Genomic DNA, 115343 nt, shown 5'->3' on the forward strand with positions numbered 1-115343 from the left:
CCCGGGTCGGTATGCCGTGCGGCTGGGTGAGCCGTGCGACGAGCGACCGTGATGACGAGGACACCGCGTGGGGATACTCCCCTCCGATGAACTGGAGCCAGTGTCCCAGACTCCGACCCGCAAACCCAATCCGGCCACCCGACGGGCCCGGCGCGTCAGGCCTGCGGAGGCCGCCGTGACCTGGGGAGCTTGGCGACGATCGTGTCGTACGAGGCGTCGACGGCCTCGCGGAGCTCGTCGTCGGCGATCGCACCGCCCAGGCGCAGGGTGTTCCAGCCGGACCTGCCGATGTAGGCCATCACCGAGGCATCGTCCGGGTACTGCAAGATCCACTCGTCGGCCTCGGTCCGGTTCGCGCCGCACTTGAGCCCGACCGACTCGCTGCCCATGAAGGCGAAGATCTTGTCGCCGACCTTGGCGACGAAATCGCCCTCCCACGGCTGGTCCGCCCAGGCTCCTGGCTTGGTCAGGCAGTGCTCGCGCAGCTCGTCCGGCGTCACTTGGTGGCCTCGGACATCTGCCGCAGCTCCTTCTTCAGGTCGCCGATCTCGTCGCGCAGCCGCGCGGCCAGCTCGAAGTGCAGGTCGGCCGCCGCCTGGTGCATCTGGGTCGACAGCTCCTGGATGAGGTTGGCCAGGTCGTTGGCGGGCAGGTTGCGCAGCCGGTCGGTGGCCACCCCTGCGTCGGCCTGGACGGCTCCCCGGCCACCTCGTCCGCCGCCCTTGCCCCGCGACTGGCTGCGTCCCGAGCCGATCAGGGCCTCGGTGTCGGCGTCCTCTCGCTGGAGCAGGTCGGTGATGTCGGCGATCTTCTTGCGCAACGGCTGGGGGTCTACCCCGGCCTCGAGGTTGTAGGCGATCTGGATCTCGCGGCGGCGCTGGGTCTCCTCGATGGCTTCCTGCATCGACGGCGTGATCTTGTCGGCGTACATGTGGACCTGACCCGACACGTTGCGCGCGGCCCGCCCGATGGTCTGGATCAGCGATCGCGCCGAGCGCAGGAACCCCTCCTTGTCGGCATCGAGGATGCTCACGAGCGAGACCTCCGGCAGGTCGAGGCCCTCACGCAGCAGGTTGATCCCGACGAGGACGTCGTACTCCCCCATCCGCAGCTCTCGGAGCAGCTCCACACGGCGCAGGGTGTCGACCTCGCTGTGGAGGTAGCGGACCCGCACGCCCTTGTCGAGGAGGTAGTCGGTGAGGTCCTCGGCCATCTTCTTGGTCAGCGTCGTCACCAGGACGCGCTCGTTGACCTTGGTGCGCTCGCCGATCTCGTGGAGCAGGTCGTCGATCTGACCCTTGGTGGGCTTGAGGATCACCTCGGGATCCACCAGACCGGTCGGCCGAATGATCTGCTGGACGATCCCCTCGCTCTGGGCCAGCTCGTAGGGACCCGGTGTGGCGGACAGGTAGACGGTCTGGTCGATCCGGCCGAGGAACTCCTCCCAGCGCAGGGGACGGTTGTCCATGGCGGACGGGAGCCGGAAACCGTGGTCGACGAGCTGGCGCTTGCGCGACATGTCGCCCTCGTACATCGCACCGATCTGGGGCACGGTGACATGGGACTCGTCGATGACGAGCAGGAAGTCCTCGGGGAAATAGTCGAGCAGGGTGTTGGGCGCCGTCCCGCGACCGCGGCCGTCGATGTGCATGGAGTAGTTCTCGATGCCCGAGCACGAGCCGACCTGGCGCATCATCTCGATGTCATAGGTGGTGCGCATCCTCAGCCGCTGGGCCTCGAGCAGCTTGCCCTGCTTCTCGAAGGCCGCGAGCTGGTCTGCGAGCTCGAGCTCGATGCCGCGGATCGCCCGCTCCATCCGCTCGGGGCCGGCGACGTAGTGGGTCGCCGGGAAGACGTACATCTCCTGCTCCTCGCGCATGATCTCGCCACTCACCGGGTGGAGTGTGTAGATGCGCTCGATCTCGTCGCCGAAGAACTCGATGCGGACCGCGAGCTCCTCGTAGACGGGGATGATCTCGACGGTGTCGCCGCGGACGCGGAAGGTCCCGCGGGTGAACGCCAGGTCGTTGCGGGTGTACTGCATCTGGACGAAGCGTCGCAGGAGGTCGTCGCGGTTGACCTCCTGGCCGACGCGCAGGCGGGCCATCCGGTCGACGTACTCCTGAGGCGTGCCCAGGCCGTAGATGCAGGACACCGAGGCCACGACGATGACGTCCCGACGGGTCAGCAGCGAGTTCGTCGCGCTGTGCCGCAGTCGCTCGACCTCGTCGTTGATCGAGGAGTCCTTCTCGATGTAGGTGTCCGTCTGCGGGATGTAGGCCTCGGGCTGGTAGTAGTCGTAGTAGGACACGAAGTACTCGACGGCGTTGTTGGGCAGCAGCTCACGGAACTCGTTGGCCAGCTGCGCCGCCAGCGTCTTGTTGGGCGCCATCACCAGCGTCGGCCGCTGCACCTGCTCGATCAGCCAAGCCGTCGTGGCCGACTTGCCGGTGCCGGTGGCCCCGAGCAGGACGGTGTTCTTCTCCCCTGCCCGGATCCGGGTCGTGAGATCGGCAATGGCAGTGGGCTGGTCTCCCGCAGGCGAGAACTCGGAGACGACCTCGAACGGGGCGACCGTGCGCTGCAGGTCTGTCGTGGGGCGCATGCGCCCACCGTATGCCTCCCCACTGACAGGGGCAGCACACCGCCTCGGGACCGCCCCAGTGCCCTCAGCCCCGAGCCGGCTGCCACCCGGTCTCGCGCGCCCAGGCCTCGACCCGCTCGTGCACCGCGTCGAACCACGGTTCCTTGGCCTCGGCGTACTCGCTGGCCGTGGCGCCGGTCGCGGCGATCCGCTGCTTCTCCGCGGCATACTCCTCGCGCGCCTCGGGCACCGCACGCATCCAGTCGCGGAACAGCAGGGCCCAACGCCACCCCGGACTGCCCACCTCCCGCACGTGCACGTGGGCGACGCGACCCGGGTCAGCCGTGCCGTGGAACCGCTTGGGCCAGGTCGTGCCGTCCTTCGCGTTGTCGGCCCAGTCCCCCTCGGGACGGGGGAACCCGGCCCTGGTCAGCCGCTCCACGAGGTCCGGGTCGTCCGCGTCGTCGAGCGACCGGACACCCACCTGGAGGTCGATGACGTCCTTGGCGAGAAGGCCCGGCACGGCCGTGCTTCCGACGTGGTCCGCCGTCACCTGCGCGTCACCGAACGCCAGCCGGAGCCGCGCGAGCAGTCGCTGTGCCTGTGTCGGCCACGTCGGGTCGCTCGCGACCAGCGCGAGCCCTTCGGCCCTCGGGTGACGTATGCCGCGACGGACGTTCTCCTCGAACGGCACCAGCCGCTCGGCCCACAGCACGTCGACCGCATCGAGGAGGTCGTCCTTCCGCCCCTCGTTGTGGAGCCAGACATCGGCCGCCGCGCGGCGCTCCTCGTCGGTGGCCTGGGCCGCGATCCGGCTGAGGGCATCGGCCTCGGTCATCCCCCGCGCGTGCATGAGCCGCTTGACCCGCGTCTGCGCGTCAGCACCCACGACCACGACGAGGTGGTACCCGGGCCCGTAGCCCTTCTCCACCAGGAGCGGGACGTCATGGACCACCACGGCATCCTCCGGCGCGGCAGCCACGAGCTCAGCAGTCCGGCGCGCGATGAGCGGGTGGGTGATGCCCTCGAGGTCACGTCGTGCCTGCGCGTCGGCGAACACGATGGCACCCAGGGCAGGACGGTTGAGGGCTCCGGCGTCATCGAGGACACCCTCACCGAATCGCTCGACGATGGCCTCGAGCCCGCGGCTCCCAGCCGCGACCACCTCACGCGCGAGGACATCGGCATCGATGACGACCGCGCCGAGGTCCGAAAACCGTTGAGCCACAGTGGATTTCCCCGACGCAATGCCTCCGCTGAGACCCACGCGCAACATGGCACCCACCCTACCGGCACGGCTTGGGTCGTCAGAGGGCGAACCACCACTGCGGTGCGTGCGGCTTGAGCAGCGCCGGCAGGATCGTGACTGCGGCGCCGGCCAGCAGGGCGCAGACACAGGCGGCGAGCCACATACCGCGAGGTCCCCGCCGGATCAGGGCGCTGACGGCGGCGGTTGCGAGGAGCAGGCTCGACAGCCCGAGGAGGACCGCCATCGTGACGTACTGCGGCATGCCCCAGCCCGGCTTGCACCAATCCTGGTGGACGAGATCGCAGGTCTGACCATGCTTCGCGCCGGGCCAGAACCAGGCCATCAGGTACGCGGCGAGCAGCCAGCTGGGCACACTGGCCAACGCCACCACCCCCTTGCCCAACCACCCCAGTACCCACCGCCAGGTGATCGTCTCCATGGGCGGACGCTAGTGCCACCTCGGTGGCCCCGGGCGTTGCTCCCGGTGCTTCGAGGCGGAACCGTGACCGGTGGACACTGAGCCGACCACCACCGCTCGGTCGGAGCCCTCAGTCAGCGAGCCGGGCGGGGAAGCCGCCCGTGGCAATGGGGCCCCATCGAGTCGGGGTGATGCGCAGGATGGACTTGTCCTGGTCGACCATCGCCTGTCGGTACTCGTCCCAGTCGGGGTGCTCGCCGGAGATGTTGCGGAAGTACTCGACGAGCGGTTCCACCGAATCGGGAGCGTCGAGCACCTCGCAGTCGCCGTCAACCTGCACCCACGCCCCACCGAAGTCGTCGGACAGGACGACGACGCTGACCTCCGGGCGCCTGCGGGCGTTGGCGGTCTTGGCACGATCGCGATAGCTGGAGACGACGATGCGCCCGCTGTCGTCGACACCGCCGGTGACCGGCGAGGCCTGGGGGCGCCCGTCGGCGCGGCTGGTGATGACCAGCATCTGGTGACGCGGCCGGACGAAGTCCAGCAGCCCGTCGAGGTCGACCGTGGTGTTGGTGGCAATGGTGCGTCCCATGACCTGCACGCTACCCACCCGGCGGCGACGTGCCTCCCCAGTCAGGTATGCCGGGTGCTCACCTTCGTGCCGCAGCCGAGCTCGCGACTCGTTTCCCGGTCGGGCGGCGCGGGCGGCGCGGGCGACGCAGCCACCAGGCCAGGCAGACCAGGAACGCGGCCCCAGCCGCGAGGGCCCCGCCTCGGGTGACTGCCCGGAACAGCACGACCTCGACGTCGAGGCCACCGACGGACCGGCCACCGACGGACAGGGCGCCGTAGGCCGCCCCGACCACCCCCGCAACGGTCACGGTCGCGACCGCCTGCCGCCGCTGCGCCGGAGACACCCAACCCTCGTCAGGGCCCGGCGTGGCACCCAGGAGCAGCCGCACGCAGACGACGAGAAGCACGACTCCCCCGACCAGGCCGCTGGCGAACTGCGCCCACTGCGACCCGAGTAGGCCCCCATGCTGGGTGTGCAGCCAACCGATCCGGCTCACGGCCCAGCGGCCATCGTGCGTGAAGTCGTCCCAGACCAGATGCGTGGCCGCTCCGAGGACGACTCCGACGCAGGCCCATCCCCAGCGGGTGCGCGCCAGGGGTTCGGGCGTCGGGAGGCGCAGGCCGATCATCGGCGGGAGCAGGTCACGGACGGGTGCGAACAGCACGCCCCGCCACAGCGTGAAGAGTGCCAGGCCGAGGGCCGGGTCCGCGCTGACAAGACCAGGCAACGAGTGCAGGAAGGCGGCACCCCGGCCGCCTGTGAAGAACCACGGCAGGTCCGGCACCATCGACCCGATGACCCACGCGGCCGGCACCACGCGCGCAGTCTGCCCCCGTCCCATGACAGGGAGCACCGCCGCCACGTGGCTCAAGGTGAACGGCATGCCCGGAACCCTAACCCCGCAGCCGCCCGCGCCGCGGCTGGCCGGCCCACCCCGTCCGACCTCAGCGGTCGTCAGCTCACGTCAGCCGGGCGGGTTGTAGGCCGCGTAGTCGACGCGGGTCACGGGTCGGGTGACCAGCTGTCCGCTCGGGTCAGGCATCGGCAGCGCCCTCGTGCCCTGGACCAGCTGGACACTCGTCGCGAGGCTGTTGGCGGTCACGGTGAACACGAGCTGGGCCATCGCCAGCGACTGCTCGTGCACGGAGATGCGTTCGAACCCGGTCGGCAGCTCGATCCGGGCGACGCCGTCGTCGACCTTGCCCCGCAGCGGCGTGCTGGCCAGAGGCAGCGCACTGCGGATCCCCGCCGCCGACATGGTCGAGGTGATGGGTGTCGCCAAGCCCACGAAGGACGGCTCCAGCCCCGCGCCGGGGGGAACGGTGCGGGTCAGCCGAGCCAGGCGGTCCCCCTGCACCAGGTAGACCTGGATCGTCAGCGGGACGCCCTGACGACTCGGTCCGGACGAGGACGCGGAGGCCGTGGGGGCCACGGCGGGCACCGGGGCGGACTGGGTGCCGATCGAGCAGGCCGACAGTGCGAGGAGGCAGCTGACCACGACGGCGACGGCGACAGCGGCACCGCCGGTGACGCCGGTGACGCCGGTGACGCCGCGGCATACCCCGTCACGAGGTGACGGTCGGCAGTTCGACGACAAAGCGGGCACCTCCTCCGGGGGTCTCCTCGACGAGCACGTGACCCTCGTGCAGCGCCACGTGCCGCTGCACGATCGCGAGGCCGAGCCCGACCCCCGTGCGTTCGTTCGAGCTCCCGCGGGCGAAGCGCTCGAACACTCTCGACCGCCGCTCCGGGGCGATCCCGGGCCCGGCGTCCTCCACGACGACACGAAGTGCGTGTGCTCCACGCTCGACGCGCACACCCGTGCACCCACCCCCATGCGTCTCGGCATTGCCGACCAGGTTGGCGACGACGCGTTCGAGACGTCGCTTGTCGACGTCCATCATCAGCCCAGCCACGGCCGGGTCGACCGACGTGACCTCCCGTCCGGCAGCCGCATCGGCGGCCCGTCGGACGAGGTCGCCCACCCGCACTGTCTCCCGGACCACCTGGTCGCCCGCGTCGTGTCGCGAGATCTCGAGGAGGTCGACGACCAGGGACCGAAACCGTTCCAGCTCGTCCGCCAGCAGCTCGACCGGCTCCCGGACCGATTCGGGTAGCTGGTCCCGGCGGTTCTGGATCACCTGCATCGAGTTGAGCATCGTCGTCATCGGTGTGCGCAGCTCGTGGCTCACGTCGACGGCGAACCGGGCGTCGGCGACGACGTGTCGCTGCAGGTCCGCGACGGTCTGGTTGAAGGACCCGGCGAGCTCCTCGAGGTCCGGGTCACCATCCGCGTCCAGTCGCGCGGAGAGACGGCCCGCGGCAACGTCCGCGGCCACCCTGTTGAGCTCGGTGAGAGGGCGCAGGGCCAGCCTGCTGGCGAACCGTCCCACCCCCAGTCCCATGAGCACGGTGACGATGGCCGCGGCGACCAGGCCGAGTGACAGGACGCGGGCCGTGCGCTGCATCTCGCTGAGGGAGTAGACCTCGAAGTAGCTCCCCCGCCCGCCCGACAGCGGCAACCCGACCGCGAGGTGCAGGGTGCCGTCAACGCGGATGCGCTGGGTCGCACCCTGGCCGCCACTCACCAGCGCCACCAGCCCGCTGGGCAGGCTCGCGGGGCCCAGGCTGGGGGACGTCGCGTACCACCGTCCGTCCACTTGTGCGAGCACCGCGGCGGAGTCCGTTCCCGGCACGCCCTCCAGGACGGCGGGGAGGCCGGTGGCGCCGGTCGACAGGGCGTTCTCCACCTCGCCGCGATCCAGCGCCGTCTCGACCAGCGCGGTCTGCTCTGTCTGCGACACCATGGTGCGGGTCACCAGCGTCCAGGCCAGTCCGGACAGGAGCGCCGACAGTCCGAGGGCCAGCAAACCGAACCCGAGCGTGACGCGGCCACGTACCCCGACCCGCCGCGTCGGAAGCACCCGGCGCGCTGTGCGCGGGCCGCGCCCCACCTAACCGGCCAGCCGGTAGCCCAGGCCGCGGGCAGTCACCACGTGGCGCGGGCTCGCAGGGTCGCGCTCGACCTTCGTCCTCAACCGACGGATGTGGACGTCGACGATCCGCGAGTCGCCGAAGTAGCCGTAGCCCCACACCTTGTCGAGCAGGTCCTCCCGGCTGAGGATGCGGCCCTCGGCCACGGCCAGTTCCGCGAGCAGGCGGAACTCGGTGCGGGTCAGCGCGACCGGCTCGCCGTCGCGGAGCACCACGCCGTCGTCCAGCCCGATCGAGAGGTCGCCCAGGACGGGCCGGCGCGGGCGGTGGTCCACCGCAGGCTCAACCCGTCGGAGAAGGGCACGGATCCTCGCCGAAAGCTCTTTGGCGACAAGGGGTTTCGTGACGTAGTCGTCCGCACCGGCCTCCAGTCCGGCCACGACGTCGTGGCTGTCCGAGCGCGCGGTCACCATGATCACCGGCACGTTGCTGCGGTGCCGGATCTCGCGGCACACGGAGAAGCCGTCGGTGTCCGGGAGCATCACGTCGAGCAGCACGACGTCGGGCTCCTCGCGCGGCAGGTCGGCCAGACCCTGCTCCCCCGTGGCCGCCTCCGAGACGTGGTAGCCCTCGTCCTCCAGGGCGAGGCGCAGGACACGGCGGACTCGGGCGTCGTCCTCCACGAGCAACACGCGTCGCGTCACCTCGCCAGTATCACACCGGCTCGCAAGGCCCGTCCGGAAGTTCCTGTCGGACATGGCGTTCCGTCACGCAATCGTCATGAAGGGCCGCCGTCCATGACGAGGCCCTTGCAGTCCCGTGACGGTCGGGCCAACCGCCTGCCGGGCCACCTCCAGCTTGCCTAGGTTCGCAGTCGACCTGTCCGGCGAGACCGGCAGGCCGTGTCACCTCAACCCAGCTCCGCCCACTCATCCGAGGAGGATGTGATGATCCCCAGGACACGTCGGCTCGCAGCGCTGGCCACCGTCTGCACTGCGAGTCTCGGCCTGGCTGCCTGCGCGAACAGCGACGGCACCACGTCAGGCTCGTCCAGTTCCAGCGGCGCCGTCGCCAAGGGCGGGACGCTCAACATCCTCGGCGCCGGCGACGTCGACTACATGGATCCCAACATCAGCTACTACTCGGCTGGCTACATGGCGCTCAGGCTGTGGAGCCGGCAGCTGTTCACCTACCCGGCCGTCGAGGACCAGGTCACCAAGGCGGCACCCGACCTGGCCACCGCAATACCCACCGAGGGCAACGGCATCAGCGCCGACGGCAAGACCTACACCATCAGCATCCGTCAGGGTGCCAAGTGGAACACCACCCCAGCCCGTCAGGTGACGGCGCAGGACATGGTGCGTGGCGTGAAGCGCACCTGCAACCCGGTGCAGCCGTTCGGCGGCCTCCCTGACTACGCCGACCTCATCGTCGGCTTCCAGTCGTTCTGCGACGGGTTCGCGAAGGTGGGCAAGACGCCTGCGGCCCTCGCGGCATACATCGACAAGACCCCGGTGGCCGGCGTGACCGCGAAGGACGACGAGACCGTCGTGTTCACCCTCATCCACCCCGCGAGCTACTTCGTCGACATGCTGACCCTTCCGGCGTTCTCCCCCGCTCCCAAGGAGTGGGACGCCTACCTTCCGGGCAGCCCGGAGCTGGCCGCCCACACGATCTCCGACGGGCCGTACAAGATCGACTCCTACACGGCCACGAAGAACATCACGTTCAGCCGCAACACGGCGTGGGACCCGGCCTCGGACCCGATCCGCAAGGCGTACGTTGACAAGATCGTGATCAACGAGACGGTCAGCCAGGACTCGATCCAGCAGCAGCTGCAGACCGGTACCCCCAGCGCCGACCTGGAGTTCGACGCCTTCGTCCCGCCGTCCCAGCTGCCCGCCCTGATCGCCAAGAAGGACCCCAACCTCAACCTCGGCGAGGGCTCTTCCAGCAACCCGTACCTGGTGTTCAACACGGTGTCGCCGAACAACAACAAGGCGCTCCAGAAGAAGGAGGTCCGGCAGGCACTGTCCTACGGGCTGAACCGGAACAACATCATCCAGGTGCTCGGCGGACCCAAGATCGCCCCTCCGCTGACGCACGTGCTCCCGTCCAACATCGTCGGTGGCGAGCAGGACTTCGACCTCTACCCGAACGATGCGGCCAAGGCGAAGTCGATGCTGTCCCAGGCGGGCTACCCCAACGGGCTCACCCTCAAGATGCTGTACCGCAACGCCTCGGAGGGACAGAGCAAGGCCTTCCAGACCGTCCAGCAGGACCTGTCCAAGATCGGCGTGAAGGTCGTCGGTGTCCCCTCACCGAACGCGGACTTCTACACCAAGTACCTCCAGGTGCCGACGGTCGCCCAGCGCGGGGTGTGGGACATCACGCCCTCTGGCTGGGGCGCGGACTGGTACGGCAACGCGGCCCTGTCGTTCTTCAAGCCGCTCTTCTTCGGCCAGGCGGCCTACCCGCCGATCGGCAGCAACTTCGGGTTCTACAACAGCCCGGCGACCAACGCCCTCATCGAGCAGGCATCCACCGCCAAGACCGAGCAGGAGGCCAAGGAGCTGTGGGCCAAGGCCGACCACCAGGTCATGGAGGACGCGGCGTTCTTCCCGATCACCAACTCCCTGAACCCCAACTACCGGGCCAGCCAGGTGCAGAACGCCGTCTACATCCCGGCCTTCCAGAACTTCGACCCGGCGAACGTCTGGCTCACTGCGGGCAAGCAGGGCGGGTAGGGAAACACCATGGCACTGTTGGAGGTTCGTGACCTCAGGGTCGCCTTCACCACCGCCGACGGTGTCGTCCAGGCCGTGCGCGGACTCTCCTTCGACGTCGAACGTGGCAGCACGCTCGCCATCGTCGGAGAGTCCGGCTCGGGCAAGAGCGTCGCGACGCAGACCATCGCCGGCCTGACTCGAGGCGCCCAGGTCACCGGGTCGGCGCGGTTCGACGGCATCGACCTGATCGGCGCCGACCCGGAGGTGCTGCGCCGGGTCCGCGGCGACCAGATCGGGATGATCTTCCAGGACCCGCTGTCGAGTCTGCACCCCTACTACACGGTCGGGTGGCAGATCGTGGAGATGATCCGCGCGCATCGTCAGGTGTCGAAGTCGGCGGCCCAGCAACGCGCCGCCGAGCTGCTGACCCTCGTCGGAATCCCCCGTGCCACCAGTCGAATCCACGACTACCCGCACCAGTTCTCCGGTGGGATGCGGCAGCGCGTGATGATCGCCATGGCGATGGCCCTCGACCCCGCGCTGCTCATCGCCGACGAGCCGACCACGGCCCTGGACGTCACCGTGCAGGCACAGGTCCTCGACGTGATGCGCAGTCTCCAGGAACGCTTCGGAACGGCGATCATCCTGATCACCCACGACCTCGGCGTGGTCGCCGAGATGGCCGACGAGGTGGTGGTGATGTATGCCGGTTCGGTCATGGAGCGCGCGCCGCGACGCACGCTGTTCTACCGCCATCACCACCCCTACACCGAGGGCCTCCTCGCGTCGCTGCCGTCGCAGGGCGGCGCCGGAGCAAGGCTCACCCCCATCTCCGGGGCACCTCCGTCACTCATCGGGCTCCCCGCAGGCTGCCCGTTCGCCCCCCGCTGCCGCTACGCCTTCGAACGGTGCTGGGGCGCCACCCCGCCACTCGACACGGTCCACGACGACCCGCTGCACCAGTCAGCCTGCTGGCTGGCGGACGACGCCCAGGGGCGCCGCGGCGTCTCGCCCGCCTCGGCGGGGGCCCGGCCATGAGGTCGGAGGTGCTCCTGCGCGCCCAGGACGTGACGAAGTCCTTCCCGGTGCGCTCGGCGGGGTGGCGGCGGCAGCACGACGTGGTCCAGGCGGTGGCGGGGGTCACTCTCGACGTCCGGCGCGGGGAGACCCTCGGACTGGTCGGTGAGACCGGATGCGGGAAGTCGACGCTGGCCCGGTGCCTGGCGCGGCTCTACGACCTGACCTCGGGCTCGGTCCTGTTCGAGGACCGCGACATCACGACGCTCTCGGGTCGGGAGATGCGCCCGCTGCGCCAGGACATCCAGATGATCTTCCAGGACCCCTACGGCTCGTTGAACCCTCGGCGGCGCGTCGGGTCGATCATCGGTGACCCGTTCGTCATCCACGGCATCGGGTCGGCCGACGAGCGCAAGCGCAACGTGCAGGAGCTCATGGAGCGCGTCGGGCTCAACCCCGAGCACTACAACCGGTTCCCTGCCGAGTTCTCGGGCGGGCAGCGGCAGCGCATCGGCGTGGCCAGGGCCCTGGCCCTGCGACCGAAGCTGGTGATCTGCGACGAGCCGGTATCGGCCCTCGACGTGTCGATCCAGGCGCAGATCATCAACCTGCTGATCGACCTGCAGGACGACTTCGGGCTGACCTACGTCTTCATCTCGCACGACCTGTCCGTCATCAGGCACGTGAGCGACCGGATCGCCGTGATGCACCTGGGCAAGATCGCCGAGCTCGCCCCGGCCGAGCAGCTGTTCAACCGCACCCGCCACCCCTACACCCGCTCACTGCTGTCAGCCCTGCCGCACGCCGACCCCGACGTGGCGGACAGCCGTGAACGCATCGTGCTGGTCGGTGACCTGCCCACCCCGACGAACCCGCCGTCGGGCTGCCGCTTCCACACCCGTTGCCCCAAGGCTCGGGAGGACTGCGCCGCCACCGACCCTCCGCTGGTCCCGGTGCTCGGGGACGGCACCGTGCACCAGACGGCGTGCCTGCACCCGCTGGAGGTCGGCGAGGACCTCTCGCTCGCCACGCCCCGAGTCGAGGACACGGAGATCGACACCTCGTCGCACCATCGCGTCGCACCATCCACAGGAGGCTGAGTCGGCATGAGCGACACCGCAGACGTCGTGGCCGTGATGAACCCCACGGGTGGGGAGCCGGACCCGCACGGCGTGGGAGGCGATGCCGGAGCGGCGAAGATCCAGGGCCGTACCCCGTGGCAGCTGGCCTGGCAGCGGTTGAAGCGAGACCGGGTCGCGATGATCTCGCTGGCCGTCATCGTGGTCATCGTGCTGATGGCCTTCCTCGCGCCGCTCGCCGCGATGATCACCGGCCACCCCGTCAACGAGCAGTACCGCACGACCGGTCTGACCCCCGAGGGCCTCCCCCGAGGGCCGTCCAGCGAGTTCTGGCTGGGCACCGACGACCTCGGTCGGGACATCCTCGTCCGGATCGCCTACGGCTCGCGAATCTCGCTGCTCGTCGGTGTCGCGTCGACGGCGCTGACCGTGGTCATCGGCGTGGTCATCGGACTTGCCGCAGGGTTCCTCGGGGGCATCGTGGACACGGTTCTGGCTCGACTGATCGACGTGGTCCTGTCGGTGCCCTTCCTGCTCGTCGCCATCGCCCTGGTGTCCATCACCGGTCCCAGCCTGATCGTCACCGTCCTGGTCATCGGGTTCTTCAGCTGGGCCTCGGTAGCCCGCATCGTGCGAGGCCAGGTGCTGTCGATGCGCGAACGCGAGTTCGTCGAGGCGGCCCGGTCGCTGGGCGCCTCGAACTCCCGGATCATGTTCGTCGACATCCTGCCCAACGTCCTTGCCCCCGTGATCGTCTACGCCTCCCTGCTGATCCCGGTCGTCATCGTCGTCGAGGCCACGCTGTCGTTCCTCGGCCTCGGCCTGGCGCCACCCACGGCTGACTGGGGCGGCATGATCAGCGAGGCCCAGAACTACTACACGACCTCGTGGTGGTTCGTGGTCTTCCCGGGCGCCGCCCTGCTGGTCACCACCCTCGCCTTCAACCTGCTGGGCGACGGTATCCGGGACGCCTTCGACCCGCGCGCCGCGCGGCTCATGGCGAAGTGAGGAGACGGTCATGGTGCGCTTCCTGATCCGACGCCTGGTCCTCGGCGTGCTCGTCCTGTGGCTGATCACGGTGGCCGTCTTCGGCCTCTTCTTCGTCGCGCCCAACAACGTGGCGCGCACCCTCGCCGGTCGCCAGGCCACCCCGGAGACGGTGGCCGCGATCTCCCACCGGCTGGGTCTGGACCAACCGCTCTGGAAGCAGTACCTCGACTTCGTGGGCAACGCCGCCCGGGGGGACCTCGGCTACGACTACTACCACCAGGTCCCGGTGACGACGATCCTCGGGGCCGCGCTCCCGATCACCATCTCGCTGGTGCTGGGGGCGGCACTCATCTGGCTGGGCCTCGGCGTCTTCAACGGAGTCATCTCAGCGACCCACCCACGCTCGTTCACCGACCGGTCCCTGACGGCGCTGAGCCTGTTCTTCTACTCCACCCCGACGTTCCTGCTCGGCATCCTGCTCCTCTACGTCCTGTACTTCCGCCTCACCCTGGCCGGGCACACCGCCTTCCCCGCCGGCGGTTATGCCCCGTTCTCCCTCGGGCTCGGCGGCTGGGCGCAGCACCTGGTCCTGCCGTGGTTCACCCTCGCCCTGGTCTCCGCCGCCACCTACACCCGGCTCACCCGCGCCTCGATGCTGGACGTGCTGGGCGAGGACTACATCCGGACCGCCCGGTCCAAGGGCATCCGCGAACGCCGCGTCGTGCTGCGGCACGGCCTGCGAGCCGCGCTCACGCCCATCGTCACCCAGTTCGGGATCGACGTCGGCTCACTCCTGGGCGGCGTGGTGGTCACCGAGACGGTGTTCAGCCTGCCCGGACTCGGCAAGACGGCGATCGACGCGATCAACCAGCAGGACCTGCCGGTGATCATCGGGATCGTGCTCTTCGCGGCGGCAGCCGTCGTGGTGGCCAACATCCTGGTGGACCTCGCGTATGCCGTGCTGGACCCCCGCGTCCGCCTCCACTGAGGGACCCCCACGCCCGGGGACGCCGAGAGACCCGACCCCCTCAGGGGACCCGGCCTCTCGGTGTGACGCCAACCGCGCCGGCCACGCGGCATACCGAGGTATGCCGCGTGGAGCGGCTCAGTTGCCGGTGAGCTTCTCGCGCAGTGCGGCGAGGGCCTCGTCAGAGGCCAGCGTGCCCTCGGACTCCTGGGCGGCCGGGCGGCTGCTGGCGCTGCCCGTGTCGCTGTCGGACGACGACGAGGACGAACCCGAGTCGGAGGAGTAGGACGTCCCGCTGCCGGCGTTCGCGGCAGCCTCGGCGTCGGCCTTGGTGGCCTCCTCAACCTGGGTCTTGTGGGCCTCCCAGCGGGTGTGGGCCTCGGCGTACTGCTTCTCCCACTTCTCACGCTGGGTGTCGAAGCCCTCGAGCCACTCGTTGGTCTCCGGGTCGAAGCCCTCCGGGTACTTGTAGTTGCCCGCCTCGTCGTACTCCGCGGCCATGCCGTAGAGGGTCGGGTCGAACTCGGCGACGGGCGCGCTGTCGTCGTTGGCCTGCTTGAGGCTCAACGAGATCCGGCGACGCTCGAGGTCGATGTCGATGACCTTGACGAAGATGTCGGAACCGACCGTGACGACCTGCTCCGGCAGCTCCACGTGGCGCTCGGCCAGCTCGGAGATGTGGACCAGGCCCTCGATGCCGTCGTCCACGCGGACGAACGCACCGAACGGCACCAGCTTGGTGACCTTGCCCGGGACGACCTGACCGATCGCGTGGGTGCGGGCGAAGTGCTGCCACGGGTCTTCCTGAGTCGCCTTGAGCGACAAGGAGACACGCTCGCGGTCCATGTCGACGTCGAGGACCTCGACGGTGACCTCCTGGCCGACCTCGACAACCTCGGACGGGTGGTCGATGTGCTTCCAGGACAGCTCGGACACGTGGACGAGACCGTCGACGCCACCGAGGTCCACGAAGGCACCGAAGTTGACGATGGAGGACACGACGCCGGAGCGGACCTGCCCCTTCTGGAGCTCCTTGAGGAACGTGGTGCGCACCTCGGACTGGGTCTGCTCGAGCCATGCACGGCGCGACAGGACCACGTTGTTGCGGTTCTTGTCGAGCTCGATGATCTTGGCCTCGATCTCCTTGCCGACGTAGGGCTGGAGGTCGCGGACGCGACGCATCTCGACGAGGGACGCGGGAAGGAAGCCGCGCAGGCCGATGTCGAGGATGAGTCCACCCTTGACGACCTCGATGACGGTGCCGGTGACGACGCCATCCTCTTCCTTGATCTTCTCGATCGTGCCCCAGGCGCGCTCGTACTGCGCACGCTTCTTGGACAGGATCAGCCGACCTTCCTTGTCCTCCTTCTGGAGGACCAGGGCCTCGACCTCGTCGCCGACCTTGACGACCTCGGACGGGTCGACGTCGTGCTTGATCGAGAGCTCGCGGGAGGGGATGACACCCTCGGTCTTGTAGCCGATGTCGAGCAGGACCTCGTCCCGGTCGACCTTGACGATGACACCCTCGACGATGTCTCCGTCATTGAAATCCTTGATCGTCGCGTCGATCGCGGCGAGCAGTTCTTCCTCGGTGCCGATGTCGTTGATGGCAACCTGAGGGGCGGTCTTTTCGACCGTGCTGGCAGTCATGTAGTAGGAACTCCGATGGTGGACAGTGAATAGAAGGTGGTTGTTGTGCTCACGCGGACCGGGCCGCCGGAAGGCGGCACGACGAAGCGCGCACACGGAAGTGCGCCTCCACCTTACCGACGGTGCCCGTGCAGGGTCAAAACGCGAGGGGTATGCCGGTGAGTGAGTATGCGCAGGTCAGCCGCCGGGAGGCGGGTGCCGAGGAAACCGCGGCGGCCAACAGGTCGTGGTGGGACGCCGAGGCCGGCGAGTACTACGCCGAACACGGCACCTTCCTCGGCGACGCCGACTTCGTCTGGGGCCCCGAGGGCTGGCGTGAGGACGAGCTTGGCCTGCTGGGCGACGTGGCAGGCCGGCGGGTGCTGGAGATCGGCGCCGGCGCGGGTCAGTGCGCCCGCTGGGTGGCCGCAGCCGGGGGCCAGGTCGTCGCCACCGACCTGTCGGCCGGGATGGTCCGCCAGGGGCTCGACCTCAACCTGACGGTGACTCCCCCGGCGCAAAGCGTGCCGTTCGCCCAGTGCGACGCCGTGGCGCTGCCGTTCGGGGAGGCCACCTTCGACGTCGTCTTCACGGCCTACGGAGCGGTGCCGTTCGTCGCCGACACGGCACGGCTGATGCGCGAGGTCGCCCGGGTGCTGCGCCCCGGCGGGCGGTTCGTGTTCTCCACGACCCATCCGTTCCGCTGGGCCTTCCCGGACGACCCCGGGGCGAGCGGCCTCACCATGACCCAGTCCTACTTCGACCGCACCCCGTACGTGGAGGCCGACCCCGACGGTGAGGCGACCTATGTCGAGCACCACCGGACCCTGGGCGACCGGGTGCGCGAGCTGGTCGCTGCCGGCCTGGTCCTCGTCGACCTCGTCGAACCCGAGTGGCCGGAGCGCAACGAGCAGACCTGGGGTGGCTGGTCGCCGCTGCGTGGCGGCTACTTCCCCGGCACCGCGATCTTCGTGAGCACCCGGGTATGACCACCACCGGCGCAGCTGCACCCGACGACGCCACGACCGACCGCCTGGCGTGGTGGGTTTCGCCCCTGGTGGTCGTGACGGCCGCCACAGCCGTCTACGCCCTGCGGAGCCTGGCCACGGTCGAGTGCCACATCGGCATCAACGCCGGCGTGGCCATGCTCACGGCCCTCCTGGTGCTCCCGGCGTGGTGCCTGGCGGTCTGGGCCGTGACCGAGGTCGTTCGTCGGCGAGTACCCCGACCCGTCGCCCTGGCGGTGATCCTGCTGCTGGTGTGGGCCGCCACCTCCCTCGTCCTCGGCTGGCTCGGGGCCCCGGAGGGCTACCCGTCGGACTCCCCCACGTGCACCGACAACGTTCCGCACTGGTGGCCGCGTTGGCTTCCGAGCTGAACGGCATACGACGCCCCTGTGTATGCCACGAAGGGCCGCTCGGAGTCCGAGCGGCCCTTCGGTGTACTGCGGGTGGTGTCAGGTGGCTTCGCGCGAACCCCGGCGACTGCCCCCGAAGGTGAGGAACAGGCCGAGCGCGAGGAACAGTAGCCCCAGCACGATCCCGATGACGGTCAGCGGACCGTTGATGAGGCCGAGCAGCGACCCCTTGGAGCCCCAGTCCTCGGCGTTCTTCTTCACCGTGGCCTCGGAGTACCCGATGGTGCCCTTGGTCGTGAAGAGCTCGGGGTAGGCGTCGGTCGTGAGCGACTTCTCGACCTCTTCCTGGCCCTTGATCAGGACGCCGGTGTTGGGCTCGATCCACAGCGTGCGGACATTGCCGTAGTTCACCGTGGCGGTGACGTCGCCGGTGGCGGTGTCGCCGAACAGGGCCTTGGGGACGTCGCGCTGCAAAGGTGCGCCGCCCTGCGTCACCACTGCCTTCGGGATGTTCTGGCGGAAGACGTAGGTGCTGACTCCTTCCAGCTTCTCCTCGCGGACGAAGCTGATGTCGGTGGCCTTGCCCAGGTCGCCGTCCCACCACTGGTAGGTCTTCTTCTGGACGTTGAACGGGAACTTGAAGAACAGCCCCTGGTGGTCGATCGGCGTCACCTTCGCAGGGTCGTCCAGGTCACCGGCCGACTTGAAGTCCCCACAGCAGTTCGTGGACTCCGCGGTCTTGCGGTTGAAGGACACCCCCTCGTTGCTGAAGCTGAGGTCGGTCCACGTGCCGTCGATCTCGGCCTGTGACTGCACCGTGGTCTGCCAGAAGGCGTCCGTGTCCTGCTTCTTGGCATCCTTGGCCCTGCCAGGGATGCCGATGACGTTCCGTGTGCTCTTGAGATGGGCGTTCTCGAGCTTGTCGTAGTGTGACTTGCCGTCGTCGCCCTTGTAGACGTGCAGCGCAGACATGCCAGTGCCCTCTGAAACAGACACTGAGCGTTGGTTCAGCTTGACGGTCGCAAGCCCGTCGTACAGAACCGGCTTCGCTGAAACTCCTACAACCAACAGCAAAACTCCCAAAAGCGTGGCAACACTGCCAAGCACCTTGCGCATCCCGGCTTTCTCCTTGCGTTATGAGGTGGGTGGACACTACCAGCGAGTAGCCTTTGCCACGCGCATATTGGCGCCAGTGCGAGAAATGAGCTGATTTTGGTGGGAGTTGTGGAGCAAACGGTGCCGTCCGCGGCCACTCGGGTGCGGCATGCAGCGCGTCCGGAGCGATCGTTCGACCGCGGCGCGGGGGCCGTGATCGCGGCCTTCGTGGTGGCCAGTGCCTACCTGATCGTCCCGAGCGGGTACTACATCGACGACTTCCGGGCGCAGGCCTACGCCGCTGGCCGAGGGCCGTGGCCGTTCATCATCCAGAGCAACGCGACGCACCTCGCTCCGGGAGCTCGCACGATGGACTGGCTCCAGGCCCACTACTGGCCGCTCGAACGCCTCCCTGCCGTCCTGTTCACGCTGACGGTCTGCGCGCTGTTGGGTGTGGCGGTGTGGCGCTTGGTCAACCAGCTCGTCACGCGTCGCTCCGTGGCGATCGTGGGCCTGGCCCTGGCCCTTTTCGCGCCGTCGATCATCCCGGCGATCGCCTGGTACCGACAAGCACTCACGACGCTCACCGCGCTCGTCCTGATCCTGGTGGCCGTCGACGCCGGCCTGCGCTACCTTCGCGGCGGCTCCCGCTCGTGGGCGTATGCCGCGTGGCTGGCGCACGCCGCAGGGTTGGCCTTCTCCGAGCGAACTCTGGTCGTCCCGGTGGTTGTCGTGGCAGCTGGTTTCCTGCTGGTCCCCGGCACGACCTTCCGGCGCGCCCTGCCGCGGCAGGTCGTCGCAGTGGGGCCGATGATCGTCCTGAACCTGGCGTTCCTCGCGTTCTACGGCAGCGGCGACTTCGACCACGCCGGTGTCGGGACGCCGAGCCTTACCGGATTTGCGGCCGCCATCGGACGATCCCTTCTTGGCAACTCGATCCCGAGCCTGGTGGGCGGCCCGATCACCTGGCGGCCGGGTGGCGAGAGCTACTCCTACGCCCAGACGCCACCGTGGCTCGCCATCGCCGGCTGCGCCGCCCTCGCCGTTCTCGTGGTGGTCGCCGTGCGCCGGCGCGGCGGGTCCGACCGCATACCCGTCTGGCGACCCCTCGTGGTGCTGGCGACGTATGTCGTGCCGATCTACTGCATGATCTACGTCGGCCGCATCTCGCGGGCCGAGATCTCCTCCGTCGACGACCTCCGGTTGTTTCCCGACGTGGGCGTCTTCCTCGCCCTGGCGGTGGCCGTGCTGCTGGACGTCGCGGTCGGTCGCGGTCGCCCCCGCCGGGCGACGGTCCGGGTCGTCGTCGCCGGCGCGATCGCGGCAAGCGTTGCGTGCGGGCTGTCCTGGGTCGGCTTCGCCCACCGGTGGCACCAGAACTCCAGCCCCTCCTATGTCGAGGCGCTTCGCACCGACCTCACCAAGAACCTCTCCCCCGTGGTGGCGTCCCCTGTACCCGTCACCATCGTGCCCAACTGGGTCCAACCCGACTTCTCGACCGCCGACCTGATCGCCATCCTGCACCCCGCCACCCGCACAGTGGTCTTCGACTCCGCGGCGCGCCTCGTCGGTCCGGACGGGCACCTCGAGGACGGCCAGCTCAAGCGGATCGCGGTGGCTCCGGACGAGCGGTCGGACTTCTGCCGGCACGCGTTGCCCGCCGGCCAGGAGAGCGCCACGATCGACTTCACCGATCCTGTCCCGTACTACCGGGGCGCGCTGCTGGAACTCGGCGTACTCGTGTCGGACACGACTTCGGTCAGAGTCCGTGTCATTGCCGAGGATGGTTCTGTCTCGGCTCCGCGGCCCGCGGTCACACCCCAGATGCAGCGGGGCCCACACCGGCTGCTGCTGCCGGTGCAGCCCGATGTCCGCGTGAGGAGCGTCCAGATCAGCCGCAGTCGTCCGAGCGCGGATGTCTGCGTCACGACCCTGCAGATCGTCCAGCCACCGGAGCCCCAGTGACCGCGACCGAGATCCCCACGGGGGCCCCCACCGAGGGCAGCCACACGCGAGGCGCCGAGCACGCGGTGCACCACGTGCGCGAGCTCGAGGGGTTGCGCGCCCTCGCGGCCCTTGCCGTCGTGGTGACCCACGCAGGCTTCATGGCGGGGACGATCGGCCGGAACGTCCTGCCGGGTCTCGTCGCGCGCATGGACGTCGGGGTCGCTCTCTTCTTCGTGCTGAGTGGCTTCCTCCTCTACCGCCCCTTCGCCCGGTCCAACGCCGGGCTGAGCACCTGGCCATCGCTGCGGACCTTCGCGCTGCGCCGGACGGCCCGCCTGGTCCCCGCGTGGCTGTGTGTCCTCGCGGCCACTCCCCTGCTCTGGGCGGAGGCGCGTGAAGCCCGCCTCACCACCTGGCTGGCCAACCTGGCCCAGCTCCAGGGTCTGAAGCAGTCGTGGGTCATGCCCGGACTCGCCCAGCTCTGGAGCCTGTCGACCGAGGTGATGTTCTACATCGCCCTGCCCGGGCTGGCGTGGCTGGTTGCCCGGATCGTGCGACGACGGTCCCCCGGTCACGAGCTGGCGGCCATCGTCGGGATCATGCTGTTCGCCGAGGCGTTCCGCGCCGTCGACACCTGGGGTGGCCTGCCTGCGGGGTACACCTGGTTGCAGACGCTTCCCGCCACCCTCGACTGGTTCGGCTACGGCATGCTGCTGGCCTGTCTGACGGCTCGTCCGGGGCGATGGTCCTCGGTCACCTCCACGATCCGCCGCTCGCCTGTCGCCCTCTGGGTGCTGGCGGCCTGCCTGATGTGGGTCCTGACCACCCGGCTCGCCGGGCCCTACGACCTGTCACCGCCCACGGTGTGGGAGCAGACCTTCAAGCACCTCGGCTACGGCCTCTTCGCCTTTCTCGTGATCGCGCCGTCCGCAGTGGGTGGTGGCAACCCGTTGAGCGGATTCCTCGGCGGCCGGGCGATGCGCTACATCGGGCAGATCAGCTACGCGATCTTCCTCTGGCACATGCCCATCATGTTCGCCCTGCGCGAGGCGCGCGGACTCGCGCTGTTCGCCGGCCACTTCTGGTTCACCCTGATCGGCACCCTCGCGATCACCATCCCCGTGGCCGCGGCGAGCTGGCACTTCGTCGAGCAGCCGGCCCAGCGCTTCGTGCGCGCCCGGACGAGCTGACCCGGCTCAGACGCGCGACCCGTGATCCTCGGCGCCGTGATCCTGGGTGCTGGAGTGCAGGGCGCGATGGCGCTGGGCGCGATGGCGCTGGGCGCGATGGTTCTCGGTGTGGGGTCGCCGCGCTGGCAGCAGCACCACACCCAGGACCACAGAGGTCAAGACCGCCGCGACGAGCCCGCGGTTGGTCGCGGCGGGCTCGGGCCAGGGTGCGACCGCACTCCAGGTGGCCCATACCCCCAGGAGCCCGACCAGCACCGGGAGACCACGCCGTGGGCCGAGCCAGCGCAGGGCGAGGCCGGCGAGCGCCCCCACGAGTCCCCAGGGTCCAGCCAGCACGACGAGGGCACCGACGACCGCGAACGCACCGACGGGTCCGGGCCCGCGGACCTCGGGACCGAGCGCGACGGAGGATCGCCTACGGCCTGTGACCGCCACCATCAGCACAACCAGAGCCAGCAGGAACCCGAGGCCCAGAGTGACGCGGAACGGTGTCTGCGGGCTGAAGTCGAGCCGCAGGACTCCCCTGTCCGCCGCCGGGACGATCCACCCCTGCGACCAGCCGTCCAGCGTCACCGGTATCGCCGTCCGGCTGCCGAACCGTGCCGTCCACCCGGGATTGGCGTTCTCGCGCACCCCGACGATGGAGGGGTGGCTCAGGTCCGGCACCGTGATGGCGCGGTCGGTGGGCGACCAGCGGGAGGCAGTCACGGGCGACTGCGTACCTGAAGCCTGCGTGGCCCACAGGGAGAGGTTGCGGACTCCGAACTCCGCGGAGGCCAGCACCCTCAACCGTGACTCCCCCTGGCCCAGGCGGACGGGCGCGCAGACCCGGAGCTGGAGCGGGAGCCCCTGGATGAGTGCAGTCCGCGACCCCGTGACCTCTGTGGGGTACTCACTGCCGTTCACCTGCAGCCGTGGGCCGAAGCCGCAGGGCATCGCGACGTCGCTGCTCTCGAGGGGCTGCCAGGAGTCCCCGATCAGGTTGACGTCGCCGAGGACGACCGGAGCGGGTGCGTTCCGTCCGTCCGAGCGAAGGGCAAGGTTGGTGCTCTTGATGACCCTGACCACGACGGTGGCCGCCTTGGTCTCGGGAAGGCGGACGGTACCCCGTGCGGCGTCACCCTCCACCGTGCGCCGGTAGGTCTCACCGCCCACCGTCACGTCGACCTCGGTGATCCTGCGACCGGTCACCCCCGGGTCGGTCTCGAAGCTGAGGCCGCGGACCGCCCGTTTCTCGGGGAAGCGCAGGGTGAGGCTGGGGCCGAGCTGGGACGGTGAGGCGGCCCAGAAGGTGGCGGGGTTGCCATCGAGGGCCAGCTGCGGTGCCGTCGAAGCACCGGGAACCCAGCTGCTGGTGGCGCTGGCCTTGATTCCGTCAGGTCGGTCGAGCAGCCTCGCCGTCGCCGTGGCGGCACGCGGCACGACCGAGCCGGTGCCTGTCATGGTCGTCGCCGATGGCACACCGAAGATGCGGCGCAGGTCGAGCTCGCCCTCGGCGACCCGTGCCTTGTCGGGACGGCAGTGCAGGACGTCGTGGAACCCCGGCACACATGCGGGGACCCGATCCGGCGAGGCCTGCAGGAGGACTCCCTCGACCGTGTCCGATGTCGCTTCGGGCAGACGCAGCCAGCTCTCCACCCGGGGAAGCACTCCCACGCCGATGTCCCGCACCCGGACCGTCGGCTTGCCCGGACGGGTCTCGACCACAGCGAGCCGGAACCGGGTCGTCGAACCGGGCTGTACCGAAAGGCGCACCACCGCACGCGCTGCCGCCGAGCCGGTCCCGGGCGTGCTGACCGGAGTCCTGACAGTTCCGGCGTCGGTGGTCACGGTCACGGCGGCGATGTCGGCCCCGTCCTGCATGTCGAACACCGCGTCGAGGCGGTCCGGCAGCGTGACCGCCTGCTGCAACTGCAGCTCGACGTACTGACCCGCGGGTTGGTAGCCGCGACTCTCCCACATCGTGTCGAGGCTGGAGTCGAAGGCGCTGTCGGGGACTCGCGTCAGGTCGCGCACCTGACCCAGGTCGGGATAGGCCAACGACCCGGACGCAGTGACCGAGCGCGCGCCCACGAGCTCCTTGACGGTCTGCTGGGCAGCGAGGGGGGCATCCCGGTACAGCCACGGCATCAGCCAGTCATGGGCCCGACGTGGCGCCGGATAGGCCTCGGACGCCGCCAGTGGAGGGCCGTAGTTCCTGCGGACGGCCGCGAAGTTGGCCTCGCGACGCTGCAGTGTGTCGGTGAGGATCTGGGGGGTCTTCTCCAGCCCCGCTGCACGCAGCGACGCTCCGTCCGAGCTCAGGAGAACGGGCTGCTCGGGATCTGGCACCAGGACCGTGCCCTCCGGTCCGCCGGCAAGAACCGAGGTGGACTCGACCGGGTGGGACTGCGTCGGCGCGATGCTGGTGGCGTCACCCAGGTCATAGATGACGATCGCTGGGATCGGCTGGTCCTGGCCTCCGTCGAGGGCTACGTCCGGGTTGAGGCTGCCCCCGAGCTCGGGGCCGAAGGAGAAGACCGGTCGCGCCCCCGCGGTCGCCAGGGCCGCCTGCACCACCATCGGTGCCGGTGCCCCCGTGACGCGGTAGGCCAGGTCCGAGCGCACCAGGACGCGACTGATGCCCATGCGCACGAAGGCGTTGCGCAGCTCGACGCCGCCGAAGCCCGAAGCCACCCGAGCCTCGATGTCGTTGAGCATCCGGGTCGCCCCTGCGGACCCGAGCGGCACCGCGTCGCGCACGATCCAGGGGCTCGACGCGAGGGGCTGCAACGCCTCGTCCCTGGGATCACCCCAGTAACTGGCCGGAGCGTTCGCTCCGGGAAGCACCAGCGTGCGTCCCGGGCTCGGGTGGTCGCCGAGCCAGTCGGCAGCCTGCTTCCAGTAACCCGGCACAGCCAGGAACTGGCCCCGCTGGCTCACACCCTGGAACACGGGGGCCGCTGCCTGCGCCGCCACCGCGACGAGGACCACGCCCGTCACGACCTGCGGGATGCGGCCCCCGGCCCTGCGCAGCAGTCCCTCGAGACGCGGGAGGGCGTGCGCGATACCGATGCAGAGGACGACGCGGATGACCGGCTCGAACTTGTGCGTGTTGCGGAACGGCGCCAGGGCGCCGTCCAGCAGGGTGGAGAACGACCCGGCGAGCGGCCCGACCCCTGGGCCCACGTGGCCCAAGGTCACGAGCACCAGCCCGACCACGAGGCCACCTCGGACGAAGAGCGACCACGTGCGGGCGGCACGCCACACGCCCAGGAGTCCCACTGCCACCAGCACCAGCCCCAGCCAGACGACGGGCTGTTGGGTCAGGATCTCCCACCCCCCCGGCCACTGAGGGCCACGGGCACCGGAGATGGCTGCAATCCACTGCGTGGTGCCGCGTAGTGCCTCGGTGGTCGAGGCTCCCGCCGTGGTCACGGCGCTGGACTCGATCCAGTCCAGGAACGGTGGGCTGTAGCGGCCCAGGAGGAGCAGCGGCCCGATCCACCAGGCGGAGGCCAGGATGACGAACAGCGACCACCAACCGCCCAGTCGCAGGCGAGCCCCCTTGGCGCGGGTGAGGATCCACAGGGCTGGCAGCGGGAGCAGCGCCATGGCCGCCACAGCGTTGACCGCTCCCGCGGCGAAGAACGCCGCCGCCGACCGCGCCGCTGACAGGCGTTCGTCCCCCCGGCGGGCACCGACCAGCGGCAGCAACACCCACGGCGCCACGGCCATCGGCCAGATCTCCGAGCTGATGGCCCCCAAACCCTCCAGCATCCGCGGTGCCAACGCGTAGGCGAAGGCCGCGAGCATCCGTGAGGTTCCGGTCCCGACGGCCAGCCTGACCAGCAGCAGCCGCATCCCGTGGAAGGCCACCAGCAGCAGCAGGCACCACCAGAGCCTCTGGACCACCCACGGTGGCGCTCCCAGCTGGTGCCACAACCAGAAGAACGGCCCCATCGGAAACAGGTAGCCGTAGGCCTGGTTCTGCAGCTGTCCCGCGGCGGCCTGGGGGTCCCACAACGTGAACGCTCGGGCCAGCAGCGCTCCGGGCGCCTGGGTGAGGTCGAGCTTGGTGTCACCGGCCGTCCACCGCGGCGCCTGCGTGAACGCGAAGGCGACCAGAACGGCCGACTGGGCGATCAGGTTGAGAGTGTCACGTCCCCGCTCGACGGCATATCGGTCGGCCATCATCCGCCCACGCGTTGCACGACGATGACGCTGTTCCAGCACGCCACCTCGCGCAGCCCGGGGACCCGGATGACCCACTTCGCCCAGGAGGGGTGATACCGCGGCAGTACTTCCACGACCCGCACTGCCCCCGTCGCCTCGGCCGCGTTCAGCCAGCGCATCATCCGCCCCACCGAGCAGGCGAACAGCGAGCGACCGAAGTCGTTCTTGGGGCGCTTGCCGTGCTTCGCGGCATACCTGTCGGCGGCCCGTCGACCCCCCAGGTAGTGCCACGGTGCCGTCTCGTGCCCACCCCAGGGCGACAGCCACGGGGTCCAGGACAGCACCATGAGGCCACCTGGTTGCAGGATCCGGAGCATCTCGTCGGCCATCGCCTCCGGTTCCGGCACGTGCTCCAGCACGTTGCTCGAGTACGCGACGGTCACCGAGCCGTCGGCGAACGGCAGGGCAAGGCCCGAACCCCGCACCGCGTTGGCCCCCACCTGGCCCCGCGCGGTCAGCTCGCCCACGTCCGGTTCGACACCGGCATACCCGGCTCCGGCTGCCACGAAGGCGTCGGCGAAGTAGCCCGGTCCCCCACCGATGTCGACGACGGTGGCGCCCTCGAGCGTCGTCCATCGCCGCACCTCCGCCACCGAGTCGACGGCGAGAGTCGAGTAGAAGCGGTCGGGATCGGTCTGCTCCACGAGGAAGGCCCGAAACAGCTCCACCGAGCGCCGAAGGGACCCCCTCGGCAGCTCAGGCGCAGCCGGATATCCCATCTCGATCACGGGGTGAACCTTAATGCCGGTACGGTTACTCATGAGTCAACTTAGCCAATCTCCGGTCGTGTGAGGATCTCCACAGGTGCGTATCGCTCTTCTCAGCTGGCGCGATGCGACGCACCCTGAGGGCGGTGGCGCGGAGCACTACCTCGAGACCGTCGGACAGCATCTGGCCGGCCGCGGGCACGACGTCACCATCTACTGCGCCGCCCACGGGGACGCCCCGCCGCGGGAGACCCTGCACGGCGTGACCTACCGCCGTCAGGGCGGCCGACTGGGCGTGTATGCCGCGGCCGTGCGGGCGCTGCGCCGCGACGAGCGGCACCAGGGACCGTACGACGTGGTCGTCGACACCCAGAACGGCATTCCCTTCTTCTCGGCCTGGGGCACCAGCAGCCCGCTGGTCGTGCTGGTCCACCACGTGCACCGGGAGCAGTGGCCGGTGGTCTTCGGTCCGCTGGCGGCCCGGATCGGCTGGTTCATCGAGTCGAGGGTGGCCCCCCGCGCCTATCGCACCCGGCAGTACGTCGCCGTGTCCGGCCGGACGAGGGACGAGCTCGTCGAGCTGGGGGTGGACCGCGAACGCATCGCCGTCATCCACAACGGCACCGACGCCCCACGCTCGCTCGGCGTCGCTCGCGGCGACCGACCGACGATCGTCGTCCTCGGGCGGCTGGTGCCGCACAAACGAGTCGAACACGCCATCGACGTGGTCGCCCGGCTCCGGCCGACGCACCCCGGCCTCCAGCTGCGCGTCATCGGCCACGGATGGTGGCACGACCGCATCGTCGAGCACGCCCACCTCTCCGGCGTCGAGGACGACGTGTCCTTGCTCGGCTTCGTCGACGAGGAGACCAAGCACGCCGAGCTGGCCGCGGCGTGGCTCGCCCTGGCGCCCAGCGTCAAAGAGGGCTGGGGACTGTGTGTCGTGGAGGCGGCCAGCCACGGCGTCCCGACCATCGCCTACAACGACGCCGGCGGCTTGTCGGAGTCCATCGTCGACGGCCGCACCGGCGTGCTGGTCGAGGACCTCGACGCCATGACGCACGAGGTGTCGGAGCTGCTCGCCGACCGGGTCCGCCGGGACGAGATGGGGCAGCACGCCCGTGACTACGCCCGGCAGTTCACGTGGACGGGAACGGCCGACTACTGGGAGCGACTTCTGACCCATGTGGCACAGAGAAGGGCGCCGATCGCGATGACCGACGCCCGTTCCCAGGCAGTAGAGGGCTAGTCAGCCTCGGTGACTGATCAGCCGCCGTAGGGAATGATCTGGGCGGGGTCGACGAGGTCCTTCTGACCCGACTCGACCGCGGCGCTGTCGCCAGGGCCCTGCGTGTTCACCACGGTGACCACGGCAGCGGCGGCGGCGCCCCCACCAAGCACGAGGCTGAGCAGCGTGACGGCAACTGCTGACGAAACCTCGCCACGCTCGTTTGGACGGAAAAACTTCATACTCCAGGGCCTCCCCGGCTAGTGGTGTCCCGGGAATGTTACCGGCTGGTTGGCTTTTTAGTGCAATCCCCGGAAATTCGCGCCCCGCGGCGTGTCCCAGGGCCTGATGACTGCCTCGATGACAGCGCCCGACTGCAGCGCCCGACTACAGCGCCCAGACGGCAAAATGCGCGGAGTCGCTCACGATGTGCATTCCGGTCGGCATCGGCGGCACCTCGCCAGGTGTCCCCTTCCAGATCACGACGGCTGCCACTCCCCGAGCCCGAAGGTCTGCGACGTCGAGCGGGCCGGTCCGCCACCTCGTCAGCTCCACGGGGTCATCGTCGACCGTGACCGGCTCACCCTCTCGCACCACGGTGAGCTGGTGTGCCGTCACGACCCGACCCGGCAGGGCTCTCGGAAGCGGGTCGAGGAAGGGCTGCCCACCGGCCCAGGACACAGCCCTGAACGGCTGCCACGGCAGGACGGCCACCGCTCCACTGCCGGCGGCCGCCGCTGCCGCGCGCACGGTGGGCTCCCAGTCGGCCGGCATCGTGACCGGTTGGTATGCCGCGTGCACCCTCTTGGGCAGGTCCGGCGCCGAGATCACGCCGAGACTCGCCATCACCAGGACCGCGGTGGTCGGGACGACGCGTCCCGATGACCGTCCCCCAGGGCGCTGGAGCCCGCGGCTCAGCTCTGCCACCGCCACGGCGACGAGTACCGCTGCCGCCAGCGCGCTGAGCCCCAGCCAGCGATGTGTGTCGCGGCCGATGGCCACGCCCGGGACGGCCTGCAGGGCGGTGAACACCGACAGGCCCGGTCCTGTCGAGAGCGCCCACGCGGTCAGGGGCGGCCCGACCCAGGCCAGGGCGAGGCCGAGAGCAAGCGCAGAACGACCCCGACGGTGGAGGGCGGTGACGCCTGCCCCCGCGACAGCGAGGACCAGGCACGACGCGACCACCGAGGTGATCTCGACGCGCGACGCCAGCTGGGCACCCGAGGCCCAGATGCCGCCCAAGGTCATGGCTGACCCGAGAACGCCCAGTGGAGAGTCCGCAGCCAGCGCGAAGGCCCGAGCGCCATCGGCATCCGCGGCACCGGAGCCCTGCGCGAGCGCGGGGACGACCCACGGCAGGCACCAGCCCGTGATCACCGCCACGCACCCGACCAGCCACCCGGCCCGGCGGCGGTGCGCAGCCACGACCGACGAGCCGAGCACGGCGGCACCGGCGACGAGCCCACCCCACGGCGTCAGGGCCGCAGGCAGCCCGGTCAGCGCGAGGAGCAGCAGCGACTTCGCTCCCGTCAACCTGGAGAGGACCACGGCGACGAGCCAGGGCGTCATCGAGTAGGCGAGCAAGGTCGGCGGTTGCCCGATGAGCAGGCGCTCGGCGACGTAGGGGTTCCACATCGCCAGGACTGCGCTGGTGATCATGGCGGCCAGCCCCCACCGGCGCAGCAGGACGGCCGTGCCGAGCCCTGCCAGGAAGACCGCACCTGCCAGCATCGCCTGCTGTTGCACCCCTGTCGGCACGAGCCCGGACTGGGCTGTCATCACGGCGTCGAGGGGCACTGCGCGGGGCGCCTGCCCGTCGCCCCAGGTCGAGGGACTCCACACCGGCCCTGGGACGGTGACGAAGTCGCGGTAGAGGTAGAGCCCGCTACCCAGGGACCGTCCGCAGACAACGGCCGTGACCACGAGCGAGACCACCGCAGCCACGACAGTGTCGCGCCTCGCGCGGTGGGCTGAGACTGCAGCGTCGCGAGCCCCGAGCTGGGCGGCCGCGGCCGGAGCCGGCACCTCGGCGCCGCTCAGTGGGCCGCGTCGTGCCAGGAGCGGCCGACCCCGACGCTGACGTCGAGCGGAACATCCATCTCGATCGCACCGCCCATCTCGCGGCGGACCAACGCCTCCACGTCGGCGGCCTCACCGGGCGCGATCTCGAGGACCAGCTCGTCGTGCACCTGGAGCAGCTGGCGCGACTGCGCGCCGGAGTCCGTGAGCGCGGCCTCGACGCGCAGCATCGCCAGCTTGATGATGTCGGCGGCCGACCCCTGGATGGGAGCGTTGAGCGCCATCCGCTCGGCCATCTCGCGGCGCTGCCGGTTGTCGCTGGTCAGGTCGGGCAGGTAGCGCCGGCGGCCCAGCATGGTCTCGGTGTAGCCCGTCCCACGTGCCTCGGCGACCACCGAGTCGAGGTAGTCCTTCACCCCGCCGAACCGGGCGAAGTACTCGTCCATGAGGCCCTGAGCCTCACCCGTGGAGATGGTGAGCTGCTTGGACAGCCCGAACGCCGAGAGGCCGTAGGCCAGGCCGTAGGACATCGCCTTGACCTTGGAGCGCATCGCCGAGGTGACGTCCTCGGGCTCGACGTGGAAGACCCGCGAGCCGACGAACTGGTGCAGGTCCTCGCCCGACCGGAACGCCTCGATCAGACCCTCGTCACCCGACAGGTGGGCCATGATCCGCATCTCGATCTGGCTGTAGTCGGCCGACATGAGCGACTCGTAGCCCTCCCCCACGATGAACACCTCACGGATCCGGCGTCCCTCGTCGGTGCGGATCGGGATGTTCTGGAGGTTGGGGTCGGTCGACGAGAGCCGACCGGTCGCCGCGATGGTCTGCTGGTAGGTCGTGTGGATGCGCCCGTCGTCGGCCACGGACTTGAGCAGACCCTCGACCGTGACGCGCAGTCGCGAGGCGTCGCGGTGCCGCAGCAACGCCTCGAGGAATGGGTGCTCGGTCTTGGTGAACAGGTCGGTCAGCGCATCGGCATCGGTCGTGTAACCGGTCTTGGTGCGCCGCGTCTTGGGCAGGCCCAGGGTCTCGAACAGCACCACCTGGAGCTGCTTGGGCGAGCCGAGGTTGATCTGGTCGCCACCGATGGCGTCGTAGGCGTCACCCTGCGCCTCGCGCACCTTGGCAGCGAAGTCGGCCTCCAGCCCGGTCATCACCTCCACGTCGGCTGCGATGCCGGTGCGCTCCATGCCCGCAAGCACCTGCTCGAGCGGCAGCTCGACGTCCTGTTGCAGGGACGTGCCGCCAGTGGCCTCGAGCTGCTCGGCCAGCGAGCCGGCCAGGTCGAGCACGGCGCGGGCACGGACCATCGCGTCCTGGGCTCCCGCGTCCCCCTCGTCCCCGAAGTCGAGCAGCCCCTGGCCCGAGGTGTCCGCCTCGGCCCGGAGCTCACGCCCGAGGTGGCGCAGCACGAGGTCGGCCAGGTCGTAGGAGCGCTGGTCGGGTCGCACGAGGTAGGCGGCCAGGGCGGTGTCGGTCGCGATCCCCGCGACGCTCCAGCCCCGCGCCGCGAGCGCGAGCAGGGGTCCCTTGGCGTCGTGCAGCACCTTGGGACGCTGCGCGTCGGCCAGCCAGCCTCCGACTGCCGCCTCCCCTGCCGGGTCCAGCGTGGTCAGGTCGACGTATGCCGCCGCGTCACCGTCGGTGGCCAGCGCCAGCGCGGTCGCGTCCCCGGTGCCACGGCCCCACTGGCCGACGAGGTGCACGCCCACGGTGGCGCCGGGCGCGGCGTACTCCTCCAGCCACCCGGCCACCTCGCCGGGCCCGAGCAGCGCGCCGTCGAGGTCGAAGCCGTGGTCGGCCTCCTCCTGTGGCGCGTCGAGGTACTCGAACAACCGGTCGCGCAGGACACGGAACTCGAGGCTGTCGAAGACGGCGTGCACCTGCTCGCGGTCCCAGTTCTGGCGCTCGAGGTCGGCGATGGTGACGGGAACGTCGAGGTCGCGGACGAGCTGGTTGAGGCGTCGGTTGCGGAGCACGCCGTCAAGGTGCTCGCGCAGCGATTCGCCCGCCTTGCCCTTGATCTCGTCGACGTGGGCGACCAGCCCGGTGAGGTCGCCGTACTGGCCGATCCACTTGGCGGCCGTCTTGGGACCCACTCCGGGGACGCCGGGCAGGTTGTCGGAGGACTCGCCGACGAGCGCCGCGAGGTCGGAGTAGCGCTCGGGCAGCACGCCGTACTTCGTCTCCACCGCGGTCGGGGTCATCCGGGCGAGCTCGGAGACGCCCTTGACGGGGTAGAGCACCGTGCTGGTGTCGGTGACCAGCTGGAACGAGTCGCGGTCGCCCGAGCAGATCAGCACCTCCATCCCCTCGGCGAGCGCCTGGGTGGTGAGGGTGGCGAGCACGTCGTCGGCCTCGTAGCCGTCCACCTCGACGTAGCGGATCCGCAGGGCGTCGAGGACCTCGTGGAGCAGCGACACCTGACCCTTGAACTCGCTCGGGGTGGCCGACCGGCCGGCTTTGTACTCGGCGTACTGCTCGGTGCGGAAGGTCTGGCGGGACACGTCGAACGCCACCGCGAGGTGGGTCGGCTGCTCGTCGCGCATGACGTTGATCAACATCGACGTGAAGCCGTAGACGGCGTTGGTGTGCTGCCCGGTGCTGGTCGAGAAGTTCTCGGCGGGCAGCGCGAAGAACGCGCGGTAGGCAAGGGAATGACCGTCGAGGAGCAGGAGGCGACTCACGCATGGCAGCCTATTGGTTATGAGTGACACTCCCGTGACCGACCGCACCGCCAGCCCCGACCATGACCACCACGGCGCCGACTTCACCGAGGCCCTCGAGGCGATGCAGGCCCTGAACCCGAAGTCGCTGCTCCACCGCATGGAGATCGAGGTCCTCGAAGCATCCCCCCAGCGGCTCGTCGCGCGGATGCCCGTGGAGGGCAACACCCAGCCCTACGGTCTGTTGCACGGTGGCGCCTCGGTGGTCCTCGCCGAGACGCTGGGCTCGATCGGCGCCGCCCTGCACGCCGGCCCCGACAGGATCGCCGTGGGCCTCGACATCAACGCGACGCACCACCGCGCGGCCCGGTCCGGTTTCGTCACCGGCACGGCCACGGCGCTGTCACTCGGCGGCACCCTCGCGTGCTACGAGGTGGTCATCACCGACGACCAGGGCAAGCGGGTCTGTACCTGCCGGATCACCTGTCTGCTGCGCGACGGCGCCCCCGGCGCCTGAGGGCGCCCACCGCGCGTCAAAGCCGACGACGAGGGGGTATGCCGCGTGAACGGCATACCCCCTCGTCGTTGCCCCGGGTGGGGTGAGGTCAGCCCGCGAGGCGGCTGTCGGCGCTGGCGCTGGCGGTCGCGCGTGCTCGCAGCGACCGGCGACGGTGCAGCAGCGCCTCGATGGAGTGGTGCCTGGGCTCGTCCTGGCCGAGCCGGCGACGCAGGGCGGCGACGCTGGCCACCCGGCGAACCACTTGGGACGAGAAGCCGAGCCGGGCGAAGAAGCGGTTGGCCTCGCGGTGCTGGGCCGGGACGTTGCAGCCGATCTGGTCGCACCCGCGCGAGTCGGCATACAGCGTGACGGCGGTCATCAGCTGTCTGGCCACGCCGTGCTTGCGCGCCTCGGGGACGACGTAGAGCTGGTCGATGGTGACGCACGGGGTGTCGGTGAGCGACGAGAACGGGCTCGTGGCCGCGACGGCGAAACCGACCGCCCGGCCATCAGCGGTGGCGAGGTAGGCCCGGACGTCCTCGCGGTGCAGTGCGTTGGCCACCCGCCCCTCGGACGCGGCACGGGCAGCGACCTCAGGACCGACTCCCGCCTCGACACGGGACGACAGCCAGAGCTCGGTGAAGGTGCGCTCCTCGTCCACGGAGACACGCCTGACGCTGATCGCTGGACGGCTCACCGGGGTTCCTCCATCGTCGGTCTGGCACTGCTGCTCACCACTGCAGGCGGCTCCCCCGACGGCCGCGGCGCCTCGAAAGGCGACCGACTCAGGACTCTAGGCCCATTCGCGTGCCTTCGTGAAGGGTTCAACAACTTTCCTGCGTTAACTCTGTGCGATGCCGGTGTTCCACGTTTGTTACAGCGCAGGATGGCGCCCCCTCGGACCGTTGCCTGCGTTTCACATCGGTGGCGAGGCCGAGTCATGACCCCTGCCCGGAATCGCTCTGGAGCGTCGTCACAGGGCACGCTCGAAGACGTAGTCGTGCTCGTAGCGGTCACCCACGAGGAAGCGCTTGGTACCGACCCTGGCGAAGCCACTCTTGACGTAGAACCTCTGAGCTCGTTCGTTCTCCTGGTTGACCCCCAGCCACACGCCGACCGCCCCCCGAGCCTGCGCCGCCTCGATGGCAGCCTGCATCAGCAGCCGACTCGTGCCGGCGCCGTGGTGGTCGGGCAGGACGTAGATCTTGCTCAGCTCTGCCGTCGGTCGCAGGGTGAGGGCGGCCCGCGCGTCCGGATCGGCCGGGTCGCCGTTCACCACCATCGCGTAGCCCGTCACCGTGTCACCGTCGACGGAGACGAACAGGTCCCGGTGCGGGTCCGCGAGGTAGCCATCGAAGCACCTCTGCGAAAGCACATCCGTGATGAACGTGTCGATCGCCTGCTGCGTGGTGTGCGGCGGACAGGCCAGGGCGAACGTCGCGGCTGCCACCTCGGCCAGCACCCCGGAGTCGGCCGGCTCCGCGCGGCGTACCTCCACGCCCACGGTCAGGCCTTGTCCATCCCGGCGACGACCGCCTCGGCGACCTCGCGCATGCCGAGGCGCCGGTCCATCGCGGTCTTCTGGATCCAGCGGAACGCCTCGGCCTCGGTGATCTTGAGCTTCTTCATCAGCACGCCCTTGGCGCGGTCGACCGACTTGCGGGTCTCCAGCCGCTCGCCGAGGTCGGAGATCTCCTGCTCGAGGGCCTTGACCTCGGTCCAGCGGTGCCGCGCGATGTCGATGGCTGGGGAGAGGTCGGAGGCGGTGAACGGCTTGACGATGTAGGCCATCACGCCCGCGTCCCGCGCCCGCTCGACGAGCTCGGTCTGGCTGAACGCGGTGAGCATCACGACCGGGCAGATGCGAGCGGCCCCGATCTGCTCGGCCGCCGTGATGCCGTCCATGACCGGCATCTTGACGTCCATGATCACCAGGTCGGGGGTCAGCTCGGTGGCCATCTCGACAGCCTGCTCACCGTTGCTGGCCTGCCCCACGACCTCGTAGCCGGCTTCGACCAGCATCTCGGCCAGGTCGAGGCGGATGAGGGCTTCGTCCTCCGCCACGAGGATCCGGGTCTTGGTGGACTTCTGGGGCGCGGGTGATTCGGTCTGGCTCACGGAGAGAGCCTAGGGGACTCGCGTTAACGGCACGTTGCGGGAGGCGCGGTCGAGGCCGAGTCGCTCTGGTTGCAGACCGTCGAAACGACCATGATGGTGTCGACCAGATGGAGGGCATTGTGGATGAGACAGCCCGTCCTCGGCGCCGACCGACCTCCGCGTCGATGCGGGTGGTCTGGTCGGTCGTGGCATTCCTGGGCGGCGGCCTCGCTGGGCTGTTCCTCGTGCTCCCCCGCACCCGCCTGCTGCGCCCTCGCCGGGTCCTCGCGTGTGACCTCTGCCAGCGCCGGCACCGACGACTGTTGGCCGCGATGGTGCTCCTGGCGCTCCTCTCTGTCGCCGGGTTCGGGCTGCGGGTCTCCCAGCGTGCCCGCGAGCTGCCCGCCTGCGCCGCCGACACCTCGATCGCGGAAGGGCGTCGCGTCATCGACCCGCGCGCTCCGAGGCGGCCGCCCCTGTGGTCGACGGTGCGCTCCGCGATGACGGCTCCCGTGAGCGGGCTTGCGCTGGGGTTCGCGGAGGTCCGGGGGCAGGGCCTGTGCAGCGTCGGCGATCCGCCCATCACCCTGGCCTTCGTGCCACAGGCCGGGGAGCACATGGGCAGCATGGTCGGCGAGGTGTTCATGGCCTCCCCCGTTCCGCGCATCAACCCCGTGCGGGCTCGCGGGGTCGCCGAACACGAGTCACGCCACGTCGACCAGTGGGCCGTGTGCACCATCGCGGGCGGGATCGCACTGCTTCCGGTGCTCTACCTCGTGGACGAGACCCTCTACCCGGGATCGGAGAACCACTTCGAGCAGGCCGCAGGTCTGTTCGACGGCGCGTACCCCCCACCACCCGTCCCGCCCCGAGGCCCCCAGGGCTGGGCCATCGCTCTCTGGGTCGGAGTGCTCCTGCTCCTGACCCGTCGTCGCATCCGCTGGGCCGTCCGAAGCGTCGTGAGCCGACACAGCGATCCCGCCGCGGGTCGCTGCGCCGTCCACACGACCGGCTGGAGGTAGCGAGCTCGACATGACAAACAACTCGGAGCAGGGTGGAGCGGCAGGTATCAACTGCCACTCCCCCTGAGCCCCCACAAGGAGCCCCACATGACGAGCACGAACGAGTACCAGGAGTACGGGCGCGACGACGAGCACGCGGCATACGGCGAGAGGCGTGCCGCGGTGCAGGCCGACCGGTTCGGCGGGATGAAGGTGGGCTCCGCCTTCTTCGGCTGGCTGACCGCCATGGGTATGGCGGTGATCCTCACCGCAATCCTGGCGGCCGCAGGTGCCGCCGTCGGTCTGGGGACCGGAACCGACGCCACCGAGGCGGCCCAGCAGGCCTCCGAGGATGTCGGGACGGTCGGCATCGTGGGGGCTGTGGCGCTGGCGGTCATCCTGTTCGTCAGCTACTACTGCGGCGGCTACGTCGCAGCTCGCATGGCTCGGTTCAACGGCGCCAAGCAGGGCGTGGCCGTCTGGCTGTGGGCCCTGGTCATCATCGTGATCGTGGGCATCATCGGCGCCGTGGCGGGCAGCAAGTACGACGTCCTGGGGCAGCTCAACAGCTTCCCGCGCCTTCCGGTCAAGACCTCCGACCTCACCACCGCCGGTGTGGTCGCGCTCGTCCTCGCCGCCCTCACCAGCCTGGTCGGCGCCGTCGTCGGCGGCAGAGCCGGCATGCGGTTCCACCGCAGGGTCGACCGAGTTGACGTCGACGCCTACTGACCTTCACGTCGACGCCTACTGACCCGACGGGATCGCGCCGCCGCCCGCCCTCCACAGGGCTCTCGGGAAAGCACTCGGGCGCTGTCCCCACCGAGGTTGGAAGTGCCGTCCCACCAGGGTGCCGAAGGCGGGACTTGAACCCGCACGCCCTTTCGAGCAGAGCATTTTGAGTGCTCCGTGTCTGCCATTCCACCACTTCGGCTTGCCGAACATCATGTTCAGCGGCTTGCCGAACATCAGGTTCGGCTCGCCGAACATTCAGCTCTTCGGCGGCGGCCGCTGGGGCGGCCTCGGAAAGGATAGCGGTGCGGTACGTCCGGACGACAAACCGCACCCCCTCGCCGTCGGACGCTAGCTGGCAAGGCAGTGTGGCGGGTCAGTCGGCGAGGTCCTCGTAGGCCGGGGCCACCTTGTTGATGGCGTCACCCATCTTGTGCACGCGCAAGGCGTTGGTCGACCCGGGGATGCCGGGGGGCGAGCCGGCGACGATGACGACGAGGTCCCCCTCCTGGGCCCGGCCGGACGCGAGCAGCGACTTGTCGACCTGCTGGGCCATCTGGTCGGTGTGCCGGGCCATGGGCACGAGATAGGTCTCGATGCCCCAGGCCAGCGCCAGCCGCGACCGGGTGTGTGGCTCGGGCGTGAACGCCAGCATGGGGATCCGCGGACGGATCCGGGACATCCGCTTGGCGGTGTCTCCGGACTGGCTGAAGGTGATGAGGAACTTGGCCCCGAGCAGCTCACCGATCTCGACGGCGGCCGCAGCCACGGCGCCGCCCATCGTGTGCGGCTTGGTGCCGAGCGGTCGAATCCGCTCCAGGCCGTGCTCCTCGGTGCTCTCGATGATCCGGGCCATGGTCTGCACGGCGATGATCGGGTAGGCACCGACGCTGGTCTCCCCCGACAGCATCAGGGCGTCGGCCCCGTCGAGGACGGCGTTGGCGGCGTCGGAGGCCTCCGCGCGGGTGGGGCGCGGGTTCTCGATCATCGACTCGAGCACCTGGGTGGCGACGATGACCGGCTTGGCGTTGCGGCGGGCGATCTCGATGGCTTCCTTCTGGACGATCGGCACCTCCTCGAGCGGCAGCTCGACGCCGAGGTCCCCACGGGCGACCATCACGCCGTCGAAGGCCTCGATGATCTCGACGAGGTTGTCGACGGCTTGGGGCTTCTCGATCTTGGCGATGACGGGCAGTCGGACCCCCACCTCGTCCATGACGGCGTGGACGTCGTCGAGGTCCGCGGCGGAGCGCACGAACGACAGCGCGATCATGTCGGCGCGTAGCCGCAGCGCCCAGCGCAGGTCTTCCTTGTCCTTCTCGGACAGCGCCGGCACGGACACGGCAACGCCGGGCAGGTTGATGCCCTTGTTGTTGGACACCGTGCCTCCGACGGTCACCACGCACCGGACGTCGGTGTCGGTGACCTCGACGGCCTGGAGCGCGACCTTGCCGTCGTCGATGAGCAGTGCGTCGCCCGGACTCACGTCGCCAGGAAGGCCCTTGTAGGTCGTGCCGACCTCGGACACCGAACCGTCGACCTCGCGGGTCGTGATGGTGAACTCCGCGCCGTTGACCAGCTCGACCGGGCCGTCCTTGAACCGCGTGGTGCGGATCTTGGGACCCTGGAGGTCGACGAGGATGCCGACCGCGTGACCGGTCTCGTCGCTGGCCTTGCGGATCTCCTGGTAGATCTTCTCGTGGTCGGCGTACTCGCCGTGGGAGAGGTTGAGCCGGGCCACATCCATGCCCGCGTCGACGAGCTCACGAATGCGCTCCGGGGAGGAAACTGCGGGGCCGAGGGTGCAGACAATTTTGGCGCGACGCATGCCACCGACCCTATCGGTCACCAGCCCCCGAACGTGACCCCGGTCACCCTGCGGACACCCAAAGCCGAGGTATGCCGCTGGGAGACCTGACGTCAGACGACCAGGGGGCGGTCGTTCGGGTTGATGGGTCGCGGCAGGGCGGTGTCGCCGGTCAGGAACCGGTCGACTCCTGCTGCGGCCGAACGGCCCTCGGCGATGGCCCACACGATGAGCGACTGCCCACGACCGGCGTCGCCGGCGACGAAGACACCGGGCACGGACGACATGTAGTCCTTGTCGCGCCTGATGTTGGAGCGCTCGTCGAGCTCGACCTCGAGCTGCTGGACGACGCCCGGGCCCTCGGGCCCGAGGAAGCCCATGGCCAGCAGGATCAGCTGGGCCGGCAGCACGCGTTCGGTGCCCTCGACCTCCTCGAACCCCTTGTCGCCCATGCGCACGTCGACGACCCGGATGCCGGACACCTTGCCGTCCTCGCCGAGGACCTCCTTGGTGGACGCGGCATACACGCGGTCGCCGCCCTCCTCGTGCGCGGAGGCGACGCGGAAGATCATCGGGTAGGTCGGCCACGGCTGGCCAACCACGCGCTCCTCCCCCGGCTGGGCCATGATCTCGAGGCTGGTGACCGAGCGCGCACCCTGGCGGTGCGAGGTGCCGATGCAGTCGGCACCGGTGTCGCCACCGCCGATGACAATGACGTCCTTGCCCTCGGCCGTGACCTGTCCTTCGACGGTCTCACCGAGCGCCACCCGGTTAGCGGGCGGTAGGAAGTCCATGGCCTGCATGACGCCGTCGAGCTCGCGCCCGGGGACGGGGAGGTCACGCGGCACGGTCGCTCCGATGGCCAGGACCACCGCGTCGTAGCGGTCCCGCAGCTGCTTGCCGGTCACGTCACCGCCGACGTCGACCCCGCTGCGGAAGCGGGTGCCCTCGGCCTCCATCTGGGCGATTCGACGGTCGAGGACGGACTTCTCCATCTTGAACTCGGGGATGCCGTAGCGGAGCAGACCACCGGGCTTGTCTGCACGCTCATAGACCGCGACCGTGTGGCCGGCGCGCGTCAGCTGCTGGGCGGCTGCGAGGCCAGCAGGTCCGGAACCGACCACGGCAACCGTCTTGCCCGAGAGCCGTTCGGGGGCCTGGGGCTGGACGTAGCCGGCGTCGAAGGCACGGTCGATCGTCGTGACCTCGATCTGCTTGATGGTCACGGCGGGCTGGTTGATGCCGAGGACGCAGGCCGTCTCGCACGGTGCCGGGCAGAGCCGACCGGTGAACTCGGGGAAGTTGTTGGTCGCGTGCAGCCGTTCGATGGCCTCGCGCCAGTCGCCCTTCCAAGCCAGGTCGTTCCACTCGGGGATGAGGTTGCCGAGCGGACATCCGCTGTGACAGAACGGGATCCCGCAGTCCATGCAGCGTCCGGCCTGGCGCTGCAGCTGTCCGAGCTCCTGCTCCTCGTAGACCTCTTTCCAGTCACGGATGCGCACCGGGACGGGGCGGCGGGCCGGCAGCTCACGCTCGCGCGTCTTGAGAAAACCCTGGGGGTCAGCCACGGGAGGCCTCCATGATCCGCTCCCAGACCTCGGAGCCGTTGACGTCGAGTCCCTCCGCCTCAGCGGCGGCGCGCACGTCCAGGACGCGCTGGTAGTCGCGCGGAAGGACGAGGGTGAAGCGCGATCTGGCGGTGTCCCACTCCTCCAGCAGCCTTACGGCGACAGGGGATTCGGTCCACTCGACGTGCTTGCCGAGCAGTTCGCGCACGACCGACTCGTCGTCGGGCCGCAGGGCGGACAGGTCGACGAGCTCGGCGTTGACCCGACCGGGGTCGAGGTCCAGCACGTAGGCCACTCCCCCGGACATGCCGGCGGCGAAGTTGCGACCGGTGGGTCCGAGCACGAGGACCGTGCCGCCGGTCATGTACTCGCAGCCGTGGTCGCCGACACCCTCGACCACCGCGGTGGCACCGGAGTTGCGGACGCAGAAGCGCTCGCCCACCAGGCCTCGCAGGTAGAGCTCGCCGGTCGTGGCGCCGTAGCCGATGACGTTGCCGGCAATGACGTTGGCCTCGGCCTGCAGCGGGGCAGCACGGTCGGGACGAACGACGATCCGACCACCGGAGAGACCCTTGCCGACGTAGTCGTTGGCGTCCCCGAGCAGGCGCAGGGTGACACCGCGCGGGACGAACGCACCGAGCGACTGACCCGCCGAGCCCCTGAGGGTGAGGTTGATCGTGTCGTCGGGCAGCCCCTCGGGGTAGGCCTTGGTGACCTCGTGGCCGAGCAGCGTGCCGATCGTCCGGTTGACGTTGCGGACCGCGACGTCACCCGTGACCCGGGTGCCGTCGTTGAGGGCTTCGCGGGCGATCGTGATGAGGTGGTGGTCGAGCGCCTTCTCGAGCCCGTGGTCCTGCGTCGTGGTGTTGCGGCGGGCCGAGCCGTCGGGGCTCTCCACATCGGTGAAGATCGGTGACAGGTCGAGGCCAGCTGCCTTCCAGTGGTTGACGGCGCGTGTCGCGTCGATGGCCGAGACCTGGCCGATGGCCTCCTCGATGCTCCGGAAACCGAGGGCCGCCAGGTGCTCGCGGACCTCCTCGGCGACGTACTCGAAGAAGGTCTCGACGAACTCGGGCTTGCCCGAGAACCGGGACCGCAGCTCGGGGTTCTGGGTGGCGATGCCGACCGGACAGGTGTCGAGGTGGCAGACGCGCATCATGATGCAGCCGCTGACGACCAGCGGAGCCGTGGCGAACCCGAACTCCTCCGCGCCGAGCAGCGCCGCGATGACGACGTCGCGACCGGTCTTGAGCTGCCCGTCGCACTGGACGACGATGCGGTCGCGCAACCCGTTGAGCACCAACGTCTGCTGGGTCTCGGCGAGGCCGATCTCCCAGGGACCACCGGCGTGCTTGAGCGACGTGAGGGGCGAGGCACCCGTCCCGCCGTCGTGTCCGGAGATGAGCACGACGTCGGAGTGCGCCTTGGAGACACCTGCCGCGACCGTGCCGACCCCGATCTCGGAGACGAGCTTGACGTGGATCCGGGCCTCGGGGTTGGCGTTCTTGAGGTCGTGGATCAGCTGGGCGAGGTCCTCGATCGAGTAGATGTCGTGGTGCGGCGGCGGGCTGATCAGGCCGACCCCAGGCGTCGAGTGCCGGGTCGTGGCGATCCACGGGTAGACCTTGTGGCCGGGCAGCTGGCCGCCCTCACCGGGCTTGGCGCCCTGGGCCATCTTGATCTGGATGTCGCCCGACTTCGTGAGGTAGAGAGACGTCACGCCGAAGCGTCCGGAGGCGACCTGCTTGATCGTCGAGCGTCGCTCGGGGTCCATCAGCCGGTCGACGTCCTCGCCGCCCTCACCCGTGTTGGAACGACCACCGAGCCGGTTCATGGCGATCGCCAGGGTCTCGTGGGCTTCCTGGCTGATCGAGCCGTAGGACATCGCACCGGTGTTGAACCGCTTGACGATCTCGCTGATCGGCTCGACCTCGTCGATCGAGATGGCGGGGCGAGGTGATGCGCCTCCGAGCGTGAACAGGCCGCGCAGTGTCATCAGCCGCTCGGACTGCTCGTCGATGCGCTCGGTGTACTGCTTGAAGATGTCGTAGCGCCGCTGCCGCGTCGAGTGCTGCAGCCGGAACACCGTGTCTGGGTCGAACAGGTGCGGCTCACCTTCGCGCCGCCACTGGTACTCGCCGCCGACGCCGAGCTTGCGGTGCGGGAGGCGGACCCCGTCAGGCGGGTATGCCGCGGCGTGCCGGGCCGCGGTCTCCGCGGCCAGGACGTCGAGCCCCACTCCACCGAGCTGGCTCACCGTGCCGGTGAAGTAGCGGTCGACGAGCTCCTGCGACAGACCGAGCGCCTCGAAGACCTGGGCGCCGCGGTAGGACGCGACGGTCGAGATGCCCATCTTGGACATCACCTTGAGGACGCCCTTGCCGAGCGCCTTGATGAGGTTCTTGACGGCCTGCTCAGGCGTCACGCCGTCGATCGCGCCGGAGCGGACCAGGTCCTCGACCGACTCCATGGCGAGGTAGGGGTTGACGGCGGCCGCGCCATACCCGACCAGGAGGGCGACGTGGTGGACCTCGCGGACGTCGCCGGCCTCGACGACCAGGCCGACAAGGGTGCGGGTCTTCTCGCGGATGAGGTGGTGGTGGACGGCGGAGGTCAGCAGGAGCGACGGGATGGGCGCGTAGTCACGACCCGAGTCACGGTCGGAGAGCACGACGAACCGGGCCCCTTCGGCGATCGCCGCGGACACCTCACCGAAGATCTCCTCGAGGCGCGCCGTCATCGCGGCCGCACCGCCGGTCACGTCGTAGAGACCGCGGACCACGTGAGTGGCGTAACCGGGCAGGTCGCCGTCGGCGTTGACGTGGACGATCTTGGCCAGCATGTCGTTGTCGATCACCGGGAACGGCAGCACGACCTGGCGGGCGTGGGCCGGGCCGGCGGCCAGAGCGTTGCCCTCGGGGCCGATCACGGTGCCGAGCGAGGTGACGAGCTCCTCGCGGATGGCGTCGAGCGGCGGGTTGGTGACCTGGGCGAAGAGCTGGGTGAAGTAGTCGAACACCAGCCTCGGACGGTCCGACAGCACCGCGATGGGGGTGTCGGTGCCCATCGAGCCGAGGGCCTCTCCCCCGGTGCGGGCCATCGGGGTGAGCAGGATCTTGAGCTCTTCCTGCGTGTAGCCGAAGGTCTGCTGGCGGCGGGCGACCGACGCAGCGGTGTGCACGATGTGCTCGCGCTCGGGCAGGTCGTCGAGGTGGATCAGGCCCGCGTGCAGCCACTCGTCATAGGGGTGCTGGGCGGCGAGCTGGGACTTCACCTCGTCGTCGGAGACGATCCGGCCGTGCTCGGTGTCGACCAGGAACATCCGTCCCGGCTGGAGGCGGCCCTTGCGGACCACCCGGGTCGGGTCGAGGTCCAGGACCCCGGACTCGGACGCCAGCACGACGAGCCCGTCGTCGGTCACCGAGTAGCGGCCCGGGCGCAGTCCGTTGCGGTCGAGCACCGCGCCGATGAGCGAGCCGTCGGTGAAGGTCACGCACGCGGGACCGTCCCACGGCTCCATGAAGGTCGAGTGGAACTCGTAGAAGGCCCTGCGGGCGGGGTCCATCTCCTCGTTGTTCTCCCAGGCCTCCGGGATCATCATGAGGACGGCGTGTGGCAGGGGCCGACCACCGAGGTGCAACAGCTCCAGCGCCTCGTCGAAGGACGCCGAGTCGGACGCCTCCGGAGTGCAGATCGGGAACAGCCGGTCGAGGTCGCCGGGGATGACGTCGGACTCGAGCTGGCTCTCACGGGCGCTCATCCAGTTGCGGTTGCCCTTGACGGTGTTGATCTCGCCGTTGTGGGCGATCAGCCGGTAGGGGTGCGCCAGCGGCCAGCTGGGGAAGGTGTTGGTGGAGAAGCGCGAGTGGACCAGCGCGAGCTGGGTCTCGAACCGACGGTCGGACAGGTCGGGGAAGAACGGCTCGAGCTGGCCAGTCGTGAGCATGCCCTTGTAGACGAGGGTGCGACACGACAGCGACGGGAAGTAGACCTCGGTCTCGCGCTCGGCGCGCTTGCGCAGACAGAACGCGAGGCGGTCCAGGCCGAGGCCCACCATCCGGCCCACAGCCGCCGAGACGAACAGCTGGCGGAAGAACGGCATGCAGTCGCGCGCGGCCTGGCCGACCAGCTCCGCGGCCACCGGCACGTCACGCCAGCCGAGGACGGTCAGCCCCTCCTCGACGGCAAGCTCCTCGATCCGGGCCTCGACCCGGGCACGCTCGGTCTGGTCGCCCGGCAGGAAGGCGATGCCCACGGCATACGCACCCTGGACGGGGAGGTCGAAGTCCACGACCGCGCGCAGGAAGGCGTCGGGAACCTGCGTGAGGATGCCGGCGCCGTCGCCCACGAACGGGTCGGCGCCGGTGGCGCCGCGGTGGTCGAGGTTGCGTAGCGCGGTGAGCGCGTGGTCGACGATGTCGTGACCTGCACTTCCCCGCATCGTCGCCACGAGGGCGACCCCGCAGGCGTCGTGCTCGAACTCACGGCGGTAGAGGCCCGTGTCGGCAGGCTGGGCGGAGAAGCGCGCAGAAGTCACGTTCGGGTCACCGTCCTTGGGGGGAGAAGTGCGTTGTGGAACCCAAGTTGGGCACACCAGGTCACGCGCGTGGACGGCCTTGGCCACGGCTGCAGGAAGGATAGCCCGAGTGCCGTTTGTCCCGCCATGTGAGCGCCCTCATTCCGTATGCTGAGACGTCACCTTGGGCGGAACGGCCACCTCGCGACGCCTCCCGAACCAGACGATGGCGACTCCGATCAGGAAGACCAGGATGCTCGTCCACACGTTGACCCGCTGTCCGAAGATGACGTGGGCCTCGTCGCTTCGCAACTTCTCGAACACGATCCTGCCGAGCGGGTAGCCCACGACGTAGAGGCCGAACAGCTGCCCCTTGCGCAACGCCCAACGGCGGTCCGCGAGCACGAGGACCAGGGCGAGGAGCAGGCACCACAGGGACTCGTAGAGGAACGTGGGCTGGTAGGTGCCGAGCACCACTGCCTTGCCGCTCGCGTCGCGCACGGCGTGACCGGCCGACTGGTCCCACTCGTGGATGGTCAGCCCCCACGGGACGTCCGTCGCGCGGCCGTAGAGCTCGTTGTTGAACCAGTTCCCCCACCGGCCCAGGGCCTGCGCCACCGCCACCCCGGGAGCGGCCGCGTCGATGTAGTCCAGGAACGGCACCCCGTGGCGGCGGGCGCCGATCCACGCCCCCAGCGCTCCGAGCGCGATGGCCCCCCAGATGCCGAGTCCGCCCTCCCAGATGTAGAGCGCCTTGAGCGGATGGCCACCCTCACCGAAGTAGGGGTCTGGGGTGGTGATGACGTGGTAGAGCCGGCCACCGATGATGCCGAACGGCACCGCCCAGGCGGAGATGTCGACGGCCTTCTCCTTGGCGTGACCGCGGTCCACGAGCCGCCGACCGGTGATCCAGACGGCCACGACGATCCCCGCGAGGATGCACAGGGCATAGGCCCGGACCGGGAACGGGCCGAGGTGCCACACCCCCGAGGTCGGGCTGGGCAGGGAGTAGGGCACAACTCGAGGCTATCTAGTCAGGGGCGGGGGTAGTACGGCAGGTCGGGATACAGATCAGCCAACGCCGTCGCGAGACAGTCTCGACCAGCTTCCACCCGCTCTCCTCGCGCCTCCCCGCGCGCTGCCCCCACCATGCCACCGAAGTCGGTGATGCCACGCACGGCGTATCCGCGCCCGACCATGCATTCCTCGACGACGGACGCCAGACGCGGCTCCATGTGAGGCCGGGCGTCGGCGGCATACACGGCCGAGACCGGGAACCAGTAGCTCTCCTCGCAGGCGTCGACCCTCTCGACCTCGCTCTGGCTCATCACCCCTGTGGTCGGCGCAGGGGTCACAGCGGTGGCCGTCGTGGCGTCGGCCCGCGCATAGGTGAAGATCCGGGTGGTGTTGGTGACCGGGTCCCAGACCGCTGTCGTCACGGCGAAGCCGGCTCCACGCATGCACTGGGTGTAGGCCTCCCAGGCGTCCTCCACCTCGGCCCGCGAGACGCGGCCGTCGGCCAGGATGACCCGCTGGGACGAGTCCGGGTCCAGCCCGTCGGTGATCCGCCGAAGCTCCGACGGACCCACGCGATAGACGCTGGGGTCGCTGTAGGTCGCCACGGCACGCCCCTGCACCGCGGGCGGCTGAGCAGCCTCCGGCCCGCACGAACCGATCGACCCGACCAACAGCACGCTCACCACCGCCACTCGCCAGGGTGCGCCAGCCGTCCGCACGCGACGATGTCCGCGCGGCATCTAGAGGACGTAGTTGTACTCGGCGCCGCTCCACTTCTGCAGCGTGTGGGTGGACTTGATCGCAAATACCGAGTACCCACCGCGCGAGATGTCCACCCCCGAAGTGCACTGACCCAGAAGCGATGAGTGGCTCGTGAAGCTTCCGTTCGGGAGGGCGATGGAGGTCTTGACCCGCTTGACGTACAGCAGGCAGGCCGCTCCGGGCGCGTTCGTCGTGGCGTAGGCGAGGGTCCCGCTCGTCCCACCGCTGCCGTAGAAGTAGTAGGTCGTGCGCTTGCTGTCGTCGCCGCGCCAGGGAAACTTGCCCGACCCCAACGCCTCCGCCGATGACGCCTGGCCGCACACGAACAGAATCGCCAGCATCGCCGCGCTGCAGGCGAGTCGACGCCTGTTCATGCCTAGGTTCCCCATGTTCATAGTCATGGATGGACCATATCAGGATGGCTGACTAGATAGCCACAGGTTTCTGGAAAGTTCTAGTCGGTGGCGACCTTGCTCCCTACTTGGTGGCGGCCTTGACCTCTGCGGCCAGCTTGTCGCGAGTGAGGCCCGTGAGCTCGACGTCCTTGCCGTTGAGCTTCACCGTCGGGGTGCCGTTGACGCCGTCCTTCTCGGACTGGGTCTGCACCGACTCGACCCACTGGTTGTGCGACTTGGCGGCGTAGCACTGGTCCCAGGTGGTCAGGGCCGCGCTGGTCAGTCCGGCCTGGACGGCGAACTGCTTGAGCTGGGCGTCGGTGTAGCCGGCGCCCTCTTTGGCGGGCTGCCCCTGGAAGGTCGCTGCGTGGTACTGGAGGAACTTGTCGGCGTCGGTGGCACACGCGGCTGCGTTCGCCGCCCGGTTGGAGGAGTCATTGCGCAGGTTGTCGTCGAGGAACGACAGCGGGTGGGCGACCAGCCTGATCTGGTTCGCCTTGACCATGTCCACGATCTGCAGCCCGAAGATGTCCTCGAACCGTGCGCAGATCGGGCACTGGAAGTCCTCGTAGAGGTCCAGCGTGGGCACGTTCGCCGGGGCACCGGGGTTGACGACGATCCCGGCGCCCATGGCGGCGACGTTCTTGGGCAGGGTCGAGCCGCCCGCGGTCGTGGCCGCCTGCTTGTCCTGGCTGCCGAGGATGACCGCCGTGATGACCGCTGCGAGCACCACGACGACCACGACCGTGGCCACCACGATGCGGTTGGCCCCGCTCTGGCCGCCACTGCCCCCACTGCGGATCGGCCCCCGGGGCGCTGCCGCCTGGATCTTGGCCTTGCGACGGGCGCTGCTGCTGGTCATGCGTGGGGCCTCTCGTGCTGCGGGTCAGGACGGCGCTGCTCGGTTTCGTGCCGGCCGGTTTCGTGCTGGTCGGACTCGTGCTGGTCGGTTTGGTGGTCCTCGTGGAACAGGAACCGCTCGAGGCCGAAAGCCGTTCGGGGCCGCACGACGAGCCAGGCGGCGCAGAGGAGCAGCCCGAGGTCGCGGGCGATCTCCTGGGGGTACTGCGTCTGGGAGGCCGCAATGGTTCCCCCATGGCCGAAACACCCACAGTCGATCGACAGTCCGCGCGCCCAGGCCGAGGCGATCCCGGCGATGAAGACGACCATGAGCACGCCGCCCACACCCGCGCTGAACCGGGTGAAGAGCCCGAGGATGAGCAGTACCCCCACCGCGATCTCGAGGATCGGCAAGCCGTAGCCGAGGTAGCCAGCGACGTCGTAGGGCAGCAGCTGGTAGGCCCGAACCGACCGCGCCGAGGTCTCGAGATGGCCCACCTTGAGCAGCCCCGCCACGAGGACGACACCACCGAGGACGAACCGGGCCAGCAGCCCCACGACGTCGCGCAACCGCGGGTTGGACAGCAGCGTCACGGTCAGCGCCCGCTCCGGACACCCTCGGCCAGCTCGCCGACGAGCGCCCGCAGGCTGGCGATCCCACCCTCGAGGTCGTCCGCCTCGGTGAGGCAGCGGACGAGCGCCGAACCGACGATGACGCCGTCGGCATAGGCCGCCACCTCGGCTGCCTGGGAACCCCCGGAGACACCGAGACCCACGCACACGGGCTTGTCGGTGACCGCCTTGGTGCGGCCCACGATCACCGCCGCGGCGTCTCCCATGGACGTCCGGGCGCCGGTCACGCCCATGTGCGACACGGCATACACGAAGCCACGGCACTGCGCCGTCACGGCGGCGATGCGCTGCTCGGTGGAGCTCGGGGCGACGAGGAAGACGCGGTCGAGGCCTGTCTCGTCACTGGCCGCGATCCACTCGGCGCCCTCGTCGGGGATGAGGTCGGGAGTGATGATGCCGGCGCCGCCCGCGGCCGCGAGCTCTCGGGCGAAGGCGGTCGGGCCGTGCCGCAGGATGAGGTTCCAGTAGGACATCACCAGGGGCGGTGCTCCTGCGTCCCGCACCGCGCGGGTGGCGGTGAAGGCGTCGCTCACCCGGACCCCGTGCTTGAGGGCCTGGTCCGCCGCGTAGGCGATGACCGGGCCGTCCATGAGCGGGTCGCTGTAGGGGATGCCGACCTCGACGATGTCGACGCCCGCCTCGACCATCGCGACCATCGCCTCGATCGAGCCCCGGACCGACGGGAAGCCGACGGGGAGGTAGCCCACCAACGCGGCACGGTTCTCGGCACGACACTGCTCGAGGACCTGGCCGACCCCGATGCCCGTGGTCGTGGGGCTCACAGCTGGGCCCTCCCGTCGCCCTCGGCCCGTGGTTCGTCGGCCGTGCCGCCCGGGATCGCCTCGCCCTCGAGGAGGCCGAAGTACTCCGCAGCGGTGTGCATGTCCTTGTCGCCGCGACCCGAGAGGTTGACCAGCAGCAGCGCCTCGGGACCGAGCTCGCGGCCGACCTCGAGCGCACCCGCGAGGGCGTGGGCCGACTCGAGCGCGGGGATGATGCCCTCGGTGCGGCAGAGCAGCTCGAATGCCTTCATCGTCTGGTCGTCGGTGGCGTAGCGGTACTCGGCCCGTCCGGTGTCGCGCAGGTGGGCGTGCTCCGGTCCGACGCTCGGGTAGTCCAGCCCCGCGGAGATGGAGTGCGACTCGAGGGTCTGGCCGTCGTCGTCCTGCATGAGGTAGCTGAACGTGCCGTGCAGCACCCCCGGCGAGCTGGCCGCGAACCGCGCGGCGTGCCGTCCGGACTCGATGCCCGCTCCCCCGGCCTCGATCCCGATGAGCCGGACGTCCGCGTCGTCGATGAAGCGGTGGAAGATCCCCATCGCGTTGGACCCGCCGCCCACGCAGGCGATGACCGCGTCGGGCAGCCGCCCGGTGAGGTCGAGCACCTGGGCGCGCGCCTCGACCCCGATGACCCGGTGGAAGTCGCGGACCATCTCGGGGAACGGGTGCGGCCCGGTCACGGTGCCGAGGATGTAGTGGGTGTTGCCGACGTTGGTGACCCAGTCGCGCAACGCGTCGTTGATGGCGTCCTTGAGGGTGGCGCTGCCCGTGGGGACGGCGATGACCTCGGCGCCTAGCATCCGCATGCGGGCGACATTGAGAGCCTGCCGCTCGGTGTCGACCTTGCCCATGTAGATCACGCACTCGAGGCCCATCAGCGCCGCCGCTGTGGCCGTGGCGACCCCGTGCTGGCCGGCGCCGGTCTCGGCGATGACGCGGGTCTTGCCCATCCGCTTGGTCAGCAGCGCCTGGGCGAGCACGTTGTTGATCTTGTGGGAGCCCGTGTGGTTGAGGTCCTCGCGCTTGAGGATGATCCGGGCGTTCCCCGCGTGCGCGGCGAACCGCGGCACCTCGGTGATGATGCTCGGACGCCCGGTGTAGGTGCGGTGCAGTCGCTCCAGCTCGCCCATGAACTCGGGGTCGACCATGGCCTTGCGGCGGGCCTCGTCGAGCTCCTCCAGCGCCGGGATCAGCGCCTCGGGGACATAGCGGCCACCGAACTCGCCGAAGCGGCCCGGCCGGGCCAGGGGTTCGGGGGTCAGGTCGGTCATGATGGGGCTCCCGCCGCGATGAGTTCGTATGCCGCGCGGCGGGGGTCGCTGCCCCGCACCAGTGCCTCGCCGACGAGGACCGCGTCGGCGCCCTCGCCGGCGAACCGGGCCGCGTCAGCGGGGCCGGCGATTCCCGACTCCGCCACCTTGACGATGGTGTCCGGGATCAAGGGGGCGAGCCGACCGAAGGTGTCGGGGTCGACCGCCAGGGTCTTGAGGTTGCGGGCGTTGACGCCGACGACGGTGGCCCCGGCATCGACGGCGCGACGCGTCTCCTCCTCGTCGTGGACCTCGACGAGCGCGGTCATCCCCAGGTCGTGGGCCAGGCCCTGCATGCGGACCAGGTCTTCCTGGGCGAGAGCGGCGACGATGAGGAGGATGAGGTCGGCACCATGGGCGCGTGCCTCGAACAGCTGGTAGTCCTCGACCATGAAGTCCTTGCGCAGCACCGGGATCCGCACGGCCCTGCGCACGGCGTCCAGGTCGGCGAGCGAGCCGTTGAAACGGCGCTGCTCGGTGAGCACGCTCACGGCCGTCGCACCACCGGACTCATAGTCGGCGGCAAGACCCGCCGGGTCAGCAATGGTCGCCAGGGCTCCCTTGCTCGGGCTGGACCGCTTGACCTCGGCGATCAGGGCCAGTCCGGGGCGACGCAGGGCGGTCTCCGCGTCGAGCGAAGGGGCGGCCTCAGCCGCCAGCTCCTCGATCCGGGAGCGCGGGACGACGGCCTGGGCGGCGGCGAGGTCCTCTCGGACGCCGGCAACGATGTCGTCGAGCACGGTGGGCATGCCGACAGGCTATCCAGCGGAACTGGGTGGTCCCTGCCCGGGTCAGCCGGTGGACCGGTCACTCAGGAGGCGTACTGGGCGGTCAGCCGGTGAACCGAGCAGCCCGCACCTGGCTGGCTCGTCAGTTGATGCCGACCTCGGGCTTGGTGCTCTCCGGGGCGTCCGGCCCGTCAACCGTGACGGCGCCGTAACCCGCCATCGACAGGACCTTGCCCGCCACCGCGCCCAGGGCGCAGATGACCAGGCCGATGACGAACAACGCCGTGTTGGTCACCACCACGGCCAGGGACGCCACGGCAGACCCGACGAGGATGATGACGACGGCCGTCCAGGCGGCGACGCTGTGGCCGTGGTCTTCTTCGTGGATCTCGTGCTCTGCCATGGGGGTGGCTCCTGCTGGTCGTCGTGGTCTGGCGTGGGCTCGGCGCCCATTCTGTCAGGTGCTCGTGGCCTCGTCGCGCACCGTCGGGTCGTCGCCTGCGTCGAGCCGGTCCCAGTCAGTGGCGACCCGCTGTCCACGTGCTCCCGCGGATGTGGACGGCGCCTCGTAGCGGGCCCCGAGTCCGCGCCACCTGCCCGCCCCGACCCACCCCGCCACGGCTGCCACGCAGAGCAGCACCGATGCCACGACGCAGACCCAGGGCCAGGCCGTGGCCGTGGCATGGGTCTCGATGGAACCGGTGCGCCCTGCCGCCTTCGCGGCGACGGCTCCGAGCGAGCTCTCGGGCGCCAGGCCAACTCGAGCCGCCACGAAGCCCTCGGCCACCCCTGCGAGCGCGAGCACGACGAGGGTGACCCGGCGGACCACGGGGCCGCTGGTGGCGCTCGCGAGGGCGGCGGCCGCACCCACCAGAGCGAGGGCGACGACGCCGGAGGCGACCTCGCTCCCGGTGCCGGAGATGCGGCTGGCTCCCAGGACGGCGTCGTTCACGGTGCCGCTGACCCAGACCCGGCCGCCGCTGGACAGCAGGACGCCGGAGCCGAGGAGGGCCACCAGCACGACGGAGAGCTTTGACGTCAGCCGCGCGGCCATCGCGCGTGAAGAGGTCACTGCACGGTCCTGAGGGCCGCGGCCGTGGCCACGGCGCGCAAGGCAGCCGCCGCCTTGTTGACGGTTTCCTCGAACTCGGCCGTGGGCACGGAGTCAGCCACGATCCCCGCGCCCGCCTGCACGTGGGCGACGCCGTCCTTGATGACGGCGGTCCGGATGGCTATCGCCATGTCGAGGTCGCCGTGGAAGTCGAGGTAGCCCACCACCCCGCCGTAGACCCCCCTGCGGCTGGGTTCGTAGTGCTCGATCAGGCTGAGGGCGCGCGGCTTCGGCGCCCCGGACAGGGTGCCGGCAGGGAAAGTGGCAACTAGGACGTCGTAGGCCGACTGCTCAGGGCGGATGTCGCCCACGACCGTGGACTCCAGGTGCGTGACGTGGGAGTAGCGACGGACGTTCATGAACTCGACGACGTCGACGGTGCCCGCCTCGCAGACGCGTTGCAGGTCGTTGCGCCCGAGGTCCACGAGCATGACGTGTTCGGACCGCTCCTTGGGGTCGGCGAGCAGGTCCTCGGCGAGCCGCTGGTCGTCCTCCGGAGTCTTGCCCCGCGGACGTGAGCCCGCGATCGGGTGGGTGATGGCGCGCCGACCCGTCACCTTGACCAGCGCCTCGGGCGACGAGCCGACGACGTCGTATGCCGTGCCGTCACCGGCCGGGAGTCGCAGGAGGTACATGTAGGGACTGGGGTTGGAGGAGCGCAGCGCACGGTAGACGTCGAGGGCGTCAGCGCGACACGGTGTCGAGAACCGCTGCGACAGGACCACCTGGAACACCTCACCTGCCCGGATGTCCTCCTTGGCCTGCTCGACCATCTCCTCGAAGTCCGCCTGGGTGAGGTTGCTGCGCACCTCGTCCCGGGCCCGCTGGAAGGCATCGCGGTCGACCGTCGCCACTGTGCTCGGCGCGGGGGCGGCGAGGTCTGCGGACATCACGTCGAGGCGCGCGACTGCGTCCGCCCAGGCGTCCTCGACCCGCTCGTCGGTCGCGTCGTAGTTGACCGCGTTGGCGACGAGGAGCACCGAGCCGTCGGCGTGGTCGAGGACCGCGAGATCGGTGGCGAGCATCATCGAGATCTCGGGCAGGCCCAGCTCGTCGGGAAGAGTGTCCGGCACCCGCTCCCAGCGCCGCACCGCGTCATACGTGATGGCGCCGACCATGCCACCCGTGAGGGGCGGCAGGCCCTCGATCGGCTCGGTCGCGAGGGCGGCGACGGTGTCGCGCAACGCATCCAGGGGGCTGCCGCCGGTGGGCACCCCGACGGGCGGCTCCCCCACCCAGTGGGCCTGACCGTCCTTCTCCGTCAAGGTCGCCCGGCTCGCCGCCCCCACGATGGAGTAGCGCGACCAGACGCCGCCGTGCTCGGCCGACTCGAGCAGGAAGGTGCCGGGAGCATCCTTGGCGAGCTTGCGGTAGACGCCGACGGGCGTCTCGGCGTCGGCCATCAACCGGCGCACGACCGGGATGACGCGGCGGTCCTTGGCCAGGATCTGGAAGGTCTCGAGGCTCGGCCAGGTCGTGCCGAACGACAGGTCGGGGCTGACGTCGGTCACGGCTCCCCCACCCGGGCGTCGAGGTCGCCGGCGTCGAAACAGGTCCGGTCGCCGGTGTGGCAGGCGGCGCCCACCTGGTCGACCCGCACCAGCAGCGCGTCGCCGTCACAGTCGAGCGCCACGGAGCGCACGCGCTGCACGTGACCACTGGTGTCGCCCTTGCGCCAGTACTCGCCCCGGCTGCGCGACCAGAACGTCACGCGCCCCTCGCCCAGGGTGCGTCGCAGCGCCTCGTCGTCCATCCAGCCGAGCATGAGCACCTCACCGGTGTCGTGCTGTTGGACGATGGCCGCCACGAGCCCCTGCGCGTCCCGCTTGAGACGCGCGGCGATGGCGGGGTCGAGCACTGCAGGCGAGGTCACCCGGCCATTCTGCCGTGCCGGTCCCAGACGCTGCGGGGGTGCCCACGCCCGAGCGACTGGGGCGCCGGTCGCGGCCTCCGCCACAAGGCCCTACGCGTCGAGCACTCGCTCACGCAGCAGCGCAACAGCCAAGAGGTGCTTGCAAGGGCCGCGACCGTCGCCGTGCTCGGCGACCCACGGGCACGTGCAGTGCCCCTGCCGGACTCGGTACGTGTCGTGGTCTCCGCGGACGAGCCATCCGGGGCCGTCCGTGACCACTGCCCCTCTTTCGACCAGGCGTCGGGCTCCACCGAGGCGGGGGTTGCGGCGCACGACCTTCTCGCCGTCCACGGGCAGGTCGCGGTGGAACCTGGTCTGCTGGGCAAGGTCGAACCCGACGCGGCCAGAGGCGGCCAGCCACGCGAGTCCGGCGCGAACCCGCGCCGGCGCGAGACCAGATCCTGCGGCCAGGAGCTCATCCTGGATCGAGGGGGTCCAGGCGAGGTGCTCCAGCAGCGCCGCGCCGTCTCGGGCTGCGGTGGGTCCGGCCAAGAGGGAGAGCAGTCCTCCTTCCCCGGAGAATCCGCGGTAGGGACCAGGGCTGATCATCAGCGTGAGACGTCCGCCCGGCACTTCGAGCACCCAGCCACTGGTGTCGTTCGGACCCGAGAAGACGTGCATTTCAGTGGCATAGCGCGAGATGCGCGCGGCTGCCCTCAGCCTGGCTGTCCCGGTGAGGGCGACCGAGCCGGGGATCCGGTGAGGGGTTGTGCGCGCGGTCCCACCGATGGTGACGACGAACAGCGAGGGGCCGGGTGGCGAGCCCGACGGCAGCTCGCCGAGGAACCGGGTGACCTGGGCCCCGCGGAGCGTCGCCTTGTGCTCCATGGCGGCTGCAATCGTCGGCAGTTCGGCGCAGCCACGCACCCACCGGTCCGGCAGGTTGACGCGGCGCTCGACGTGGGTGTCTTCCAGCGTGGACGCGGTGAGCGAGTCGCGGCCGACCGCGAGATGCAGCAGCTCGTTACGGTCGACTCGGGCCAAGGCAGTGCGAAGGGGCTGGTTGACGTCGACGTTCGTCGTGCCGAAAGCGATCTCGCCGCTGTCGACACCGCTCGCAAGCAGGTCGAAGCGCGCGTACACACCGTTGCACACGGAGAAGGACTCGAACCTCAGCCGGTCCCCGCTCGCCGTGACGATCGGGTCGAGGTTGGCCAGGCGCTTTCCGAGTCCGGCGTCGGCGTACCTGGACATCGCCACGTCGGCGACGCTCAGGACGCCGGCCGCGGTGACGTCGGGGCGGGCGAGGAGCCCGGAGAAGAACACTGGGTGGTCGACGACACCGCTCGGTGTGACGCCCAGCGCGGTGGCCAGGTCGAGTCGAGCGCCTGCGTCGACCGCGGTCAGGGTGGACTGGCTCGCGAATCCGGTCATGCGGACCCGCTCTGGTGGCGGTCCCGCGCCAGCCCGTCCGGGTCGGCGTTGGACCGCTCCCCCTGACCGAGAGCCGCGACGAGAGCTTGTGCAGCGGCCCGGCTCTTGCTGGCGGTCGCGGCCGAGGCGAGCGCGACGATCTCGGGCGGCGCGCTGCGCTCAAGGCAAGGCACCTCGGGTGCGTAGGAGGTCAGTCCTGTCAGCAGCGCCGCGAGTCCGACCGGCTTGGGCGTCTGTTCGCTCGCGGCTGCGGCGACGGCAAGGCCCAGCGCCCAGAGCTGACGAAGACCCCCGCGCTCGAAGAGCCACTGCAGCGCGTCGGTGAACCGTCCGAGGGCAAGGTCACCCCCGGCGAGCAGGGTCAAGGCCGTGGGGACGGTGACACTTCGGTCAAGCACGGAATCGAAGCGCGCGAGCTCGCGGAGGTGCTCCAGGGACGCCTCTCGCGTCGCCGACCCGTGGTGGAGGACGCCGGCCAGGAGCCGAGCCCATGCCTCTGCAGGCAGCCGACCTTGGTCCAGCTCGATCCGGGTGTCACCGCTGAAGGCTCCGACGCGGGACTCGGGCGGGTGCAACTGGCGTGGCCACACGCGGTAGGCCACGTCCTCGTGGCTGGCCGGACCCCGCAGGTCCGCCGCCGCGATGCCGGTGAAGAGGTCCAGGTCCACAGCCAGGCTTGTTACGGTCATCCCGCCGCCGGCGATGCAGGCACGGATGACGGGCAGGATGTCGAAGGACTCCGCTCCGGTGCTCGTGCGAGTGACCTCGGGGTCGGTCCACACACTTGGCACGGCCCCGAGGAGCTCCAGCGCCGCGCCGATCTCTCCCGGCGCAACACTCACCCGGGTCAGCGTCAGGAGGAGGTCGAGGGGACCGACGGTCGCGACTCCGGCGAAGGAGCGAAGGCGGTGGACCAGATCGGGCACGAGCAGCGTCCCGTCGGACAGGGACGGGTGACTCAGCAGGCCGGGGTGAGTGGGCAGACGCACGAGCTGCTCACAGGTCCAGGCGAACACGACCCGGTCGAGTGCAGGCCCCCTGCCGCGGTCGCCGACGAGCACATCGTCCAAGGTCGTGCGCGTGAGCCGCCCGCTCTGCCAGAGCTCCAGTGCCTCACACGTCGGTCCCTCGTCGGAGCCGGGCAGCCGTGGGGAGCGGGCGCAGAGTGCTCGGACCGTGTCGAGGTCACCCGTCTGGACCCGCCTGGCCAGCTCCCACACCAGATCGATGTCCAGTCGGTGCCCGTCGGGGGGCCCGTGGCGACGCGCGGCCAAGCCGTTCCCGACCCCCAACACGTAGGGCAGGTGGGCATCGGGCATCGTGTACATCATGGGATAGCGCGGGTCGAGCAATCGACCGAGAACGGGACCCGGTGGACGCAGTTTCCACAGACCGCGGGTCTCGACCGGGGGCGCCGCTGTCGGATCCGGGGAACAGCTGTTCGCCTCGCCGCGGGTCAGGATGGCACCGAGCACTCTCGCCTCGAACTGGGACCTGGAGCTTCCGGACGCGGCCGCGAGCCTGGTGAGGTGTGGCGGCAGGGCCCAGCCGTCGGGGACCTCTGGTGCGTACCGGGTGAGCAACCGCAGCAGGTCTGGAAGTCCGCCCGGGGTCCGACCGGCCGAGGCGACGTCGTCGGCGATGCCCAGGGCAGCCGGCCACAGGATCCGCAGGCCCCCAGCGAGGAACCCCGCCTCGAGCAGTCGTGCGCATCTGGTCACGGCGAGGCTGCCGTCCACGCGGTGCTGCTTGCACAGTGCCACGAAGAGGTCGACGAAGGTGTCATCGGCGAGCGCGTGCACGAATCCGTCGACGTAGTACTCGGTCGCCGGCTTGTACTCCTCCCTGTGTCTGTTGAGGAACGTCCTCAGCCCGAACCCGCGGTGTGGGCGCATCCACTCGGGCGCCTGGCGCAAGGGTCCGGGGTCGAGGTCCAGGTGCCACAAACCCAGGACCTGGCGACTGTCCCCGGCGGGGTCGTCGGGGGCGCCGAGTGCTGCTCTCGCTGTCTCGATGACACTCAGCAGGGCGGCGTCCTCCTGCCCGGCAGCGAGTATTTCGAGGGAGGCGAGAACGAGGCCTTCGCCGATTTCGGCACGAGTGGCGGGCGCTCGCAGCCAGGTCAGGAGGAGATCCTTCTGCTTGCGTTCCTTGCGGCCACCCACGACCCTGGCGAGCTCTTCGAGTCCGTCCCTCAGCCCGGCATCGGGCGCTCCGCCGGCGCGCGCGACGGCCGTCTCGAGGGCCAGCGGGAGGAGGGCTGCGCCGACAGAGCCGTCGCTGGTGGCGACCACACCGGTGAGGTAGCCCAGACCCCCCGGGATCTCCGCGGGGCGCAGGTCGAGTGCCGTCAGGATCTTCGCCACCGCACGCTGCGACGAGACGGAGGTCCGGGTGATGAGCGTCTGCAGGCAGACCTCGATCAGCCGCTTGCGGTCGAGGAGGCGGGCGCCGACCAGCTCGGTCACAGCCTCGTGCAAGCCGCTGTAGTGGGCTGCGAAACCAGCCGCGATCTTCAGGTAGACCAGGTCGGGGTTCAGGCGGTTGGCGAGGAACCGGTCGGCATCCCCGGGGTCGCGGTGGGAGTACTGACCGCAGTGCTGGAGGAAGGCGCGCCCGTCCGGACAGGGCAGGTCGTGGTCTTCGAGCCCACGGAAGACGAACCACGCCAGAGACCAGCCACCCACGTCGGCGTCCCGGGTGGAGAGGCGCACACCAGCCGTCGTCGTCAGGAAGGTCTGCGCCCACTCGTGCGTCTGGTCAGCCAACAGCACGGCTGCATGCTCTCGCGCGTACGGCTGCATGTGGGCCCACACGTCACCCCACCTGATCGCGCGGGCCGCCTCGGCCGGACTGCACACCGCGACCAGGCACATGATGCGCATCCACACGCCGGACCCGATCAACGCCCACGCGGCACGGTCCCTCGAGCTCACGATCTGGGGTTCCTGCTCGCGCACCGAGGCGAAGAACTCCTTGTCCTTGAGCACCCAGTCCCGCACCTCTGCCCGTTCGCCGTCCCCCATGCCCCGCAGCGCCGCCTCGAGCCCCGGCGCATCCAGGGCGAGGGCGCGTTCCTTGACCTTGTCGACGGCTGAGACCTTCTCCACGGCTGAGACCCCCTCCACGGCTGACACGCGGCTCAGGGTAGGCGAGCACGCAGACGACGTCTGCAGAATCGGCAGAACAGGACAATTGCACCCCCAACGCCCTCACCGCTCCCCCATGCAGTTCCTCGGAGGAAGCGAAACCAGCCTTCGCTTCTGCACAGGCGCGTTTCGCTTCCTGAGGATCCCGCCCCCAAGCGGGCGACGGCGGCGCGACGCGCCATCTCCGCCCCGACGGTGGCGAGACGGGTCAGGCGCGGCGGGTGACCAGGTGCCGGTGTCCGGTGAGGAGCGCCGCCCCGTAGAGGGCAGCCACCGCGACGAGCAGGGCGTTGAAGCCGAAGATGAGGGCCAGGTACTCCAGTGCGCCACCCACCATGGCGCCGAGGAGGTTGGCGCCGAAGGCGACGGTGCTGGAGCCAGCCCCCTTGAAGCGCACCGCGAACAGCAGGTTGGCGATGAAGATCGGCAGGAAGGCGATGGTCACGCCGGCCAGGAACCGAGGCACCAGAGACAGGTCGAGCAACGCGTCCTGCGGGATCAGCCAGGCGGCCGCCAGAGCGGCGAGCAACGCGGCATACAGGAGGATGGGGCGACCGATGGTGACGCGGCGGGCAACCTCGATCGCCGCCAGGACGCTGAGCAGCACGCCGGCGAAGACCGCCGCGTTCACCGCCCACGTAGTGCCGAAGAGCAGCGCGAACTGGACGACGTTCTTGGTCTCCAGCAGCAGGAACGCGGCGCCCATGAAGAACAGGTCCGCATAGGGCCGCATCGTGCGCAAAGGCCCAGCGACCGTGCGAACCGCGATCACGGAGGCCACCAGGACGAGGCCGAGCATCCAGAGGTAGAAGGACGGGATCGTGCGGGACCCGAGATAGGGGAACGGGCGGTCGTCGACGGAGGGCTCGAGGGCGGCGGCCCGCGGTGTCCACGTCGTCGTGCACCCACCGGTGCCGGCGTCCTTGCGCAGGGTGAGCACCGCCTGCTGCCGTGGTCCGTAGCTCGGGCCGAGCTGGACGCAGGGTGCCGCGTCGTACACGGTGCGCACGGTGTTGGCATAGCGGTCCAACAGCCACGGCTCGTAGTAGTTGTACATGGCGAACGTGCCGTCGGGCTTGAGGAGCGAGCGCGCCCGGGCGAGGGCCTGCGTGGTGAAGAGGTAGTTCTCAAGCCGCAGCGCGGACTGGCCGGTGACGATGGTTGCCGAGTCGGGCAACGCGAGCAGGATCAGGTCGTAGCGGCGGTCGGTGCGCTCCATGAAAGCCCGCCCGTCGTCGACGTGGGTCGTGACCCGCGGGTCGGAGTAGGGCCGGTCGGGGTGGTGGTCGCGACCGAGCTGCATGATCGCAGGGTCGATCTCGACCGCGTCGACCCGCTTGGCTCCCTCCGCGAGGGCCACCGCCACGTCGTTGCCGGTGCCTGCACCGATGACGAGGACGTCATCGCGCGAGCCGGCATACGTGTACGGGTAGAGGTAGAACGGCGAGTCGCGGCGGATGTCGGACACCGGGAGCGCGGTCTGGAGTGGCGTGTTGTTGACCTCGACCCGGAACAGCCCTCCGGCGAGCTCGGTGGTGTGGATCTTGTAGTAGGGCGACCACTGGAAGGTCCCGACCACCGACTCGGCACCCAACATGAGGACGACTGCGGCCAGCGCGATCGCAGGCCCGCGCCGCAGCAGCTGCTGGCGACGTCCGAGGAGCACGACGAAGACCGCCGTACCAACCAGCCCCCACCCGAGGGGCGGCAACCGCAGGAACGACAGGGCCGCGAAGCAGGCGATGCCGGTCAGGCTCCCCATGACATCGAGCCGGTAGGCCTCCAGCGGCTCGAACCTCGCGAACGTCCGCGCGACCTCCTGGGCCAGCGCCATGAGGGTCCCCACGGTGAGGACGAAGATGACGGTCAGGCTGAGCCAGCGCGGCAGCGGCGCCCAGTCGAACGACCCGACGAGCTCCCACCGACCGCCCCGCCCGGTCCCGGTGCGGACCGGAAACGCCAGGACGAAGGCGACCAAGGTTGCGAGGAGGATCGACGCGAGCGGGAACAGGTCGCGACGGGCCGTGGCGCGCAGGAAGCCCAGACCGATGCCGAGGAAGCTCGCCAACAGGACGAAGTTGGTCATGTGGACGAGGTACAAGTTGTTGGACGACGTCCACCGGATCAGGGCCAGCTCCACGAACAGCATGAGTGCGCTGGCGAGAACCAGCCTGCTGCGATCGCCGGGGGTCCGGATGTGCGGCGCGGCCTTCACGGCAGTCGCCTCACCGGTGGGTCCCAGCTCCTGCTCCTGCTCCCGCTCGTGCTCCTGCTGCATGGCGTCCCCTCGTATGCCGGCCGGCACTGACCGAGGGAAACCGTAGCAACAGTGGGTGGCCGGGTCAGCCGCGTTGCTGGGCCGCCCACGAGGCGTGCAGCGCGGCATACACGCCGTCTTGCTGGACGAGGTCACGGTGGGGCCCACGCTCCACGATGCGCCCACGGTCGACGACGATGACCTCGTCGGCAGCCTCGGCCGTGGAGAGCCGGTGGGCGATGGCGATCGAGGTGCGGCCGCGGGTGAGGCCCTCGAGCGCCCGCTGGAGGCGCACCTCCGTGGAGGGGTCGACGGCGGACGTGGCCTCGTCGAGGACGAGCAGGTCCGGGTCGGCGAGGTAGGCGCGGGCCAGGGCCACCAGCTGCCGCTCGCCCGCGGAGAGCGACTCCCCGCGCTGTCCCACCTCAGTGGCCAGGCCCTGCGGCAGGCCGGCCAGCCAGGCGTCGAGGCCGAGCTCGGTGAGGGCCAGCTTCACGTCCTCGTCGGTCGCGTCGGGTCGCCCGAACCGGACGTTCTCGCGCAGCGTCGCGTCGAAGAGGAATCCCTCCTGGGGCACCAGGACGACGCGCTCGCGCAGCGACGAGAAGCGCACGTCGCGAAGGTCGACGCCGTCGATGCGAACGGTGCCTTCGGTGGGGTCCATCAGGCGGGTGAGCAGCTTGGCGAGGGTCGACTTCCCCGAGCCGGTCTCACCCACGATGGCGACCCGGCTACGCGGCCCGATGGCGAGGTTGACGTCGTGCAGCACGGTGTCAGCGCCGGGATAGGCGAAGGACACGGCGTCGAAGTCGACCGCGATCGGTCCGCGGGGCAACACCTGCCCGTCGTCACCGGGGTCGGCGACGTCGGCGGGGGTGTCGATCACGCCGATCACGCGACGCCACCCGGCCACGGCGTTCTGGAGCTCGTTGAGGATCTCCGTGGCCTGCTGCACCGGCTGGGTGAACAGGTTGACGAGGAAGAGGAACGCGAGCAGCTGCCCGAGCGTGAGGTGGCCGGCGGCGGCCTGGATGGTGCCGACGACGAGCACGACGGCCAGGGTCAGCCCCGCGACGAGCTGCCCCGAGGAGAAGGCCACGACCGAGCGCACCTGGGCCCGGATCGACGCGCTCCGGTGCGCCTCGATGGCGCCGTCGATGCGGTGCGCCGTGCGCTCCTCGACGCCGTAGGCCCGGATGGTGGCCGCCCCGACGACGGACTCCGAGACCGCCGCGAGCAGGTCGCCAACGCGCTCGCGCACGACCGTGTAGGCCCGACCGACGATCGCCTGGAACCGCCGGATGACGAACAGCAGCGGCACGAAGCACAGCCACACGACACCGGTCAGCAGCGGGCTGTAGTAGAACATCAGCCCCGTCGCGACGGCGATCTGTCCCAGGCTGAGCACCAGGATGATGCCGCCGAACTGGACGAACTGGCTGATGGTGTCGACGTCGGAGGTGACGCGGCTGACCATCGAACCCCGGCGCTCGGTGTTCTGGGTGAGCATCGACAGGTCGTGGATGTGCCGGAATGCCTTGAGCCGCAACGACGCAAGCCCGGCCTCCGAGGCCCTGAAGAGGCGCACGTTCACGGCATACGCGCTCAGGGCGGTGGCCGCGACGGCGATCAGGGCGAACAGCACGTAGCGGGTCACCAGCCCCGGGTCGGGACCGTCCTTGCCGAGCAGGCCGTGGTCGGTCGTCTGCTGGACCACGAACGGCACGACGATCCGCCCGACGGTCGTGATCGCGGCGAGCCCGAGGGTGACCCCCAGCCCGCGCCGGAGCTCGGGTGACAGGTCGAGCCCGCGACGCAGAGTCGCCATCGTCCCCAGCGACGAGGTCGTGTCGATGGAGGTGCTCACGCCGAGGCCCCTTCCTCGTCGGCGGCAAGGGCAGCGCGCTCCGCCGCCTCGCGGGCATAGGCCGTGACGAGCCGCTGGTAGCCCACGCACCGCTCCTCGAGCTCGCGATGCGTGCCGTGGTCGACCACCCGGCCACCTTCGACGTAGACGATCTGGTCGGCGAGCGTGATCGTCGACATCCGGTAGGCGACGACGAGGACCGAGGTGCCGGAGCTGGACCGTCGCAGGCCAGCCAGGATCGCCTGCTCGACTGCGGGGTCGACGGCGCTGGTGGCGTCGTCGAGGACGAGCAGCTGGGGCCGGCGGATCACGGCCCTGGCCAACGCGATCCGCTGACGCTGACCGCCTGACAGGGAGGTGCCGCGTTCGCCCACCCGGGTCTCGATACCGAGGGGCAGCTCCTTGACGAACCCGGTCGCCTGCGCGACCTCGAGCGCGTCCCACACCTGGTCGTCCGTGTAGTCGCCGCCCAGGGCGACGTTGCCGCTCACCGTGTCGTCGAACATGAACGTCTGCTGGGGCACCAGCGCCGCCGCCGCCGAGACTCCGCCGCGGGCGATCTCACGCAGGTCGAACCCGTCGATGGTCACGTGCCCGCGGTGCGGGTCGACCAGGCGGAGCGTGAGGTTGGTCAGCGTCGTCTTGCCCGAACCGGTCGGCCCGACGAGCGCGACCGTCGACCCCGCCGGGACCTCGAGCGAGACGCCGTGGATGGCCTGGAAGGTGCCCTCCTCACCGGCCTCGTCGACGATGTCGTAGGAGTAGTCGACCCGGGTCAGCTGGGCGTGCGAGGACCCGCGCCGCGGGAGCTCCGTCTCACCGAAGGCCAGCTCGCCGCGGGCCTTGAGGACAGCGTCGACCCGGTCCCAGCCGACCACCGTGCGCGGGAGCTCTCCGAGCACCCACCCGAGGGCGCGGACGGGAAAGGCCAGCACCGAGATGAGGTAGGCCACCTGGACGACGGCTGCGGGTTCGAGCGCACCGGAGGCGACCTGATGCGCGCCGACAGCGAGGACGGCGAGCGTGCCCAGCGTCGGGATGGACTCGATGACGGGGTCGAAGGTCCCCCGCGTGCGGCCGACCCCGACGTTGGCCCGCTGCAGCCGTCGGGTGACCTCCTCGAACCGGTCGGACTCCTGCTGCTCTCGCCCCATCGACTTGACGATCAGCGCGGCCTCGAAGCTCTCGTGGGCGACTTCGCTGACCTCGGCGCGGAGCTGTTGTGCCCGGGAGACCCTCGGTGACATGGCCCGCTGGAACACCATGTTCGCGAGGAACAGCAGGGGGAAGACGGTCAGGCCGATGATGGCCATCACGGGGTCGACGAGCACCATCTGCACGATGCCGGCCACCAGCATGACGATCACGCCGATCGCCATCGGCAGCGGAGCGAAGACGTTCCACGTCGCCTCGACGTCGGCGTTGGCGTTGGACAGCAGCTGCCCCGAGGGGTGCCGGTGGTGCCAGGCGAGCGGGAGCCGGAGGTACTGTCGCGTCACCTCGCGGCGGAACCCGGCAGCGACGTTGTACATCGTGTAGCCGGCGGCGATCCGTCGGATCACGACTCCGACGACGTTGATGACCACCACTCCGGCGATCCACCCGAGGATGGTCCACAGCTGCGCCGCGGTGGCGTGCCCCGCGGCGACGGCCGGCTGGACCTGCTCGCGCGTCACCTTGCCGATCGCCCAGGCCGTCAGCACGGTCATCACGCCGTAGAGGGTGCTCCCGGCGACCGCCAGCGCGAACCACCGCGGCTCACGCCGGATCCCGACACCCACGATGGCGAGGCTGCGGCGCAGCGACGGCGCAGCGTCGACGGACACGACAAACCTCCGGATCAGGCACAAGGGTGGGAGGTCCAACCCTCTCACGGGGCAGGCATGATGACAGCCATGACCCACCTCGCCCGCCTCGAGCGCGACGCCCTGTGTGACACCTTCGTGACGACGGGGCCGGACGCGCCGACCCTCTGCTCCCCCTGGACGACGGCGGACCTCGCGGCCCACCTGGTGGTGCGCGAGCGCCGACCGGACCTGGCGCCGGGCATCTGGGTCCCCGCCCTTGCCTCACGGCTCGAGGACGGCATGGCCGAGTACGCCGCCAAGCCGTGGGACGAGCTGGTCGACCTCGTGCGTTCGGGGCCTCCGGCCTGGTCCCCGACCCAGAACAGCCGAGTGGACAACGCTGTCAACCTCGTGGAGTTCTTCATCCACCACGAGGACGTCCTGCGCGGTGACGAGCAGGTGGGACCTCGCCGGGAGCTGACCGAGCGTGAGAGCCGCGCCCTCTGGAAGACCTTGTCCCGCATGGGCAAGCTGTTCTTCCGGCGCAGTCCGGTCGGGGTCGTCCTCAGCACCCCTGACGGCAAGACCCTCCATGCCAAGGACACGACGGACCTCGGCACGGTCGTGATCGAAGGTCACCCGTCCGAGCTGCTCCTGGCGGCCTACGGCCGCCGCCGCGTGGCCGCGCTCGAGGTGACCGGCAGCGACGCCGCGATCGAGTCCCTGTGGGCGGCCCCTCTCGGGCTGACCTGACCCACCGCCCGGGGGAGACCCCGCTCAACGCACCGGTATGCCGCCCTCCCGCAGGGCGTCCTTGACCTCACCGATGGTGAGCTCACCGAAGTGGAAGACGCTGGCGGCCAGCACCGCGTCGGCCCCAGCACGGACCGCGGGGGCGAAGTGGTCGACCCGTCCGGCTCCCCCACTGGCGATCAAGGGGATTCGCACGGCTCGCCGGACCTGCTCGATCAGCTCGAGGTCGAAGCCGTCCTTGGTGCCGTCGGCGTCCATCGAGTTCAGCAGGATCTCACCGGCGCCGAGCGCAGCCGCGCGGGCGCACCACTCGATCGCGTCCAGCCCCGCACTCTGGCGACCCCCATGGGTGGTGACCTCGAAGTCCGTAGTGGGCGAACCGGAGTCGTCGCGGCGACGCCGGACGTCGGCGGACAGCACCAGCACCTGCGAGCCGAACCGCTCCGCCACCTCGGAGATGAGCTCGGGGCGGGCGATCGCTGCGGTGTTGACCCCGACCTTGTCGGCCCCGGCACGCAGTAGCCGATCCACGTCATCGACGGTGCGTACTCCCCCGCCGACCGTCAGCGGGATGAAGACCTGCTCGGCGGTGCGGCGCACGATGTCGTAGGTCGTCTCGCGGTTGCCGCTGCTGGCGGTCACGTCGAGGAAGGTGAGCTCGTCGGCGCCCTGCTCGCCATAGGCCTTGGCCAGCTCCACGGGGTCGCCCGCATCGCGCAGGTTGGCAAAGTTGACCCCCTTGACCACCCTGCCGGCGTCCACGTCGAGGCACGGGATGACACGGGTCGCAACACTCACTCTGCGAGCGTAGCCATCTACTCTGGAACACATGCCCAGCGACCAGATAACGGAAGCAGTCGCGGTCATCGTCACGCTGGTCGATGCCAGCCAAGCACTCTGCGGCACAACGCACCTCATCTGCATCGACGGACCCAGCGGAGCCGGCAAGACGACCTTGGCGAACGCCGTGGCGGCTGCCCTCGCAGCGCCCACCGTGCACATGGACGACCTCTATCCCGGCTGGGACGGGCTGCGCGCGGGCACGCAGCGCGCCCAGGAGTGGATCGTCCGGCCGCTCACAGAGGGACTCCCGGCCCGCTACCGTCGGTGGGACTGGACCACCGACAGCTATGCCGAGTGGGTGCAGCTGCCGTCGTCGGAGGTGGTGGTCCTCGAGGGCTGCGGGGCGGGCGCCCTGCCGGCCGGGAAAGCGGCATCGGTGCTGGTCTGGGTCGAGGCGGAGGAGGCCGTTCGCAAAGCGCGTGGCATCGCCCGCGACGCCGGTTTCGCCCGGTTCTGGGACGGCTGGGCGGTCCAGGAACGCCGCCTCTACGAGGCCGACCGCACGTGGGAGCGAGCCGACCTGTTCCTCGACACGACGGCCGCGCGCCACTAGCCGCATTCCCCTTTATCGGGTTTAGGGACAAGGTTGCGCTTCACCCGAGTTGGGAAGTCGGGTGAAGCGCAACCTTCCTGCTAAACCCGATAAAGGTGCGGTCGGGGTTGGGGCGGCGCAGGGTGACCACGCGGCATACATAATCGGGACATGGAACCGGCAGACATGATGGCGGCCGTCACCACGTCCCTGGGCGAACGCACTGGTCGTTCGCTGGACGAATGGGTGGCGCTGGTGCGCGAGTCGGGCCCCGACCCCCTGGACCAGCTGGCCGTCCGGGCCTGGCTCAGGGACGTCCACGGCGTCCCGCAGAACTCGCAGTGGGCCATCGCCGACGCCGCTGCCACGGGCGCGGGCTGGCAGCGTCCCGACGTCGAGGGCTACACGGACGCGCTCTACAGCGGGTCGAAGGCGCACCTGCGACCGATCCACGACGCCATCATGACCTTGGCCGAGGCCCTCGGCGAGGACGCCCGGCGTGAGGGGCGGGGCACCTACATCCCGGTCGTCCGCAAGACCCAGTTCGTCGCGGTGGCACCCGGTCCGCGTGGGACCGTGCGCGTGGGCTTCCGCTTCCGCGACAGCGCACCCGAGGACGAACGCCTGTCCCCCGCCAAGGGCTTCGCCCAGGCCACCCACTGGCTCCACCTGGCCGCCGACGCCGACGAGGACGACCTCCGCTCGCTGGAGCCCCTGCTCGAGGCGGCCTACCGCCAGAACGGCTGACGTGCCGAGCGCCGACCTCGCCCGCGCGGCCGCCCGCTCCCGCAGGGAGGCGCGCGCCCGCACCGACCGCCTGCTCAGCCGGATGTTCTTCATCGTCCAGTGCGGCCTCGGAGCGGCCACGGCCTGGTGGGTGGCCAGTTCTGTCCTGCACCACAACCGGCCGTTCTTCGCCCCGGTGACGGCGATGATCTCCCTGGGTATGTCGTTCGGCCAGCGGCTGCGCCGGGTCACCGAGGTGATGATCGGCGTGGCCGTCGGCGTCTTCGTGGGCGACGTCTTCGTGCACTTCTTCGGGTCGGGGTTCTGGCAGATCGTGGTGGTCGTCGTGCTCGCGATGAGCGTCGCCGCCCTGCTCGGCGCCGGGATGTTGCTCATCACCCAGGCGGGGGTGCAGTCGGTCATCGTCACCACCCTGGTGGCGGGGTCCGGGCAGGCGTTCACCCGGTGGCTCGACGCCGTCGTGGGCGGGGTCGTTGCCCTGCTCTTCACCTTGGTCGCCCCGGCGGCCCCGCTGCGCAAACCGCGGCAGCAGGCCGCCCTCGTCGTCCACGAGATCGGCGAGATCCTCGCCGACACAGCCCGTTCGCTGAGGGACCACGACTCCGACCTCGCCTCCGCCACGCTCTCTCGCGCCCGCGACTCCGAGTCGATGCTCGACGAGGCCAGGGCGCTGTCCGCCGAAGGTGTGGCGGTCGTGCGACTGTCGCCGTTCCGGCGTCGTCACCTCCCCGGCGTGCAGGCCATCGCCGACCTCCTCGAGCCCCTCGACCGCGCCATCCGCAACCTGCGAGTACTGGTCCGCCGCGCCGCGATCGCGACCTGGCGCGAGGAAGAAGTCCCCACGGCATACCTGCGGCTGTTGGACGCCCTCGCCGAGACGAGCGAGGACATCGCGCGCGAGCTGGGCGAACGGCGGCTGCCCACCAACGCGCGTATCGGGCTGCAACGGATCGGTGAGGCCAGCGCCGTCATCGACGTGTCGGCGGGACTGTCCGGTGAGGTGATGCGCGCCCAGATCCGATCGATGGTGGTCGACCTGCTGATGCTCACCGGTATGCCGCTCACGGAGGCTCGCGAGCTGGTGCCCGAGTCGATGTCGACCGGGCCGGGGGACGACTGACCGGGGCTGCGAGACTGGCCGCGATGTCTTCCCGTCGCAGCCCCCACCTGCCCCCTGTCTGGCTGATGGCCCTGGCGCTGGTCGCAGTGGCTGCCAACCTGCGGACCGCCATGGCCAGCGTGCCGCCGCTCACCGAGTCGATCGCGCGCGACCTCGGCCTGTCCAATGCCGCCCTCGGGGCCCTCACCACCCTTCCCGTGCTGTGCATGGGACTGTTCGCACCGTTCGCGCAGCGCATCGCCGCGCGCCTGGGCGCCGCGGCGTCCATCGAGCTGTCCATCGCCTGCGTGGCTGTGGGGCTCGGGTTGCGGTTCGCCGGAGACACCACCTGGCCCCTGTATGCCGGGACCTTCCTCGCGGGGGTCGGCATCGCCATCGGCGGCACCCTCCTCCCGGGTCTGGTCAAGGAGCTGTTCCCCCCGGAGCGCGCCGGGCTGGTCACCGGTCTCTACATGCTGGCGATGATGGGTGGCGCCGGGGCGTCCTCCGCGCTGTCGGTGCCACTGGAGGGCTGGCTGGGATCGTGGCAGGCCGCACTCGGCTCGTGGTCGGTGCTCGCCCTCGTCGGGGTGCTGGCCTGGGTGCCGGTCCTGACGGGGCATGCCCGGCACCGAGCGGCGAACCCGTCGGTCGTGGCCCCCGCGCGGCTGCCCTGGCGAGACGTCACCGCCTGGCTCGTGGCGGGCTACCTGGCGGTGCAGTCCGTCGAGTTCTACTCCACGCTGGCCTGGCTCGCGCCCTCCTACACGGCGCGCGGCTGGGACCCGACCCACGCGGGCTACCTGCTGTCGGTCTTCACGGCCGCCCAGCTCGTCTCCGGGCTCGCGGCGCCGGCGCTGACCGACAAGATCACCGACCGCCGGGTGCTGCTCCTGTCGGCGGCGGTGCTCGGGCTGCTGGGACAGTCCGGCCTGTGGATCGCCCCGACGGCGGCCCCCTGGGTCTGGGCCACGGTGCTGGGCTTCGGGCAGGGTGCGTCCTTCGCGCTCGGGCTGGTGCTGATGGTCGACTACGCGGGCACACCCGCGGCCAGTGGGCGGTTGGCAGGAATGGCGTTCTTCGTCAGCTACACCATCGCGTCGTTCGGGCCGGCGACCATGGGAGCCGTGCGCGACGTGTCGGGATCCTTCACCGCCGTCTGGGGTGCGCTGACGATCCTCATGCTCGGTCAGGTTGCGTTCGCCGCGCTGCTCCGACCGGGGCTGCGCAAGGTGGACTGACCGGGTCAGTCCAGAGTCAGACCAGTCAGTCCAGGGTCACGTCGGGGCTGGTGGCCGATGGTCCGAGGGCCTGGACGAGGGCGGCCAGCCGCCCTGCCTCCGCGCGCCCGAAGTCCGAGTCGGCCTTCTGGATCGCCATGACGGCCAGGGTGTCGGTGTCGGACAGGGCGATGGTCACCCACGGGTCCCCGCCGGAGAACCGCACGTCGACGACCTCCTGCCAGGCCACGGTGCGAGTGGTGAACAGGTTTCGCACCGTCAGTGACTCCCGAGTCGGCACCGCCCTGATCGACGCGAAGCGCCACAGCAGCAGCGCGATCGCCACCCCCACGGCGGCGAAGAAGAACCTGTCACCGGTGCGCCACGTCCCCCCTTGCGCCGGCCCGGGCAGCAGCACCGCGATCACGCCGAAGACCACGACGGTGGCAGCGGCGAACGCATAGGCCACCGAGCGTCCCCGTCGCGCCCGGAAGACCGCGAAGGCGGCCTGCTCGTCCGCACTCGCGGCCCGACCCGACGGGGTCACGGTGGTCACAACCGGCAGGCAGCGATGTCGGTCACCAGGATCGCCCGCGCACCGAGGTCGTAGAGCTCGTCCATGATGGCGTTGGTCCGCACCCGAGGCACCATCGCCCGCACCGCGGCCCAGTCCTTGTTCTGCAGGGCCGAGACCGTGGGCGACTCCAGCCCGGGCGTGATCGCACAGGCGGCCTCGACGAGCCCGACCGGCACGTCGTAGTCGAGCATCACGTAGTGGCGCGCGGTCACCACCCCGGTGAGGCGGCGCCGCAGCACGTCCACCGCGGCCGTCTCGTGCGAACCCTCGCGGCGGATCAGGACGGCTTCGCTGCGCAGGATCTCCTCACCGAAGACCTCCAGGCCCTGCTGCCGCAGGGTCGTGCCGGTCTCGACGACGTCGGCGATGACATCGGCGACGCCCAGCGTGATGGCCGTCTCGACGGCTCCGTCCAGACGCACCACCTCGGCGGTGACGCCCTGGTCGGCGAGGTGCTTCCCGACGAGCCCCGGATAGCTCGTCGCCACCCGATGACCGGAGATCTCGGCGACGCTCGCGCAGGTGCCGGGCTTCGCGGCATACCGGAAGGTCGAACCCCCGAAGCCGAGCGTCATGACCTCGATCGCCCCACTGCCCGCGTCGAGCAACAGGTCGCGGCCGGTGACGCCGCAGTCCACGGTGCCGGACCCGACGTAGACGGCGATGTCACGGGGACGCAGGTAGAAGAACTCCACCTCGTTGTCCGTGTCGGTGAGGACGAGCTCCTTGGTGTCACGACGCGTGCGGTACCCCGCCTCGCGCAGCATCTCGACCGCGGGCTCGGACAGGGAACCCTTGTTGGGCACAGCAATTCGCAGCATGTCCGTGAAGTCCTTTAGAGGTGTGCGTAGACGTCGTCGAGGGTGATGTCAGAAGCGACCATGAGCACCTGGAGGTGGTAGAGCAGCTGGCTGATCTCCTCGGCTGTGCGGTCCTTGCCCTCGTGCTCGGCAGCCATCCAGACCTCGGCGGCTTCCTCCACGATCTTCTTGCCGATCTCGTGCACGCCGGAGTCCAGCGCGCGCACGGTGCCCGACCCCTCGGGTCGGCTCACCGCCTTCTCGGCCAGCTCGGCATAGAGAGCGTCGAAAGTCTTCACAGGCCAAGGGTACGGGGAGCAAGGGCGCCGAGGGTGACTGCGGTCGCCACCGCGGCCATCGCCGCCTCGTGGCCCTTGTCCTCGCTGGATCCGGGCAGGCCGGCACGGTCCAGTGCCTGCGCGTCGTCGTCGCACGTGAGCACACCGAAGCCGATGGGGCATCCCGTGGCGACGCCCACCTGGCCAAGACCGTTGGTGACACCGGAACAGACGTAGTCGAAGTGCGGTGTGCCACCGCGGATCACGACACCCAACGCGACGAGGGCGTCGTATGCCGGCGCGAGACGCGCGCAGGCAACGGTCAGCTCGACCGTGCCCGGCACCCGGACCAGGAGCGCGTCCTCGACGCCCGCCTCGGCGAGGGCGCGCTGGGCTCCCGCGACGAGTCCGTCCATGACCTCGGTGTGCCACGAGGCCGCCACGATGGCAACGCGCAGGCCGGACCCATCGGCGGTGAGGGCGGGAGCGCCGTGACCACTCACGCGCTGGCTCCCTGGTCGCTCGCGTCGACGACGAGGTCGTGGCCCATCCGGTCACGCTTGGTCCGCAGGTAGGCACGGTTGGCCGGGTTGGGCGCGATCGAGAGCCGCTCGACCGCCGCGACCTCGATCCCGTAACCCTGCAACGCCTCGACCTTGGCGGGGTTGTTGGTCAGCAACCGGACCGCACCCACGTCGAGCGCGCTCAGGATGGCGGCCCCGGCGGCATACTCGCGGCCGTCGATGGGCAGGTCCAGCTCGAGCTGGGCGTCGACGGTGTCGAGCCCGGCGTCCTGCAGGGCGTAGGCCTGCAGCTTCGAGACGAGCCCGACCCCGCGCCCCTCGTGTCCGCGCAGGTAGACGAGCACGCCCCCCTCGGCGGCGATCCGCTCCATGGATCGCTCGAGCTGGGGGCCGCAGTCGCATCTCAGGGAGCCGAACGCATCGCCGGTGAGGCACTCGGAGTGCAGACGCACCAACGGGTTCGGCCCCTTGGCCCCTCGCGGGCTGATCAGCGCGACGTGCTCGTCACCGGTCAGCTTGTCGCGGAACCCGATCGCCGAGAACTCGCCGTGCCGGGTGGGCAGCGTCGTCTCGGCGAGGGTCTCGACGCGGTCGTGCAGCTGCCGCCAGGCGATGAGCTGCTCGATCGTGATGACAGGGACGTCGTTGACCGCTCCGGTCGCAAGCACCTCGGGCAGGCGCATCATCGTGCCGTCGTCGTTGACGAGCTCGCCGATCGCGCCGACGGGCGCAAGGCCTGCGAGGCGGCACAGGTCCACGGCGGCCTCGGTGTGACCGGGGCGCTCGAGCACGCCACCGGGCTTGGCACGCAGCGGGATCACGTGGCCGGGCCGCACGAACGAGTCTGCCGTGGATGACGGGTCCGCCAAGAGCCGGATGGTCTGGGCGCGATCGGCCGCGCTGATGCCGGTGGTCACGCCTGCTGCGGCGTCGATGCTCACGGTGTAGGCGGTCCGCAGCGGGTCACGGTTGTCGGCGACCATCAGCGGCAGCCCGAGCCGGTCCGCGGTCTCGCTGGTGATCGGCGCGCAGAGGTAGCCGCTCGTGTGTCGGATCGTCCAGGCCAGCCAATCGTCCGTCAGGGTCTGGGCGGCGAGGATGACATCGCCCTCGTTCTCGCGGTCCTCGCTGTCGGTGACCAGCACCGGACGCCCTTCGCGCAGCGCCGTGAGGGCCTTCTCCATGGTGGCCAGACCGATCATGCCGACACCTCCGCCAGCTCGGGTGCGGGGTCGCGCTCCTCACGCGAGGCCTTGAGCCAGACGAAGAAGCCGTAGACGACGAGGCCTCCGTAGACGACGTACAGGATCGCGGACGGGTAGAACTTCGAGTGCCACAGGAGCGGGACGCCGACCAGGTCGACGGCGATCCACGCGAGCCAGAAGTCGTTCCAGCCCCGCGCCATGGCGTACGTGGCCACCATCGAGCCGACGAAGATCCAGGCGTCGCACCAGAAGTACCACCGCGGCGCCTGCCAGAACGGGCCGCTCCCGATCGAGGCGAACACCCACTGGAGCACGACGACCCCCGCCACCCAGAACGCGATGTACTGCAGGCGTTCGGTGACCGTCGCCCACCGTGGCGTGATGGCCGGGGCGTGGGAGCCCGCTGCACGAGTCGACCGGATCTGGTTCCACCGCCACCAGCCGTAGACGCTGGTGATGATGAAGAAGATCTGCCGACCGGCCTGGCCGTAGAGGGTTTCCTGCTGCGGGTTGCTGAACGCGACGCCGAAGAAGACGGTGAAGAGCAGGGCGTTGCCGATGATGCCCACCGGCCACGCCCAGACGCGGCGCCGCATTCCCCCGATCGCCGAGGCGAAGCCGAACGCGTTGCCGACGATCTCGCGCCACAGGATGTGGCTGCTGCCGATGGTCAGCTCGGCCGAGAAGAGCTGCTCAAGCCAGTTCATGCGGGAATCTCCCTGTGATCGGTGGTACTGGAACCTGCAGGTGGTGTGTGGGGTTGGGAGTCGGCTGGTCCCTGGGGTGGGGAGTCGGCGTGTCCGGGCGGCGTCGGGGCCGCCATCAGGCGCTCGACGTACTTCGCCAGGACGTCGACCTCGAGGTTGACCACGTCACCGACCCCCTTGTGTCCCAAGGTGGTCAGGGCGAGCGTGGTCGGGATCAGTGAGACGCTGAACGTCACGTCGTCGACGGAGGACACCGTGAGGCTGACGCCGTCAACCGTGATCGACCCCTTCTCGACGACGTAGCGGGCCAGTTCGTTCGGCAGGCCGAACTGCACGACCTCCCAGCGGTCCCCCGGGGTCCGCGCGAGGATCCGGGTGGTGCCGTCGACGTGGCCCTGCACGATGTGGCCGCCGAACCTGCTCGAGGCCGCCATGGCGCGCTCGAGGTTGACCGGGTCTCCGGCGCCGAGGGCGCCGAGGCTGCTGCGGGCGAGGGTCTCGGCCATGACGTCGACGGTGAACTGCCCGGAGTCGTGGTCCACCACGGTCAGGCAGACACCGTTGACGGCGATCGAGGCGCCGTGGACCGCATCGGAGGTGACCAGAGGTCCAGCCACCGTCAGTCGGGCCGAGTCGGCGCCGGCCTCGAGGTCGACGACGCGGCCGAGCTCCTCGACGATTCCCGTGAACATCAGCGAGTTCCCTTCAGTGATGCCGTGACCCGCACGTCGTCGCCGATCAGGGTGATGTCGGTCGGCTTCAGGCGGAGCGCGTGGTCGATCGACGTGATCCCCAGGTCACTCACCGACGGGCGTCCGCGCCCCAACAGGACGGGCGCGACATAGGCCACGAGCTCGTCGATCAGGTCGGCCGCCATGAAGGCCGCCGCGACGGTGGGGCCACCCTCGAGCCAGAGGTGGTGCACCTCGGCCTCGGCGAGCGCCGCCAGGACGTCCTTGGGATCGCGCGTGCGCAGCTGCCACGTGGGGGCCGCGTCGTCGAGGACCCGCGAGCTCGCCGGCAGGTCTCGCTCACCCATCACCACGCGGATCGGCTGCTCGGGGTACAGCGAACCGTCCGGGCGGCGCGCGGTGAGCTGCGGGTTGTCGAGCAGCGCCGTCCCGGTGCCCACGAGGATCGCCCCACTCCGCGAACGCTGCTCGTGCACGTCGGCCCGGGCGGCCTCCCCGGTGATCCACTGGCTCGTGCCGTCTGCCGCTGCGCTGCGGCCATCGAGCGTGGTCGCGAGCTTCCAGGTCACCCACGGGCGCCCTGTGGTCACCAGGTGGGTCCACGTGGCGTTGAGGGCCTGTGCCTCGTCGGCCAGCAGACCACCTTGCACCTTGACACCCCTCCTGCGCAGCCACCTGGCCCCACCGGCTGCGGCCGGGTTGGGGTCGGTCTGGGCGTAGACCACGCGAGCCACGCCCGCGGCATACAGGGCCGTCGCACAGGGTTGGGTGCGCCCGCTGTGGTTGCACGGCTCCAGGGTGACGTAGGCCGTGCACCCGGCCGCGCGCTCCCCCGCAGCGCTCAGCGCGTCGGCCTCGGCGTGGGGTGTCCCCGCACCGCGGTGCCAGCCAGCCGCCACGACCTCGCCGGCGGCGTCCGCGAGCACGCACCCGACGCGTGGGTTGGGGTTGGCCCGGGGGCCGTGGGCGGCCAGCGCCAGAGCACGGCGCATCATCGCCGTGTCGGTCGTGGAGTGCTCTGCCACTGTCCTGCCCTTGCTCGAAACCGTGTCGGTTGAGCTCCGGGGGGCGTGCAGGCGGGCCTGCTGCTGGCGAGAAGTCGGGACGCAGGGTCGGCAACTGCCGCACTGCGAACCCACTGGTCCCGCTGTCGCGTGCTGCCTACCATCCGGACTTTCACCGTCGGTCTGGGAGTTCCACCCAGTCAACCGGCCGCTGGCTGCGGTCGGGTCGCGGACTGTCACCGCCGGTTCGGAATTACACCGACCCCGGAGCACGTCAGGTTCCAGTATGCCGCAGGGCGGCCGGGTGCGCGCCGTCCCGTCCGCGTGACGGTCCTCACGAACCCAGCCTCCGGCACCATCGTGGCCGGCCCATCGAAGGCTGCCGTGGGTACCTCTCCATGGCGCACCCCCGAGCGCACAGGGAATCACGACGTCGGGAGGGATCGCCGCCCCCCAAGGGCATGATGCTGGGATGGACGCTGTGCGACGGCTGCTGCACCCCGCCGCGGGTGACTGGGTCAGACCCCGTCTGCTCGAGTGGGGGACGTCCTCGGTTCCGGTGGGATCGGTGGTCCCGACTGGCTTCGACCGGGTGGTGCGCGTCCTGCATCCCGCCGGGGACGAGGGGCGGACGTGGCGCCAGGTCGCGGCCGAGGCAGGCAGGGTCGTCCACCCGCTTGTGCAGTGGGGCTGCATCGCTGCCCACATCACTGGCTATGGCCGCAGCAGTGAGGTGGATCCCGAGGAAGGGTCGGTTCCAGCGCAGACCTTGGGCGCGATCCTGGAGCACTGCCCCGCAGAGGGGGAGGTGTTCCACGCGGTCTGGGACGGGTTCGGCTACTGGACCGAACGCAACCGCGACGTGACGTCGCTCATGCATGGCCGAGGCCGCGACTACTTCCTGTTCGAGGGCCCGAAGCTCGCTCTGACGCACTGGCCCGGCATGGACGAAGTCTGGTCGCAGTCCGCCAACCTGATCTGGCCGAAGGACCGATCCTGGTGCATCGCGACGGAGATCGACTGGGACAGCACCTTGGTGGCTGGCTCAGCCGCGACATGCGCAGCGGTCCTGGCCGACGACAGGCTGGAGGCCTTCGAGGTCGGATACGGCGACGACCTGAGCTGGCTCGGGGACACCGTCAACCCGCGACCTGCCTGGTTGACGTCTCCGCCGAGTTGACGCGTGTTCGTCCTGGACATCGCGTAGCGGCAGCCACGTGCTGGCCAACTCTGGTCTGGCGCCCTCGGCACCCGACGAGGATCCTCTGAGCCATGAGGCGAATGCCGTTGGAATGGGCGGCGACCGGCGGTTGGGTCATCCTGTGCGCGCTTGGTTCGTGCTCCGCCCCGGAACCACGTGCGACCCCCGCCCGACCGGATTTCGCCGTCGATTGCGACCAGGTCAATGGCGGCGTTGTCGACCATTTCGGCGGCGGTGGATCTCAGCTCGAGCCCGAGACGCTTGCGTCGCAATGGCGCGGAGACCGATTCACCGACACGACCCAGCGCACTGTCCGTCGTGACGGCCAGTCCGCCGACATCGTCGTCGAGCGATCAGATGGTTCGCGGGTCGCCTTCCTGCGATATGTCAACGCCGACGGTGGTTGGCAACTAGAGGGACTGACGCACTGTTGAGATGAACAGCCCAGGCGGTGCCCCGACCCCCTACTACACACGTCTGACAGCGATCGTGCGCGCGAGATGGCTTGCGCCACAACGGGATTGGTTGTGGACAGGGTTGCAATTCCATTCGAACATACGTACGATAGAGCCATGTCAGCCAGTTCGATCGCAGCGCAGCGGGACGAGGTCCAGCAGGGCCTCTGGACCCGCACGGCGATGGTCGCCGGGCGGCTCAACCGGGCGCACGCCGAGCTCGTCGACATCGCTGCAGAGCTGATCGAGGGTGGCCATTGGGGTGATGGCGGTTTCCGCTCCCCCGAGCACTACTTCACGGTCCGAGCAGGGCTGTCCCCCGCGCACGCCCGCGACGTCGTGGCGGTGGCACGACGACGCGCGGAGCTTCCGGACGCAGCCGCGGCCGTCAGCGCTGGTGAGCTGTCGCTCGACGCGGCAGCAGTCGTGGCCCACCATGTGCCCGCCAGCCACCAGGCGTCGATGACCCACCTGGCTCGGCACGCCACGGTCCCCCAGCTGAGGCGAGCCGTGAGTCGGCATGCGTTCCCCGCCCCTGCGACCGAGCTGGAGTCCGCGTCACCCGAGGTGCCGTCGCATCCCGTCGCGCTCGACCACCCGAGCGGCCCGCAAGGCGATTCAGAGCGTCGTGCGTGTGCCAGGCCCGAGCTGTTGATGCACTACGACCGAGATGGCCGGTTCCAGCTCCGCTACAGTGCGCCCGCGACGATCGGGGCACTGGTCGAACAGGCAGTCAAGGAGGCCAAGGACGCCTTGTTCCTGCAGCAGCGGGAGGGTGACCGGTGTGCGACCACCAACCCTGCGGCGGCAGAGCCAGGGGCGAGCCCTACGACGACGGACACGGCAGCAGCAGGCTCTGTGGCGGACGCTGGTGGTCCTGGCGCCCCCGGACCCACCTACGCGGATGCCCTCGCGGAGATGGCGCACCGGTCCTTGGCCGGCGTTGCCTCCACGAGCCGCGCCAGCCACTACCGCGTCTACCTCCACCTGGACACGGACGGCGCCTGGATCACCAAGGGGGGCGCCATCCCCACCCGGCTCCTCACGCGGTTCCTCAGCGATGGCGTGCTCCAGCCGGTGTGGGAGACGCAGGGGCGACCGGTCAGCGTCGGCCGGACGATGCGCATCCTCCCGGCGCGCTCGCGCAGGCTGATCGAGGACCGCGACCGCGGCTGCCGGTTCCCGGGTTGCACAGCAACTCGCTTCGTCGAGATCCACCACCTCCACGAGTGGGCCGACGGTGGCGCCACCGACGACGACAACCAGATCAGCCTCTGCCCGTTCCACCACGACGCCATCGATCGTGGCGACTTCACCATCACCGGTGACCCCACTCGTCACGATGGGCTCGTCGTCGTGAATCGCTACGGACACCGGTTGCGACCACCGGGACCGGACGAGCTCGCGCCACCGGACGTGGGCTGGCGCGAGACCGGCGACGACCACACGACCTACCGACCGCCTTCAGGCGAACGAGCTCGCTGGGCTGAGATCGAGGTTCCCTCCGATCGCGAGCTCAGGGACACGTTCACGCCGCGACTGCGCGTGGTGGCAGGCGCATCGGCGAGCCCGGGCGCGGGGCCATCAGTGATCGAGCGTGACCCCTTCGATGCCACCCGCCGCTGGGACGAGTCCGGCTGACGCCTCTGCGTCACCCCGAGGACGCTCTACGACACCGCCGGGACCGCCGGGACCGCTGGGAACCCGGAGTATGCCGCGCGGCTCAGTGGGCGTGCGTCGTCGCCAGTGCGCGCAGCTCGTCCACTGCGGCCGCTGCGTCGTCGGCACCGTAGACGGCCGACCCGGCGACGAACACGTCGGCACCGGCCTCGGCGCACTCCTCGATGGTCTTGGCCGACACTCCCCCGTCGACCTGCACCCAGACCTCTCCACCGAAGCGGCGAACGGCGTCGCGGACCTGGGCCACCTTCGGCATCTGGTCGGCCATGAAGGACTGCCCCCCGAAACCAGGCTCCACCGTCATGACGAGCACCATGTCGAGGTCGGGCAGGAGGTCCTCGTAGGGAGCGAACTGCGTGCCCGGCTTGATGGCCATCCCGGCCCGGGCACCCAGGGCGCGGAGGTTCTTCGCCAGGGCTCGCGGGTCACGAGCCGCCTCGATGTGGAACGTCACGGACGCACCGCCCGCCTCGGCATACATCGGGGCCCAGCGGTCTGGGTCATCGATCATCAGGTGGCAGTCCAGCGGGATCGGGCTCACCTTCGCGAGGGCCTCGACGACAGGCAGGCCGAGGGTGAGGTTGGGCACGAAGTGGCCGTCCATTACGTCGACGTGGGCCCAGTCGGCATTGGCGATGCGGCCCAGCTCGCTCGCGAGGTTCGCGAAGTCGGCGGACAGGATGCTCGGCGAGATCTGCACGGCGCCAACCCTAATCGAGGCAGCCTCGTCCGAACGGATCGGCCTTGCCGTGACCGTGGGACCCATCGCGCAGTGAGCCTGCACAATCGGCCCATGGAGGCACTCCTGACACTCGGGGCGCTGGGCATCGTGCTGCTCGCGGTCTCCGTCGCAACCTTCGTCTGGGCTGCCGTCACCGACCGGATCGCCAGACGCAAGCTCGCCGAGATGAACCGCCTGCTCCTGCTGGGCCACCACGACCAGGTCCTGGACCACCCCCAGCCGCCCTGGCCGTATCGCGTGGTGGGGAACCGGGTCCGCGCCACGAGTGCCGTTCTCACGGGGCAGTACGTCCGGGCCCTGCAGCTCCTCGACCACCCGGTGCTACCCGCTCGACTGCGACCCAGTCTGGGCGACACGGATCTGATCCTGCGAGGTGGCGCGCTGATCGGGCTCGGCAGGTATGTCGACGCTGCTGCCGTTCTCGGAGAGGAACCGACCACGGCGATCGCCCGACACCAACGCGCGCAGGTGGCGATCGAGACCGGCGACGATGCGACGGCGTTGCGCCTGCTGGCCATCCCCGATCCCGACCCCGACGAGGAGGCCGGACGTCGCCGCATCCTCGGAGACCTGCACATCCGTCGCCAGCGCCTGGTCCAGGGCGAGGCCCTCGTGCGCGAGGCCCAGGGGCTGTACCTGCGTTCCGAGATGGCTGCGCACGAGGTCGATGCCGGCTACTGCGAGCTCCACCTCGGGCAGGCAGCGCTGCAGCGGGGAGACGGCGACGAGGCGGTCCGACGGATCAGTAGTGCCAGGGAAATGCTCACGATCAGGCCGGACAACGCCCCGGGGATCGCGCTGGTCGAGCTGAGCCTCGCGGAGGCGCACGCCTTGGCTGGCGACCCGCGCGCGGCCGACGCGGCCCTGACAGCAGCTCGGGGCCATGCCCAGACCATGGCCTCGACGGCTCTCGACGCAGCCCTCGAGCGCGCGATCGGCATGGTCGGCGTTCACCTGGTGCGACCGGACGCCGAGACGCACCTGCGTCAGGCCAGGGCGATGCACGAGGCCCTTGGAGAGCGCCCCCACGTCGACCTCATCGACGAGGTGCTCGATCGTCTCGGAAGGCCGGGCTGAGGCCAGAACTGGCGGCTCGGGGCACGTCGCGTGCCGACTGACGCCGCCTGCTCGACCTACGCCACCTGCCGAGCGAAGGCCGCGGCCAGCAGCGCCAGGGTCGCCTCACGGGCCGGGGCGAGGGCTGCGGGCGTGCCGACCACGGCTCCGGCGACCGGGTGCACCATCACCTCGTCGACGTCGTACTCGGTCGCGAGGGCGGTGAGCTGCTCGGCGACGGCATCAGGGGTGCCCACGACCCAACGCTGACGCATCTCGGCGGCAAGGCCGCGGTGTGCGTCCGCGGTGCCTGCCTCCTCTGCCTGCTCGACGAGCAGCTGGGGAGCCAGTGGTCCGCCGGTCCGCAGCGCCACCATCGATGCGAGGTTCGGCAGGGCGAGTCGCTCGGCTTCGGCCTGGGTGGGCGCCACCACGACGTTGACGGTGAGGAAGGTGCGTGGCTCGGGATGCGCGGCCGACGGGGTGTAGCGGGTGCGGTAGAGGTCGAGGGCTGCCGCCGTGCCGCGGCCGGAGAAGTGGTGGGCGAAGACGTACGGCAGGCTGCGCTCGGCGGCCAGGCGCGCCGAGTAGTCGGACGAGCCGAGCAGCCAGACGTCGGGTGCCGAGGCTGCGCGAGGAGTGGCGCGCAACGTATGGACCTCGCCGCCGGCTCTGATGCCGACCCCCTCTGGGGACATCAGTGCGATGACGTCGTCGACGTACTGGGGGAACCGCTGGACCGCGTCCTGGTCGACGCCGCCGGCGCCGTGTCGCAGCGCGTAGCTCGTCACCGGGTCGGTGCCGGGGGCACGTCCGATCCCTAGGTCGATGCGCCCCGGGTGAGCCGCTTCCAGCAGGGCAAACTGCTCGGCCACGACCAGGGGTGCGTGGTTGGGCAGCATGACCCCGCCTGAACCGACTCGGATCCGCTGCGTTGCCGCCGCCACCATCGCGATGAGGACCGGCGGGTTCGTTGCCGCCACGGCGGGCATGTTGTGGTGCTCGGCCAGCCAGTAGCGGCGGTAACCGTAGCGGTCCGCCACCCGGGCCAGCGACCGGGTCGCGGCCAGCGCGTCACCCGTGGTCTGGTCGCTGCGGACGGGGACGAGGTCGAGGACGGACAGCGCTGGTGTGCTCACCTGTGGGCAAACCGGCTGCCACCGATCGCTATTCCGACGGGGTCAGCGGACCAACCTGATTTCGGGAAGGTCGGGAAAGCGGTCGTCGACGTAGGTCGCACCATCCGGTGCGAAGCCGTTGCGGGTGTAGAAGGCACGCGCTCGTGGGTTGCCGCGGAAGACCCAGAGCTCGGCTGGCTCCTGTGGCTCGAGCACGGCGTCGAGGAGCTGCTGGCCGAGCCCGGTGCCAAGGCGGGGTGCCGCGACGTAGAGCGCCCACAGCTCCGCGGGCCGGGTGCTCCGCGGTCGCCCGGCCGGGTCCCGGGAGGCTCCGGCCGCCACGAGTCCGCAGATCGTCTCGCCCTCGTCCCGGCGCTCGACCGCCGCGAGGCGTTTCGTCCCCGCTGGGGTCGGTGCAGCCAACAGGTCCCGCCAGCGCTGGATGGCGTCGTCGACGGTCCACGTGGCGAAGTAGCCCTCGGGCAGCTCGGCCCCGTAGGTGTCCACCCACGCCTGGTGGTGCATGGCCCCCACCCCGAGCGCGTCCTCGAGGAGCATCGGGCGGAAGGTCACCGGCATACCGGCGACCCTAGCCGAACCGCGCGCAGCGCCCGCCTGCCCGGCCGCCTGGACCGCCCGCTTGCACCTCCCACTTGTACCTCCTGCCTGCGCCGCCACGAGCAGCTCGGTGCTTCGGTCACCCCTTCTTGCGCAGGAGAGCCAGGAACATGCCGTCGGTGCCGTGCAGGTGCGGCCACAACTGCACCGTGGGGCCGGTGCCGGGGACGACCACGACGGCACCATCGCTGTCACGGACGAAGTCGCGGGCGTCGAGGAGCTCCACGTCCGATCGGCGCTTGGTCACGTCACCCACGACGAACGACGTCTCGGCCAGGTGCGGGCTGCAGGTGGCGTAGGCGACGACTCCACCGGGCGCCGTGGCGTCGATGGCCGAGGCGAGCAGCTCGCGCTGAAGCTTGCCGAGGTCGGCGAGGTCAGCAGGGGTGCGACGCCACCGGGCCTCGGGGCGGCGACGCAGGGCACCGAGACCCGTGCATGGAGCATCGACCAGCACGCGGTCGTAGCGATCGGGCTCGTCCTCGCCGACCGTCCGACCATCTCCGGTCCGCACCGTGACGGTGAGACCGGCCTGCGTCGCCCGCGCGATCGCGGGACGCAGAGTCTGACGGACCAGGTCGGTGCGGTGCTCGCTGACCTCGTTGGCCGTGAGGTCGGCGCCCGCCTCGATGGCCAGACCCGCCAGCAGGCCCGCCTTTCCCCCCGGACCGGCGCACAGGTCGAGCCACTGCTCGGGCCGGTCGGTCTCGATCGGTACAGCAGCCAAGGCCAGTGCGACGAGCTGCGATCCTTCGTCCTGGACCGCCGCCCGCCCCTCACGCACAGCGGGTATGCCGCCCGGGTCACCTCCGTCGAGGATCGCACCAAGGGGCGAGAGCCGGGAGGCCGCGGCGCCCGCGTCCACGAGCTCGGCCACCGTGGCCAGTCCCGGCCGGGCCACGAGGGACACCTTCGCCGCGGCGTTGTCCGACGTCACAAGAGCGACCAGCTCCGCGTCGACGGTGTCGGCCGTCGCGGCGCCGTGGCCGAGCAGCGCAGCACGCAGTGCCTTGACGATCCACTCCGGGTGGGACTGCTCGACGGCCAACCTGGCGGTCAGGTCGCCGGCCGGCACGACCTCCGAGAGCCAGGCGTCGAGGTCACGTTCGCTGATCCGACGCATGACTGCGTTGACGAACCCTGCTGCGCCAGCGCCGTTGACCTTGCGCGCGAGCCCCACCGTCTCGTCGACGGCTGCGTGGGTCGGCACCCGCATGCCGAGCAGCTGGTGGGCGCCGAGCCGCAACGTGTCCAGGACATTGGGGTCGATCTTGGTCACCGGTCGCCCCGCCGCCACGCTGATGACGGGGTCGTAGAGCCCGTGCATCCGCACGGCGCCGTAGACGAGCTCAGTCGTGAACGCGGCATCTCGGCCGCTGATCCCCCTGTCGCGCAACACCTTCGGGAGCTCGAGGTTGGCGTAGGCCCCCTCCGCGACGGCGCGCAGGACCGTGTAGGCCGCGAGGCGCTGCGGGTCGCTGCTGCGGTTGCGTTCGCTGGGCCGCTGCGCAGAGCGCTCCCTGTCGCCGTGAGTGCGCTCGGGGCGTTGACGACCCTTCGCGTTGCGGCGGCCCCCGTCGTCGCCCCGACGAGGTCCGCGTGGTCCTTGGTCACTCATGGCTGAACCGTTCTCCTGCGTCGATGCGGACCCCTCGCGCCCAGTCAGCCGCGGCCATCTGCTTCTTGCCGTGCGGACGCACGTCGCCGAGCCTGACCGGCCCGCTGGCGGTGCCCACGTGGACATCGCGCTTTCCGGCGGCGACTTCTCCCGGTGCCAGCTGCGGCCCGGCATACCCCTCGTCGAGGTGGACGGGCAGCAGCCCAACGCGTGCTCCACGGAAGGTGGACCACGCGCCCGGCGCGGGGGTGCACCCACGCACCTGCCGGTCCACCGCCGCGGAGGGTCGTTCCCAGCGCACCCGCGCGTCCTCGACGTCGATCTTGGGCGCGAGCGAGACCCCGTCGACCGCCTGCGGCACGGGGGTCAGGGCGCCGTCGGCGATGCCGTCCATGGTCGCGACGAGCAGGCCCGCTCCACCCTCGGCAAGTCTGCCGAGCAGGTCTCCCGCGGTGTCACGCGGGCGGATCCGCTCCGTCATCAGCCCGAAGACGGGCCCCGTGTCGAGTCCCGCCTCGATCAGGAAGGTCGAGGCCCCGGTCACCTCGTCGCCGGCCATCACGGCGTGCTGCACCGGTGCGGCCCCCCGCCATGCGGGCAGCAGGGAGAAGTGCAGGTTGACCCAGCCGTGCCGAGGGATGTCCAGAGCCGCCTGCGGGAGGAGGGCACCGTAGGCCACCACCGGGCAGGCGTCGGGGGCCAATGCCCGCAGGCGCTCGAGGAAGTCGGGGTCGCGCGGGCGGTCGGGGGTCAGCACCTCGATGCCGAGCTCCTCGGCTCGAAGGCGCACGGGCGACTTCGCCACGCCGCGACCACGGCCGGCCCGCGCGTCGGGACGGGTCACCACGGCGACGACCTCGTGCGGAGAGGCGATCAAGGCTTCGAGCGACGGCAGTGCCGGCTCGGGTGTGCCTGCGAAGACCAGCCGCATCACATCCCCCGGCCGAAGGTGGCATGCGGGCTGACCTTGACGACAGGAGTGTCGCCGCCGGCCCACTGCGCCTCGCGAATCGCCTTCATGGCCACCTTGCGTTGCTCGCGGTCCATCCGGTCGATGAACAGGATCCCGTCGAGGTGGTCGGTCTCGTGCTGCAGGCACCGGGCCAGCAGCTCCGAGCCCTCGATCACGACGGGCTCACCGAACTGGTTGAAACCCTTGGCCACGGTCCGGAGCGCGCGTGGCGTCTCGAACCGCAGGCCGGGAAAGGACAGGCAGCCCTCCTCGCCGTCCTGGCGCTCGGTCGAGAGGTCGAGGTCGGGGTTCACGAGATGGCCGAGCTCGCCATCCACCCAATACGTGAACACCCGCAGCCCCACCCCGATCTGCGGCGCGGCGAGTCCCGCTCCGGGGGCGTCGATCATCGTCTCGGTCAGGTCCTTGACCAGCTGCCGCAGCTCGCGATCGAAGTCGACGACGGGCTCGGCCGGGGTGCGCAGGACGGGGTCACCGAAGAGGCGGATGTTCTGGATCGACACGGCTCAGAGTCTAGGTGGGCCGACGTGGACGCTGCCCCCGGTCTCCGCTCGAGGCCGTCTGCCTCCAGCACTCGCCACGCTCCTGGCTCAGCGCAGGTAGGTCACCAGCAGCCCGACCACGAGGTAGGCCACGAAGAGGACTGTCACCATCCGCAGTCCCGGGGGCGGCTGGGGAGACGTCCCGAAACGCCCGTCGAAGTACAGCTGCTGCACGGGTGGGGCGTACCACAGCTCCAGCCGCTGACCGGGCTCGAGCCGGAATCGGTGCTCGGCCTTCCGGTGGTCCGATACCAGCGACGGTGCGGTCAGGACGTGCTCGCCTGCGGAGACCTGCAGCTCCCGCGAGCCCACGCCTCGGGGCAGAACCTGCCCGTCGAGGGTGACCACGGGTGAGAGCCACCGAGGGGATCGGCCCTGAACGTGCAGCACCAGGGTCGCTGTGTAGTCCACCGCCTCAGGATAGGTCTGAGCCGGGTCGCAGGTGACCGCAATCCGCCACGTCAGGTGGCGGGGTCGCGCGGATCCATCCGGACCTGGATGCTGGCCTTCTCCTTGCGGGCGCTTCGCACGGCCTTCATCGCGACCAGGGCCGCGGTCAGGGCGGGGCGCTGCTCGAGCGGGGCACGCAGCAGGACGCGGACGGCATCGTCGGCCACCGGCAGCGGACCGAGCTGGTCCACCGCGGCCGGCAGGTGGGCCAGCCGCAGGGCTGCCTCGAGAGCGCGGCGGTCACCGGTCAGAGCTGCCATCGCCACGGTCGGGGGCAGCGAGAGCTCGTGGCGTTCGGCGAGCTCCCGGGCCGCGAACCAGGCGGGGTCCCACCGGACCAGGGCCTCGACGACCGGCAGCGTCGTGTGGGTGGGGGCACCGCACAGCACCAGCTGGCCCCCCGCTGCCGCACCACGCGTCAGGGCGCCAGCGGCCACCCAGCGACGCAACGCCTCCTCCCCCGCATCCAGGGTGGGGCGGTCGAGGCTGGCCCAGGCGTCGAGGAGCAGACACGCGGCATACCCCCCGTCGGCCACGGGTTCGGCACCGGGTGTGGCGATGACGAGGGACGGCACGGCCGCCACGCGGTCGAGCACGGCACCGGCCCCGGAGGTATGCACCGGAACCCCCGGGAACGCCCTGCCCAGCTCCTCGGCCGTCCGACGTGCGCCGACCACCGACGAGCGCAGCTCGCGGCCACCACAGTGCCGACACTCGAACCGCCCGACCCCTCGCCCGCACCAGCGGCAGGCCGGCTCGGCCTGACGGGAGCCCAGGGCGACTGGGCCGGCGCAGTGCCCGCATCGCACGGCGGTGCGGCAGGTCTGGCAGGAAAGGGAGGGGACGTAGCCGCGACGCGGCACCTGCACGAGGACGGGGCCGGACTCGAGGGCAGCCTTGGCAGTCCGCCAGGCGAGGGAAGGCAGGTGCGCCGAGGCCGCCGCAGCATCACGCTCGACCTCGACTCCTTCGCCGGCCACCTGCACCCGGGGGGAAGCGCCGCGCAGGCCACCGCCCGTGATGGTCCGCAGCTCGCCGGAGTCGACGAGCCGCTGCACGGCCACGGTGCGCGTGAACCCTCCCGAGAGGACTGCGGCTCCCTCGACGGCCGCGCGGGTGAGGAGCACGTCGCGGACGTGGGGGTAGGGCGACCTGGGCTCGTCCAGCAGGTCGTCGCCGTCGTCCCACCATGCCACGAGCCCGAGCTCGCGCACCGGCGCGAAAGCCGCCGCCCTGGTGCCCACGACCACGGACACGTGGCCACGCAGGACCTTGAGCCATGCGGTGTAGCGCGCCTGCGGTCCCTGGTCAGCCGTGAGCCGCACGTGACGCCCGGGGCCGAGCACCTCGGTGAGGGCCGCGTCCACGCGCCCGACGTCGCGGTGGTCCGGCACGACGAGGACACTGCCCCGCCCGCCCGCGAGGGTGGCGGCCGCTGCCGCCGCCAGCGCCGACGGCCAGTCCTGCGCCGGGTCCGAGCTGGGTGCGGCCAGCCACGAGGCCGCTGGCGACTCCCCCGCCGCCAGCCGCGACAGGTATGCCGGCCCCGCGGCATACCTGTCCCAGACGCCTCCCGGACCGCTCACCTGGGGAAGGGGGTCGGGGGTCGGAGGCTCCAGCGCAAGCGCCTTCTCCGCTGCGGCGTGCCGCGGGGGGACCGCGAGCCGGAGCACATCACCGAGCGAGCCCGCGCAGCGCGCCGCGACCGCGGTGGCGACCCTGAGCTGGGTGGGCCGTAGCACCGGCTCGGGCGACACGACCCGCCGGATCGGCGCAAGCCGTCCCTCGTGCTCGGCGGCAGCCGCCCGCGCCACGAGGAAGCCGTCGAGGTCCTGGCCGGCGAAGCGCACCTTCACCCGGGTGCCGGGCACGGCCTTGTCGGCCATCGCCTCGGGCACGAGGTACTCAAAGGGTCGGTCGAGGTGGGCCAGGCCCGTGTCGACGACGACCGAAGCCACCGGGTCAGTGGACGCGGTGGCTTCGGTGCGAGGCGTGCGGGTCCGCGGCAGCGTGGAGCGGATCAGCTCCAGCTGCTCGGTCTCGCCCTCCTGTCCGCTCACGGGAGCGAACCTAGCGGAGGGGGCCGTCAGTCCTTGACGGCCTTCTGCAGCGCGTCGATGCGGTCCGTGCGCTCCCACGTGAAGGGGTTCTCCACGTGGCCCGCCTGGGTGCGGCCGAAGTGGCCGTAGGCCGCCGTCGGCTTGTAGATGGGGCGCAGCAGGTCGAGGTCCTGAACGATCGCGCCCGGCCGCAGGTCGAAGACCTTCGAGATCGCGGACTGGATCTTGTCGACCGGCACGCTCTCGGTGCCGAAGGTCTCGACGTAGAGGCCGACCGGCTGGGCCTTGCCGATGGCGTAGGCGACCTGGACCTCGCAGCGCCGGGCTAGGCCCGCAGCCACGACGTTCTTGGCGACCCAGCGCATGGCATAGGCGGCTGAGCGGTCGACCTTCGACGGGTCCTTGCCGGAGAACGCGCCGCCACCGTGGCGGGACATGCCGCCGTAGGTGTCGACGATGATCTTGCGACCGGTGAGCCCTGCGTCGCCCATCGGCCCGCCGATGACGAAGTTGCCGGTCGGGTTGATCAACGTGCGGTAGTCGGAGAGGTCGAGCTCGGTGCCCTCGTCGGCCAGCTCGGCCAGGACGGGCTTGATCACGTGCTCGATGATGTCGGGTGCGAGCAGTCCGTCGAGCGAGATGTCCTCGGCGTGCTGGGTGGACAGGACGACGGTGTCGAGCCGGACGGCCTTGTCGCCGTCGTAGCCGATGGTCACCTGGGTCTTGCCGTCAGGGCGCAGGTAGGCGACCTCGCCGCTCTTGCGGACGGTGGTGAGTCGCTCGGCCAGCCGGTGCGCGAGGTGGATCGGCAGCGGCATCAGCTCGGCGGTGTCCTCGCAGGCGTAGCCGAACATCAGGCCCTGGTCGCCGGCACCCTGCTTGTCCAGCGGGTCGACGCCACCAGTGCGGTTCTCGTACGCCGTGTCGACGCCCTGGGCGATGTCGGGGCTCTGCTGGCCGATCGAGACCTCGACACCGCAGGAGGCGCCATCGAAGCCCTTGGTGGAGGAGTCGTAGCCGATGCCGAGCACGGTGTCGCGCACGATCTTGGGGATTTCGACGTAGGCCTCGGTGGTGACCTCGCCAGCCACATGGACCAGGCCGGTCGTCACCATTGTCTCCACCGCGACCCGGCTGCCCGGGTCCTGGTCGAGCATGGCGTCGAGGATCGCGTCGGAGATCTGGTCACAGATCTTGTCCGGGTGGCCCTCGGTGACGGACTCGGACGTGAACAGGCGAGCGGACACTCATTTCTCCTTTGGAGCAGCGAATGCTGACGATGCTGGCCGCTGCGGCGACAGGCCGCGCGACCCCGAGAGTGTACCTAGGTCAGAGGATCTCCTGGACGGCGTCCCACACTGCGGCGGCAACCAGCTCCTTGGACGCCGGCCCGGCGTCGGTCACGTGGCTGGACCCCAGCCGCAGGATGTGGACGGTGTTGTCGTCCTGGCCGAAGGTCTTGTCGGCGCCCACCTCGTTCACGACGAGCAGGTCGCAGCCCTTGCGAGCCAGCTTGTCGCGGCCGTGCTCGAGGACCCCGCCCTCGTCGTCGCCGGTCTCGGCGGCGAACCCGACGATGACAGGACTGGCCTCCTCACCGCGCGACTCCACCAGACCGGCGAGGATGTCGGGGTTGCGAACCAGCTCGATGGTCGGCGCGGACTGCGCCTCGGGGCCGCCGGGGGCACCGAACGTCTTTTTGATCTTGGCGTCCGCGTAGTGCGCCGGTCGGAAGTCGGCCACGGCAGCGGCCATCACGACGACGTCGGCGTCCTTGGCAGCCACCTCCACCGCCGCCTGCAGCTCGAGCGCGGTGGAGACCGGCACCACCGTCACTCCCGCCGGCGCGGGCAGGGAGGTGTTGGCGGCGAGCAGGGTCACGGTCGCCCCGCGCCGGGCGGCCACCAGGGCGAGGGCGTAGCCCTGCTTGCCCGAGCTGCGGTTGCCCAGGAACCGCACCGGGTCGATCGGCTCCCGGGTCCCTCCCGCGGTGATGACCACCGTGCGCCCTTCAAGCTCGGAGGTCGTGGCGGGAGTGCGTGCCGAAGCTTCCGGATATCCGGTCGTTTCGCTTCCAACACCGATGTGGGGCGCGGGGTGGGCGAGGATCCGCTCGCACACGGCATACAACGTCTCGGGTTCGGGGAGGCGGCCCGGCCCCGTGTCGGCGCCGGTGAGGCGCCCCGACGCGGGCGGGATGATGTGTATGCCGCGTTCGGCCAAGATGGAGACGTTGGCCTGGGTGGCCGCGTGGTCCCACATCTCGGTGTGCATCGCCGGCGCCATGACGACGGGGCACCGCGCGGTCAGCAGGACGTTGGTGAGCAGGTCGCCGGCCAGGCCGTGCGCGGCCTTCGCGAGCAGGTCGGCGGTGGCCGGCGCGACGACGACCAGGTCGGCGGTCTGTCCGAGGCGGACGTGTGGCACCTCGTGCACCGAGTCCCAGACTCCGGTGTGCACGGGCTTGCCCGACAGCGCCTCCCACGTGGAGGCTCCGACGAACTGCAGGGCGGACTCGGTCGGCACCACGGTGACGTCGTGGCCAGCCTCGGTGAACAGGCGCAGCAGCGAGCACGCCTTGTAGGCCGCTATCCCGCCGCTGACACCCAGGACGATGCGCGCCACGGCGCCCCTGTCCCCTGCCCTCGTCCGGCCCGCGTCCGGGCTCAGCTCTCGATCGGCGTGGAGATGACCAGGCCCTCGTTGATCTCGCGCAGGGCGATCGACATCGGCTTCTCGTGCACCTGGCTGTCGACGAGCGGGCCGACGTTCTCGAGCAGGCCCTCCTGCAGCTGGCTGTAGTACGCGTTGATCTGGCGGGCGCGCTTGGCCGAGTAGATGACCAGGGCGTACTTGGAGTCGGCCTTGGTGAGCAGGTCGTCGATCGGCGGGTTGGTGATGCCGATCGGGTTGGCGACGGTTCCAGACACGGGGGGTACTCACTATCTGTTGGTAGCTCAGGTGTTGGTCAGGCGCAGCTGTGGTCAGGTGCAGCTTGGTGTTGCGCAGACGCTGGCGTCAGTGCGATCGCATCAATGATACGAGTTCTTCGGCCGCACGACGAACGTCGTCGTTGACGATGGTCACGTCGAACTCGTCCTCGGCGGCCATTTCGACCTTCGCGGTGTCCAGCCGACGACTCCGCTCCTCCTCGTCCTCGGTGCCGCGACCGACCAGCCGACGGACGAGCTCGTCCCAGCTGGGCGGGGCGAGGAAGACGAACAGGGCCTCGGGCATGGTGGCCCGGACCTGGCGGGCCCCCTGGAGGTCGATCTCCAACAGGGCCATCTTGTGCTCGCGCAGCGCCAGCTCCACCGGAGCGCGGGGGGTCCCGTAGTGGTTGCGACCATGCACGACGGCAGACTCCAGCAGCTCACCGGCCTGTTCCATCCGCGAGAACTCGGCCTCGTCGACGAAGTGGTAGTGAACGCCCTCGACCTCGCCGGGCCGCGGGCGGCGGGTGGTGGCGCTGACCGAGAGCCAGACCTCGGGGAAGTTGTCGCGGACATGGGCGGACAGGGTGCCCTTGCCCACAGCGGTGGGTCCAGCGAGGACGACGAGCCGCCGGGGGCGGTCCTCGCCGACGGAAGCGGGTCGGCTCACGCCTCGTCGAAGCGGGTGAGCAGCGCGGAGATCTGGTTGGCACCGAGGCCGCGGACGCGTCGGCTCTCGGAGATGCCGACCTCCTCCATGATCTGGCGGGCCCGGACCCGGCCCACGCCGGGCATCGACTCGAGCAGCGCCGAGACCTTCATCTTGCCGACGACCTCGTTGGCCTTGCCGTCGGCAATGACCTCCTTGAGCGAACCCTGGGCGTACTTGAGCCGGTTCTTCACCGCAGCTCGCTCGCGGCGGGCGACCGCAGCCTTCTCGAGGGCCGCCGCACGCTGCTCCGGGGTCAACGGGGGAAGGGCCACGGTGGTACTCCTTGCGCAAGCGGTTCGGCACGGGTTCGTGTCTGGGTGATCTCTTCCGACTCTAGCAACCGCGCCGCCGGGTTTCCCGTCGAGGTTCCATGGCGCCGGTCACAGCAGCGCGTCCCCGTGTCCCCGACCGGGCTCGGCACGGCCAGGGCCGCGCTCAACGCAGGAGGGCTCAGCGCAGGAGGGCGGCCAGGGACTCGTTCGTGCGGATGGCGCGGTCACGCAGGGCCGCCACGTCGGGCCCGGAGCTGAGGACGTCACGACTGCTGGCCGGCAGAACGTTGGGGAGGGCGTCCCCGAACACACGCCGCAGGTCCTCGCTCGTCCCGCCCTGGGCGCCCACCCCCGGCGCGAGCAGGGGTGCCGTGGCCCCCGCGAGGTCGAGGCCGAGCTCCTGAACCGCAGAGCCGACCGTCGCCCCGACCACGAGCCCCACGCTGCCGAGCTCGCCGCGCTCCCGGGCCGCGGCGTTCTCGCCTGCCGCACCGGCCACCATGGACTCCGCGACGCTGACGTCCCGCAGCCGGGCGTGCTGGACGGAGCGGCCCTCCGGGTTGGAGGTCAGACCCAGGACGAAGACGCCTCGTCCGGTCTGGGCCGCGAGGTCGAGAGCGGGCCGCAGGGACTCGAACCCCAGGTAGGGGCTCACCGTGACGGCATCGGCGGGCGCCACCGCGTCCTTGCCGAGGTAGGCCTCGGCGTACGCCGCCATGGTCGAGCCGATGTCGCCACGCTTGGCGTCGAGGATCACCAGCGTGCCGGCCTCACGCAGGGCGAGGATGGCGCGCTCCAGGATGGCTACGCCCCGCGACCCGAACACCTCGAAGAACGCCGACTGCGGCTTCACCACCCCGACGTGCCCGGCAAAGGCCTCGACGCACGTGTCAGTGAAGGCAGCCAGCCCATCGACGTCGTAACCGAGTCCCCACGACTCGACCAGGGCGCGGTGCGGGTCGATCCCCGCACACAGGGGGCCATGGGTATCCATCGCCCCGCGCAGCCGTTGTCCGAACGTCAACTCAGTCATGGTCACGCCAACCTCCCGTGGGCGACACCGACTGCATCGGTGAGCCGCTCGAATCCCTTGTCCTGCAACAGTTCTGCCAGTTCACGACCCACTCGCACCGGCGCGCTGGGGTCGTTGAAGGTGGCGGTGCCCACCTGGACCGCGCTGGCACCAGCCGCGACCAGCTCAAGGGCGTCACGCCCCGTGCGCACTCCCCCGACCCCGATGATCGGCACCGTCGGCAGGCGCCCCTCCAGCATCGCCGCCCGGGTCTGCCAGATGGCGCGGACCGCCACCGGCCGGATGGCGGGCCCCGACAGGCCGCCCGTCACCCCAGCCACCTGTGGCCGCAGCCGGTCGGTGTCGATGACCATGCCCAGCAACGTGTTGATCATGGTCAGCCCGTCGGCGCCCGCCTTCACGCAGGCCTGGGCCACACCGACGATGTCGGTCACATCGGGAGTGAGCTTGGCGAAGATGGGGATGTCCCGCGGCAGCTGCTCGCGCACCAGCGCGACGACCTTGGCACTGGCCATCGGGTCGCACGCGAACACGAGGCCGCGGTTGGCGACGTTGGGACAGGAGATGTTGACCTCCACGCCCACCACCGCATCGAAGGCGTCGCTCGCCCGCAGGGCCGCAGCCACGTCGGCGAACTCGCCGCTGGTGTTGCCCGCGATGGAGACCAACGTCCGGGCACCGGCTTGCTTGAGCCAGGCAAGGTCCTTGTCGACGAAGGCGGAGATGCCGGGCCCCTGGAGGCCGATCGAGTTGAGCATCCCGGCAGGGGTCTCGGCCATGCGCGGCGTACCCCGCCCCGATCGGGCGTCGGCCATCACGGACTTGGTGACGAACGCGCCCAGCTCGCGGATGTCGAAGAACCGCGCCAGCTCGCGACCGTTCGCCGCGCAGCCCGACGCCGTCATCATCGGGCTCGGCAGCGTCACCGACCCGAGCCGCACCGACATGTCGACCGACATCAGTGACCACCCACCCGGGGTGCGCCGACGGTGTCGGTGGGCACCCGGCATACCCCGTCGACGAAGGCGTCCCACCGGACGCGGTCACCGCGGAACACCGGACCCTCGACGCAGGAACGCACCATCCGGGTGGCCCCGTCGTTGCCCGTGACGGGCATGACGCAGGTCATGCAGACGCCGACGCCGCACGCCATCGACTCCTCGACCGCCACCTGGGCGACCGCGCCCTCGGCGGCGGCGACGTCCGTGATGGACTTGAGCATCCCCATGGGTCCGCAGCCGTAGACGACCCCCGCACCGGTGCGCCGGATGACCTCCGGCAGCACGTCGGAGACCCAGCCCTTGGTGCCTGCCGAACCGTCATCGGTCGTCACCGAGACACCGTCGGCGTACCGGCGCGCCTCCACGACGCCGAACAGCTTGGACTCGGTGGCCGCCCCGAGGACCATCTCGACGTGGCAGCCCCGGGCGCGCAGCGCCTCGGCCAGCCAGAACAGCGGCGCGCTGCCGTAGCCGCCTCCGACGAGCACGCACGCCACCGCCTCCTTGGGCAGCGGGAAGGGCCGACCGAGCGGCCCGACGATGTCGACCTCGTCGTGGGCGCGCAGCGTGCTGAGCCACTGGGTGCCCGGCCCCACCGCCGAGATGACGACGTCGACGGTGCCGCCGTAGGTGCCCGACGGGCTGACCTTGTGGATCGAGAAGCACCGGCGCAACAGGGTGGCGCTGGTGTCGCCCCCCACCGCGAGGGCCACGAACTGACCCGGATGGGCCAGCTCGGCCAGTCCGGGGGCCACGAAGGTGAGGTGGTGGTACGCGCCGACGCGTCGGGTCGCGATGAGCTCGCCGGTCACCTGCACGACGCCACTGCCCTGCGAGGTGTGCCGCGTGGTCGCGCTCACGCGGTCCCTCCCTTGGTCGTGCCCACTCCAGTGCCCGTGTCGTAGAGGTCCAGGTCGCGGGCGTGCTCCTGCAACGGCTTCACGGTGAACACGCCGTGCATCTGCGCCTCGATGCCCTGCACGGCCGCCGCCAGCTCCTGCACGGTGGTGACGATCGGCTTGTCCATCGACGTCGTGGCGGCCCGGATGGCGTAGCCGTCAGCCCGCGCGTTGGGACCGCTCGGCGTGTTGACGACCATCGCGATCTCGCCCGCGAGGATGAGGTCGACGATGCTCTGGTCACCGGCCGTTCGCTCGCTGTGCTTGTGGACCACCTGGGACGGGATCCCGTTGCGCCGCAGCACATCCGCGGTGCCCGTCGTGGCGACGATGGTGAAGCCGAGGTCGGCCAGGCGCTTGACCGGGAAGATCATCGCGCGCTTGTCGCGGTTGGCCACCGAGACGAAGATCCTGCCTTCGCGCGGCAGTCCCGAACCGGCCGCGAGCATTCCCTTGGCGAACGCCGTCCCGAAGTCCTGGTCGATGCCCATGACCTCACCCGTCGAGCGCATCTCGGGGCCGAGCAGGCTGTCGACCACCTGGCCGTCGCGCGTGCGGAACCGCTTGAAGGGCAGCACCGCCTCCTTGACCGCCACCGGTGCGTGGCTGGGCATCGAGCCGCCGTCGCCGTGCGGTGGCAGCAGACCCTCCTCGCGGAGCTCCTTGATGGTGGCCCCGAGCATCACCCTGGCCGCGGCCTTCGCGACCGGCACACCGGTCGCCTTGGCCACGAACGGGACGGTGCGGGACGCGCGGGGGTTGGCCTCCAGGACGTAGAGGATGTCCTGGGCCAGCGCGAACTGGACGTTCATCAGGCCGCGCACGCCGATGCCCTCGGCCAGCTTGAGGGTCGCCTCGCGGACGCGCTCCAGCTCGGCCACCCCCAGCGTCACCGGCGGCAGGGTGCAGGCCGAGTCGCCGGAGTGGATGCCGGCCTCCTCGATGTGCTCCATGATCCCGCCGAGGTACATGTCGGTGCCGTCGTAGAGCGCGTCCACGTCGATCTCGATCGCGTCGTCGAGGAACCTGTCCACGAGGACGGGGTGCTCGGGGCTCGCGACGGTGGCCCGGGTGACGTAGGTGGCCAGGGTCTCGTCGTCGTAGACGATCTCCATGCCGCGTCCACCGAGGACGTACGACGGGCGCACGAGGACGGGGTACCCGATCTCGCGGGCCACCTCGACCGCCTCGGCAGCGCTGTAGGCCGTGCCGTGCTTGGGTGCCGGCAGCTGGGCCTCCGCGAGGACGCGTCCGAAGGCACCGCGGTCCTCGGCGAGGTCGATGGCCTCCGGGCTGGTGCCGACGATGGGAACGCCGGCCTCCTTGAGCGCCTTGGCCAGGCCCAGCGGCGTCTGGCCGCCGAGCTGGACGATGACACCGGCGACCGGGCCGGCCTGCTGCTCGGCGTGCACGACCTCGAGGACGTCCTCGAGGGTCAGTGGTTCGAAGTAGAGCCGACTGCTCGTGTCGTAGTCGGTGGAGACGGTCTCGGGGTTGCAGTTGACCATGACGGTGTCGTAGCCGGCGTCCCGCAGGGCGAAGCTGGCGTGGACGCAGGAGTAGTCGAACTCGACACCCTGCCCGATCCGGTTGGGACCACTGCCGAGGATGAGGACGGCGGGCTTCTCACGCGGCGCCACCTCGGTCTCCTCGTCGTAGGTGCTGTAGTGGTACGGCGTCGTCGCGGCGAACTCCGCCGCACACGTGTCGACCGTCTTGTAGACCGGGCGCACCCCGAGGGCGTGCCGCACGCCGCGGACGACCGCCTCCGGCATGCCCCGCAGCGAGGCGAGCTGCACGTCGCTGAAGCCGTGCCGCTTGGCCAGCCGCAGGAGCGTCGGCGTGAGCTCGGGGGCCGCGACGACGCGGTCGGCAATGGCGTTGATCAGGGCCATCTGGTCGAGGAACCACGGGTCGATGCCGGTGGCCTCGTGGACCTCCTCGACGGACAGGCCGCCGCGCATCGCCTGCTGGACGGTGACGATCCGCCCGTCCGTGGGCGTCTTCGCGGCGTGCAGGAAGGTGCGGGCCTGGTCCTCGCTCGGGGTCGGGCCGTCCCAGTGGAAGGTGCTGTCCTTGCGCTCCATCGAGCGCAGCGCCTTCTGGAGTGCCTCAGTGAAGTTGCGGCCGATCGACATCGCCTCGCCCACCGACTTCATCGTGGTGGTCAGCGTGGGATCGGCCGCCGGGAACTTCTCGAACGCGAACCTCGGCACCTTGACGACGACGTAGTCCAGGCTGGGCTCGAAGCTGGCCGGCGTCTCGCGGGTGATGTCGTTGGGCACCTCGTCGAGGGTGTAGCCGATCGCCATCTTCGCGGCGATCTTCGCGATCGGGAACCCGGTGGCCTTGGAGGCCAGCGCGGACGAGCGCGACACCCTCGGGTTCATCTCGATGACGATGATCCGGCCGTCGACGGGGTTCACCGCGAACTGGATGTTGCAACCGCCGGTGTCCACGCCCACCTCACGGATGATGGCGATGCCGATGTCGCGCAGCCGCTGGTACTCGCGGTCGGTCAGGGTCAGCGCCGGGGCCACCGTGATCGAGTCGCCGGTGTGCACACCCATCGGGTCGAGGTTCTCGATCGAGCAGACCACGACGACGTTGTCGACGTGGTCGCGCATCACCTCGAGCTCGTACTCCTTCCAGCCCGTGATCGACTCCTCGAGGAGCACCTCGGTGGTCGGCGAGTACTGCAGGCCGTCGCCGGCGATGCGCCGGAGATCCTTCTCGTCGTAGGCGAAGCCTGACCCGAGACCACCCATGGTGAACGACGGGCGCACGACGACGGGGTAGCCGAGTTCGGTTGCGGCACTGAGGCATTCGTCCATCGTGTGACAGATCGTGGACTTCGCCGACTCGGCCCCGCAGCGCTCGACGACGCCCTTGAACTTCTCACGGTCCTCGCCGAGCTGGATCGCCTCGACGTTGGCACCGATGAGCGGGCAGTCGTACTTCTCCAGCACTCCGGACTCGTGCAGGGAGATCGCGCAGTTGAGGGCGGTCTGGCCGCCCAGGGTCGCGAGCACCGCATCCGGACGCTCGCGGGCGATGATCGCCTCGACGATGTCTGGAGTGATGGGTTCGACGTAGGTCGCGTCGGCGAACTCCGGGTCGGTCATGATCGTGGCCGGGTTGGAGTTGACCAGGATCACCCGGATGCCCTCCTCGCGCAGCACCCGACAGGCCTGGGTGCCGGAGTAGTCGAACTCGCAGGCCTGGCCGATGACGATCGGCCCCGACCCGATGACGAGGACGCTCTTGATGTCTTCCCGCTTCGGCATCAGGCGCGGTTTCCCTTCTCGTTGTTGCTCATGAGCTCCACGAACCGGTCGAACAGGTAGCCCGCGTCGTGCGGGCCGGCGGCCGCCTCCGGGTGGTACTGGACCGAGTAGGCAGGCAGGTCAAGGCATTCCAGCCCTTCGACCACGTCGTCGTTGAGGCAGACGTGCGACACCCGGACCCGTCCGTAGGCCGTGCCGTCGGCTTCGTCGGCGGGCGCGGCGACGGTTGCGTCCAGCGGGGCGTCGACGGCGAAGCCGTGGTTGTGGGCCGTGACCTCGACCTTGCCGGTGCTGCGGTCCATCACGGGCTGGTTGATTCCCCGGTGGCCGTACTTCAGCTTGTAGGTGCCGAAGCCCAGCGCCCGCCCGAGCAGCTGGTTGCCGAAGCAGATGCCGAAGAACGGGATCCGCTCGTCGAGCACCTGGCGCAGCACAGCCACCTCGGCGTCCGCGGTCGCCGGGTCGCCCGGTCCGTTGGAGAAGAACACGCCGTCGGGGCCGTCCTGCCCCACCGCGCGGATGTCCTCGATCGTCGAGGCGGCCGGCAGGACGTGGACCTCGATGCCCTGCTGGGCCATCAGCGTCGGGGTCATCGCCTTGATCCCGAGATCGAGGGCGGCCACGGTGAACCGGCGCTCCCCGACCGCCGGCACGACGTAGGTCTGCTTGGTGCTCACCTCGGCCGCCAGCGCGGCACCCTTCATCCGCGGAGCGCGCTGGACGGCGTTGACCAGCTCGGTCACCGGCAGCCCGGCTCGCTCCCCGGAGAAGATGCCGACCCGCATCGCGCCACGCTCGCGCAGGTGCCGGGTCAGGGCCCGGGTGTCGATCCCGCTGATGCCCACCACTCCCTGGTCGACCAGTGCGTCCTCCAGCGAGCGCTGGGAGCGCCAGTTGGACGGGCGCAGGGCGGGGTCGCGCACGACGTAGCCCGCCACCCAGAACCGGTCGGACTCGTCGTCCTCGTCGTTGACCCCCGTGTTGCCGACGTGGGGTGCCGTCATCACGACGACCTGCCGGTGGTAGCTCGGGTCGCTGAGGGTCTCCTGGTAGCCGGTCATCCCGGTGGAGAAGACCGCCTCGCCCACCGTCTGACCGGTGGCGCCGTAGGTGTCGCCCCGGAAGATGCGCCCGTCCTCGAGCACGAGTACGGCGGGGGCCCTGTCGAGAGCAGGGTCCAGGTCGAACCCGTGTGCAGCGGCGCTCATGGTGTCGTCTTTCCTTCGGTCTCGGGATCGGTGGGCGCCTTGTCAGGCTGGGTCGTGGCACCCTCACCGGGGTCAGGTTGGTCCCCGGTGTGCCACCACAGGGCCGACTCGACGCGTTCGACGTCTGCCTTGAACCGGGGCAGGAAGCCGGTCTCGTAGATGTCGCCGTTCTCGGCCCGCCACTGCAGCACGACGAGGCGGTTGGCACCCACGAACTTGCCGACCATGCCGCGGTCACGACGGGCGGAGATGAGGCGGGCAGCCGGGATGATGACGGTGGCCTCGCCCTGGCGGTCGATGCGGACCAGCTCGTCGACGTCACCGCGACTGACGATGAGGGTTGCCTTGGCGCGGTTGCCGAGGCCCTCCACGGTGACCCGCTCCAGCCTGCTCTCCGCAGCGGTGGTGCTCACGTACGTTCCCTCCGCGATGACCTGCGGGGGCTTCTCCTTGAGGGCAGGAGCCTCCAGGGCGTGGTCGCGCGTCGTGCGGTTGCGCTCCAGGGCGATGGCTGCAGACTCGTGCGCGCGCCGCTTGCGCAGCCACGCGGCATACAGGAGGGCATAGATCAGGCCCAGCGCCACGAGCAGCACGCCCACGGCTTGCAGACGGGTCACGCGATGGCTCCCTTCTGGGCCGTCACGCGACCGGCGAAGACCGTGGCGTGAACCGCACCGCGCAGGGTGCGGCCGTGCCAGGGGTTGTTGCGGGACAGCGACAGCGACGAGCCGCGGTCGACCGTGACCGTCGCCGTGGGGTCGACCAGGGTCAGGTGAGCCGGCGAACCCGCGGACAGCGGCTGTCCGTGCGAGCGCAGCCCTGCGATCCGCGCGGGTGCCACCGACATCACCCGGGCCACGCCCGCCCAGTCGAGCAGGCCGCCGCCGACCATGACGTCGCTGACCACCGAGAGCGCCGTCTCGAGCCCCAGCATGCCGAAAGCTGCGTCGACGAACGCGTGCTCCTTGTCGTGGCGGGCGTGCGGGGCGTGGTCGGTCGCGACCGCGTCGATGGTGCCGTCGGCCAGCGCAGCGCGCAGGGCGTCGACGTCCTCCTGCGGACGCAGCGGGGGGTTCACCTTGTAGGTCGGGTCGTAGCCCGCCAGCAGGTCGGTGGTCAGCACGAGGTGGTGCGGCGTGACCTCGGCGGTCACCGCGATGCCCTGTGCCTTGGCCCAGCGAATCACCTCGACGGTGCCCGCGGTGGAGACGTGCGCGACGTGCACGCGCGAGCCCGTGTGCCGGGCGAGCATGACGTCGCGAGCCACGATCGACTCCTCGGCGATGCCAGGCCACCCCGGCAGACCCAGACGCCCCGAGAGCTCGCCCTCGTGGGCGCAGGCGTGGGGGCCCGCGAGGTGCGGGTCCTGGGCGTGCTGGGAGACGACCCCGCCGAAGGCGCGGACGTACTCGAGGGCCCGGCGCATCACCCGGGCGTTGTGGACGCAGTGCCCGTCGTCGGAGAAGACGGTCACCGCAGCCCTGGACCGGTGCATCAGGCCGAGCTCGGCGAGCTCCTCACCCTCGAGGCCCTTGGTGACGGCGCCGACCGGCACGACGTCGACCAGTCCGGTCGCCCGGCCCAGGTCGAGGATGCGCTCGGCCGCCTCGGCGGTGTCCGTGACCGGACTGGTGTTGGCCATCGCGAGGATCGCCGTGAATCCGCCGACCGCCGCGGCGGCCGAACCCGAGGCGATCGTCTCGGCGTCCTCGCGACCGGGCTCGCGCAGGTGGGTGTGCAGGTCGACCAGACCGGGGAGGGCGACCAGTCCGTCGGCGTCCAACACGTCGGCCCCCTTGGCGGAGCGGATCGACCCGACCTCGGTGATCACGCCGTCCTCGATGAGCAGGTCCTGAGCCCCGGATCCCAGCAGGTTTGCCCCGGTGACGAGCAACGTGGTCATCAGCTGTCCTCTCCCTCGTTGCCGGCGAGCAAGTGGTAAAGCACGCTCATCCGCACCGCGACGCCCGCACTGACCTGATCGAGGATGAGTGACTGGGCTCCGTCGGCGGCGTCGGCCGCGATCTCGAGCCCGCGGTTCATCGGGCCCGGGTGGCAGATGACCGCATCGGGGTTGGCCGTCGTGAGCACATCGAGCCGCCCGCGGGTCAGCCCGTAGCCGACGGTGTACTCGCGTGCCGTCGGGAAGAACCCGCCGCTCATCCGCTCGCGCTGGACCCGCAGCATCATCACCGCATCCGCTGTCGGCAGCACCGCGTCGAAGTCGTGCGACAGCGAGAAGCCCTCGGCCTGCGCCCACGTCGTGATGCCGCTGGGCATCAGGGTCGGCGGCGCGACGAGGGTGACCCGGGCGCCGAGGGTCCTGAGCGTGATGAGGTTGGAGCGCACCACGCGTGAGTGGGTCAGGTCGCCGACGATGACGACGTGCCGGCCCTCGAGGTCACCGAGGCGGCGCTCCAACGTGTAGGCGTCGAGCAGCGCCTGGGTCGGGTGCTCGTGCATCCCGTCCCCGGCGTTGATGACGTGCGCGTCGACCCACTGGCTGACCTGGTGAGCGGCGCCGCTCGCGTGGTGACGGATCACCAGGGCGTCGACCCCCATCGCGGCCACGGTCAGGACGGTGTCGCGCAGCGACTCCCCCTTGGACGTCGACGAACCCTTGCCACTGATGTTGATGACGTCGGCCGACAGCCACTTGCCGGCGATCTCGAAGGAGCTGCGCGTGCGGGTCGAGTCCTCGAAGAACAGGTTCACCACCGTGCGCCCACGCAGCGTCGGGAGCTTCTTGACCTCGCGCTGCTGGACGGCGTGCATCTCCGCAGCGGTGTCGAGGATGGCCCGGACCTGCTCGCGGCCCAGGTCGGCGGACGACAGCAGGTGCCGCTTGGTATGCCGGGTGCCCAGCTGCTGCTCGCGCGTCGGGTGGGTGGTGGCGGCTGTGGTCGTGGTGGCGGTCATCGGGCATCCCCTCCGGCGATGGTGACCTGGTCCTCGACCTGGTCGGGTTCGCTGAGCCGCACCCGCACCTTCTCCGTGCTCGAGGTGGGCAGGTTCTTGCCCACGTGGTCGGCCCGGATCGGCAGCTCGCGGTGACCCCGGTCCACGAGGACGGCGAGGCGCACGATGCGCGGACGACCGAGGTCGGACAGCGCGTCCAGTGCGGCGCGGACCGTGCGCCCGGAGTAGAGCACGTCGTCGACGAGCACCACGACCTTGTCGTCGATCCCGCTGGCGGGGATGTCGGTGTGCATCGGGCTGCGGGTCGGCTGCCTGCGCAGGTCGTCACGGTGCATCGTGACGTCGAGGGCACCGACTGCCACCGGCACGCCCTCGACCTCCTCGATCAGGGCGGCCAGCCGGCGTGCCAGCGCGACCCCCCGGGTCGGGATCCCCAGCACGACCAGGTCGGCGGCGCCCTTGTTGTGCTCGAGGATCTCGTGCGCGATGCGCCGCAGCACGCGGGCCACGTCGGCCTCGGTCATGACGGTGCGGGAGTCGTCACCGGAGGTGTTCGCGGAGGCGTCGACGGGGTCGACGGCGTCGACGGAGAGGGAGGCGGGAACACCGGGTTCAACCGCCGAGGGTGCAGCAAAGTCAGGACGCATCAGCGTCAGGACCTCCTTCCCTGCCTCACAGGACAGGTCGTTAAAGGATGTCGTTCGCCGGTGACTCTACCCGGTGCCGGGACCACGCGGCATACCGGCCCGCCGTGACGCACCTGGTCGTCCGGTGCGTACGGCTCAGGCGAGGGTGGGCTTGACCTCGGCCAGGCGCCCGAGCAGGCCGTTCACGAACTTCGGCGAGTCGTCCGTGGACAGGCTCTTGGCCAGCTCGACGGCTTCGGCGATCGCGACGCTCTCGGGCACCTCGGTGGCATACAGCACCTCGAACGCCCCGAGGCGCAGGATCGCGCGGTCGACGCTGGGCATCCGCTCGAGGGTCCAGCCCTGCGAGTAGGTCGCGAGCAGCTCGTTGATGTCGGTCCAGTGCGCGACCACACCCTCGACCAGGTCGGAGGTGTACTGGCTGAGCGGGGCCTCGGTGACCGGCTTCGCGAGTCGCTCGGCGAGCAGGTCGCGGGCGTTCAGGCCACGGTTCTCGGCCTCGAACAGGAGGTCGATGGCCCTTTTTCGTGCCTTGGTGCGAGCGCCCACTCAGTTCACGCGGCCGAGGTAGGAGCCGTCGCGGGTGTCGACCTTGACCTTGGTGCCCTGCTCGAGGAACAGCGGGACGTTGATCGTCGCACCGGTCTCGAGGGTGGCGGGCTTGGTGCCACCGGTGGAGCGGTCACCCTGCAGGCCCGGCTCGGTGTAGGTGATCTCGAGGACGACCGACGTGGGCAGCTCGACGTAGAGGACGGTGCCCTCATGCGTCGCGACCTGGGCGCTCTGGTTCTCCAGGAGGTAGTTGGCGACGTCGCCGACGACGGTCTCCGGGATGTGGATCTGGTCGTAGGTCGACCCGTCCATGAAGACGTAGTCGGTCCCGTCCTTGTAGAGGTACTGCATGTCACGACGGTCGACATTGGCAGTCTCGACCTTGAGCCCCGCGTTGAACGTCTTGTCGACCACCTTGCCGGACAGGACGTGCTTGAGCTTGGTCCGCACGAAGGCCGGGCCCTTGCCGGGCTTGACGTGCTGGAACTCCACGACGGCCCACAGCTGGCCCTCGAGGTTGAGGACCATGCCGTTCTTGAGGTCGTTGGTCGATGCCATGCGTGTGTCACCTTCTGTGAGATGTCAGCCACCTGAGCCGGTATGCCGCGTGGCTGAGCGCGCGCGGCAGTCCCGGCCGCGTTCTGGCTGGAAACGTTCGGGGTGGGAATCGCCGGTCAGTCTAGCCGTCGGCCGACGGTCCCCCGAATCGCTGCGCAGCACCACGGGTGGCGGTCAGCACACCAGGGCGAGGGTCTGTGCGGCCAGGCCGATCTCGATGCGCTGCCCCCACGACAGGTCGAGCCTGTCGTTCTCCATCCCGTCTCCGAACACCACCAGCCGGTCGCTCAGCACCTCGACGGTGAGTGTCTCGGAGGTCAGGAGCCCCTCGGTGAGGGCGGTTCCGGTCGTCGGCGACGGCCAGGCCTCCCGGACGAACCACGCCAGGCTGCCTCCCTCGGCGGTGGGCAGCACCAGGGAGCTGTGCCGTTCCCTCGCCAGTGAGGAGCACCAACCGGTGGCGCCGGTGCCGGTCGAGACGACCAGACCCGAAGAGGCCTGACGCTCGGCCCGGCCGTCGACAGTGAGCTTGTAGCGTGCGGTCTGGTGCGAGACGTGGCCGACGAAGACCTCGTTGAGCGCGACGAGCCGCTGCCCGTCGTCGGTGGACGCCTGCACCATCGTCCGCCTCTGGAGGGTGGCTGACCCGCTCGCCGCGTGGAGCAGGATCTCGCGCAGGTGCGCCGGCGCCGGACGGACCAGCACCCCTGCGCCGGCGCCCGGCCACGGGTCGATGCCCACGACCGGCTGCCCTTCGAGGTGCTTCGCGGCGTTGGCCACCAGGCCGTCCTGTCCGACCACGACCACGACGTCGTCGGCGGCGAACATGAACCGCGGCAGATCTGCTCGTTCGACGACGCCGCGACGCCAGTCGCCGGGGACGGCACCCGCCACCTCGGCCAGCGCTTCGACCTGCGCCTCGTGGGCAGCCTCCACCCCGGCGAGGTCACGCCCACGCTGGCGGAGGAAGAACTCGGCCGCACCACGCGTGCCGTGTCGGTCCAGCAGCGCGTCGAGCTCGGTCCTGCGGTGGACGACCACCACCCGTGGCGCGAGCGCGGCCATGGTCACACCTCCTCGTGACGGACCAGCCTGGCCAGCAGCGGGCTGATGAGGTCGGGGGTGAGCACGAGGCTCTGGATGGCCGGGAGGTTGGTGGCGAGCTCCTTGAAGGCAAGACCGGTGAGGACTCCGTCAGGCAGGCCCGCGTAGACCTGCACCCGCGCCGCCTCGGCGCCGGCCTCCGCCTCCCCCACCTCACGGATCCTGGAGGCCTGGCTGGTCGTCAGCATCTCGTCGCGCGCCGCTTGGGAGCGCGACTCGATCTGCGCTGCGGCGGCCTCCTCCTCGGCCTTCCGCCGCGCGTTCGCCCCGCGCTGGCCCACCAGCTCCTGCTCCCGACGGGCGAGCTCGATCTGGCTCTGCATCTCGTTCTCGGCAATGGTGCGTTCGCGTTCGACCGCGAGCGCGCGTCGCTCGTAGGTCGCCTTGTCCGCGTCCTGCTGGACCTGCTCGCGGGTCGGGGTCTGCAAGGCACGTTCGACCTCGGGCTCCGGTCGCACCGCCACCACCCGGACCTCGACGATCTCCAGACCCGTCGCACCGACGCGACCGTCGGTCCGAACCCCCTGAGTGACGGCTGCACGGACTTCGGCGTAGCCGCGGGTGAGGGCCTCGACCAGGGTCAGCCGGGCCACGACCTCCAGGGCGTGCTGCTGCGCACTCTGGGTCAGCAACGCACCCAGCTGCCCGAGCGGATCGCTCCGCCACCGCCCCGTCGCGTCGTCCAGGCCGAAGTCGAGGCGGTCGGCGGCCAGGGCTGGCTGCACGACCCGGAACGTGATGGTCGCCTGGACCGTGACGTCCTGGAAGTCCAGCGATCTGGCGTGGAAGAGCATCGGCAGCTCGCGGTCGTCGACCGGCACCTCGGACAGGATCGCCGAGAGCGGGCGGAACCAGAAGGACTGCCCGTTCCCCTCGTGGACGATGCGGCCCGCCCTCGCGTGACGCACCCAGGACGTCGATCCGCTTCTCAGGTGTCGCAGGAACGGCACGGTCGTGATGTCAGCCATCTCAAGCTCCTTAATCGTCGTTGTGACGATTACTAGGCTAGCGGCATTCTGCTATTCTCGTCAACATGACGAATAGCAGCATGCTGGTCGCGGTCGACGTCGTGCTCCTGACCATCAGGGACCAGGTTCTCCAGGTACTCCTCGTGCGACGCGGCATCGCACCCTTCGCGGGTCAGTGGGCCCTGCCGGGGGGATTCGTCGAGCCGGACGAGGGCTTGGCCGAGGCGGCCAGACGAGAGCTCGTCGAAGAGACGGGCATCGTGTCGCCGACCCACCTCGAGCAGCTCCAGACCTATGGCGACCCCGGCCGCGACCCACGCTCCCGGGTGGTCTCGGTGGCCTACATCGCGCTCGTCCCGGACCTTCCGGTGGCGACCGCCGGCACGGACGCGTCCGAAGCCAGGTACGTCCCCGTCTCCGATGCTCCACCGCTCCCCTTCGACCACGACACGATCCTGGGCGACGCCGTGGAACGCGCGCGGTCGAAGCTGGAGTACACCTCGCTGGCCACGGCCTTCTGCCCACCGGAGTTCACGGTGGCCCAGCTGCGCAGGGTCTACGAGACGGTGTGGGGCGGGTCGCTGGACCCGCGCAACTTCCACCGCAAGGTGACGGGGTCCAAGGGCTTCCTGGCGGCCACCGGAGCCACGACAAACGTCGACGGCGGCCGACCAGCCGCGTTGTACCGCCGGGGTCCCGCCGCGCTCCTGCACCCTGCCCTCCTGCGGGCAGAGGAGTAGGGGTCCCGACCGACTCGCGAGGCCGGGTCGGTCACCGCCGGGACTGGCTGGACCGCCCGCCTAGGCTGGGAGGATGACAGCCACCGACACCGCCCAGGACATGACCTACCGCCCGCTGGGGTCGAGCGGCCTCATGGTCAGCGCCCTCGGCGTCGGCTGCAACGCCTTCGGCCGCAGGGTGGACCATGTCGGGGTGGGTGCGATCGTGTCCGCCGCCCGCGACTGCGGCGTGACGCTGCTCGACACCGCCGACATCTACGGAGGCGAGCCCGGGCAGAGCGAGTCAATGCTCGGCGAGGCCCTCCGGGGTCAGCGGGACGAGTTCGTGCTGGCAACCAAGTTCGGGATGGACATGCAGGGGGCCAACGGAGAGGACTTCGGAGCGCTGGGTTCGCGCCGCTATGTGCGTCGCGCGGTCGAGGCCAGCCTGCGCCGGCTGCAGACGGACCACATCGACCTGTACCAGCTGCACCGGCCCGACCCGCTGACGCCCATCGAGGAGACGTTGGAAGCCCTCACCGACCTCGTGCGCGAGGGCAAGGTGCTCTACCTCGGGTGCTCCAACTTCGGCGGCTGGCAGGTCGCTGACGCCTCGTGGACGTCGTCGACCGCGGGGCTGGCGTCGTTCGTGTCCGTCCAGAACGAGTACTCGCTGCTGGACCGCTCCGTCGAGGACGAGGTGACGCCTGCGTGCGAACGCTTCGGGCTCGGCATCCTGCCGTTCTTCCCCCTGGCCCGTGGCCTGCTCACCGGCAAGTACCAGCGGGGAGCGGTCGCGCCCGAGGGTTCGCGCGCCGCGGTGGAGTCCGACCGGGCCGGTTGGCTCGCCGACGCCGACTGGGACCGGGTCGAGGCGCTGCAGGGCTTCGCCGCCGAGCGTGACGTCGAACTGCTGGACGTCGCCATCGGCGGTCTCGCCGCGCAGCCGGCCGTCACGTCGGTCATCGCCGGTGCGACGACCGGGGAGCAGGTGGCCCGCAACGCCCGGGCAGCCGGCTGGCAGCCCACCGCCGCCGATCTCGTCGAGCTCGACGAGCTGTAGTCGGCTGTCCCTCGGTGGTCAGACCCCGATCGTGAGGTTGGCGACGTAGCCGTCGGTGATGTTTCCGGTGACGGTGGCGAGCTGGTAGATCCCGCCGTCATTGCCGAACACCATGTCCTGCGTCAACGAGGTCCGGGCGAGGTTCTGCACGCTGGCCTCGTACCCCGTCGTCGCGTAGACCTTCGTGCACGCAGCCTCGGGGAGGGCGATCTGCGAGGTCTTGACGATCTGGCCGCTGCTGGTCGCGTCGTCCACTGAGGAGTACACCTCGAAGTGGATGTGCGGCCAACGCCCGTCGTAGGCCGCGGGGAAGATGCTGGTGTAGGTCGCCGTCCCCGCCGCGTTCGTCGCCTGCACGCCTCGCAGGTAGTTCTCGTCCTCGACCCCCTGGGAGTACAGCGAGTACTGGCCGTCACGGTTGCAGTGCCACAGGTAGACCGCCGCGCCCTGCATGGCGGCGTAGCCGTTGCCGGCGTCGGTGACCGTGAGGTTGATGGTGAGCGGGATGCCCTCGGCCTTGGTCGTCGACGAGCCGAAGCTGCTCGTGATGTCGGAGCGCACGATGCCGGAGTCGTCGAGGACGTTGGGGCCGTTGGAGCCGTCACCCGGGTAGGGGCCTCCGGTCTCGTCGGGCACCTCGGCCTTCGGGGTGGTGCCGGAAGCGCTGGAGCCCGAGGAGCTGCTCGTCGACGAGCTGGAGGAGCTGCTCGTGGACGAGCTGGAGGTGCCCGAGCTGGAGGTGCCGGAGCCCGCGGACGTCCCGCAGGCGGCGAGCGCCGCTCCTGCCCCGAGCCCACCCAGGAGGCCCAGGATGCGGCGACGGCCGAGCAGGGTCGCCACGTCGAACTCCAGGCCGCGGTCGTGTCGGTCGTCGTGGGGGTTGCCGAAGTGGTCGACGCCGTGGTCCTCGTCGGGGACGGGGGCCGACGGCCCCGCGGCGACGGACGAGGTCAGACGGGGCGAGGTCGGGTGGGGCGACGCGGGGTGGGACGAGGCCGATTGGCGCGACGGCTGGCTCTGGTTGCTCATGACTCGATGGTGATGCCCCGGCCCACGGGCGCGCTGTGCCCTCCCTGTGTGGTCCCTGTGGAGTCACCTCCTCCGTTTGGCCACGTTTGCGCGCGGCTGCGTCGAAGCGGTCCGCGGGATGTCACCATGGCTGCCGTCGACGCATCACCCGGCATCGACCCCGCCAGTCCTCGGAGCTCCTCGTGCCTGTCCCCCTCGCCTCCCGGCCCGCCCGTCGACCCCGGCGGGGTGGGCCGTGTGGCGTCTCCCGCGGACCCCTCGCGGTGGTGCTGGGCCTCACCTGCGCGACCGCGCTGCTGGTGAGCGGGTCGGTCGCCTCGGCGGCCAGCACCTCCACCGTCTGGTCGTCGACGGTGACGTACGGAACCACCGACCACACGGTCGATGGCGACACCGTGGCGGTCCGGGTCGACGGTGATCCCGGCTCCCTGGCTCCCCCACACATCCGCAACACCGGCATCCAGACCATGGAGATCGGCAGCTGCCACGCGGCAGAGGCAACGACCGCCATGAACAGCATGGTCGCGGGTCAGCGGGTGCGCCTGACGACGAACTCGACCTCGGCCTCGAGCCTCGGCCGCCCGGTGCGCCACATCGACGTGTCCACGAGCACCGGATGGCTGGACGTGCAGCTCATGCAGCTGCGCGCGGGTCACGCCCTGCCGATCCTCCTGGCCGGCGACGCGACGCGGTGGAAGTCCTACTTCACGGCGGCACAGCAGGCGGCCGCAGCCCGCACCAACCTCTGGGACACCGACTACTGCCGCTCAGGCCCGTCGCAGACCACGCCGCTCAAGGTCTGGGTGAACTGGGACGCCAACGGCGACGACAACGCCAACGTCAACGGCGAGTGGGTTCGCGTCCTCAACAAGAGCACCACCAGCCTGTCCGTCGCGGGGTGGCAGCTGCGCACGGGCGGCCAGGACTCCTTCACCTTCCCGTCGAACGCGGTCGTGCCGGCCGGTGGGCTCCTGACCCTCCGGGTCGGCCAGGGCACCGCCACGTCGACGACGTTCTACTGGGGCGGCACGGCCCCGAAGTTCCCCAACGCCAGCGTCGCCGCCAACAAGCACGGCAGCGGCGCCTATCTCTTCGACCCCGACGGCGACGTGCGTGCCTGGTCGATCTACCCGTGCCTGTACGCCTGCACGAGTCCTCTCGCTGGTCGCGTCAGGCTCACCGTCCAGGCCGACGCACCGGGTGTCGACGCGGACAACCTCAACGGCGAGTACATCACCCTCCGCCCCGCCGGTGCCTACTCGATCGACCTGTCGTACCAGACGATCTCGAACAACGGCTACACGTGGGAGATCCCGCGCGGGACGGTCGTGAAGCCCGGCGAGGTCTACGTCCTGCGCGTCGGCAAGGGCACGAGCTCCCGGCTGAAGAACTACTGGGGCAGCACCAAGCCGTTGATCACCAACGCGGGTGGGTTCGTCGAGCTGCGCACGGCCGAGAGCGTGCGCATCACCTGCCGCGCCTGGGGCACCGGGCGCTGCTGAGACCCTGAGGAGCAGCCTCCTGCTTCAGAGCGGGATGGCTCCGCCGCGGCCGACCTCGGCACTGACCTCGGCGTACGCGGCCTGGAGCAGGGCAGGGTCCGGCCCCTCGAGCCGCACCGGTTTGGCCAGCCCGGACAGGATGACGAACCGCAGCAGCGACCCGCGCGACTTCTTGTCGCGCTTCATCGCGTCCAACAGCTGCGGCCACCTGTCGCCCCGATAGGACACGGGCAGGCCGAGCGAACCCAGGATCGAACGGTGCCGCTCGACCAGGGCGTCGTCCATCTTCCCCGCGAGGCGGGCGAGCTCGGCGACGTAGACCATGCCGATCGACACCGCTGCCCCGTGCCGGAACGCAAAGCGCTCGACCTGCTCGACGGCGTGCCCGAAGGTGTGGCCGTAGTTCAGGATCTCACGCAGGTCGGCTTCCTTGAGGTCCTGCGAGACGACGTCCGCCTTGACCCGGACCGCGCGCTCGATGAGCTCGCGGACGTGCGGACCGTCGGCCCGCTTCACCCCGTCGGGGTCGGCCTCGACCAGGTCGAGGATGACGGGGTCTGCGATGAAACCGCACTTGACGACCTCGGCCAGCCCGGCGACGAAGTCGTGGGTGGGCAAGGTCTCCAGCGTCGCGAGGTCGCACAGGACCCCGGCCGGTGGGTGGAACGACCCCACGAGGTTCTTGCCCTCGGGCGTGTTGATCCCGGTCTTGCCACCCACGGCGGCATCAACCATCGCGAGCAGCGTCGTGGGGACGTGCACGACCTTGATGCCGCGCAGCCAGGTCGCTGCGACGAACCCTGCGAGGTCGGTCGTCGCCCCTCCCCCGACGCTGACGACGGCGTCCGAGCGGGTGAATCCTGCCTGCCCCAGGACGCCCCAGAGGAAGGCGGCAACCTGCGCGGTCTTGGCCTCTTCAGCGTCAGGCACCTCCGCGGCATACGCCTCGAAACCCTTGGCCACCAACGCTTCACGCACGCCCTCACCCGTGGCCGACAGGGCTCGCGGGTGCACCACGAGGACTCGCTGCACTCCCTCGCCGACCAGTCCCGGCAGCTCGTCGAGGAGTCCGGTGCCGATGACGACGTCGTAGTCTCCCCCGACGCTGATGCGAGTGGTGCTCATGCCTGCTCTCCTGAGGCTGTCGGCGCGTCCGGCCCGGTCCCCGCCCCGAGGAACGCCAGGATCTCCTCGACCACGGCCGCGGGCTTGCGGCCTGCGGTGTCGACACGCAGGGTGGCCAGTCGCTGGTAGGTGGGTCGGCGCTCGTTCATCATCTTGGTCCAGCTGGCGCGCGGATTGACCATCAGCAGCGGGCGGCTGGCGTCGAAGCCGATGCGCCGGGCGGCGTCGGCGATGCCCACGTCGAGGAAGACCACCGTGTGCCCGGCCAGGGCCGACTGCACCTCGGGGTCCATCGGAGCACCGCCCCCGAGCGAGATGACCCCGACCTCCTCGGCCAGCGAGCGCAGGACCTCGGCGCGCTCCAGCTCACGGAAGTGCGCCTCGCCGTGGTCGACGAACAGGTCGGGGATGCTCTGGCCGGCAGCCCCCTCGATGGCTCTGTCGGTGTCGTGGGCGGGCAGGTCGAGGGCCCGGCCGAGCCGGCGGCCGATCGTGCTCTTGCCCACCCCAGGAGGCCCGATCAGGACCACGCGCGGTCCCGCGGTGCCGTTCACCACGTGCGCATCGCCTCGGGGATGGAGGCGAGGTATGCCGCGTGGTTGCGAGCCGTCTCGGTCACCGAGTCGCCGCCGAACTTCTCGACGCAGGCCTGCGCGAGCACCAGGGCGACCATCGCCTCGGCCACCACTCCGGCCGCCGGCACCGCGCACACGTCTGATCGCTGGTGGATCGCCTTGGCCGCCTCGGCCCCCGTGGTGTCGACGGTGTCGAGGGCGCGGGGCACGGTCGAGATGGGCTTCATCGCGGCGCGCACGCGCAGCACGTCACCGGTCGACATGCCACCCTCCGTGCCACCGGCTCGTCCGGTGCGCCGCTGGATGACTCCGGACTCGTCGCGCTCCATCTCGTCGTGGGCCGCAGACCCGCGCCGGGCCGCGGTGCGAAAGCCGTCGCCGACCTCCACCCCCTTGATGGCCTGGATGCCCATGAGCGCTCCAGCGAGCTGCGCGTCGAGCCGCCGGTCCCAGTGGACGTGCGAGCCCAGACCCGGCGGCAGCCCGTAGGCCACGACCTCGACGACACCGCCCAGGGTGTCGCCGTCCTTCTTGGCCGCCTCCACCTCGGCGACCATCGCCGCCGAGCCGGCAGCGTCGAGGGTGCGCACCGGGTCGGCGTCGATCTGCTCGACCTGGTCGGGGGTGGGCAGTGGCGCATCCTCGGACACGGCGGCCGTGCCGATGGCGACCGTGTGCGAGACGAGCCGGATGCCGTAGGCCTGCTCGAGGAAGCGGGACGCGACCTCTCCCAGCGCCACCCGGGCGGCCGTCTCGCGGGCGGACGCCCGCTCGAGCACGGGACGTGCGTCGTCGAAACCGTACTTCTGCATCCCGACGAGGTCGGCGTGGCCCGGACGGGGACGGGTCAGGGGTCGGTTGCGGGCGACCTCCTTCTCCGCGTTCACGTCGTCGGACGCGGCATACGCCTCGTCGGAGACGGGGTCCGGCGACATCACGGTCTGCCACTTCGGCCACTCGGTGTTGCCGATCCGGATGGCGACCGGGGACCCCATGGTCACGCCGTGGCGCAGCCCTCCGAGGAACTCGACGTCGTCCTGCTCGAACTTCATCCGCGCGCCACGGCCAAAGCCGAGGCGGCGGCGGGCCAGTGCGGCGGCAACGTCCTTGGTCGTCACCTCGACCCCGGCCGGGAGACCCTCGATCGTCGCGAGGAGGGCCGGGCCGTGGGACTCACCTGCGGTCAACCAGCGAAGCATGCCCCGATCCTCCCATGCAGGCCATGGGCCGGTTTGCCTAGGCCAGCAGCTGGTACTCGAACACCAGCGCGACGAACGCGCCAGCGAGCATCGACGGCCCGAACGCGATGTGCGAGCGCAGGCCGACCCGCTGCCCGACGAGCATGACCAGCGCGATCACGCCGCCCACCACGAAGCCCGCCAACAGCGCCACCACGGCGTGCCCCACCCCGAGCCACCCCAGCAGCAGCCCGATGAGGCCGGACAGCTTGACGTCGCCGAAGCCCAGCGAGCTCGGGGAGAGGAAGGCCAGCACGAAGTACAGGGCATACATCCCCCCCATGCAGGCGAGCGCCCGCACCAACGCGTCCCACTCGCCCAGCCCCGCGGTGGCGACGACGACCAGCACGATCAGGGCCGGATAGGCGGGGAGCACCAAGCCGTCGGGCAACCGGTGCACGTCGGCGTCGATCCACACGAGCCCCACAGCCAACCAGGCGAAGAGCAGGTAGGCCGGCGCCGCGGCCCAGCCCGCGAGGTCACCGATCCGCCAGCCCACCAGCGCCCAGAGCAGGGCCAGCGCGACCGCGGGCCACCACCAGTGCCGGGGCGGCGTGCCTGCGTCGTCGGACTCGATCCGGTAGCCGGCGCTCGCCAGGGTGCGCCCGGTCAGCGCTCCGAGACCCGCACCGGCCAGGGCCAGCACGATGATCACCCAGGCGGGGGCGCCCGAGCCGGTGGCGAGGTCGATCATCGGCCGAGGGCCTGTCTCCCGGCGGCATACATCGCCTGGACCGGTGCTTTCTCACCGGTGAAGAGCCGGAACTGCTCGGCGGCCTGGTAGACCAGCATGTCGAGCCCGGACACCACGTCCATGCCCACGGCCGCCGCAGCGCGGGCCAGCGGGGTCGGCCAGTCGGCGTAGACGACGTCCATCAGGGTGCCTGGTCGTCTGCCGTGGCCCAGGGCCAGGGCCGCCACCTCGCCCGCCTCGGGCGGCAGGGTGCTCAGCACGAGCCCGCCCCGGTGACCGCTGCTCCACGACGCCAGCGGGACGACCTCCACCGCGATGCCGGCATGCACCGCGAGGCGCAGGGTCTCGGGTCGGGGTTCACCGCGAACGGCGAGCCGGATCCGCTCCACCCCCAGGGCGCCGAGGGCGATGACCGCTGAGCGCGCCGTGGCGCCGCCGCCGAGCAGGGTCGCCGCGCCGCCGTGGTCGATGTCAGCCAGCGCCGCTTCGATGCCCCGGACGTCGGTGTTGTGGGCGTCCCACCCGCCGTCGGGACGACGCACGAGGGTGTTCACGGCCCCTGTGACGTGCGCGGTCTCGGTGACCGTCGTGGCCACCGTGAAGGCGACCTCCTTCAGGGGCATGGTCAGGCTCAGCCCCCGCCACGACCCGTCGAGGCCGGCCACCCACCCCGCGAGCTCCGGCTCGCGGACCTCGTGCGCGGCGTACGACCAGTCGGTCAGACCCAACGTGCGGTAGCCCGCGCTGTGCAACACCGGTGACAGGGAGTGCGCCACCGGTGATCCGAGGACCGCCGCGCGGCGCGGGTCAGCCACCGCCCTCGCACTTCGGCTTGTTGGCGTCGCACCACTCCTGGCGCTGCGCGTTGTTGCGGTCGTGCTCGGCCTGGGTCACGGCGAAGAGCGTCTCGCCGGTGTCGTAGTTGACCGTCACGAAGTAGAACCACGGCCCCGCGGTTGGTTGGGCGGCTGCCTCGATGGCCTTGGCGCCCGGACTGCTGATCGGACCCGGGGGCAGACCCTTGAAGGCGTAGGTGTCGTAGCGGCTGGACTTCGCGGAGTCGTACTCGGTCT

Annotated in this window: 106 protein-coding genes, 1 tRNA gene and 1 riboswitch (1 of these 108 cut by a window edge); of the genes, 25 read left to right on the plus strand and 82 right to left on the minus strand. The window is 70.4% G+C overall.

Annotated elements, in window-relative coordinates; translation table 11 throughout:
- Positions 1-155: 155 nt before the first annotated feature.
- From AC1DYG_RS00565 to AC1DYG_RS00605, 9 genes are all read right to left on the minus strand, one after another.
- Complete coding sequence (locus tag AC1DYG_RS00565) at positions 156-500, minus strand: MmcQ/YjbR family DNA-binding protein (RefSeq protein WP_477637954.1); 345 nt, start codon at positions 498-500, stop codon at positions 156-158.
- Entirely contained in the window at positions 497-2605 is a 2109-nt protein-coding gene (uvrB, locus tag AC1DYG_RS00570; protein ID WP_477637955.1) for an excinuclease ABC subunit UvrB, read from the minus strand. The genes AC1DYG_RS00565 and uvrB overlap by 4 nt, the downstream gene beginning before the upstream one ends.
- 64 nt (positions 2606-2669) lie before the next feature.
- Entirely contained in the window at positions 2670-3860 is a 1191-nt protein-coding gene (coaE, locus tag AC1DYG_RS00575; RefSeq protein WP_477637956.1) for a dephospho-CoA kinase, read from the minus strand.
- 31 nt (positions 3861-3891) lie between these two features.
- The gene (locus AC1DYG_RS00580; protein ID WP_477637957.1) at positions 3892-4272 is read right to left on the minus strand and encodes a hypothetical protein; all 381 of its coding nucleotides are present in this window, start codon (positions 4270-4272) and stop codon (positions 3892-3894) included.
- A 109-nt stretch (positions 4273-4381) separates the two neighbouring features.
- Entirely contained in the window at positions 4382-4846 is a 465-nt protein-coding gene (locus AC1DYG_RS00585; RefSeq protein WP_477637958.1) for a PPOX class F420-dependent oxidoreductase, read from the minus strand.
- A gap of 58 nt (positions 4847-4904) precedes the next feature.
- Positions 4905-5711, minus strand: a complete 807-nt coding sequence (locus AC1DYG_RS00590; RefSeq protein ID WP_477637959.1) for a DUF4184 family protein — start codon at positions 5709-5711, stop codon at positions 4905-4907.
- Between the two features lie 81 nt (positions 5712-5792).
- Positions 5793-6434, minus strand: coding sequence for a hypothetical protein (locus tag AC1DYG_RS00595; protein WP_477637960.1), 642 nt, complete (start codon positions 6432-6434; stop codon positions 5793-5795).
- On the minus strand, positions 6394-7752 hold the full coding sequence (locus AC1DYG_RS00600) for an ATP-binding protein (protein ID WP_477637961.1): 1359 nt from the start codon (positions 7750-7752) through the stop codon (positions 6394-6396). Before AC1DYG_RS00600 ends, AC1DYG_RS00595 begins: the two co-directional genes overlap by 41 nt.
- A 30-nt stretch (positions 7753-7782) precedes the next feature.
- A complete protein-coding gene (locus AC1DYG_RS00605; protein WP_477616409.1) occupies positions 7783-8466 on the minus strand; it encodes a response regulator in 684 nt (227 codons plus the stop codon).
- Positions 8467-8709: 243 nt separating this feature from the next.
- Between AC1DYG_RS00605 and AC1DYG_RS00610 the strand changes: the two genes are divergently transcribed.
- Genes AC1DYG_RS00610 through AC1DYG_RS00630 form a run of 5 tightly spaced genes read left to right on the plus strand, consistent with a single transcriptional unit; the run spans position 8710 to position 14565 of the window.
- Positions 8710-10509 carry an ABC transporter substrate-binding protein gene (locus tag AC1DYG_RS00610; protein ID WP_477637962.1) on the plus strand — a complete coding sequence of 600 codons (1800 nt, stop codon included), beginning with the start codon at positions 8710-8712 and terminating at the stop codon, positions 10507-10509.
- Between the two features lie 9 nt (positions 10510-10518).
- On the plus strand, positions 10519-11529 hold the full coding sequence (locus tag AC1DYG_RS00615) for an ABC transporter ATP-binding protein (protein WP_477637963.1): 1011 nt from the start codon (positions 10519-10521) through the stop codon (positions 11527-11529).
- Positions 11526-12608, plus strand: a complete 1083-nt coding sequence (locus tag AC1DYG_RS00620; RefSeq protein WP_477637964.1) for an ABC transporter ATP-binding protein — start codon at positions 11526-11528, stop codon at positions 12606-12608. Before AC1DYG_RS00615 ends, AC1DYG_RS00620 begins: the two co-directional genes overlap by 4 nt.
- 6 nt (positions 12609-12614) lie before the next feature.
- Positions 12615-13595, plus strand: coding sequence for an ABC transporter permease (locus AC1DYG_RS00625; protein WP_477637965.1), 981 nt, complete (start codon positions 12615-12617; stop codon positions 13593-13595).
- A gap of 10 nt (positions 13596-13605) precedes the next feature.
- Positions 13606-14565 (plus strand): ABC transporter permease, encoded by a 960-nt coding sequence (locus tag AC1DYG_RS00630; RefSeq protein WP_477637966.1) that lies wholly within the window; start codon positions 13606-13608, stop codon positions 14563-14565.
- Between the two features lie 117 nt (positions 14566-14682).
- Here AC1DYG_RS00630 and rpsA read toward each other — a convergent pair whose 3' ends face one another.
- Positions 14683-16194: a 30S ribosomal protein S1 gene (rpsA, locus tag AC1DYG_RS00635; protein WP_477637967.1), complete on the minus strand. Its 1512-nt coding sequence runs from the start codon at positions 16192-16194 to the stop codon at positions 14683-14685.
- Positions 16195-16346: 152 nt separating this feature from the next.
- Between rpsA and AC1DYG_RS00640 the strand changes: the two genes are divergently transcribed.
- Both AC1DYG_RS00640 and AC1DYG_RS00645 read left to right on the plus strand, forming a co-directional pair.
- On the plus strand, positions 16347-17162 hold the full coding sequence (locus tag AC1DYG_RS00640; RefSeq protein ID WP_477637968.1) for a class I SAM-dependent methyltransferase: 816 nt from the start codon (positions 16347-16349) through the stop codon (positions 17160-17162).
- Positions 17159-17551, plus strand: coding sequence for a hypothetical protein (locus AC1DYG_RS00645; protein ID WP_477637969.1), 393 nt, complete (start codon positions 17159-17161; stop codon positions 17549-17551). The genes AC1DYG_RS00640 and AC1DYG_RS00645 overlap by 4 nt, the downstream gene beginning before the upstream one ends.
- 78 nt (positions 17552-17629) lie before the next feature.
- Here the strand turns inward: AC1DYG_RS00645 and pgfA are convergent, their stop codons facing one another.
- Positions 17630-18646: a cell envelope lipid trafficking protein PgfA gene (gene pgfA, locus AC1DYG_RS00650; protein WP_477637970.1), complete on the minus strand. Its 1017-nt coding sequence runs from the start codon at positions 18644-18646 to the stop codon at positions 17630-17632.
- A 120-nt stretch (positions 18647-18766) separates the two neighbouring features.
- On the opposite strand from pgfA, the gene AC1DYG_RS00655 reads away from it, so the two are divergent.
- Both AC1DYG_RS00655 and AC1DYG_RS00660 read left to right on the plus strand, forming a co-directional pair.
- Positions 18767-20590: a hypothetical protein gene (locus AC1DYG_RS00655; RefSeq protein ID WP_477637971.1), complete on the plus strand. Its 1824-nt coding sequence runs from the start codon at positions 18767-18769 to the stop codon at positions 20588-20590.
- Complete coding sequence (locus AC1DYG_RS00660) at positions 20587-21762, plus strand: acyltransferase family protein (RefSeq protein ID WP_477637972.1); 1176 nt, start codon at positions 20587-20589, stop codon at positions 21760-21762. Before AC1DYG_RS00655 ends, AC1DYG_RS00660 begins: the two co-directional genes overlap by 4 nt.
- 6 nt (positions 21763-21768) lie before the next feature.
- Here the strand turns inward: AC1DYG_RS00660 and AC1DYG_RS00665 are convergent, their stop codons facing one another.
- Together AC1DYG_RS00665 and AC1DYG_RS00670 are read right to left on the minus strand one after the other, a co-directional pair.
- Entirely contained in the window at positions 21769-25938 is a 4170-nt protein-coding gene (locus AC1DYG_RS00665) for an alpha-(1->3)-arabinofuranosyltransferase domain-containing protein (RefSeq protein ID WP_477637973.1), read from the minus strand.
- Positions 25935-26696, minus strand: coding sequence for a class I SAM-dependent methyltransferase (locus AC1DYG_RS00670; RefSeq protein WP_477638217.1), 762 nt, complete (start codon positions 26694-26696; stop codon positions 25935-25937). Before AC1DYG_RS00670 ends, AC1DYG_RS00665 begins: the two co-directional genes overlap by 4 nt.
- 85 nt (positions 26697-26781) lie before the next feature.
- Between AC1DYG_RS00670 and AC1DYG_RS00675 the strand changes: the two genes are divergently transcribed.
- Positions 26782-27933, plus strand: coding sequence for a glycosyltransferase family 4 protein (locus AC1DYG_RS00675; protein ID WP_477637974.1), 1152 nt, complete (start codon positions 26782-26784; stop codon positions 27931-27933).
- A gap of 17 nt (positions 27934-27950) precedes the next feature.
- Here AC1DYG_RS00675 and AC1DYG_RS00680 read toward each other — a convergent pair whose 3' ends face one another.
- From AC1DYG_RS00680 to polA, 3 genes are all read right to left on the minus strand, one after another.
- Positions 27951-28154, minus strand: coding sequence for a hypothetical protein (locus AC1DYG_RS00680; protein ID WP_477637975.1), 204 nt, complete (start codon positions 28152-28154; stop codon positions 27951-27953).
- A gap of 145 nt (positions 28155-28299) precedes the next feature.
- Positions 28300-29856, minus strand: coding sequence for an MmpA family trehalose lipid delivery protein (locus AC1DYG_RS00685; protein WP_477637976.1), 1557 nt, complete (start codon positions 29854-29856; stop codon positions 28300-28302).
- Positions 29857-29948: 92 nt separating this feature from the next.
- On the minus strand, positions 29949-32621 hold the full coding sequence (gene polA / locus AC1DYG_RS00690) for a DNA polymerase I (protein ID WP_477637977.1): 2673 nt from the start codon (positions 32619-32621) through the stop codon (positions 29949-29951).
- 103 nt (positions 32622-32724) lie between these two features.
- On the opposite strand from polA, the gene AC1DYG_RS00695 reads away from it, so the two are divergent.
- Complete coding sequence (locus tag AC1DYG_RS00695) at positions 32725-33117, plus strand: PaaI family thioesterase (protein WP_477638218.1); 393 nt, start codon at positions 32725-32727, stop codon at positions 33115-33117.
- Between the two features lie 88 nt (positions 33118-33205).
- Here the strand turns inward: AC1DYG_RS00695 and AC1DYG_RS00700 are convergent, their stop codons facing one another.
- From AC1DYG_RS00700 to AC1DYG_RS00710, 3 genes are all read right to left on the minus strand, one after another.
- On the minus strand, positions 33206-33796 hold the full coding sequence (locus tag AC1DYG_RS00700) for a GNAT family N-acetyltransferase (protein ID WP_477637978.1): 591 nt from the start codon (positions 33794-33796) through the stop codon (positions 33206-33208).
- A 276-nt stretch (positions 33797-34072) separates the two neighbouring features.
- Positions 34073-34603, minus strand: a complete 531-nt coding sequence (locus AC1DYG_RS00705; RefSeq protein ID WP_477637979.1) for an N-acetyltransferase family protein — start codon at positions 34601-34603, stop codon at positions 34073-34075.
- Between the two features lie 2 nt (positions 34604-34605).
- Positions 34606-35217: an ANTAR domain-containing response regulator gene (locus tag AC1DYG_RS00710; protein WP_477637980.1), complete on the minus strand. Its 612-nt coding sequence runs from the start codon at positions 35215-35217 to the stop codon at positions 34606-34608.
- A gap of 119 nt (positions 35218-35336) precedes the next feature.
- Between AC1DYG_RS00710 and AC1DYG_RS00715 the strand changes: the two genes are divergently transcribed.
- Entirely contained in the window at positions 35337-36218 is an 882-nt protein-coding gene (locus AC1DYG_RS00715) for a hypothetical protein (protein ID WP_477637981.1), read from the plus strand.
- A gap of 87 nt (positions 36219-36305) precedes the next feature.
- Positions 36306-36926, plus strand: coding sequence for a hypothetical protein (locus AC1DYG_RS00720; protein ID WP_477637982.1), 621 nt, complete (start codon positions 36306-36308; stop codon positions 36924-36926).
- A 119-nt stretch (positions 36927-37045) separates the two neighbouring features.
- On the opposite strand, the gene AC1DYG_RS00725 is transcribed toward AC1DYG_RS00720, so the two are convergent.
- From AC1DYG_RS00725 to AC1DYG_RS00825, 21 genes are all read right to left on the minus strand, one after another.
- Positions 37046-37128 (minus strand) — tRNA-Leu (locus AC1DYG_RS00725).
- Between the two features lie 174 nt (positions 37129-37302).
- Positions 37303-38754: a pyruvate kinase gene (gene pyk, locus AC1DYG_RS00730; RefSeq protein ID WP_477637983.1), complete on the minus strand. Its 1452-nt coding sequence runs from the start codon at positions 38752-38754 to the stop codon at positions 37303-37305.
- A 92-nt stretch (positions 38755-38846) separates the two neighbouring features.
- On the minus strand, positions 38847-40301 hold the full coding sequence (locus AC1DYG_RS00735; protein WP_477637984.1) for a glutamate synthase subunit beta: 1455 nt from the start codon (positions 40299-40301) through the stop codon (positions 38847-38849).
- Complete coding sequence (gene gltB / locus AC1DYG_RS00740) at positions 40294-44838, minus strand: glutamate synthase large subunit (protein ID WP_477637985.1); 4545 nt, start codon at positions 44836-44838, stop codon at positions 40294-40296. The genes AC1DYG_RS00735 and gltB overlap by 8 nt, the downstream gene beginning before the upstream one ends.
- A gap of 138 nt (positions 44839-44976) precedes the next feature.
- The gene (lgt, locus tag AC1DYG_RS00745) at positions 44977-45834 is read right to left on the minus strand and encodes a prolipoprotein diacylglyceryl transferase (RefSeq protein ID WP_477637986.1); all 858 of its coding nucleotides are present in this window, start codon (positions 45832-45834) and stop codon (positions 44977-44979) included.
- 17 nt (positions 45835-45851) lie between these two features.
- A complete protein-coding gene (locus AC1DYG_RS00750) occupies positions 45852-46439 on the minus strand; it encodes a hypothetical protein (protein ID WP_477637987.1) in 588 nt (195 codons plus the stop codon).
- Positions 46440-46574: 135 nt separating this feature from the next.
- Positions 46575-46970: a hypothetical protein gene (locus tag AC1DYG_RS00755; RefSeq protein WP_477637988.1), complete on the minus strand. Its 396-nt coding sequence runs from the start codon at positions 46968-46970 to the stop codon at positions 46575-46577.
- A 103-nt stretch (positions 46971-47073) separates the two neighbouring features.
- Positions 47074-47853, minus strand: coding sequence for a DsbA family protein (locus AC1DYG_RS00760; protein ID WP_477637989.1), 780 nt, complete (start codon positions 47851-47853; stop codon positions 47074-47076).
- Positions 47850-48425: a DoxX family protein gene (locus AC1DYG_RS00765; RefSeq protein ID WP_477637990.1), complete on the minus strand. Its 576-nt coding sequence runs from the start codon at positions 48423-48425 to the stop codon at positions 47850-47852. The genes AC1DYG_RS00760 and AC1DYG_RS00765 overlap by 4 nt, the downstream gene beginning before the upstream one ends.
- A 2-nt stretch (positions 48426-48427) precedes the next feature.
- Positions 48428-49246, minus strand: coding sequence for a tryptophan synthase subunit alpha (gene trpA, locus AC1DYG_RS00770; RefSeq protein ID WP_477637991.1), 819 nt, complete (start codon positions 49244-49246; stop codon positions 48428-48430).
- Positions 49243-50514 carry a tryptophan synthase subunit beta gene (gene trpB, locus AC1DYG_RS00775; RefSeq protein WP_477637992.1) on the minus strand — a complete coding sequence of 424 codons (1272 nt, stop codon included), beginning with the start codon at positions 50512-50514 and terminating at the stop codon, positions 49243-49245. The genes trpA and trpB overlap by 4 nt, the downstream gene beginning before the upstream one ends.
- Positions 50511-51302, minus strand: a complete 792-nt coding sequence (trpC, locus tag AC1DYG_RS00780; protein WP_477637993.1) for an indole-3-glycerol phosphate synthase TrpC — start codon at positions 51300-51302, stop codon at positions 50511-50513. Before trpC ends, trpB begins: the two co-directional genes overlap by 4 nt.
- A gap of 121 nt (positions 51303-51423) precedes the next feature.
- Complete coding sequence (locus AC1DYG_RS00785) at positions 51424-51684, minus strand: HGxxPAAW family protein (RefSeq protein ID WP_477637994.1); 261 nt, start codon at positions 51682-51684, stop codon at positions 51424-51426.
- A 54-nt stretch (positions 51685-51738) separates the two neighbouring features.
- A complete protein-coding gene (locus AC1DYG_RS00790) occupies positions 51739-52353 on the minus strand; it encodes a Trp biosynthesis-associated membrane protein (RefSeq protein WP_477637995.1) in 615 nt (204 codons plus the stop codon).
- Entirely contained in the window at positions 52350-53903 is a 1554-nt protein-coding gene (locus AC1DYG_RS00795) for an anthranilate synthase component I (RefSeq protein WP_477637996.1), read from the minus strand. Before AC1DYG_RS00795 ends, AC1DYG_RS00790 begins: the two co-directional genes overlap by 4 nt.
- Entirely contained in the window at positions 53900-54265 is a 366-nt protein-coding gene (gene hisI, locus AC1DYG_RS00800; RefSeq protein ID WP_477637997.1) for a phosphoribosyl-AMP cyclohydrolase, read from the minus strand. Before hisI ends, AC1DYG_RS00795 begins: the two co-directional genes overlap by 4 nt.
- A 90-nt stretch (positions 54266-54355) precedes the next feature.
- A complete protein-coding gene (locus tag AC1DYG_RS00805; protein WP_477637998.1) occupies positions 54356-55678 on the minus strand; it encodes an SWIM zinc finger family protein in 1323 nt (440 codons plus the stop codon).
- On the minus strand, positions 55675-58815 hold the full coding sequence (locus AC1DYG_RS00810; protein WP_477637999.1) for a hypothetical protein: 3141 nt from the start codon (positions 58813-58815) through the stop codon (positions 55675-55677). Before AC1DYG_RS00810 ends, AC1DYG_RS00805 begins: the two co-directional genes overlap by 4 nt.
- A 220-nt stretch (positions 58816-59035) precedes the next feature.
- Positions 59036-61105, minus strand: a complete 2070-nt coding sequence (locus tag AC1DYG_RS00815) for a spermine/spermidine synthase domain-containing protein (protein WP_477638000.1) — start codon at positions 61103-61105, stop codon at positions 59036-59038.
- Positions 61106-61169: 64 nt separating this feature from the next.
- Positions 61170-62912, minus strand: coding sequence for an ABC transporter ATP-binding protein (locus AC1DYG_RS00820; RefSeq protein ID WP_477638219.1), 1743 nt, complete (start codon positions 62910-62912; stop codon positions 61170-61172).
- Positions 62913-62947: 35 nt separating this feature from the next.
- Complete coding sequence (locus AC1DYG_RS00825) at positions 62948-64777, minus strand: ABC transporter ATP-binding protein (protein WP_477638001.1); 1830 nt, start codon at positions 64775-64777, stop codon at positions 62948-62950.
- Between the two features lie 69 nt (positions 64778-64846).
- Here AC1DYG_RS00825 and AC1DYG_RS00830 point away from each other — a divergent pair, with 69 nt between their 5' ends.
- On the plus strand, positions 64847-65491 hold the full coding sequence (locus tag AC1DYG_RS00830) for a TIGR03085 family metal-binding protein (protein ID WP_477638002.1): 645 nt from the start codon (positions 64847-64849) through the stop codon (positions 65489-65491).
- A 24-nt stretch (positions 65492-65515) separates the two neighbouring features.
- Here the strand turns inward: AC1DYG_RS00830 and hisF are convergent, their stop codons facing one another.
- Complete coding sequence (gene hisF / locus AC1DYG_RS00835; protein WP_477638003.1) at positions 65516-66289, minus strand: imidazole glycerol phosphate synthase subunit HisF; 774 nt, start codon at positions 66287-66289, stop codon at positions 65516-65518.
- Positions 66290-66320: 31 nt separating this feature from the next.
- On the opposite strand from hisF, the gene AC1DYG_RS00840 reads away from it, so the two are divergent.
- The 4 genes from AC1DYG_RS00840 to AC1DYG_RS00855 all read left to right on the plus strand — a co-directional run bounded on the left by AC1DYG_RS00840 (position 66321) and on the right by AC1DYG_RS00855 (position 69953).
- Complete coding sequence (locus tag AC1DYG_RS00840) at positions 66321-66887, plus strand: nucleoside/nucleotide kinase family protein (protein ID WP_477638004.1); 567 nt, start codon at positions 66321-66323, stop codon at positions 66885-66887.
- A gap of 150 nt (positions 66888-67037) precedes the next feature.
- Complete coding sequence (locus tag AC1DYG_RS00845) at positions 67038-67613, plus strand: DUF5655 domain-containing protein (protein ID WP_477638005.1); 576 nt, start codon at positions 67038-67040, stop codon at positions 67611-67613.
- A 1-nt stretch (position 67614) separates the two neighbouring features.
- Complete coding sequence (locus AC1DYG_RS00850; protein WP_477638006.1) at positions 67615-68733, plus strand: FUSC family protein; 1119 nt, start codon at positions 67615-67617, stop codon at positions 68731-68733.
- 23 nt (positions 68734-68756) lie between these two features.
- Positions 68757-69953: an MFS transporter gene (locus tag AC1DYG_RS00855; RefSeq protein WP_477638007.1), complete on the plus strand. Its 1197-nt coding sequence runs from the start codon at positions 68757-68759 to the stop codon at positions 69951-69953.
- A 25-nt stretch (positions 69954-69978) separates the two neighbouring features.
- On the opposite strand, the gene AC1DYG_RS00860 is transcribed toward AC1DYG_RS00855, so the two are convergent.
- The 8 genes from AC1DYG_RS00860 to ribD are packed head-to-tail and all read right to left on the minus strand — an operon-like array spanning position 69979 to position 75740.
- A complete protein-coding gene (locus tag AC1DYG_RS00860) occupies positions 69979-70488 on the minus strand; it encodes a PH domain-containing protein (RefSeq protein ID WP_477638008.1) in 510 nt (169 codons plus the stop codon).
- Entirely contained in the window at positions 70485-71330 is an 846-nt protein-coding gene (hisG, locus tag AC1DYG_RS00865; RefSeq protein ID WP_477638009.1) for an ATP phosphoribosyltransferase, read from the minus strand. The genes AC1DYG_RS00860 and hisG overlap by 4 nt, the downstream gene beginning before the upstream one ends.
- Positions 71331-71344: 14 nt before the next feature.
- Complete coding sequence (locus AC1DYG_RS00870) at positions 71345-71608, minus strand: phosphoribosyl-ATP diphosphatase (protein ID WP_477638010.1); 264 nt, start codon at positions 71606-71608, stop codon at positions 71345-71347.
- Complete coding sequence (gene ribH, locus AC1DYG_RS00875; RefSeq protein WP_477638011.1) at positions 71605-72090, minus strand: 6,7-dimethyl-8-ribityllumazine synthase; 486 nt, start codon at positions 72088-72090, stop codon at positions 71605-71607. Before ribH ends, AC1DYG_RS00870 begins: the two co-directional genes overlap by 4 nt.
- Positions 72087-73313, minus strand: a complete 1227-nt coding sequence (gene ribB, locus AC1DYG_RS00880; RefSeq protein ID WP_477638012.1) for a 3,4-dihydroxy-2-butanone-4-phosphate synthase — start codon at positions 73311-73313, stop codon at positions 72087-72089. Before ribB ends, ribH begins: the two co-directional genes overlap by 4 nt.
- Entirely contained in the window at positions 73310-74023 is a 714-nt protein-coding gene (locus AC1DYG_RS00885) for a nicotinamide mononucleotide transporter family protein (RefSeq protein ID WP_477638013.1), read from the minus strand. Before AC1DYG_RS00885 ends, ribB begins: the two co-directional genes overlap by 4 nt.
- On the minus strand, positions 74020-74715 hold the full coding sequence (locus AC1DYG_RS00890) for a riboflavin synthase (protein ID WP_477638014.1): 696 nt from the start codon (positions 74713-74715) through the stop codon (positions 74020-74022). The genes AC1DYG_RS00885 and AC1DYG_RS00890 overlap by 4 nt, the downstream gene beginning before the upstream one ends.
- On the minus strand, positions 74715-75740 hold the full coding sequence (gene ribD, locus AC1DYG_RS00895) for a bifunctional diaminohydroxyphosphoribosylaminopyrimidine deaminase/5-amino-6-(5-phosphoribosylamino)uracil reductase RibD (protein ID WP_477638015.1): 1026 nt from the start codon (positions 75738-75740) through the stop codon (positions 74715-74717). The genes AC1DYG_RS00890 and ribD overlap by 1 nt, the downstream gene beginning before the upstream one ends.
- 126 nt (positions 75741-75866) lie before the next feature.
- A riboswitch (FMN riboswitch) is annotated at positions 75867-75995 on the minus strand.
- Positions 75996-76191: 196 nt separating this feature from the next.
- On the opposite strand from ribD, the gene AC1DYG_RS00900 reads away from it, so the two are divergent.
- The 3 genes from AC1DYG_RS00900 to AC1DYG_RS00910 all read left to right on the plus strand — a co-directional run bounded on the left by AC1DYG_RS00900 (position 76192) and on the right by AC1DYG_RS00910 (position 79016).
- Positions 76192-76899, plus strand: a complete 708-nt coding sequence (locus AC1DYG_RS00900) for a hypothetical protein (RefSeq protein WP_477638016.1) — start codon at positions 76192-76194, stop codon at positions 76897-76899.
- Positions 76900-76991: 92 nt separating this feature from the next.
- A complete protein-coding gene (locus AC1DYG_RS00905) occupies positions 76992-77354 on the plus strand; it encodes a hypothetical protein (protein WP_477638017.1) in 363 nt (120 codons plus the stop codon).
- Positions 77355-77492: 138 nt separating this feature from the next.
- Entirely contained in the window at positions 77493-79016 is a 1524-nt protein-coding gene (locus AC1DYG_RS00910; RefSeq protein ID WP_477638018.1) for an HNH endonuclease signature motif containing protein, read from the plus strand.
- Positions 79017-79098: 82 nt separating this feature from the next.
- Here AC1DYG_RS00910 and rpe read toward each other — a convergent pair whose 3' ends face one another.
- The gene (gene rpe / locus AC1DYG_RS00915) at positions 79099-79755 is read right to left on the minus strand and encodes a ribulose-phosphate 3-epimerase (protein WP_477638019.1); all 657 of its coding nucleotides are present in this window, start codon (positions 79753-79755) and stop codon (positions 79099-79101) included.
- A 93-nt stretch (positions 79756-79848) separates the two neighbouring features.
- Between rpe and AC1DYG_RS00920 the strand changes: the two genes are divergently transcribed.
- A complete protein-coding gene (locus tag AC1DYG_RS00920) occupies positions 79849-80874 on the plus strand; it encodes a hypothetical protein (protein WP_477638020.1) in 1026 nt (341 codons plus the stop codon).
- A gap of 56 nt (positions 80875-80930) precedes the next feature.
- Here the strand turns inward: AC1DYG_RS00920 and AC1DYG_RS00925 are convergent, their stop codons facing one another.
- The 25 genes from AC1DYG_RS00925 to AC1DYG_RS01045 form a co-directional block, all read right to left on the minus strand.
- Positions 80931-81992 (minus strand): LLM class flavin-dependent oxidoreductase, encoded by a 1062-nt coding sequence (locus AC1DYG_RS00925; RefSeq protein ID WP_477638021.1) that lies wholly within the window; start codon positions 81990-81992, stop codon positions 80931-80933.
- A gap of 42 nt (positions 81993-82034) precedes the next feature.
- The gene (locus tag AC1DYG_RS00930) at positions 82035-82550 is read right to left on the minus strand and encodes an N-acetyltransferase family protein (RefSeq protein WP_477638022.1); all 516 of its coding nucleotides are present in this window, start codon (positions 82548-82550) and stop codon (positions 82035-82037) included.
- Between the two features lie 118 nt (positions 82551-82668).
- On the minus strand, positions 82669-84207 hold the full coding sequence (locus AC1DYG_RS00935) for an RsmB/NOP family class I SAM-dependent RNA methyltransferase (RefSeq protein ID WP_477638023.1): 1539 nt from the start codon (positions 84205-84207) through the stop codon (positions 82669-82671).
- Positions 84200-85138, minus strand: a complete 939-nt coding sequence (fmt, locus tag AC1DYG_RS00940; protein WP_477638024.1) for a methionyl-tRNA formyltransferase — start codon at positions 85136-85138, stop codon at positions 84200-84202. Before fmt ends, AC1DYG_RS00935 begins: the two co-directional genes overlap by 8 nt.
- Positions 85138-85683 (minus strand): peptide deformylase, encoded by a 546-nt coding sequence (def, locus tag AC1DYG_RS00945; RefSeq protein ID WP_477638025.1) that lies wholly within the window; start codon positions 85681-85683, stop codon positions 85138-85140. Before def ends, fmt begins: the two co-directional genes overlap by 1 nt.
- Positions 85684-85770: 87 nt before the next feature.
- Positions 85771-86133 (minus strand): hypothetical protein, encoded by a 363-nt coding sequence (locus AC1DYG_RS00950; protein WP_477638026.1) that lies wholly within the window; start codon positions 86131-86133, stop codon positions 85771-85773.
- A 50-nt stretch (positions 86134-86183) separates the two neighbouring features.
- Positions 86184-88232 carry a primosomal protein N' gene (locus tag AC1DYG_RS00955; RefSeq protein ID WP_477638027.1) on the minus strand — a complete coding sequence of 683 codons (2049 nt, stop codon included), beginning with the start codon at positions 88230-88232 and terminating at the stop codon, positions 86184-86186.
- 26 nt (positions 88233-88258) lie between these two features.
- Complete coding sequence (metK, locus tag AC1DYG_RS00960; protein ID WP_477638028.1) at positions 88259-89479, minus strand: methionine adenosyltransferase; 1221 nt, start codon at positions 89477-89479, stop codon at positions 88259-88261.
- 82 nt (positions 89480-89561) lie between these two features.
- The gene (locus AC1DYG_RS00965; protein ID WP_477638029.1) at positions 89562-90857 is read right to left on the minus strand and encodes a bifunctional phosphopantothenoylcysteine decarboxylase/phosphopantothenate synthase; all 1296 of its coding nucleotides are present in this window, start codon (positions 90855-90857) and stop codon (positions 89562-89564) included.
- A 41-nt stretch (positions 90858-90898) separates the two neighbouring features.
- Entirely contained in the window at positions 90899-91162 is a 264-nt protein-coding gene (rpoZ, locus tag AC1DYG_RS00970) for a DNA-directed RNA polymerase subunit omega (protein WP_140737392.1), read from the minus strand.
- 88 nt (positions 91163-91250) lie between these two features.
- Positions 91251-91835, minus strand: a complete 585-nt coding sequence (gmk, locus tag AC1DYG_RS00975; protein ID WP_477638030.1) for a guanylate kinase — start codon at positions 91833-91835, stop codon at positions 91251-91253.
- Positions 91832-92149 (minus strand): integration host factor, actinobacterial type, encoded by a 318-nt coding sequence (mihF, locus tag AC1DYG_RS00980; protein WP_179420118.1) that lies wholly within the window; start codon positions 92147-92149, stop codon positions 91832-91834. The genes gmk and mihF overlap by 4 nt, the downstream gene beginning before the upstream one ends.
- 178 nt (positions 92150-92327) lie before the next feature.
- Entirely contained in the window at positions 92328-93182 is an 855-nt protein-coding gene (gene pyrF, locus AC1DYG_RS00985; protein ID WP_477638031.1) for an orotidine-5'-phosphate decarboxylase, read from the minus strand.
- A 2-nt stretch (positions 93183-93184) separates the two neighbouring features.
- Positions 93185-94141, minus strand: coding sequence for a dihydroorotate dehydrogenase (locus tag AC1DYG_RS00990; RefSeq protein ID WP_477638032.1), 957 nt, complete (start codon positions 94139-94141; stop codon positions 93185-93187).
- Entirely contained in the window at positions 94141-95043 is a 903-nt protein-coding gene (locus AC1DYG_RS00995; protein WP_477638033.1) for a dihydroorotate dehydrogenase electron transfer subunit, read from the minus strand. Before AC1DYG_RS00995 ends, AC1DYG_RS00990 begins: the two co-directional genes overlap by 1 nt.
- Positions 95040-98369, minus strand: coding sequence for a carbamoyl-phosphate synthase large subunit (gene carB, locus AC1DYG_RS01000; RefSeq protein WP_477638034.1), 3330 nt, complete (start codon positions 98367-98369; stop codon positions 95040-95042). Before carB ends, AC1DYG_RS00995 begins: the two co-directional genes overlap by 4 nt.
- Positions 98369-99577 carry a glutamine-hydrolyzing carbamoyl-phosphate synthase small subunit gene (carA, locus tag AC1DYG_RS01005; protein ID WP_477638035.1) on the minus strand — a complete coding sequence of 403 codons (1209 nt, stop codon included), beginning with the start codon at positions 99575-99577 and terminating at the stop codon, positions 98369-98371. Before carA ends, carB begins: the two co-directional genes overlap by 1 nt.
- Positions 99574-100194 (minus strand): PH-like domain-containing protein, encoded by a 621-nt coding sequence (locus AC1DYG_RS01010; RefSeq protein WP_477638036.1) that lies wholly within the window; start codon positions 100192-100194, stop codon positions 99574-99576. Before AC1DYG_RS01010 ends, carA begins: the two co-directional genes overlap by 4 nt.
- Positions 100191-101480: a dihydroorotase gene (locus AC1DYG_RS01015; protein WP_477638037.1), complete on the minus strand. Its 1290-nt coding sequence runs from the start codon at positions 101478-101480 to the stop codon at positions 100191-100193. The genes AC1DYG_RS01010 and AC1DYG_RS01015 overlap by 4 nt, the downstream gene beginning before the upstream one ends.
- The gene (locus tag AC1DYG_RS01020) at positions 101480-102496 is read right to left on the minus strand and encodes an aspartate carbamoyltransferase catalytic subunit (RefSeq protein WP_477638038.1); all 1017 of its coding nucleotides are present in this window, start codon (positions 102494-102496) and stop codon (positions 101480-101482) included. Before AC1DYG_RS01020 ends, AC1DYG_RS01015 begins: the two co-directional genes overlap by 1 nt.
- On the minus strand, positions 102493-103020 hold the full coding sequence (gene pyrR, locus AC1DYG_RS01025) for a bifunctional pyr operon transcriptional regulator/uracil phosphoribosyltransferase PyrR (protein ID WP_477638220.1): 528 nt from the start codon (positions 103018-103020) through the stop codon (positions 102493-102495). The genes AC1DYG_RS01020 and pyrR overlap by 4 nt, the downstream gene beginning before the upstream one ends.
- A 258-nt stretch (positions 103021-103278) precedes the next feature.
- On the minus strand, positions 103279-103692 hold the full coding sequence (gene nusB / locus AC1DYG_RS01030) for a transcription antitermination factor NusB (RefSeq protein WP_477617085.1): 414 nt from the start codon (positions 103690-103692) through the stop codon (positions 103279-103281).
- Complete coding sequence (efp, locus tag AC1DYG_RS01035; protein WP_477617086.1) at positions 103693-104253, minus strand: elongation factor P; 561 nt, start codon at positions 104251-104253, stop codon at positions 103693-103695.
- 174 nt (positions 104254-104427) lie between these two features.
- Positions 104428-105318, minus strand: a complete 891-nt coding sequence (locus AC1DYG_RS01040; RefSeq protein ID WP_477638039.1) for an NAD(+)/NADH kinase — start codon at positions 105316-105318, stop codon at positions 104428-104430.
- Between the two features lie 2 nt (positions 105319-105320).
- Complete coding sequence (locus AC1DYG_RS01045) at positions 105321-106325, minus strand: SPFH domain-containing protein (RefSeq protein WP_477638040.1); 1005 nt, start codon at positions 106323-106325, stop codon at positions 105321-105323.
- A gap of 65 nt (positions 106326-106390) precedes the next feature.
- Between AC1DYG_RS01045 and AC1DYG_RS01050 the strand changes: the two genes are divergently transcribed.
- On the plus strand, positions 106391-107065 hold the full coding sequence (locus tag AC1DYG_RS01050) for an NUDIX hydrolase (RefSeq protein ID WP_477638041.1): 675 nt from the start codon (positions 106391-106393) through the stop codon (positions 107063-107065).
- Between the two features lie 73 nt (positions 107066-107138).
- Positions 107139-108107, plus strand: a complete 969-nt coding sequence (locus tag AC1DYG_RS01055) for an aldo/keto reductase (protein WP_477638042.1) — start codon at positions 107139-107141, stop codon at positions 108105-108107.
- Positions 108108-108125: 18 nt separating this feature from the next.
- On the opposite strand, the gene AC1DYG_RS01060 is transcribed toward AC1DYG_RS01055, so the two are convergent.
- The gene (locus AC1DYG_RS01060; protein WP_477638043.1) at positions 108126-109136 is read right to left on the minus strand and encodes an intradiol ring-cleavage dioxygenase; all 1011 of its coding nucleotides are present in this window, start codon (positions 109134-109136) and stop codon (positions 108126-108128) included.
- Between the two features lie 182 nt (positions 109137-109318).
- On the opposite strand from AC1DYG_RS01060, the gene AC1DYG_RS01065 reads away from it, so the two are divergent.
- Complete coding sequence (locus tag AC1DYG_RS01065) at positions 109319-110638, plus strand: lamin tail domain-containing protein (RefSeq protein WP_477638044.1); 1320 nt, start codon at positions 109319-109321, stop codon at positions 110636-110638.
- Positions 110639-110662: 24 nt separating this feature from the next.
- Here the strand turns inward: AC1DYG_RS01065 and aroB are convergent, their stop codons facing one another.
- The 6 genes in view from aroB to mltG are tightly spaced (at most 37 nt apart) and all read right to left on the minus strand, a layout consistent with a single transcriptional unit that may run on beyond the window.
- Positions 110663-111763, minus strand: a complete 1101-nt coding sequence (aroB, locus tag AC1DYG_RS01070) for a 3-dehydroquinate synthase (protein WP_477638045.1) — start codon at positions 111761-111763, stop codon at positions 110663-110665.
- The gene (locus AC1DYG_RS01075; RefSeq protein ID WP_477638046.1) at positions 111760-112320 is read right to left on the minus strand and encodes a shikimate kinase; all 561 of its coding nucleotides are present in this window, start codon (positions 112318-112320) and stop codon (positions 111760-111762) included. Before AC1DYG_RS01075 ends, aroB begins: the two co-directional genes overlap by 4 nt.
- A complete protein-coding gene (gene aroC, locus AC1DYG_RS01080) occupies positions 112314-113537 on the minus strand; it encodes a chorismate synthase (RefSeq protein ID WP_477638047.1) in 1224 nt (407 codons plus the stop codon). Before aroC ends, AC1DYG_RS01075 begins: the two co-directional genes overlap by 7 nt.
- A 37-nt stretch (positions 113538-113574) precedes the next feature.
- On the minus strand, positions 113575-114270 hold the full coding sequence (locus AC1DYG_RS01085; RefSeq protein ID WP_477638048.1) for a prepilin peptidase: 696 nt from the start codon (positions 114268-114270) through the stop codon (positions 113575-113577).
- A complete protein-coding gene (locus AC1DYG_RS01090; protein ID WP_477638049.1) occupies positions 114267-115085 on the minus strand; it encodes a shikimate dehydrogenase in 819 nt (272 codons plus the stop codon). The genes AC1DYG_RS01085 and AC1DYG_RS01090 overlap by 4 nt, the downstream gene beginning before the upstream one ends.
- Positions 115078-115343 carry the final stretch of an endolytic transglycosylase MltG gene (mltG, locus tag AC1DYG_RS01095; protein WP_477638050.1) on the minus strand. The gene runs 934 nt beyond the window's last position, so the window shows 266 of its 1200 coding nt (coding positions 935-1200); its start codon lies off the right edge, out of view; it ends in the stop codon at positions 115078-115080. Before mltG ends, AC1DYG_RS01090 begins: the two co-directional genes overlap by 8 nt.

It is taken from the genome of Pedococcus sp. P1_H8, from assembly GCF_056405175.1.

What these genes read in the sequence shown, in the direction of transcription:
- AC1DYG_RS00665 (WP_477637973.1), bottom strand. Translation starts at nt 25,938, where the DNA reads ATGATGGCCGACCGATATGCCGTCGAGCGGGGACGTGACACTCTCAAC.
- AC1DYG_RS00840 (WP_477638004.1), top strand. Translation starts at nt 66,321, where the DNA reads ATGCCCAGCGACCAGATAACGGAAGCAGTCGCGGTCATCGTCACGCTG.
- AC1DYG_RS00760 (WP_477637989.1), bottom strand. Translation starts at nt 47,853, where the DNA reads ATGACCAGCAGCAGCGCCCGTCGCAAGGCCAAGATCCAGGCGGCAGCG.
- AC1DYG_RS01060 (WP_477638043.1), bottom strand. Translation starts at nt 109,136, where the DNA reads ATGAGCAACCAGAGCCAGCCGTCGCGCCAATCGGCCTCGTCCCACCCC.
- AC1DYG_RS01015 (WP_477638037.1), bottom strand. Translation starts at nt 101,480, where the DNA reads ATGACCACGTTGCTCGTCACCGGGGCAAACCTGCTGGGATCCGGGGCT.
- fmt (WP_477638024.1), bottom strand. Translation starts at nt 85,138, where the DNA reads ATGCGGCTGGTCTTCGCAGGCACACCCGAGCCGGCACTGCCGTCGCTC.
- AC1DYG_RS00885 (WP_477638013.1), bottom strand. Translation starts at nt 74,023, where the DNA reads ATGAACTGGCTTGAGCAGCTCTTCTCGGCCGAGCTGACCATCGGCAGC.
- AC1DYG_RS00720 (WP_477637982.1), top strand. Translation starts at nt 36,306, where the DNA reads ATGACGAGCACGAACGAGTACCAGGAGTACGGGCGCGACGACGAGCAC.
- AC1DYG_RS00990 (WP_477638032.1), bottom strand. Translation starts at nt 94,141, where the DNA reads ATGTCGGTCGACATGTCGGTGCGGCTCGGGTCGGTGACGCTGCCGAGC.
- uvrB (WP_477637955.1), bottom strand. Translation starts at nt 2,605, where the DNA reads ATGCGCCCCACGACAGACCTGCAGCGCACGGTCGCCCCGTTCGAGGTC.
- carB (WP_477638034.1), bottom strand. Translation starts at nt 98,369, where the DNA reads ATGCCGAAGCGGGAAGACATCAAGAGCGTCCTCGTCATCGGGTCGGGG.
- AC1DYG_RS00695 (WP_477638218.1), top strand. Translation starts at nt 32,725, where the DNA reads ATGCAGGCCCTGAACCCGAAGTCGCTGCTCCACCGCATGGAGATCGAG.
- AC1DYG_RS00630 (WP_477637966.1), top strand. Translation starts at nt 13,606, where the DNA reads ATGGTGCGCTTCCTGATCCGACGCCTGGTCCTCGGCGTGCTCGTCCTG.
- AC1DYG_RS01040 (WP_477638039.1), bottom strand. Translation starts at nt 105,318, where the DNA reads ATGGCCGCGCTCGCGCCACGGGTGGTGGTCGTCCACCGCAGGACCGAG.
- AC1DYG_RS01085 (WP_477638048.1), bottom strand. Translation starts at nt 114,270, where the DNA reads ATGATCGACCTCGCCACCGGCTCGGGCGCCCCCGCCTGGGTGATCATC.
- AC1DYG_RS00845 (WP_477638005.1), top strand. Translation starts at nt 67,038, where the DNA reads ATGGAACCGGCAGACATGATGGCGGCCGTCACCACGTCCCTGGGCGAA.
- AC1DYG_RS00805 (WP_477637998.1), bottom strand. Translation starts at nt 55,678, where the DNA reads ATGACCGGATTCGCGAGCCAGTCCACCCTGACCGCGGTCGACGCAGGC.
- pyrF (WP_477638031.1), bottom strand. Translation starts at nt 93,182, where the DNA reads ATGACTGAGTTGACGTTCGGACAACGGCTGCGCGGGGCGATGGATACC.
- AC1DYG_RS00615 (WP_477637963.1), top strand. Translation starts at nt 10,519, where the DNA reads ATGGCACTGTTGGAGGTTCGTGACCTCAGGGTCGCCTTCACCACCGCC.
- AC1DYG_RS00855 (WP_477638007.1), top strand. Translation starts at nt 68,757, where the DNA reads ATGTCTTCCCGTCGCAGCCCCCACCTGCCCCCTGTCTGGCTGATGGCC.
- trpC (WP_477637993.1), bottom strand. Translation starts at nt 51,302, where the DNA reads ATGCCCACCGTGCTCGACGACATCGTTGCCGGCGTCCGAGAGGACCTC.
- AC1DYG_RS00670 (WP_477638217.1), bottom strand. Translation starts at nt 26,696, where the DNA reads ATGGGATATCCGGCTGCGCCTGAGCTGCCGAGGGGGTCCCTTCGGCGC.
- efp (WP_477617086.1), bottom strand. Translation starts at nt 104,253, where the DNA reads ATGGCATCGACCAACGACCTCAAGAACGGCATGGTCCTCAACCTCGAG.
- AC1DYG_RS01055 (WP_477638042.1), top strand. Translation starts at nt 107,139, where the DNA reads ATGACAGCCACCGACACCGCCCAGGACATGACCTACCGCCCGCTGGGG.
- AC1DYG_RS00590 (WP_477637959.1), bottom strand. Translation starts at nt 5,711, where the DNA reads ATGCCGTTCACCTTGAGCCACGTGGCGGCGGTGCTCCCTGTCATGGGA.
- AC1DYG_RS00890 (WP_477638014.1), bottom strand. Translation starts at nt 74,715, where the DNA reads ATGTTCACGGGAATCGTCGAGGAGCTCGGCCGCGTCGTCGACCTCGAG.
- AC1DYG_RS00585 (WP_477637958.1), bottom strand. Translation starts at nt 4,846, where the DNA reads ATGGGACGCACCATTGCCACCAACACCACGGTCGACCTCGACGGGCTG.
- rpsA (WP_477637967.1), bottom strand. Translation starts at nt 16,194, where the DNA reads ATGACTGCCAGCACGGTCGAAAAGACCGCCCCTCAGGTTGCCATCAAC.
- aroB (WP_477638045.1), bottom strand. Translation starts at nt 111,763, where the DNA reads ATGAGCACCACTCGCATCAGCGTCGGGGGAGACTACGACGTCGTCATC.
- ribB (WP_477638012.1), bottom strand. Translation starts at nt 73,313, where the DNA reads ATGATCGGTCTGGCCACCATGGAGAAGGCCCTCACGGCGCTGCGCGAA.
- coaE (WP_477637956.1), bottom strand. Translation starts at nt 3,860, where the DNA reads ATGTTGCGCGTGGGTCTCAGCGGAGGCATTGCGTCGGGGAAATCCACT.
- AC1DYG_RS01020 (WP_477638038.1), bottom strand. Translation starts at nt 102,496, where the DNA reads ATGACCGCCACCACGACCACAGCCGCCACCACCCACCCGACGCGCGAG.
- AC1DYG_RS00910 (WP_477638018.1), top strand. Translation starts at nt 77,493, where the DNA reads ATGTCAGCCAGTTCGATCGCAGCGCAGCGGGACGAGGTCCAGCAGGGC.
- AC1DYG_RS00930 (WP_477638022.1), bottom strand. Translation starts at nt 82,550, where the DNA reads ATGCCGGTGACCTTCCGCCCGATGCTCCTCGAGGACGCGCTCGGGGTG.
- pyk (WP_477637983.1), bottom strand. Translation starts at nt 38,754, where the DNA reads ATGCGTCGCGCCAAAATTGTCTGCACCCTCGGCCCCGCAGTTTCCTCC.
- AC1DYG_RS00785 (WP_477637994.1), bottom strand. Translation starts at nt 51,684, where the DNA reads ATGGCAGAGCACGAGATCCACGAAGAAGACCACGGCCACAGCGTCGCC.
- AC1DYG_RS00830 (WP_477638002.1), top strand. Translation starts at nt 64,847, where the DNA reads ATGACCCACCTCGCCCGCCTCGAGCGCGACGCCCTGTGTGACACCTTC.
- AC1DYG_RS00815 (WP_477638000.1), bottom strand. Translation starts at nt 61,105, where the DNA reads ATGCAGCAGGAGCACGAGCGGGAGCAGGAGCAGGAGCTGGGACCCACC.
- AC1DYG_RS00645 (WP_477637969.1), top strand. Translation starts at nt 17,159, where the DNA reads ATGACCACCACCGGCGCAGCTGCACCCGACGACGCCACGACCGACCGC.
- AC1DYG_RS00905 (WP_477638017.1), top strand. Translation starts at nt 76,992, where the DNA reads ATGAGGCGAATGCCGTTGGAATGGGCGGCGACCGGCGGTTGGGTCATC.
- AC1DYG_RS00620 (WP_477637964.1), top strand. Translation starts at nt 11,526, where the DNA reads ATGAGGTCGGAGGTGCTCCTGCGCGCCCAGGACGTGACGAAGTCCTTC.
- AC1DYG_RS00580 (WP_477637957.1), bottom strand. Translation starts at nt 4,272, where the DNA reads ATGGAGACGATCACCTGGCGGTGGGTACTGGGGTGGTTGGGCAAGGGG.
- AC1DYG_RS01045 (WP_477638040.1), bottom strand. Translation starts at nt 106,325, where the DNA reads ATGGCTGACATCACGACCGTGCCGTTCCTGCGACACCTGAGAAGCGGA.
- AC1DYG_RS00935 (WP_477638023.1), bottom strand. Translation starts at nt 84,207, where the DNA reads ATGAGTGACCAAGGACCACGCGGACCTCGTCGGGGCGACGACGGGGGC.
- aroC (WP_477638047.1), bottom strand. Translation starts at nt 113,537, where the DNA reads ATGCTTCGCTGGTTGACCGCAGGTGAGTCCCACGGCCCGGCCCTCCTC.
- trpB (WP_477637992.1), bottom strand. Translation starts at nt 50,514, where the DNA reads ATGACCGACCTGACCCCCGAACCCCTGGCCCGGCCGGGCCGCTTCGGC.
- carA (WP_477638035.1), bottom strand. Translation starts at nt 99,577, where the DNA reads ATGAGCGCCGCTGCACACGGGTTCGACCTGGACCCTGCTCTCGACAGG.
- AC1DYG_RS00640 (WP_477637968.1), top strand. Translation starts at nt 16,347, where the DNA reads ATGCCGGTGAGTGAGTATGCGCAGGTCAGCCGCCGGGAGGCGGGTGCC.
- pgfA (WP_477637970.1), bottom strand. Translation starts at nt 18,646, where the DNA reads ATGCGCAAGGTGCTTGGCAGTGTTGCCACGCTTTTGGGAGTTTTGCTG.
- AC1DYG_RS00820 (WP_477638219.1), bottom strand. Translation starts at nt 62,912, where the DNA reads ATGGCGACTCTGCGTCGCGGGCTCGACCTGTCACCCGAGCTCCGGCGC.
- AC1DYG_RS00900 (WP_477638016.1), top strand. Translation starts at nt 76,192, where the DNA reads ATGGACGCTGTGCGACGGCTGCTGCACCCCGCCGCGGGTGACTGGGTC.
- AC1DYG_RS00610 (WP_477637962.1), top strand. Translation starts at nt 8,710, where the DNA reads ATGATCCCCAGGACACGTCGGCTCGCAGCGCTGGCCACCGTCTGCACT.
- AC1DYG_RS00920 (WP_477638020.1), top strand. Translation starts at nt 79,849, where the DNA reads ATGGAGGCACTCCTGACACTCGGGGCGCTGGGCATCGTGCTGCTCGCG.
- AC1DYG_RS00755 (WP_477637988.1), bottom strand. Translation starts at nt 46,970, where the DNA reads ATGAACAGGCGTCGACTCGCCTGCAGCGCGGCGATGCTGGCGATTCTG.
- AC1DYG_RS00680 (WP_477637975.1), bottom strand. Translation starts at nt 28,154, where the DNA reads ATGAAGTTTTTCCGTCCAAACGAGCGTGGCGAGGTTTCGTCAGCAGTT.
- AC1DYG_RS00625 (WP_477637965.1), top strand. Translation starts at nt 12,615, where the DNA reads ATGAGCGACACCGCAGACGTCGTGGCCGTGATGAACCCCACGGGTGGG.
- pyrR (WP_477638220.1), bottom strand. Translation starts at nt 103,020, where the DNA reads ATGACCGAGGCCGACGTGGCCCGCGTGCTGCGGCGCATCGCGCACGAG.
- hisG (WP_477638009.1), bottom strand. Translation starts at nt 71,330, where the DNA reads ATGCTGCGAATTGCTGTGCCCAACAAGGGTTCCCTGTCCGAGCCCGCG.
- AC1DYG_RS01050 (WP_477638041.1), top strand. Translation starts at nt 106,391, where the DNA reads ATGACGAATAGCAGCATGCTGGTCGCGGTCGACGTCGTGCTCCTGACC.